Annotated in this window: 88 protein-coding genes, 2 tRNA genes, 1 pseudogene, 2 CRISPR repeat arrays and 1 riboswitch (2 of these 94 running past the window's edge); of the genes and pseudogenes, 49 read left to right on the top strand and 42 right to left on the bottom strand. The window is 60.2% G+C overall.

Annotated elements, in window-relative coordinates:
* Positions 1-1,258: the 5' portion of a tetratricopeptide repeat protein gene (locus ROSERS_RS10110; RefSeq protein WP_011956685.1), read on the bottom strand. 173 nt of this gene lie to the left of the window's left edge; the window shows 1,258 of its 1,431 coding nt (coding positions 1-1,258); the start codon lies at positions 1,256-1,258; its stop codon lies beyond the left edge, outside the window.
* Positions 1,259-1,291: 33 nt separating this feature from the next.
* A complete protein-coding gene (locus ROSERS_RS10105; protein WP_011956684.1) occupies positions 1,292-2,884 on the bottom strand; it encodes an amidohydrolase in 1,593 nt (530 codons plus the stop codon).
* Between the two features lie 422 nt (positions 2,885-3,306).
* Here ROSERS_RS10105 and ROSERS_RS10100 point away from each other — a divergent pair, with 422 nt between their 5' ends.
* The gene (locus ROSERS_RS10100; protein WP_232282812.1) at positions 3,307-5,340 is read left to right on the top strand and encodes a GAF domain-containing protein; all 2,034 of its coding nucleotides are present in this window, start codon (positions 3,307-3,309) and stop codon (positions 5,338-5,340) included.
* Positions 5,341-5,362: 22 nt separating this feature from the next.
* Here ROSERS_RS10100 and ROSERS_RS10095 read toward each other — a convergent pair whose 3' ends face one another.
* Positions 5,363-7,930, bottom strand: coding sequence for a transglycosylase domain-containing protein (locus ROSERS_RS10095; protein ID WP_011956682.1), 2,568 nt, complete (start codon positions 7,928-7,930; stop codon positions 5,363-5,365).
* A 45-nt stretch (positions 7,931-7,975) separates the two neighbouring features.
* Positions 7,976-8,791: a hypothetical protein gene (locus tag ROSERS_RS10090; RefSeq protein WP_011956681.1), complete on the bottom strand. Its 816-nt coding sequence runs from the start codon at positions 8,789-8,791 to the stop codon at positions 7,976-7,978.
* A gap of 49 nt (positions 8,792-8,840) precedes the next feature.
* Here ROSERS_RS10090 and mutM point away from each other — a divergent pair, with 49 nt between their 5' ends.
* Positions 8,841-9,662: a bifunctional DNA-formamidopyrimidine glycosylase/DNA-(apurinic or apyrimidinic site) lyase gene (gene mutM / locus ROSERS_RS10085; RefSeq protein WP_011956680.1), complete on the top strand. Its 822-nt coding sequence runs from the start codon at positions 8,841-8,843 to the stop codon at positions 9,660-9,662.
* 81 nt (positions 9,663-9,743) lie between these two features.
* Here mutM and ROSERS_RS10080 read toward each other — a convergent pair whose 3' ends face one another.
* The 4 genes from ROSERS_RS10080 to ROSERS_RS10065 form a co-directional block, all read right to left on the bottom strand.
* Positions 9,744-9,962, bottom strand: a complete 219-nt coding sequence (locus tag ROSERS_RS10080) for a DUF4926 domain-containing protein (RefSeq protein ID WP_011956679.1) — start codon at positions 9,960-9,962, stop codon at positions 9,744-9,746.
* A gap of 14 nt (positions 9,963-9,976) precedes the next feature.
* Positions 9,977-10,309: a DUF6883 domain-containing protein gene (locus ROSERS_RS27375; protein ID WP_011956678.1), complete on the bottom strand. Its 333-nt coding sequence runs from the start codon at positions 10,307-10,309 to the stop codon at positions 9,977-9,979.
* A 224-nt stretch (positions 10,310-10,533) separates the two neighbouring features.
* Entirely contained in the window at positions 10,534-11,106 is a 573-nt protein-coding gene (locus ROSERS_RS10070; RefSeq protein ID WP_011956677.1) for a hypothetical protein, read from the bottom strand.
* 9 nt (positions 11,107-11,115) lie between these two features.
* Positions 11,116-12,003 carry a hypothetical protein gene (locus ROSERS_RS10065; protein WP_011956676.1) on the bottom strand — a complete coding sequence of 296 codons (888 nt, stop codon included), beginning with the start codon at positions 12,001-12,003 and terminating at the stop codon, positions 11,116-11,118.
* Between the two features lie 238 nt (positions 12,004-12,241).
* Here ROSERS_RS10065 and ROSERS_RS10060 point away from each other — a divergent pair.
* Positions 12,242-12,317, top strand: a tRNA-Arg gene (locus ROSERS_RS10060).
* A 148-nt stretch (positions 12,318-12,465) separates the two neighbouring features.
* Here the strand turns inward: ROSERS_RS10060 and ROSERS_RS10055 are convergent.
* Positions 12,466-12,723 carry a DUF5615 family PIN-like protein gene (locus tag ROSERS_RS10055; protein WP_011956675.1) on the bottom strand — a complete coding sequence of 86 codons (258 nt, stop codon included), beginning with the start codon at positions 12,721-12,723 and terminating at the stop codon, positions 12,466-12,468.
* 180 nt (positions 12,724-12,903) lie between these two features.
* Here ROSERS_RS10055 and ROSERS_RS10050 point away from each other — a divergent pair, with 180 nt between their 5' ends.
* The 3 genes from ROSERS_RS10050 to ROSERS_RS10040 all read left to right on the top strand — a co-directional run bounded on the left by ROSERS_RS10050 (position 12,904) and on the right by ROSERS_RS10040 (position 15,771).
* The gene (locus ROSERS_RS10050; protein WP_011956674.1) at positions 12,904-13,500 is read left to right on the top strand and encodes a TetR/AcrR family transcriptional regulator; all 597 of its coding nucleotides are present in this window, start codon (positions 12,904-12,906) and stop codon (positions 13,498-13,500) included.
* Positions 13,501-13,584: 84 nt separating this feature from the next.
* Positions 13,585-14,994: an MFS transporter gene (locus tag ROSERS_RS10045; RefSeq protein WP_049767500.1), complete on the top strand. Its 1,410-nt coding sequence runs from the start codon at positions 13,585-13,587 to the stop codon at positions 14,992-14,994.
* 246 nt (positions 14,995-15,240) lie between these two features.
* The gene (locus ROSERS_RS10040; RefSeq protein ID WP_011956672.1) at positions 15,241-15,771 is read left to right on the top strand and encodes a hypothetical protein; all 531 of its coding nucleotides are present in this window, start codon (positions 15,241-15,243) and stop codon (positions 15,769-15,771) included.
* 89 nt (positions 15,772-15,860) lie between these two features.
* Here ROSERS_RS10040 and ROSERS_RS10035 read toward each other — a convergent pair whose 3' ends face one another.
* The 3 genes from ROSERS_RS10035 to ROSERS_RS10025 form a co-directional block, all read right to left on the bottom strand.
* A complete protein-coding gene (locus ROSERS_RS10035; RefSeq protein WP_041333434.1) occupies positions 15,861-16,043 on the bottom strand; it encodes a hypothetical protein in 183 nt (60 codons plus the stop codon).
* A 441-nt stretch (positions 16,044-16,484) separates the two neighbouring features.
* Positions 16,485-17,429, bottom strand: coding sequence for an STAS domain-containing protein (locus ROSERS_RS10030; RefSeq protein WP_011956670.1), 945 nt, complete (start codon positions 17,427-17,429; stop codon positions 16,485-16,487).
* Entirely contained in the window at positions 17,426-18,691 is a 1,266-nt protein-coding gene (locus ROSERS_RS10025; RefSeq protein ID WP_011956669.1) for a HAMP domain-containing protein, read from the bottom strand. Before ROSERS_RS10025 ends, ROSERS_RS10030 begins: the two co-directional genes overlap by 4 nt.
* 224 nt (positions 18,692-18,915) lie before the next feature.
* Here ROSERS_RS10025 and ROSERS_RS10020 point away from each other — a divergent pair, with 224 nt between their 5' ends.
* The gene (locus tag ROSERS_RS10020; protein ID WP_011956668.1) at positions 18,916-20,334 is read left to right on the top strand and encodes an NAD(P)/FAD-dependent oxidoreductase; all 1,419 of its coding nucleotides are present in this window, start codon (positions 18,916-18,918) and stop codon (positions 20,332-20,334) included.
* Positions 20,335-20,656: 322 nt separating this feature from the next.
* On the top strand, positions 20,657-21,004 hold the full coding sequence (locus ROSERS_RS10015) for a transposase (protein WP_041335105.1): 348 nt from the start codon (positions 20,657-20,659) through the stop codon (positions 21,002-21,004).
* 124 nt (positions 21,005-21,128) lie between these two features.
* On the opposite strand, the gene ROSERS_RS10010 is transcribed toward ROSERS_RS10015, so the two are convergent.
* Both ROSERS_RS10010 and ROSERS_RS10005 read right to left on the bottom strand, forming a co-directional pair.
* A complete protein-coding gene (locus tag ROSERS_RS10010) occupies positions 21,129-22,517 on the bottom strand; it encodes a nuclease-related domain-containing protein (protein WP_011956667.1) in 1,389 nt (462 codons plus the stop codon).
* 210 nt (positions 22,518-22,727) lie between these two features.
* On the bottom strand, positions 22,728-24,353 hold the full coding sequence (locus ROSERS_RS10005; RefSeq protein WP_011956666.1) for an alpha-amylase family glycosyl hydrolase: 1,626 nt from the start codon (positions 24,351-24,353) through the stop codon (positions 22,728-22,730).
* A gap of 248 nt (positions 24,354-24,601) precedes the next feature.
* Between ROSERS_RS10005 and ROSERS_RS10000 the strand changes: the two genes are divergently transcribed.
* The 9 genes and pseudogenes from ROSERS_RS10000 to thiD all read left to right on the top strand — a co-directional run bounded on the left by ROSERS_RS10000 (position 24,602) and on the right by thiD (position 33,633).
* Positions 24,602-25,981 (top strand): CCA tRNA nucleotidyltransferase, encoded by a 1,380-nt coding sequence (locus ROSERS_RS10000; RefSeq protein ID WP_011956665.1) that lies wholly within the window; start codon positions 24,602-24,604, stop codon positions 25,979-25,981.
* A 92-nt stretch (positions 25,982-26,073) separates the two neighbouring features.
* The gene (locus ROSERS_RS09995; RefSeq protein ID WP_011956664.1) at positions 26,074-26,523 is read left to right on the top strand and encodes an Hsp20/alpha crystallin family protein; all 450 of its coding nucleotides are present in this window, start codon (positions 26,074-26,076) and stop codon (positions 26,521-26,523) included.
* A 160-nt stretch (positions 26,524-26,683) separates the two neighbouring features.
* Positions 26,684-27,574: a zinc metalloprotease HtpX gene (gene htpX, locus ROSERS_RS09990; protein ID WP_011956663.1), complete on the top strand. Its 891-nt coding sequence runs from the start codon at positions 26,684-26,686 to the stop codon at positions 27,572-27,574.
* A 221-nt stretch (positions 27,575-27,795) separates the two neighbouring features.
* A riboswitch (TPP riboswitch) is annotated at positions 27,796-27,910 on the top strand.
* 67 nt (positions 27,911-27,977) lie between these two features.
* Entirely contained in the window at positions 27,978-28,688 is a 711-nt protein-coding gene (gene thiE, locus ROSERS_RS09985) for a thiamine phosphate synthase (protein WP_011956662.1), read from the top strand.
* A 42-nt stretch (positions 28,689-28,730) separates the two neighbouring features.
* Positions 28,731-29,543, top strand: a complete 813-nt coding sequence (gene thiM / locus ROSERS_RS09980; RefSeq protein ID WP_011956661.1) for a hydroxyethylthiazole kinase — start codon at positions 28,731-28,733, stop codon at positions 29,541-29,543.
* A 485-nt stretch (positions 29,544-30,028) separates the two neighbouring features.
* Positions 30,029-30,553, top strand: coding sequence for an energy coupling factor transporter S component ThiW (gene thiW / locus ROSERS_RS09975; protein ID WP_011956660.1), 525 nt, complete (start codon positions 30,029-30,031; stop codon positions 30,551-30,553).
* Positions 30,550-32,157: pseudogene (locus tag ROSERS_RS09970) on the top strand (ABC transporter ATP-binding protein). The gene thiW and the pseudogene ROSERS_RS09970 overlap by 4 nt, the downstream one beginning before the upstream one ends.
* Positions 32,154-32,819: an energy-coupling factor transporter transmembrane component T family protein gene (locus tag ROSERS_RS09960; protein ID WP_011956657.1), complete on the top strand. Its 666-nt coding sequence runs from the start codon at positions 32,154-32,156 to the stop codon at positions 32,817-32,819. Before ROSERS_RS09970 ends, ROSERS_RS09960 begins: the two are co-directional and overlap by 4 nt.
* Before the next feature lie 10 nt (positions 32,820-32,829).
* Entirely contained in the window at positions 32,830-33,633 is an 804-nt protein-coding gene (thiD, locus tag ROSERS_RS09955; RefSeq protein ID WP_011956656.1) for a bifunctional hydroxymethylpyrimidine kinase/phosphomethylpyrimidine kinase, read from the top strand.
* Positions 33,634-33,696: 63 nt separating this feature from the next.
* Here the strand turns inward: thiD and ROSERS_RS09950 are convergent, their stop codons facing one another.
* On the bottom strand, positions 33,697-34,119 hold the full coding sequence (locus ROSERS_RS09950) for a hypothetical protein (RefSeq protein ID WP_011956655.1): 423 nt from the start codon (positions 34,117-34,119) through the stop codon (positions 33,697-33,699).
* Between the two features lie 82 nt (positions 34,120-34,201).
* Between ROSERS_RS09950 and ROSERS_RS09945 the strand changes: the two genes are divergently transcribed.
* Together ROSERS_RS09945 and ROSERS_RS09940 are read left to right on the top strand one after the other, a co-directional pair.
* Positions 34,202-34,765: a hypothetical protein gene (locus ROSERS_RS09945; RefSeq protein ID WP_011956654.1), complete on the top strand. Its 564-nt coding sequence runs from the start codon at positions 34,202-34,204 to the stop codon at positions 34,763-34,765.
* Positions 34,766-34,794: 29 nt separating this feature from the next.
* Complete coding sequence (locus ROSERS_RS09940) at positions 34,795-35,619, top strand: CPBP family intramembrane glutamic endopeptidase (RefSeq protein ID WP_011956653.1); 825 nt, start codon at positions 34,795-34,797, stop codon at positions 35,617-35,619.
* An 84-nt stretch (positions 35,620-35,703) separates the two neighbouring features.
* On the opposite strand, the gene arsB is transcribed toward ROSERS_RS09940, so the two are convergent.
* On the bottom strand, positions 35,704-36,873 hold the full coding sequence (gene arsB, locus ROSERS_RS09935; RefSeq protein WP_011956652.1) for an ACR3 family arsenite efflux transporter: 1,170 nt from the start codon (positions 36,871-36,873) through the stop codon (positions 35,704-35,706).
* 322 nt (positions 36,874-37,195) lie between these two features.
* Here arsB and ROSERS_RS09930 point away from each other — a divergent pair, with 322 nt between their 5' ends.
* Positions 37,196-38,983 (top strand): SulP family inorganic anion transporter, encoded by a 1,788-nt coding sequence (locus tag ROSERS_RS09930; protein WP_049767499.1) that lies wholly within the window; start codon positions 37,196-37,198, stop codon positions 38,981-38,983.
* Between the two features lie 30 nt (positions 38,984-39,013).
* Here the strand turns inward: ROSERS_RS09930 and ROSERS_RS09925 are convergent, their stop codons facing one another.
* Complete coding sequence (locus ROSERS_RS09925; RefSeq protein ID WP_011956650.1) at positions 39,014-40,717, bottom strand: DPP IV N-terminal domain-containing protein; 1,704 nt, start codon at positions 40,715-40,717, stop codon at positions 39,014-39,016.
* 133 nt (positions 40,718-40,850) lie between these two features.
* Between ROSERS_RS09925 and ROSERS_RS09920 the strand changes: the two genes are divergently transcribed.
* The 15 genes from ROSERS_RS09920 (at position 40,851) to ROSERS_RS09850 (ending at position 60,555) form a co-directional block, all read left to right on the top strand.
* Positions 40,851-41,720 (top strand): alpha/beta fold hydrolase, encoded by an 870-nt coding sequence (locus ROSERS_RS09920; protein ID WP_011956649.1) that lies wholly within the window; start codon positions 40,851-40,853, stop codon positions 41,718-41,720.
* Positions 41,721-41,857: 137 nt separating this feature from the next.
* Positions 41,858-42,772: a hypothetical protein gene (locus tag ROSERS_RS09915; RefSeq protein ID WP_041333431.1), complete on the top strand. Its 915-nt coding sequence runs from the start codon at positions 41,858-41,860 to the stop codon at positions 42,770-42,772.
* A gap of 1,858 nt (positions 42,773-44,630) precedes the next feature.
* Positions 44,631-46,004: a BCD family MFS transporter gene (locus tag ROSERS_RS09905; RefSeq protein WP_011956647.1), complete on the top strand. Its 1,374-nt coding sequence runs from the start codon at positions 44,631-44,633 to the stop codon at positions 46,002-46,004.
* A gap of 16 nt (positions 46,005-46,020) precedes the next feature.
* The gene (locus ROSERS_RS09900) at positions 46,021-46,821 is read left to right on the top strand and encodes a class I SAM-dependent methyltransferase (RefSeq protein ID WP_011956646.1); all 801 of its coding nucleotides are present in this window, start codon (positions 46,021-46,023) and stop codon (positions 46,819-46,821) included.
* Between the two features lie 142 nt (positions 46,822-46,963).
* A complete protein-coding gene (bchN, locus tag ROSERS_RS09895) occupies positions 46,964-48,211 on the top strand; it encodes a ferredoxin:protochlorophyllide reductase (ATP-dependent) subunit N (protein WP_011956645.1) in 1,248 nt (415 codons plus the stop codon).
* A gap of 164 nt (positions 48,212-48,375) precedes the next feature.
* A complete protein-coding gene (locus ROSERS_RS09890; protein WP_011956644.1) occupies positions 48,376-50,082 on the top strand; it encodes a ferredoxin:protochlorophyllide reductase (ATP-dependent) subunit B in 1,707 nt (568 codons plus the stop codon).
* A 20-nt stretch (positions 50,083-50,102) separates the two neighbouring features.
* A complete protein-coding gene (gene bchL, locus ROSERS_RS09885) occupies positions 50,103-50,924 on the top strand; it encodes a ferredoxin:protochlorophyllide reductase (ATP-dependent) iron-sulfur ATP-binding protein (protein ID WP_011956643.1) in 822 nt (273 codons plus the stop codon).
* Entirely contained in the window at positions 50,921-51,628 is a 708-nt protein-coding gene (gene bchM, locus ROSERS_RS09880; protein WP_041335087.1) for a magnesium protoporphyrin IX methyltransferase, read from the top strand. Before bchL ends, bchM begins: the two co-directional genes overlap by 4 nt.
* Positions 51,629-51,841: 213 nt before the next feature.
* Positions 51,842-52,171, top strand: coding sequence for a hypothetical protein (locus tag ROSERS_RS09875; protein ID WP_041333426.1), 330 nt, complete (start codon positions 51,842-51,844; stop codon positions 52,169-52,171).
* Positions 52,172-52,232: 61 nt separating this feature from the next.
* The gene (gene acsF / locus ROSERS_RS09870) at positions 52,233-53,348 is read left to right on the top strand and encodes a magnesium-protoporphyrin IX monomethyl ester (oxidative) cyclase (protein WP_011956640.1); all 1,116 of its coding nucleotides are present in this window, start codon (positions 52,233-52,235) and stop codon (positions 53,346-53,348) included.
* Positions 53,345-57,247 carry a magnesium chelatase subunit H gene (locus ROSERS_RS09865; RefSeq protein WP_011956639.1) on the top strand — a complete coding sequence of 1,301 codons (3,903 nt, stop codon included), beginning with the start codon at positions 53,345-53,347 and terminating at the stop codon, positions 57,245-57,247. Before acsF ends, ROSERS_RS09865 begins: the two co-directional genes overlap by 4 nt.
* Before the next feature lie 125 nt (positions 57,248-57,372).
* The gene (locus tag ROSERS_RS09860) at positions 57,373-58,674 is read left to right on the top strand and encodes a BCD family MFS transporter (RefSeq protein ID WP_011956638.1); all 1,302 of its coding nucleotides are present in this window, start codon (positions 57,373-57,375) and stop codon (positions 58,672-58,674) included.
* Between the two features lie 11 nt (positions 58,675-58,685).
* A complete protein-coding gene (bchI, locus tag ROSERS_RS09855; protein WP_049767586.1) occupies positions 58,686-59,819 on the top strand; it encodes a magnesium chelatase ATPase subunit I in 1,134 nt (377 codons plus the stop codon).
* A 134-nt stretch (positions 59,820-59,953) separates the two neighbouring features.
* Entirely contained in the window at positions 59,954-60,238 is a 285-nt protein-coding gene (locus ROSERS_RS27370) for a DUF4160 domain-containing protein (RefSeq protein WP_011956636.1), read from the top strand.
* An 11-nt stretch (positions 60,239-60,249) separates the two neighbouring features.
* Positions 60,250-60,555 carry a DUF2442 domain-containing protein gene (locus tag ROSERS_RS09850; protein WP_011956635.1) on the top strand — a complete coding sequence of 102 codons (306 nt, stop codon included), beginning with the start codon at positions 60,250-60,252 and terminating at the stop codon, positions 60,553-60,555.
* 61 nt (positions 60,556-60,616) lie between these two features.
* On the opposite strand, the gene ROSERS_RS09845 is transcribed toward ROSERS_RS09850, so the two are convergent.
* The 3 genes from ROSERS_RS09845 to ROSERS_RS09835 all read right to left on the bottom strand — a co-directional run bounded on the left by ROSERS_RS09845 (position 60,617) and on the right by ROSERS_RS09835 (position 66,485).
* Positions 60,617-63,487 carry a helicase C-terminal domain-containing protein gene (locus tag ROSERS_RS09845; RefSeq protein ID WP_011956634.1) on the bottom strand — a complete coding sequence of 957 codons (2,871 nt, stop codon included), beginning with the start codon at positions 63,485-63,487 and terminating at the stop codon, positions 60,617-60,619.
* Between the two features lie 247 nt (positions 63,488-63,734).
* Positions 63,735-64,520, bottom strand: coding sequence for a helix-turn-helix domain-containing protein (locus ROSERS_RS24930; protein WP_011956633.1), 786 nt, complete (start codon positions 64,518-64,520; stop codon positions 63,735-63,737).
* Positions 64,521-65,093: 573 nt separating this feature from the next.
* The gene (locus ROSERS_RS09835; RefSeq protein WP_232282810.1) at positions 65,094-66,485 is read right to left on the bottom strand and encodes a sensor histidine kinase; all 1,392 of its coding nucleotides are present in this window, start codon (positions 66,483-66,485) and stop codon (positions 65,094-65,096) included.
* A gap of 250 nt (positions 66,486-66,735) precedes the next feature.
* Here ROSERS_RS09835 and ROSERS_RS09830 point away from each other — a divergent pair, with 250 nt between their 5' ends.
* The 5 genes from ROSERS_RS09830 to ROSERS_RS09810 all read left to right on the top strand — a co-directional run bounded on the left by ROSERS_RS09830 (position 66,736) and on the right by ROSERS_RS09810 (position 70,498).
* Positions 66,736-67,044 carry a hypothetical protein gene (locus ROSERS_RS09830; RefSeq protein WP_011956631.1) on the top strand — a complete coding sequence of 103 codons (309 nt, stop codon included), beginning with the start codon at positions 66,736-66,738 and terminating at the stop codon, positions 67,042-67,044.
* 36 nt (positions 67,045-67,080) lie between these two features.
* Complete coding sequence (locus tag ROSERS_RS09825) at positions 67,081-67,503, top strand: CBS domain-containing protein (protein WP_232282809.1); 423 nt, start codon at positions 67,081-67,083, stop codon at positions 67,501-67,503.
* Complete coding sequence (locus tag ROSERS_RS25985; RefSeq protein ID WP_011956629.1) at positions 67,500-68,114, top strand: hypothetical protein; 615 nt, start codon at positions 67,500-67,502, stop codon at positions 68,112-68,114. The genes ROSERS_RS09825 and ROSERS_RS25985 overlap by 4 nt, the downstream gene beginning before the upstream one ends.
* 672 nt (positions 68,115-68,786) lie before the next feature.
* On the top strand, positions 68,787-69,284 hold the full coding sequence (locus ROSERS_RS09815; protein WP_011956628.1) for a flavodoxin family protein: 498 nt from the start codon (positions 68,787-68,789) through the stop codon (positions 69,282-69,284).
* A gap of 179 nt (positions 69,285-69,463) precedes the next feature.
* Complete coding sequence (locus tag ROSERS_RS09810) at positions 69,464-70,498, top strand: homoserine kinase (RefSeq protein WP_011956627.1); 1,035 nt, start codon at positions 69,464-69,466, stop codon at positions 70,496-70,498.
* Between the two features lie 5 nt (positions 70,499-70,503).
* Here ROSERS_RS09810 and ROSERS_RS09805 read toward each other — a convergent pair whose 3' ends face one another.
* The 7 genes from ROSERS_RS09805 to ROSERS_RS09775 are packed head-to-tail and all read right to left on the bottom strand — an operon-like array spanning position 70,504 to position 79,632.
* Positions 70,504-73,302: a VWA domain-containing protein gene (locus ROSERS_RS09805; RefSeq protein WP_011956626.1), complete on the bottom strand. Its 2,799-nt coding sequence runs from the start codon at positions 73,300-73,302 to the stop codon at positions 70,504-70,506.
* A gap of 1 nt (position 73,303) precedes the next feature.
* Entirely contained in the window at positions 73,304-75,238 is a 1,935-nt protein-coding gene (locus ROSERS_RS09800; RefSeq protein WP_011956625.1) for a vWA domain-containing protein, read from the bottom strand.
* 15 nt (positions 75,239-75,253) lie between these two features.
* Positions 75,254-76,144 (bottom strand): DUF58 domain-containing protein, encoded by an 891-nt coding sequence (locus tag ROSERS_RS09795; RefSeq protein ID WP_041333417.1) that lies wholly within the window; start codon positions 76,142-76,144, stop codon positions 75,254-75,256.
* Positions 76,145-76,193: 49 nt separating this feature from the next.
* A complete protein-coding gene (locus tag ROSERS_RS09790; protein ID WP_011956623.1) occupies positions 76,194-77,198 on the bottom strand; it encodes an AAA family ATPase in 1,005 nt (334 codons plus the stop codon).
* A gap of 13 nt (positions 77,199-77,211) precedes the next feature.
* Positions 77,212-77,412, bottom strand: coding sequence for a hypothetical protein (locus tag ROSERS_RS09785; RefSeq protein ID WP_011956622.1), 201 nt, complete (start codon positions 77,410-77,412; stop codon positions 77,212-77,214).
* A gap of 46 nt (positions 77,413-77,458) precedes the next feature.
* Positions 77,459-79,192 carry a hypothetical protein gene (locus ROSERS_RS25980; protein WP_011956621.1) on the bottom strand — a complete coding sequence of 578 codons (1,734 nt, stop codon included), beginning with the start codon at positions 79,190-79,192 and terminating at the stop codon, positions 77,459-77,461.
* 11 nt (positions 79,193-79,203) lie between these two features.
* Entirely contained in the window at positions 79,204-79,632 is a 429-nt protein-coding gene (locus ROSERS_RS09775) for a zinc-ribbon domain-containing protein (protein ID WP_011956620.1), read from the bottom strand.
* A gap of 148 nt (positions 79,633-79,780) precedes the next feature.
* Between ROSERS_RS09775 and ROSERS_RS09770 the strand changes: the two genes are divergently transcribed.
* A tRNA-Lys gene (locus ROSERS_RS09770) sits at positions 79,781-79,856 on the top strand.
* A gap of 153 nt (positions 79,857-80,009) precedes the next feature.
* On the opposite strand, the gene vapC is transcribed toward ROSERS_RS09770, so the two are convergent.
* From vapC to ROSERS_RS09755, 3 genes are read right to left on the bottom strand one after another with little or no spacing between them, the layout of a single operon-like run.
* Positions 80,010-80,405 (bottom strand): type II toxin-antitoxin system VapC family toxin, encoded by a 396-nt coding sequence (gene vapC, locus ROSERS_RS09765; RefSeq protein WP_011956619.1) that lies wholly within the window; start codon positions 80,403-80,405, stop codon positions 80,010-80,012.
* Positions 80,406-80,407: 2 nt separating this feature from the next.
* Complete coding sequence (locus tag ROSERS_RS09760; protein ID WP_011956618.1) at positions 80,408-80,611, bottom strand: type II toxin-antitoxin system VapB family antitoxin; 204 nt, start codon at positions 80,609-80,611, stop codon at positions 80,408-80,410.
* A gap of 57 nt (positions 80,612-80,668) precedes the next feature.
* Positions 80,669-84,937 carry an Eco57I restriction-modification methylase domain-containing protein gene (locus tag ROSERS_RS09755; protein ID WP_011956617.1) on the bottom strand — a complete coding sequence of 1,423 codons (4,269 nt, stop codon included), beginning with the start codon at positions 84,935-84,937 and terminating at the stop codon, positions 80,669-80,671.
* 316 nt (positions 84,938-85,253) lie between these two features.
* Between ROSERS_RS09755 and ROSERS_RS09750 the strand changes: the two genes are divergently transcribed.
* From ROSERS_RS09750 to ROSERS_RS09725, 6 genes are all read left to right on the top strand, one after another.
* Entirely contained in the window at positions 85,254-86,660 is a 1,407-nt protein-coding gene (locus tag ROSERS_RS09750; protein WP_232282846.1) for a MiaB/RimO family radical SAM methylthiotransferase, read from the top strand.
* Positions 86,660-87,499, top strand: coding sequence for a CPBP family intramembrane glutamic endopeptidase (locus ROSERS_RS09745; protein WP_011956615.1), 840 nt, complete (start codon positions 86,660-86,662; stop codon positions 87,497-87,499). Before ROSERS_RS09750 ends, ROSERS_RS09745 begins: the two co-directional genes overlap by 1 nt.
* A 7-nt stretch (positions 87,500-87,506) precedes the next feature.
* Positions 87,507-88,364: a tetratricopeptide repeat protein gene (locus ROSERS_RS09740; RefSeq protein ID WP_011956614.1), complete on the top strand. Its 858-nt coding sequence runs from the start codon at positions 87,507-87,509 to the stop codon at positions 88,362-88,364.
* 146 nt (positions 88,365-88,510) lie between these two features.
* Entirely contained in the window at positions 88,511-89,203 is a 693-nt protein-coding gene (locus tag ROSERS_RS09735; RefSeq protein WP_011956613.1) for a DUF6812 domain-containing protein, read from the top strand.
* Complete coding sequence (locus ROSERS_RS09730) at positions 89,200-90,576, top strand: AAA family ATPase (RefSeq protein ID WP_011956612.1); 1,377 nt, start codon at positions 89,200-89,202, stop codon at positions 90,574-90,576. Before ROSERS_RS09735 ends, ROSERS_RS09730 begins: the two co-directional genes overlap by 4 nt.
* Positions 90,577-90,592: 16 nt before the next feature.
* A complete protein-coding gene (locus tag ROSERS_RS09725; RefSeq protein WP_011956611.1) occupies positions 90,593-92,026 on the top strand; it encodes a CpaF family protein in 1,434 nt (477 codons plus the stop codon).
* Positions 92,027-92,034: 8 nt separating this feature from the next.
* Here the strand turns inward: ROSERS_RS09725 and ROSERS_RS09720 are convergent, their stop codons facing one another.
* The 3 genes from ROSERS_RS09720 to ROSERS_RS09715 form a co-directional block, all read right to left on the bottom strand.
* Positions 92,035-92,682 carry a ComF family protein gene (locus tag ROSERS_RS09720; protein WP_011956610.1) on the bottom strand — a complete coding sequence of 216 codons (648 nt, stop codon included), beginning with the start codon at positions 92,680-92,682 and terminating at the stop codon, positions 92,035-92,037.
* Between the two features lie 778 nt (positions 92,683-93,460).
* Entirely contained in the window at positions 93,461-93,649 is a 189-nt protein-coding gene (locus ROSERS_RS27365) for a type II toxin-antitoxin system HicA family toxin (protein ID WP_083763284.1), read from the bottom strand.
* Positions 93,646-93,879 carry a type II toxin-antitoxin system HicB family antitoxin gene (locus ROSERS_RS09715; protein WP_041333414.1) on the bottom strand — a complete coding sequence of 78 codons (234 nt, stop codon included), beginning with the start codon at positions 93,877-93,879 and terminating at the stop codon, positions 93,646-93,648. The genes ROSERS_RS27365 and ROSERS_RS09715 overlap by 4 nt, the downstream gene beginning before the upstream one ends.
* Positions 93,880-94,954: 1,075 nt before the next feature.
* A CRISPR array of direct repeats spans positions 94,955-98,360; the repeat unit is 37 nt; unit sequence GTTTCAGTACTCTTCAACGAGTCGAAATTGCCGAAAT.
* A gap of 106 nt (positions 98,361-98,466) precedes the next feature.
* Here ROSERS_RS09715 and ROSERS_RS24915 point away from each other — a divergent pair.
* A protein-coding gene (locus ROSERS_RS24915; RefSeq protein WP_085979421.1) for an IS5-like element ISRfsp3 family transposase occupies positions 98,467-99,524 on the top strand; the annotation gives its coding sequence in 2 pieces (ribosomal slippage) (positions 98,467-98,998 and positions 98,998-99,524; 1,059 coding nt in all).
* Between the two features lie 2 nt (positions 99,525-99,526).
* Positions 99,527-103,370: direct repeats of the CRISPR family, unit length 37 nt; unit sequence GTTTCAGTACTCTTCAACGAGTCGAAATTGCCGAAAT.
* A gap of 314 nt (positions 103,371-103,684) precedes the next feature.
* Here ROSERS_RS24915 and cas4 read toward each other — a convergent pair.
* The 9 genes from cas4 to ROSERS_RS09655 all read right to left on the bottom strand — a co-directional run bounded on the left by cas4 (position 103,685) and on the right by ROSERS_RS09655 (position 114,451).
* Complete coding sequence (gene cas4, locus ROSERS_RS09695) at positions 103,685-104,281, bottom strand: CRISPR-associated protein Cas4 (RefSeq protein ID WP_011956608.1); 597 nt, start codon at positions 104,279-104,281, stop codon at positions 103,685-103,687.
* Complete coding sequence (gene cas2 / locus ROSERS_RS09690; protein ID WP_011956607.1) at positions 104,278-104,532, bottom strand: CRISPR-associated endonuclease Cas2; 255 nt, start codon at positions 104,530-104,532, stop codon at positions 104,278-104,280. The genes cas4 and cas2 overlap by 4 nt, the downstream gene beginning before the upstream one ends.
* A 4-nt stretch (positions 104,533-104,536) precedes the next feature.
* The gene (gene cas1 / locus ROSERS_RS09685; RefSeq protein WP_011956606.1) at positions 104,537-105,550 is read right to left on the bottom strand and encodes a CRISPR-associated endonuclease Cas1; all 1,014 of its coding nucleotides are present in this window, start codon (positions 105,548-105,550) and stop codon (positions 104,537-104,539) included.
* A 279-nt stretch (positions 105,551-105,829) separates the two neighbouring features.
* Positions 105,830-106,789 carry a CRISPR system precrRNA processing endoribonuclease RAMP protein Cas6 gene (gene cas6, locus ROSERS_RS09680; protein WP_011956605.1) on the bottom strand — a complete coding sequence of 320 codons (960 nt, stop codon included), beginning with the start codon at positions 106,787-106,789 and terminating at the stop codon, positions 105,830-105,832.
* A 34-nt stretch (positions 106,790-106,823) separates the two neighbouring features.
* Complete coding sequence (locus tag ROSERS_RS09675; RefSeq protein ID WP_011956604.1) at positions 106,824-109,175, bottom strand: CRISPR-associated helicase/endonuclease Cas3; 2,352 nt, start codon at positions 109,173-109,175, stop codon at positions 106,824-106,826.
* Entirely contained in the window at positions 109,153-109,890 is a 738-nt protein-coding gene (cas5b, locus tag ROSERS_RS09670; protein ID WP_011956603.1) for a type I-B CRISPR-associated protein Cas5b, read from the bottom strand. The genes ROSERS_RS09675 and cas5b overlap by 23 nt, the downstream gene beginning before the upstream one ends.
* A gap of 428 nt (positions 109,891-110,318) precedes the next feature.
* The gene (gene cas7i, locus ROSERS_RS09665) at positions 110,319-111,410 is read right to left on the bottom strand and encodes a type I-B CRISPR-associated protein Cas7/Cst2/DevR (RefSeq protein WP_011956602.1); all 1,092 of its coding nucleotides are present in this window, start codon (positions 111,408-111,410) and stop codon (positions 110,319-110,321) included.
* A gap of 18 nt (positions 111,411-111,428) precedes the next feature.
* A complete protein-coding gene (gene cas8a1, locus ROSERS_RS09660; RefSeq protein WP_011956601.1) occupies positions 111,429-112,922 on the bottom strand; it encodes a type I-B CRISPR-associated protein Cas8b1/Cst1 in 1,494 nt (497 codons plus the stop codon).
* A 335-nt stretch (positions 112,923-113,257) separates the two neighbouring features.
* Positions 113,258-114,451: a CRISPR-associated protein Csx3 gene (locus ROSERS_RS09655; RefSeq protein WP_011956600.1), complete on the bottom strand. Its 1,194-nt coding sequence runs from the start codon at positions 114,449-114,451 to the stop codon at positions 113,258-113,260.
* A gap of 38 nt (positions 114,452-114,489) precedes the next feature.
* Here ROSERS_RS09655 and ROSERS_RS09650 point away from each other — a divergent pair, with 38 nt between their 5' ends.
* Positions 114,490-115,343, top strand: the 5' portion of a protein-coding gene (locus ROSERS_RS09650; RefSeq protein ID WP_011956599.1) for a CRISPR-associated ring nuclease. It continues 40 nt past the right edge of the window; 854 of the gene's 894 nt are visible here — the first part of the coding sequence; the start codon lies at positions 114,490-114,492; its stop codon lies off the right edge, out of view.

Genomic DNA, 115,343 nt, shown 5'->3' with positions numbered 1-115,343 from the left:
CTTTTTTGACCGCCCATTCCCATTCGAGCGCCGCAACATACCACATGCCGCGATTCTTCAGTGCGACGCCGTTATTGTAGTGCGTCAGATGGTCGGACGGCTTCAGGATATGGCGAAAACGCTCGAGTCTGCCGACAATAGCATCGTACCCGGCGATGGTGAGCGCAATCGCAGCGAGATGCGCCACGCCTGCGCCAATGGCGATCAGCCTGGCGCCAGCCATCAGCGGGGGAAGCCAGGCTGATGGGATCGATGTTGCACCGGTCAGGCGGTCCAGCATCGCTGTGAGGGTGTCGGGGCGCATGGCAAGCGCCAGCGCGCCGATCAGTCCGACAGTGGTCAGTCCCGCCGCCAGGTAGAGCGCCCAGGCGGCGCGTTGCGCCAGTTGCTGCGCGACCGAAAAACCGATGAGTGCAACCAGCGCAAGGATCACCGCCGGTATCAGGATGCCAATAGGGAAACCGTTCGCTGGCGCTTCCTGATAAAGCAAGACACCCATCACCGGAAAGACGAGCGCGATCAGAAGCACGACAACGGCGCCGCCGCGCCACATCCAGACCAGCGCCTGCACAATCGGCGACCGTTCATCCGACGGCGCCACCCGCACCAGCAGATTTCCGCCGCACTGGGTGCAGCGGCGTTGCGTTTCGACCGTCGGCGCGCCGCAGTAGGGACAGGGGATGGTTGCATCATCCACCGGTGCGACCGCTGCCAGGCGATGCGCAGGAGCGGTTGATAGTGGGGCAACTGCTGTTCTGGCGGTCGCTGCTGCGGGAGCGGACGCCGGTGGCGCTGGTGCGGGATTGGCTCGCGTCGCAACCGACCTGCTCTGGGGTGTGGACGGTACAGGTGCGGATATCGGGTCGGGCTTCGGTGGCAGTGGTGCAACCGGCTCGACGACTGCCAGAGTTGTGCGGTATGCGCGCAGGCGTGCAACCGATAGTGCGCGCGTATCGATCTCGCGCTCCAGGCGGCTGCCGGTTTGGTCCGGCGGGGGGAGTGGCGGCAATGGCAGACCCATCCGCGCGTGCAGCCATTCCAGCCCCTGGCGCGCGCGTGGATTGGACGGATTCAGCGCCAGCACATTTTCCAGGCAGATCTTCACGTCCTCCGGATCATCGACAACCCCCGACAGCCAGAGCCAGGCGCGCTCGTTGCGCGGATCGGCTTCCAGCAGATGGAGCAGCAGCGCACGTGCGTCGTCACGACGCCCATCGCGCGCGGCGGCGATTGCCTGGTGCAACGTATCGGCATTCATATACGTATCCTTCGACGCTGCCGCAACCAGACGTTAGCCTTCCCAGACGATTCGACCCTCGAGCATGGTCATATCGGCGCGCACCGTATGCAACGCTGATGGGTCGATCTTGAACGGATCGGCGGACAGGACGGCGAGATCGGCAAGCATACCGGGTGCAATCATACCCTGCTCATGGGCAGTCCCGGCTGCGGTTGCGCTTCCTGAGCAAAAGCCACGCAGCGCCTCCTCAACGGTCAACCGCTGTTCTGGATACCATCCGCCAGCAGGTTCACCGTCCAGTCGCTGCCGGGTCACGGCGGCATGGATGCTGAGCCAGGGATTGAGCGATTCGACCGGCGCATCGGATCCAAATGCAAGCGTTGCGCCAGCGTTGAGCAAAGCGCGCCAGGCATACGCATACGCGCAGCGCCGTCCCCAGAGTTGTTCTGCCATCGCCATATCGGTGGTGCAGTGGATCGGCTGCATCGAAGCAATGACGCCCAGACGGGCGAAACGCGGCAGATCGTTGGGATGCACCACCTGGCAATGCTCGATGCGATTGGGAATGCGGAGCGCCGGAGCGCCGGGCAGCGCCGCTTCGATGGCATCGAGCACCTTGCGGTTGGCGGCATCGCCGATGGCGTGAATCATCACTGCCAGACCGCCGTGGATCGAGCGGCGAACAGCGTCGCGCAGGTCATCGAACGACAGGACGGCAATGCCGCGATTGCTGCTGCCTTCATAGGGCGCAAGCATCTCTGCCGTCTGCGATCCAAGCGATCCATCGGCGAAGATCTTGACGCCGCCGATCCGGACCCAGCGATCGCCCAGTCCGCTGCGTATGCCGAGCGCCAGCGCCGCATCGAGTTCATCGAGACCGAAATAGACCAGGCAGCGCAGGTGCAGGTGATCGTGTTCGCGCAGGGTTTGCACGTCGCTGAGGGTCTGGGCGCCATCGCCGGGGGTCATGCTGGCTGGCAGGTGCATGCCGACCATACCGTAGGAATGGGCTTCGGTGATCGCTTCGCGGACTGCCGCCAGGCGCTCGTCCTGCTCCGGCTCAGGAATATGACGATGCACCAGATCTATCGCCGTTTCCAGCAGGATGCCGGTTGGTTCGCCGTGCTCGCGCTGGATGGCGCCGCCGGGCGGATCGGGGGTATCACCGGTGATGCCTGCCAGGCGCAGCGCCGCGCTGCTAACCCAGGCGGAATGACCGTCCTTGCGCGAGAAATACGCCGGTCGGTCTCCGATGACCGCATCGAGGTGCGCCGCAGTGGGCCAGCGCCCCCAGCGCGAGTGGTCCCACCCGCGTCCGCGCACCCAGGCGCCTTCGGGGAGGTGTTGCGCCGCAGCGTCGATCCGTTGCAGCGCCTCATCGAGCGTCGCTGCGTCGTCGAGCGCAATGTTGCGACGCGCCAGAGCATGGGCGACCAGGTGAACGTGGGCATCGGTCAACGCGGGAATAAGCGCGCGACCATTGAGGTTAATCCCCTCGGCGCGTCCGGTCACGGCAGCGCGTACCTTGCCCTCGCTGCCGACTGCAATAATGCGCCCATCGCGCACCGCGACCGCCTGTGCGCGCGGTTGCGCCGGGTTGAGCGTGTAGACAGGACCATTATAGAGAATAATCGGGTCGTTCATCGTCTGTTTCCAATCGGCGCCTGCGCCTGGATGGTTCTGAACGCTTCAACGTGTAGTCGCATGGTACGAATGGAGCGCACGGTTGTCAACAACGGTCGAAGCGCGTCGTCGTATGATGCGCAGGAAATGTTATTGCAACCGTATGGTAATGCGGCGGCGAGGCAAGCCTGATAAAATGTCTTAACAGGGATTTGTTGATTTATTTCGCTGGCAATGACCCGCACGAACACAACCTGCGAACAGCGCTCGCCCGCATGAACGAATCTGAACACCTTCAATCTGAGAACGACGCACTACGAACACGTATTCGGGAACTCGAGCGGCAACTTCACCATGCCCGATCTTTCGCTTCTTTTCCACCTTACGTTTCTCCAGCTGTCTCCGATTATTTTACCGCGTTCCACGAAACGACGCTGGCGATCATGAATCGTCTGGAACTCAACGATGTGCTGGAGGCGATCGTTGAGCATGCCGCGCGTCTGGCGGGAACGGAGCACGGCTATATCCATCTTCGCCTGGCGGATGCCGAACTGATGGAGATGAAAGTCGGCATTGGCCGGTTTGCGTTGAATCGCGGCAGTGTGATTGCTCCGGGCGAGGGGGTTTCCGGGCGCGTCTGGCAATCAGGCGAGCCGATGATGGTGGAGGATTACCGGTCGTGGGAAGGGCGCATCGAGCGGTTGGAGATGATTGATTTTGGGGCAGTGATTGCAGCGCCGCTGAAGTCGCGCGGGGACGTGATCGGGGTGCTGGGAGTGGCGTATGATGCAGCGAACCCCTTCGATTTTCATACCATCGCGGCACTCCTCGCCCGCTTCGCCGATCTCGCGGCGATTGCGATTGATAATGCGCAATTGTACACCGCAGCGCAGCGAGAAATTGCTGAGCGACAGCGCATCGAGGCGGAACTGCGCGCGAGCGCGCAGCATCTGCACGATCTGTACACGGTCACGAAGCGGCAGGCGCAGGAGTTGCGACTGCTCGGACAGGTGCGTTCGGTGCTGGCGCGGGCGATCGATCTGTCGGTCATCTTTTATTCGGTGGTCGAGGCAATCGCCAGAACCTTCGGCTACACGCAGGTCTGCATTTATCTGCGTGAACACGATGAACTGGTACTGCAACATCAGGTCGGGTATTCGCACATTCCAGAGCGCATTCCGTTCGGAAAAGGGATTATCAGCCGCACCATCCTGAGCGAACGACCGGCGCTGATTGCCGATGTGAGCGCCGACAGCGATTTTCTTGGCGCAATTGAAGGGGTGGTGTCCGAAATTTGCGTGCCGCTCTGGGAAGATGACAGGGTTATCGGAGCGCTCAACGTTGAAAGCATTAACGGCGTTGTGCTCACCGAAGATGACCTGCGTTTGATGACGGAACTGGCGGAACATATCCATGTCGCCATTGAGCGCGCGCGGCTGTATGAGCGGTTGTGGCAGCGCGTGCAGCAACTCGATGCGCTGTACAGCATCATGGGCGATATTACCGGCAATCTGAATCTCGATGATGTGTTACGGGCGATCGTAACGCGGATGCTGACTCTGATACGCGCCGCGCACGGTGCGCTGGCGTTGTACGACGCGCAGCAGAATCATCTCATTGTCCATGTGAGCGTTAACATGGACTACGACTATGCCGGTGTGCGCCTGGCGTTGGGGGAGGGGGCGATGGGCAAGGCGGCGCTTACGCGCCAGCCGGTCGTTGTGTGCGACTATCGCGCGTGGAGTGAGCGTTCGCTCCAGTGCGAGGCGGAGTCAACGGCGAATGTCCTGGCGGTTCCGCTGCTGGCGGGCGATGAACTGATCGGCGCGATGAGCGCGGGAGACGGCGATCTCAAGCGAATCTTCACCGCAGATGATATCCGGTTGCTCAGCATGTTCGCGCAACAGGCGACGGTTGCGATCAAAAATGCCCGTCTGTTTGAAGAAGTGCAGTATCTGGCGATCACCGATCCGCTTACGGGGCTGTACAACCGGCGATATTTTCTGAGTGCGGCGCGGCGCGAACTCGAACGCGCGCACCGTCACCACTCGCCGCTGGTGGTGATCATTGCCGATCTTGACGATTTCAAACGGATCAACGATGACTTCGGTCATCCGGTTGGTGATCGGGCGCTGCGGGCGTTCAGCGATCTGTTACGCCGCGAATTGCGCTCTATCGATCTGGTGGCGCGCTATGGCGGTGAGGAATTCATTCTGCTGTTGCCGGAGACGGACGAAAACGGCGGCGTGCAGGTTGTCGAGCGTGTGCGCCTGCTGTGGAGCCAGACAACGATTGCAACCGGTCAGGGGGTGGCGAGGATGACGTCCAGTTTTGGCATGGCAGTGTATGCTGAGCCGTTTGATGGGATGAGCATCGATACACTGGTCGCACGGGCGGATGAGGCGCTGCTCTGTGCGAAGCAGGCGGGTAAGAATCGGCTGGAAATCTGGCAGTTGCAGGTGGAAGGCGGAAGGTGAGCAGTGACAGGACATCTATCGCTCAGTTCCCGCTTCCTGCTTCTCCTTCCAGCCGCACCCACACGTGTTGTTCGAGCAGAATCCCCTCGCGGGTCGTCACGCGCAGACGCAGTGTATATTCTCCCGGCGCGTCGTCGCCTGTCTGCCAGATGCCCAGCATACCTTCCTGGATCGCCTCGCCGCGGGCAATCGTGCGCCAGCCTCCCTGGGGGCTGCGACCGGGTGCGATCTCAAGTGCATAGACGCCGAGAGCGGCGCCCCGCACATACACCAGCGGTCCGTGCACGGTCGTGTTAGTGATCGGTTGGGTGATTCGTGCGATGATCCCTCCTTCACGCCCGGTTGAGGCTTCCGGCGGCGGGCAGTAGCGCTGTGGCGGTTGGGGAATGCCATGTGACTCCGCCCAGTCCCGGAATGCCAGCGGATAAACAACGAATGTGACCTGGCGGACACGCTCCGGTGGGGTGTACGATGCCGCCAGACAGGCGCCGTCATCGGAGACGCGAACGGTCAGGATGGTCACATCACTGGTGCGCGGCTCAGTGCCAGCAATGAATCGCTCGCTGATCGGTCGCGGGCAATGCTCATCCGCGAGTGCGCCGGTGTCGGCGCAGATCACCACTTCGCTGATCCCATCTGGCGGCTCGAATGTCAGGATAGGGCGCCCTTCGTGGTAGCGTTCCATCAGAGCGCGCCAGATGACCCCGGCGCCGTTCGAGCCAGCAACTTCCTGCATCGGTGCGTTGTCGTTGTTGCCCACCCACACGCCTATCGTAATGTCGGGCGTGTATCCGACCGTCCAGGAGTCGCGCCACTCATTGCTGGTGCCGGTCTTGACCGCAGCCGGTCGCCCGTCGCGGAGTTCCATCACATTGTTTCGCCCGAACATGGACCGGCGCGCGGCATTGTCGCTGAGGATGTCGGTGATCAGATAGGCGATCTGTTCACCGCGTTCGCCGAGGGTCTGACGACCGGGGGTGTCGTTCAGGGTTTCGAGAGTTTCACCGCGCGCATTCGTGATCTTCAGGATCGCTGCTGGCGGGCGATAACGTCCGCCGTTGCGAAGGGTATTGTACACTGCCGTCAGGTCGAGCAGGCGCACCTCGCCAGCGCCGAGCGCCAGCGGCAAACCGTAACGCTGCGGGTCGTTCAGGGTGGTGATTCCCATGCGGTGGGCAAGCGATACGAAGTTCTCGATGCCGACATATTCGAGGGTTCGGACTGCCGGAATGTTGAGGGAGTTTGCCAGCGCCATACGCAGGCGTTGCGGACCGTGGAAGGCGTTGTCGTAGTTGCGTGGCGCGTAGACAGTTCCATCGCCAGCAGGGTATGTCACCGGCGTATCCCAGATGATCGTCGCTGGCGTCCATCCCCGCTGGAGCGCAGCGGCATACACCACCGGCTTGAGCGCAGAACCCGGTTGACGCGGCGCGAGGGTGACATTCACCTGCCCGTCGATGGTTGGATCGTTGTAATCGATACTGCCGACCATCGCAATGATCTGCGCGTCGGGCGTGAGCATCACCACACCGGCATTGGTTGCGTTCCGATCACGCAGGGGCGTATATCCCGGTCCACCTTCGCGGATCCATTGCCGGGCGATGCGTTCCGCTTCCGCCTGCCACTGCGGGTCGAGCGTCGTCACGACACGCAATCCGCTGCGGTAGAGCGTCTCCGGTCCGTAACGCTCTTCGAGCAACCGGATGACGTAAAACACAAAGTGCGGCGCCGTGATGTCTCTGGCAATCGGGGCGAAACGTAGCGGCTCTTCGAAGATCTCCTGCGCCTCTGTTGCAGTCAGATAGCCGTATTTGACCATCAGATCGAGGGTGGTGCGCTGACGCTGCTTCGCTCCGGCGAAATTGTGCAGCGGATTGAGGGTTGTTGGCGATTGGGGAAGACCGGCGAGCAGAGTGGCTTCGCCTGCTGAGAGTTCCCAGACGTGTTTGCCGAAATAGGACTGCGCCGCAGCTTCGATGCCGTATGCCTGATTGCCATAGTAGACTTCGTTCAGGTACACGCCAAGGATCTGTTCTTTACTGTAGCGACGGGATACTTCGATTGCCAGGATGGCTTCGCGCAGTTTCCGGTCGAGCGAGAGGTCGTCGCGCTCATCGGGCGAGAGCAGGACGTTTCGCACCAGTTGCTGAGTGATCGTTGAACCGCCGCTGACCACTTCGCCCGCCTGGTAGTTGAGGATCAACGCGCGCAGAATGCCGCGCAGATCGACGCCGGGGTTGGTCCAGAAACCGGCATCTTCAACGGCGACAGTCGCGTCGATCAGGATGCGCGGAATACGCTCGAACGGCACAACGGTGCGTCTGCCGCTCAGCGGATCGATCAGTTCGTAGAGCAGTGTTCCATCACGCGCATAGATATACCCCGTTTCCGCCGGGCGGTGTCGCCCGATCTGCGCCGGATCGGGCAGATCGCGGCTGTAGTGCCGGTAGACGACGAAGACCGCCAGCGCCGTCAGGATGGTCGCCACGATCGTCAATTTCACGAATGCCAGGCAAAGACGCCAGAGAAAGCGTATCAGCGCGATGAAACCTCGCCAATAGATCGAACCGCTGTTCGGCTTTACCTGCATCACCTGTTTCCTGCGCCACACTGAGAACCGGGCAACGGACAACGTTCAAGGAGCGGCTTCCAGCCAGGCGATCCATTCCTGTTCCAGCGTTGCCAGGTCTTTTCCGTACACTGCGCGATAATCTGCCGATCCGGGCGTTCCTGCGCCGGTAACGTACACGGCGTCCAGACGTTCACGCCCATACCGGTCGATGAGGAACTCAACAAAACTTGCCCACTGGTAGTAGAGCGCGTTCATCAGTGCAACGCCACGCCCGGCGTAGTGGGTTGCCAGGGGATGGGAGATACCGTTCGTCCGCTGAGCGCGCACATATCTGCAAAAATCGGGGTATTCGCCAAGCCAGTAGACCCCCGCTCCCCAGGTTGCCATGCCCTCAGACAGGATCAGATCGGCGCTCAGATGCCGCGACCCATACCGGTCCTGCTGGAGTTGATGCACATATTCGTGCGCCAGAATGGCAATCGCCCGTTCGCGCCCGATAGCATTGCAGGTGAAAACCTGAACCCGACGAATATCAGTATAGGCAATGCCGCTCAGGGCGCATCCGGCATCCTGGATGAATGCGACGGTGAGCGGACTCATCAGTTCGCTGCCGAATCGCGCAGCGACATACGCATAGGCGCGGCGTGCATCCTGATCGAGTCGATCACGTTCGTCAATGTAGAGTCCGTCGTTCACTACGATGTTCAACGGCGATACGTCCGCAACCGGCACGGCAACAGCGCCGATTGTCGGCACTGATGGACTGACCGGCGACCAGCGCGACAGCACCAGGGGTTGGGGTTGCGCGAAAAGGAACAGCGCCACGCATGCGACAAGCGCAAGGATCGCGATCCGGTTGAGCGATATGAGATGGTTCATAGCGGAATGTATTGTAGCATGCGGGTTCGCACTTGCTATAATAGCGGCTATGCCCGAGTTACCCGAAGTTCAACTTGCTGCCGATAGCCTGGGAGTGCAGATCGTCGGTGCGCGGATCGTGCGTGTGGAACGGCTCGACTGGACCCGCATGGTCGAGACCCCCTCGCCCGATGAGTTCATCACGCTGCTCGCCGGTCGTCAGGTGCATGGGTGGGGGCGTCGCGCCAAGTGGATTCTGCTCTTTCTTGATGGCGGCTGGACGCTGGCGTTGCACCTGCGCATGTCCGGCAGTCTGACGGTCCAACCTGCGGACGCACCTCCCGATAAGCACACGCACCTGGTGCTCCGCCTCGATGATGGTCGCCAGGTTTTCTTCCGCGACCCGCGCAAGTTCGGGCGTGCACGATTGCTGGATGCGGATGGTCGGGCGGCGCTCGATGCGGCGCACGGCGATGAGCCGCTATCCAACGCATTCACCGTCGAGCGCCTGGCGGAGCTGCTGCGCGGGCGGAAACGGGCGATCAAGCCGCTGTTGCTGGACCAGGCGGTGATTGCGGGAATTGGCAACATTTACGCCGATGAAGCGCTGTGGCGCGCCCGCATCCATCCATTGCGCCCGGCATCCGACCTGAGCGCCGACGAAGTTGCGGCGCTCCACGATGGCATTCGCGCGGCGCTGCGGCAGGCGCTGACCAACGGCGGCAGCACGTTGCGCGACTACCGTAACTCATACGGAACGCGCGGCACGAACCAGGATCACTTCAACGCCTATGACCGTGAGGGACAACCGTGTCCGCGCTGCGGCGCAACGATCATCAAAACGGTCGTCGCGCAGCGCGGAACGCACTATTGCCCGGAATGTCAGCGGTGAGGCGCGTCCTTTTTGCCGGTGGGCGCAGGAACACGGGCAGGCAGTTCCAGGAACGCCGCCAGCATATTGATCCTGATCGCTTCATGCTGCCAGTTTCGGTTCGTAATGCAGGACGATAAACTGATCTGAGCGCAGCGCGAGCAGTGCGTATGTTCGACCGTTATCGTCGCTGAACTCCACCTCAAAAACGTGCGGCGCCAGCTCCTCGACGATCGTGCCGACCTGACCGCGGCTGAGGCGATAGTCTGGAATATCTTCGAGCAGGGCGACAACATCGAACAGTTTTGGCGTATCATTCATCGCGTCCGCCTCCCTTAGCGCACGTAACAGCTTGTAAGCCGTGGAATATGTTCGCCGGTTCGCACAATCCACGCACTGCGAACGATTGCGGTTCCTCGTGGACCTTGCATCTGAAAGTCAATGACATAGCGCTGTCCGAAGGCGTCCTGACTGGTGAGGATCGCGTCCCCTGCGAGAGCTGCACGGAGCAAGGCATCTCGCAGAATCTCAGCGTTGTCGGCAGTGATGCCCAACACGGCTGCAAACACACGCGCCTTGTGACGTCCTCGAGGATGGGTCGGACTCAGGCAATACTCCTGAAGCTTCACCATCTCAACTATTGCCTGATCGCCATGTGGCAGACGCATAGGGCAACCACGACACGTTCACGCGCTTCAATCAACAGTGAGGCATATCGAGATACGTCTGAAGCAATGCCTTCAGCGTCGTCACACACATGTGAAATCGGTGAACGCGCATGGATCTGCCCCCATGGTCAGGCGACTCGCTGATCGGTCTGTTCTTCATTATACTACTGATGCCATTCGGGATCGCGCTCTGTCCGGCGGGCAAAAAACCCTTTCAATATGCGCTATTCCGTCAGCAGCGACCATCCGCCGCGAATGAGGAGTTCGGGGAGGTAGGTCAGCACCACTGCGGCAACGTAGGGACTCCACCAGAACAGGTTGAGGACCTGCCCGATGCCGGTCGATTGCGCCGCGAGGGAAGAGATGCCCAGGTAGGTAGTGTAGATATCAATGCCGTGGGTCAGGGCGAGCAGGATAAGCAACGCCAGGAGTTGGGCAGGACCGCCGAACAGGTTCAGGCGCACACTCGATTCGACATACGAAAAGAGCAGCCCGATCGGAATGAGCAGCAGGTTCCACCAGCCGGTGGGCGCAGGAACGCGGGCGGGCAATTCGAGGAACGCCGCCAGCATATTGATCCCGATCACCACGCCGTCGAGGGTGTATTTCGCGCCGAGCGCCCAGAGCGGCAGCCCGAAGAGGATCATCATCAGCCCGGCGGGCGCGCCGATGCCGCTGCGCGCTGGCGGTTCGACAATCGGGTAGGGGGCAAAGGGTCGGCGCGGCGGAACAGCAGGTTTGCGCTGTCGCGTCGAGCGCTGCGGTGTAGGACCAAGCGATTTGCTGCGCACTGCCACGGTTGCCTCCTACCGCTGCCTGCGCTCGCGCACGCTGCGCGGCAACGCTTCTTCACGTTCGTGTGCGCTGCCGCGTTGCTGCGCTTCCTTGTGGTCCTGCGTCGTATCCTCCAAAACGCCGGTTTGCAGGGTGTCGCCGATATAATCAAGAATATCGCGAATATCCTCGTTATCGTCGAGCATGCTATCGAACGGCAGCGCCACACCGGAGACGGTCTTCACCGTCTGCCCGATCTCCTTCAGCGTGCGGTCGATCCCGCTTACCAGCGACTGCATCACCGCCGCCAGCTCCTCGCGCTCCTGCACCGTCAGATTGGCGAACCCGATCAGCGCCTTCTCCTGCGCCCGCAGCAGCGTCGCGCGCAGGATCGCAATATCCGCCTGCGTCTGCAACTCATAGCGCTTCACCAGATGCGCCTGCCGCACCTGCTCGACCAGTTCGTCCGACGAGACCGGCGTCCACAGCAGGGCGGGAATGATGATGAAGCCGATCATGCCGATCAGCACCTGCTGGTAGACCAGGTTGGTCTCGGCGACGACCGGTTGCGCCGCCCACCAGGCCCACTGGAGCTGAAAGGCGTAGTAGAGGAGGTAGAGCGCGCAGCCGATGATGACCGGGAACGCCCAGGTGCGGGCGTTGACTTTCTGGAGCAGCATCCCGGCAGGCGACCAGGGGATGAGGAACGAGACGAGGCTCGGTGGCGCGAGGACCAGAATGGCGGTGAAGGCGACGGCGACGATCCGGTTGTCGGTGAGTTGCGACTGCACGCCCCACCAGTAGACGGCAGAGCCGCCCATGGCAACGAATGCCAGGATTGCCAGGAGCGTGCGCGCGGTAAACTCGATCCCGGTGGAGCGTCGGCGCTGTTGCCGGAGCATATTGAGGTAGTGTGACATCGCGTATCTTCTTCCTGGTGCAATGCAATGCTCAAACGTATGGTACACACCCGGCGAGATATTTGTATCACGCCGCGCGCGCAAGAAGTGAGTCGCTCTGATTGCGAAAAAGGATCGAAATCGTTGATCTACGATCAATGATCGTACAGAGTGTTTCCATTCGATGTGCAGGCAGGCGCGGTCATGCCGGTTTGCAGCAAACCGTCCAATCCGGTATAATCGTGAGCAGAAAGATGATGCCCCCGTAGCTCAGTGGATAGAGCAGCGGTTTCCTAAACCGCGTGTCGTGCGTTCGAGTCGCGCCGGGGGCGCCACAGTTCAGCGCATAAGAAAGCCAGACGCGAGATCCTGCGATCTCGCGTCTGGTCGTTCATGCAGCCAGGTTTGTAGCCAAAATCCCCGGGTCTGTAGCCCTATTTGACCAGCAGATCGCGCACGGTGAGGCATCATCCAACGCGGCGATCACGTTCCGGGCGCAGCGGCTGCCGCCGTTGACACTGCGGCCGACGACTCCCTCGCCTGGCAGCCCATAGCCTTATGTTTGCGATTGAGCGTGATCACGATGCACTCTTCCGCTCCAGCAAACGCCAGCACATCTTCATCGGAGACTGCCTGCCCCGCCCGACCGCTCTCGTAGCTGGTTAGCACATCATGTCCCGACCGTCGCACTTCCTCAACGGCTGGAAGGGGAAAATGCTCATTGGCGTATAAGCGCGCCATCTGTTACGCCGCCTCGTTCTCAACGATCTGTTGCTCGATCTCTTCTCGATGGAGGCGGTAATAACTATCAGCATCGAAAATGAGAACCTTAAGAAGCCCTGAACTGGCATTCTGACATCTTGACAGGCAGCCACGAGTGTGATAGATTTGAGACCAATCGGTCTCTAATGAGGCATGCATATGGGTAAAGGCACAGAAACACGTGAGCGAATCATCGCTCGGGCAGCAGAGATCTTCAACGTCGATGGCTATGCAGGGACGGCAATCAGCGATATCATGCGCGCTACTGGCCTGGAAAAGGGTGGCATCTACCGCCACTTCAGCGGCAAGGATGCACTCGCCCTGGCTGCGTTCGACTATGCCGCCGGGCAGGTGCGTCAGCGCATCGCCGCCAGTCTGGCTGGGAGTCCGACCGCAGTGGCGACCTTGCTGGGGTTCGTGGAAGTTTTTCGCGGCTATGCCCACAACCCGCCCGTGGTCGGCGGCTGTCCCATCCTCAACACCGCTATCGACAGCGACGACACCAATCCTGCGCTGGCACAGCGGGCGGCGGCGGTGATCGACGAGTGGCGCAGCCTGATCCGCACCACTGTCGCCCAGGGCATCGCGCGCGGCGAGATCCGGCCCGAGATCGACGGCGATGCCCTCGCTCTCCTCATGATCGCTACGCTGGAGGGCGCCGTGATGCTCGCCCGCCTGTTGCGTGATGCTGCGCCACTGGAGCAGGCTGCGAACCACCTGTGCAGTTATATCGAGCAGTCCGTTCGCGCGTGCTGAGCAGCCGCCCTTTTTTTGGCTCAATTTGCGACCGATCGGTCTCTCGCAGGGCGCACCATTGTGTGCGCCAGGAAGGAGTCGCTTGTGGCAACGCCATTAACCGCCCGCTCACCCTGGCATGTGCTTACCGTCACCAGCCTGGCAGTCTTCGCCGTGTTGCTTGATAGTCTGGTGCTGGTGGTGGCCTTCCCGGACATCGAACGCAGTTTCCCCGCCGTCTCTGCCACCGCGCTCTCCTGGGTGCTCAACGCCTACACGATCATCTACGGCGCACTGTTGGTTCCTGCCGGGCGTCTTGCCGACCGAATCGGACGCCGCCGGACCTTTCTGCTCGGTGTGACGCTGTTCACGACGGCCTCAGTCCTGTGCGGACTGGCGCTGTCACCGGGGTGGCTGGTCGCGCTGCGAATGGCGCAGGCGGCAGGTGGGGCGCTCCTCTCGCCAGCTGCGCTGGCCCTCACGCTTGCCGCCTTCCCACCAGAGCGACGGACCCTCGCGGTGGCGCTCAATGGCGCAGTTGGCGCCCTGGCAGTCGTGGCCGGGCCACCCCTTGGCGCGCTGATCGTACAGACGGTCGGCTGGTCGGGGATCTTTTTTCTCAACCTGCCAATCGGGCTGCTGGCGCTCGTGGTTGGGTGGCGTGTGCTGGCGGAATGGCGCGAGCCGACCACTGCCTGGCCTGACGGGTTGGGGGTGACCCTGCTCATCGTCGGTGTCGGTCTACTGACTGGCGGGCTGGTGCAGAGCGAAGCCTGGGGTTGGTCATCGCCAGCAGTGCTCGCCATGCTGGCCGTCGGGGCCACGGTGCTGGGCGGCTTTCTACGTCGTGCGCAGCGGGTGGCCGTCCCGGTGCTGGATCTCGCGCTATTCGCAAGCGGCCCGTTCCGCCGGGCGAATCTGGCCAACACGTTGTTCGGCGTAGCCTTCACCGCAATGTTCTTCGGCTCGGTGTTCTTCCTGACCCGGATTTGGGGCTTTAGCCTCGTCCAGGCCGGGCTGGCGATCACCCCGGGACCGCTCATGGTAGTCCTCGGGGCGCCGCTGGCGGGGCGGCTCGCAAGCCGCTGGGGACATCGGCGCCTGCTGGTCGTCGGCGGCCTGCTCTACGCCGCTGGCGCCCTGGTGCTGCTCATTGGGGCTGGTCCGACGCCGCAGTTTCTTGTCCGCTGGCTGCCAGCAATGGTGCTCACTGGCCTGGGCGTCGCCCTGATCATCCCGCTGTTGAGCGGCGCGGCCGTGCAGGGACTGTCCCTGGCGCAACTCGCGACCGGCAGCAGCGTGGTGCAGGCCCTGCGCCAGTTCGCCAGTGTGCTCGGGGTCGCGCTGACCGTGCTGTTGCTGGGCGACGGGGTGCTGACAGCCGTGTCCTTCGCGCCGATCTTCGGCTTGATGCTCGCGGGTGGATTGGTGGTGAGCGCGATCAGCGCCGGACTGCCGCAGGTAGTCGTGCCAGCTCGCAAGGAGGGCGCCTCGGACTACGAGCCTGTCGTGTGAGGACGGGCGTGCAACGCCCTCGACCGCGCAACATCCTGGCGACTGAGCTAATGGAGATTGAAAATTAAATCCGCTATCCCGCGCTAGCCATCGGGCTGAAGCCCTCGGCTATGGAATGCGAAGCCCGCCTGCGCGGGCTATAGCGGATTATTTCTTCAAAGACCATCAGCCATGATTGCGGCAGGTCGGGTTTGACCAGAAGATAGCGTATCGTTCTCTCAGCTCATCTCACGAAAGGAACATGCCATGTTCGCAACACTCATCTTCGGAATGCAGGTCGTCGTGAATCTGTTGCTCTACAGCCTGGTCGCTCGCTGGCATATCCAGCCACGACTGAAGCAACTACCGCTCGTAGCGGCGCTAACGCCACTGTTGCTGTTTCAGGTATTGCGAACAATGGGCGCCACCTTCCTCCTTCCGGGTGTCGTCGGCACGGCGTTGCCTGAAGGGTTTGCGGCTCCAGGCGCCTACGGCGACCTGCTCGCGGTGACACTGGCGCTTGTCAGCCTCTTCGCGTTGCGGCGGGGCTGGCGCGGCGCCCTCATCCTCGTGTGGTTGTTCAGCATCATCGGTCTGCTTGACTTTCTTTCTGCCTTTACGCTGGGTATCAGCTTCAACATTGCCGCAAACTACGCGCTCGGACCGATCTGGTTCATTCCGACCTTTGCTGTGCCGGCGTTTGTAGTGGCCCAGGTATTGGTGATCATCCTCCTGGTGACGCGGGGCCACGAATACACCGTTGCACGCCGCCAGAAACCCGGCGTGCAGCCGGTGTGACCAAAGACCGATGACGAGGTATCGGGGATGGAACGACCGTCGCTTTATCGGCTTGATAGAGGAGCACTATCGATGATTGAAGCACCACATCAGTTGAACGCTGTCGAATTCGACTGCAAAAACAGTGTTGCTCCTGCCGGAAAGAGCAGCACGGCGACCATCACCATCACCAGATGCCCCAATCGCTGTTGCGCTGGCGAGGTGGCGCGCCAGGGCTGTCGCCAGGCGATCCAGGCGCCCACCAGCGCGACTTGCACAACGCGTAGCAGCATTGCGGTTATGGCTACGCTGCCATCTGGAGATTGAGAAATACATCCGGTATGCACCCTTGCCATGGGGCTGATGGAGATTGAAAATTAAATCCGCTATCCTGCGCTAGCCGTGGGGCTGAAGCCCTCGGCTAGCCAAGGCGAAGCCCGCCTGCGCGGGCTATACCGGATTATTTATTCAAAGACCATAAGCCCTCGGCTATGGAATGCAAAGCCCGCCTGCGCGGGCTATGGCGGATTATTTCCTCAAAGACCATCTGGCAGTCGCGCCAGCAACGCTGGTCATGGGAACAGGACATAGATCAAGCTGGCAAACAATCCTACCCCGCCCCAGAGACCAGTGCGCCAGTATGGACTGATTGGCGGCGTGGTCTGGACAGTGAAGAGATTGCGGAAGCATTGTATGAGATGAAAAGCGGGCATGTCTTGACCTCACCTGTGCTATCACTGAGTCTGCGTCAGCGCCTCCTGCGGCGAACGCACGGTGTGGATGCTTTCCAGCGCCACCCCCAGATGGGTCAGGGTCATAGCCACGGTCGCCGAGATGCCGGTGAGCGTCACCTGACAGCCGAGCAAACTCAGCGCCCGGGCAGTCTGGATGAGCGCCTGCGCCACCTGAGTGTCGACAGCCGTCACGCCGCTGATGTCGAGAATGACCCGTTGCGCTCGTTGGGCGCTGGCGTCGTTGAGCAGCCGCGCAGTGAGCGCCTGCGCGCGGCGGGTGTCGAGCGCGCCGACAATTGGCGCCAGCAGCACTCCTTCTGCCAGCGCGATGGTTGGCGTTTCCAGCACCGAGACGAGTTCGAGGAGTCGCTGCTGTTCGGCGTTGCGCTGTGCCAGTTCCTCCGCCTGCGCCGCAAGGTCGCGTTCGCGCTGCTCGGCGCGAGCGCGCGCTTCTTCCGCCTCACGCTTTGCCGCTTCCAGGCGCTGAGCGTTATCGATCGACAGGCGACTGAAGATCATTCCGCCGATAATCAACGTAAACGTCACCAACTCGAAGGGATTGAGATAGGGACCGCCGCCTGTGCGAATGGCGAAGGCGGCGAGCAGCGCCAGCGCACTGCTGGCAACCCAGACCGGACCGGTCAGCACCAATGCCAGCGCTGGGATGGTGTAGATGACATGATTGAAGCGCGACTCAAGGAACTGCTCATTCATGCCAAGCGCCACGACCAGGGTGAGAAAAACGATGAGCAATGGACGGGCAGGTTCCCATCCGCGCCAGTAGGCGAACCACAGACCGCCGCCGAACGCCAGACCTGCAACGATTGGGATGATGGTGAGCCACTGCGGTTCCGGAAAGAGGGCGACAGTAAGAGTGAACAACCCCAATCCATTGAGTAATCCAAAGGTTCCATGATGGATCTGTCGTTGTGTCAGACGGATCACGAGCCTCCTCCTTTTTGCGCCAGTGCGCTCTGCAAATCGCTGCAGGTTCGAATACTACTCAGGCTTATTCCCAGTCCGACGATGGACTGCGCCACCTCGGAACGAATGCCGATCAGGGTGACGTCTGATCCAAGCAGGCGCGCCGCCTGAACGACGCGGATCAGTCCTTGCGCCACATGACTGTCCACCACCGGTACGCCGGTGATGTCGAGCAGCAGGCGACGGGCGCGGGTCGCTGCGATGCGTTCCAGCGCCTGCTCCTGAACCTGGAGCAGGCGGGTGCTATCGAGTGCACCGACCAGCGGCATCACCAGGGTATCATGGCTTACCGGCAGCACAGGGACGCTCAATTCGCGAATGGCTTCCTGCTGCTGCTGAATAATCGTCAGTTGCTCGACAGCCTGTCGGTGCGCTATTTCGAGCGCATCGCGCGCCTGCGTCACCTGCCGGTAGTGCAACTCGAGATCACTGGCTTGCTGCTGGACTGTTGCTGCCATACGGTTGAACGTCTGTTGCAGCATGCCGATCTCGTCATTGCTCGTGACTGGCAGTTCGCCATCCAGACGACCCTCCGCCAGGCGACTTGCCACGTTTGTAATCGAGCGCAGGGGACGCACAATGCGGCGCTCGATCAGCCAGAGCGCGCCGGCGGTCAGCGCAACCATTGCCATCAGCGCCAGCACAACATCCGCGAATGTGAGTGTAACATCATTTGCAATGTACTGCCGGGCGACATCGCCCATGCCTGCGAAATGCGCGTTCGCCTGATCTGTGAATGCCTCGCGCTGCTCCTCGACCAGTTCAATCTCTGCGTAAAACGCCTCGCGCTGCGTATCGGTCAGCGCGTCGGTTTCAGACGGCAGCCGATTGTACAGGCGCTGCGCCGCGCGCAGGAGCGCTTCAGCCTCGTCTGCAATCGACGCATGCTGTTGGTCGATATCTGCCAGGACAAGGCTGGAGATATGTTCTGAAGTGCGCATCCGCGCCGTCGCCTCTTCCAGTTGCTTGAGCAGTTCGGCGCTCTCCTCGTACTCTGCAGGATGGCGGGTTTGCAGATATGAGTAGGACTCGGTCAGGAATTGTTGTGCGGCGAGATTGATTGCTGCAACTGTCTGAACATCATCTATGATCGCCTGGTTCAGATCATTGGCGACGTTCTGGATTTCGATCACCGTGAAGATCAGATCAATCGCCAGAACCCCCAGAATAATGAGATACCCGACTGCCAGCACGGCGGTTTTGCGGGTCAGACTCCACGACACTTCTGTTTCCTCCTGAGAGCATACATGGCTGGTTGACGGAAACACTGCTGCAACGTGACGGCGCCACAAGATAATGTGTTCGTGTCAGGGTCACATGCGCGCGACGTGTTGTGAGTATATCCAACGGATGTCACCAGGGTATTACCAGCCATTCAGTCGTGGATTTGACAGAACTCGTCTCTCATCCTACCCTATGGATCATTTGATTGCACCGCACATCCAGTATGGCTTCGATCCAAAACTCGTTCACAGCGCGTGCGCTGGAAGGCGCTGCCGCACTGGCATCCACAGCCTGGCCCGTGATGGAGCGGCTTTTGCCTGAGCGCCTGGAGTTTGATGATACTCAGTCTATCTGGCATGCCGGGACGTCGGACTATCGACCACGTCCATCGCTCGAAGGTTCCATCACTGCCGACCTTGCCATTATTGGCGGCGGGTTCACCGGCGTCAGCACCGCGTATCATATCGCACAGCGCTTTCCCCAACGGCGCATTGTCCTGCTCGAAGCGACATCGCTGGCGAATGGCGCCAGTGGACGGAACGGCGGTCTGGCGCTGAACTGGATCAACGGGATCGACACGAGCGATCCCGACCTGACCCGCAAGGTTTATGGGTTGACGAGCGCCGGGTTGTGCGCCATCCGCACCCTGATTGAACGTCACCGTCTCCCGGTCGATCATCGTTTCGATGGCACATTGACGCTGCATACCAGCCCTGAACGCGCCGAAGCTGCGCACGCCGAAGGGGAATATCTGCGCGGGTTGGGCATTCCGGTGCAGTTCCTGTACCGCAATGAACTGGCGCCACAGTTCAACGCTCGCGGCGTGTATGGGGCGACGTTCGAGCCGGATACCGGGCAGATCAACGGAGCGCAGTTTGTGCGCGGATTGCGTCCAATTCTGGAGGAGCGCGGCGTTGCGATCTATGAGCAGACGCCGGTGCTTCGTCTCCGGGTCGGTCGAGAGATCCATCTGACGACGCCACGCGGCGAGGTGCGGTCACAGGCGGTGGTGCTGGCGACAAATGGCTACACCAGCAAGTTGGGGTTGTTCCGCGATGCGCTGTTCCCGCTGCATTCAAGCGTGTTTGCCACGGCGCCGCTCACCCCGGCTCAACGGGAGGAACTGGGATGGCGCTCGTTTGCCGGGTTTGCTGATGATCGTGATCGCATTTCGTATGGATCGCTGACGTGTACAGGTCACCTGGTGTTTGGCGGCGGCAGTAACCAGGCGTATGCTTATCTGTTCAACAATCGTACCCGCTTCCCGATGCAGAGCGGTATTGCCCGTCGCGCTCAGGAAGCGATCCGGCAAACGCTGTTGGAATATTTTCCGGCGGCGTCGGCGCTGCCCATCGCCTGCCGCTGGAGCGGGGTTCTGGGGATCACGCTGAACCGTCAACCGCTGTGGGGTCGGTGCGGCGAATACCGGAATATCTACTACGCGCTGGGGTACTCTGGTCACGGGATTACACTGGCGAATCTTGCCGGTGAGTTCATTGCCGACCTGTACGGCGGGGATGACAGCCGATGGCGGTGGTTGCCGTTCTATGAGCGGCGTTACCCACCCATACCGCCGGAGCCGTTCCGCTGGTTGGGGTATCAGGCATTCACCCGGCTTACCGGGCGTTCACCACGGGTGTAGGCGCCGCTGCGCACGTGCGGAAACAGCCCTGGGGCAGGCGAAGGCGCCGCCTCCGCCCACCAGTCCAGATCACAGTGCCTGCCCGTGTGTACTCCTTGCGTGCTGATCTCCAGACAGAGCAGCGACATTTCCCAAAGCGCCGTTCGGCGGCGCTGCCAGCGCTGAACTGGCAACCGATAGTGCGTCAACCATTAGAGGGCGATCAGAAACCCGGATTTGTGGTATCATGATGGTGACCATGCCGTTCTGAGAGGGCGATCAGAAACTCGGGTTTGTGGTATCATGATGGTGACCATGCCGTTCTGATGAGGAGCAATCTCGTATGCCACGACGTGCGCTTCGATCCTATCCAACGAAGTATGCAACCGATCTGACCGATGAACAGTGGGCCGCTATCGCACCGTTGGTCGTCACCCCGTCGTCCAACGGCGGCCGCCCGACCGAAATCGATCGCCGCGCGATCGTCAACGCGCTGCTGTACAAACATCGCACGGGCTGCCAGTGGCGCATGCTTCCGAAAGATTTTCCGCCGATGAGTTCGGTTCGGTACTATTTCGACAAATGGAATCGCGATGGAACATTGGTCAAAATCGATGATACGCTGCGTCAACTGGCGCGACACGCGCTGGATCGCGACCCAGAGCCGTCCATCAGCGCCCTGGACTCCTGATCAGTCACAACGACCGAAGCAGGCGGAGAGCGCGGCTACGACGGGAAAAAAGGTCAGCAGGCGCAAACAGCAATGTTGGGTTGATACCATTCTTAGCGGCTGAGTGGAAACACGCGTCCCTGACTCACCCCGTTCCCGGCGTCGGCACCAGCCAGGTCGTTTCGCCGAAGGGAAGTTTCTTCAGTACAACCACCAGGGTGGAAGCATTCAAATTGACAGGGCGATCAATGATAGCGCTTCCTCGCACTCTTTCGCCGGGGGGGGCGCGCAGTTCGCGCGGTTGAGAGAGGTCATCCGCCACCAGGTAGCGCGTTCCGACCGAGTCGCGCACCTCGATGTTCTCCGCTGTCAGCGGCAACACAATGCTCTGGTCGCTCAGGTTGTTCCGCAGGCTCCAGCGCAGCGTCATTTTGCCGTTGCAGAACTCAACCTCTTCGAGGGTTACCACCACATCGGGGGATAGTCCAGGCGCGTTGCCGCCGACGCCGACATTCTCCCAGACCCCGTTGATCATGCGCCGTCCGACCGGTTGGAACCCGCTCCAGACACAGGTACTGACCGGCGAAATGGCGCCGGCGTCGGCGCCACCGGCAGGAAGGCTGGTCGAAACCACCAGGCTCTGCGCCGATTGATCCGGACGGGGAGCGGAACGCCCCTGGCTGAACAGGATGCCGATCAGCGCAAGGATGACCAGTCCTGATGCCAGCGCGACACGACCAGTCCAGGATTGCCAGAGAGATGCCAGGCGCCGATTGGACGTTGGAGGTGCTGGCGTCGATACCTGTTGCGCTTCAGGATCAGCAGTTAATGTTCGCGCCTGTTCGGTTGGCGGAACATCGATCACAGGATGTTCCGGCGACGCCGGACGTTCCACGACAACGGTCGGTTCATCGAGGCGCGGGAGCACGCCTTTGAGCAACGTATTGATCTCCGCCCAGCGCGTGAGGTGGAGCAGTTCCGGGATGCGGAGCATCTCCTCATCGGTGAGGTCGATTTCGCTCGAACGCTCGGTCACCAGGTAGGCGGGCAACTCATCAAGCCCTTTGAGATCGACCTTCCAGTCGGTTTCGACGCGTGAGCCTTCCTGAAGCGTCGGCGCAATCACAACCAGGCGACGGCAGGTGCGAAAATCGACCGTCTTCGCCTTCTGGGGCGACAGCAATTCAGCGCGATGGTCGTTGAGAAAATTGACCAGATTGTAGTAATACGAAATGACCTGGTTGTATGGATTCTTGCGCCCGGGGTTCAACCGTTTGCGCTCGCCGTTGGAGCCTTCGACAAACCACGGACCGTTGACATCGCCGAAGACCTTGCCGTCGCAATGCTTCAGTTCGATGATGAAAATCCCGTCTTGCTTGATAATGACCAGGTCGATGTTTCGACCGCCGACGCTGAAATTGGCAAGGATCAGGTACAGACCGTCGAGACGGTCCAGACCGCGCGCCAGCGCCATAATTGCGCGCCGCTCATTTGCGTGTTCTGGTTTCTCACCGATCCAGACCTGCACAGCCATCCGTCGTCTCCTCAGGCATGCGCCCACACGTAACGCACAGCCTTACACACCTTAAGCACCATTGCGTACCAGACAGGGGAAGTGTCGTCATTCGTCCGAGGACCGCAGGAACGGGGCGGGATCGGGCGTATACCGGGACAGGACCTTCCGCATGGGTATTATCGCGCAGATTGCCGTTCTGTGCAATAACCGAATGTGAACGTATTGTGATCAAGACGCAAGCGCCACAACCACCCCTTCATCTGCGCGCAGTTCCAGAGAGTCGCGGACAGTGATGCCGCCGCGGTCGAGATGGGTCGAGAGTGCAATCGTTCCTTCGCCGATGGCAGAAAGGTTCATCCGCGCCGGATGCGATGCAAGGTTGAGGGCGATCAGAAAGCGACAGCCATCCGCTTCGCGTATGAATGCCAGCACCGACTGTCGTGCGGCATCATCTCCCTCGACCGTCACCGCCTGATACGAACCGATCGACAGCGCTGGCTCGGAGCGGCGCAGCGCCAGCAAACGGCGATAGAGCGAGAGCATGGAGTGCGGCACGTTGCGCTGTGTCGCCACATTGCGCTGCCGGTAATCATCGGCGACCGGCAGCCAGGGTTGAACTTTGCTGAAGCCGGCGTACTCGCTGGCATCCCATTGCATCGGCGTGCGCTGCGGATCGCGGCCATGCCCTTCACCTGGCACATTCTTCTCAAACGGGTCCTGCACGCGGTCGGGCGGGATCGGCACATTGTGCATCCCGATCTCATCACCGTAGTAGATCGTCGGCGTGCCGCGCAGCGTCAGCAACAGCATGGCAGCGACGCGCGCCTGCGCCTCACCGACCCGGCTGGCAATGCGGGGTTGATCATGATTCCCAAGCACCCAGTTGGGCCAGGCAAAAGGTGGGAGCAGCGCTTCGTACAGTGCAATCGTCTGCGCGATGGTTTGCGCATCCCATGGCAGCAGCACGAGTGCAAAGTTGAACGGCAGGTGCGCTTCAGGCGCTTCGGGGGTTCCGTAATAGCGCATCAGGCGATCATACGGCAGGTAGATCTCACCGACCATCATCCGCTCATCGTATGAATCGAGCACCCGGCGCATCATCGCAACAATGGTGTGAACATCCGGTTGGTCGGCGGAGTAGGTTTCGAGCAGTCTCATATGCGGCATCATGCCGGGTTTCCAGGCAGGGTTGGGAGGATTATCGCGGAACTGATCGTCCTTGATCATCAGCCACATGACATCGACACGAAATCCATCCACGCCGCGGTCGAGCCAGAAGCGCATGGCGTCGAGCATTGCCGCCTGCACCTGCGGATTGCGCCAGTTCAGGTCAGGTTGTTCCTTGAGGAAGAGGTGGAGATAGTACTGACCGGTAGTTGCATCATACTCCCACGCCGATCCGCCAAAATAGGAGAGCCAGTTGTTCGGCGGACCGCCATCCGGCGCCGGGTCGCGCCAGATGTACCAGTCACGTTTGGGGTTGCTACGCGAACTGCGCGACTCGATGAACCAGGGATGTTGATCCGATGTGTGGTTTGGCACGAAGTCGAGAATGACCTTCAGATTTCGTCGATGGGCATCGGCAACCAGGGTGTCGAAGTCGGTGAGTGTGCCAAAGAGGGGATGAATATCGCAGTAATCGGACACATCGTAGCCGAAATCGGCCATGGGCGAAGGAAAGATAGGAGAGAGCCAGATTGCATCAACTCCCAGATCGACCAGATAATCGAGTCGGGAGCGAATGCCGCGCAGATCGCCAACCCCATCGCCATTACTGTCCTGGAATGATCGCGGATAGATCTGATAGATCACCCCGCGCTGCCACCAGAGATATTCGGCCGGTTGCGTCGCCATCTCCGACCTCCATTTCAAGAAGCGATCAGTCGTGTGGGCGCTCTGACGTGGAACGACCCGGCGCCATTATACCGCGTAACCGTTCTGGTACGAGCATCTCATGTTCCGATGGGGGCGGCAAGACGTACCGTGCTACAATGTCTCTCTGGTTCGGGTTGCTCTGGTGTGGATGCGGGTGCAGCGCACCTTTCATCCATGCAACACGAACCTTCTGAGCAGGCGACAGAAGTTGCGGAGATGGAAGTTCTATGCTTCAGCCGTCCTGGTATGCTCTCCTTGAACGTCTCGATCCGCTCTTCGCTGCAATGATGCGCGTCGGCGGGCATCCGCTGCTCGTGGGTGGAGCGGTGCGTGATCTGTTGCTCGGTCTCACGCCGACCGATATCGATATCGAGGTCTATGGCGTTGATGGGCAAACGCTTGCCGCTGCGCTTGCGCCATTCGGTCGCGTCAATGTCGTTGGGCGATCATTCGGCGTACTGAAAATGCGTCTCGATGAGTATGAGGTGGATGTGGCGTTGCCGTCGCGACGCCATCCGCTGCCTGATGAGGAGACCGGTGCGTTGCCGGATTACGACCCATCACTGACGCCGCGCGAGGCGCTGGCGCGACGCGATTTCACGATCAACGCGCTGGCGCTGACGCCATCCGGCGATCTGATCGACTATTTTGGCGGTCGCGCGGACCTCGAGGCGCGGGTATTACGTCACACCTCCGAGGCATTCGGCGATGATCCGCTGCGAGTGTTGCGCGCGATGCAGTTTGCTGCACGCTTTGCCATGCGTCTGGCGCCGGAGACGGCTGCGTTGTGCCGCACGTTGTTGTCGCAGGCTGCCGGTCTGCCGCCGGATCGCATCTGGCGGGAATGGCAGAAATGGGCGCTCCTCGGCGTGTTCCCATCTGCCGGGTTGCGCGCACTCGACGAATCGGGATGGCTGGCGCTCTACCCGGAACTTGCCGCGCTCCAGGGATGCCCGCAGCATCCCCGTTACCACCCTGAGGGGGATGTGTGGACGCACACGTTGCACGTCTGTGATGCTGCGGTGCGGATCGCCGACCGCGATGCGCTCGATGGTCATGAACGCCTGACACTGATCGTTGCGGCGCTGTGCCACGACCTGGGAAAACCGCCAACCACGGTGATCGATGACGATGGCATCCCGCGTAGCATCGGGCATTCGGAAGCGGGCGTGTCGTTGACCCAGACGTTTCTGGTGCGCATTGGCGCGCCGCACTGGATCGAGCGCCGGGTGACGCCGCTGGTGCGCGAACATCTGGCGCATCTCAATGTGCAACCCACACCGCGCGTTGTGCGGCGGCTGGCGCATCGTCTTGCGCCAGCGACTCTGCAACAGTGGGAGCGCCTGGTGGAAGCTGACGCCTCTGGACGTCCGCCGTGTCCGCCGGATCGACCAGCGGCGGCATTTCTGGCGGTTGCCGAAGCGGAAGGCGCAGCGATGAGCCGCCCGGCGCCACTGGTGCGCGGGCGTGACCTGATTGCGGCGGGGGTTGCGCCAGGACCGCGCCTGGGAGCGTTGCTGCGGCGCGCCTATGAAGCGCAGCTCGACGGGGTGTTCAGCACAGCGGAAGAAGGGGTGACGTGGGTGTTGCAGACCGATGAGGTTTGACGCAACACTAATGTTTTTCTGACACAATTCTAACGTAGAGACACTAATATACATAATCGAAAACACCAGATGCCACAAGGAGGTGAGGACCAATGACAACCGCGTTGACTCGTTTCGAGCCATTCGCTGAAGCGCTGCGGCTGTCGGACGCAGTCGAGCAACTGCTGAACGAGAGCTGGGTGATGCCACGGAGCTTCTTCAGCGGTTGGGCAGGAACGTCGCGCATTCCGTTGGACCTCTACGAAACTGATGAGGCATACGTGGTGACGGCGCTCATGCCGGGTGTTCCCAGCGACAAGATCGATATCCAGCTCGAACAGAACACGCTCACCATTCGTGGTGAGGTGCATGCTGAGCAGCCGAAGGATGCGCACTATCTGATCCAGGAGCGCGCGAGCGGCAAGATCGAGCGGAGCGTCCGTCTACCCGCGACGGTAGACGCAGACAAGATCTCGGCGTCGCTCAACGATGGTGTGCTGACCATCCGGCTGCCGAAAGTCGAGCATGCTCGACCGCACCGCATCACCATCCAGGCTGCGTAATAACGTGCGATTGATGCATGCATACCGCAGCCCCAGGCGGTGATAAGGCTGACAGGCAATCCGGGAGCCGGTTCAGGCTCAATGGGACTGCGGGCAACGAACGTGCCGGGCAATTTATATGCCCGGCTTTCTTCTAACCTTTACTGATGGGGATCTGGCAATGACGAGACTGACGAATACATTGAAAACGACAGCCCTGCTGGCGACTCTGACCGTGCTGCTGGTTCTGGCGGGCCAGTGGTTTGGCGGGACGCAGGGTATGCTGATTGCTTTCCTGATTGCCGTCTTGATGAACGGCGGGGCATACTGGTTTTCCGACAAACTGGCGTTGAGCATGGCAGGCGCGCGGGAGGTCGACCGGTACGAAGCGCCGCGTCTCTACCAGATGGTTGCTCAACTGGCGCAGCGCGCCAATCTGCCGATGCCGCGCGTCTATCTGATCGACTCGGCGGCGCCAAATGCATTTGCGACCGGGCGCAGTCCAAAGCATGGCGCGGTTGCAGTGACAACCGGGTTGCTGCAACTGCTGAATGATAACGAAGTTGCTGCGGTCATTGCGCACGAGTTGGGGCATATCAAGAACCGGGACACGTTGATCAGCACAATTGCGGCAACGTTTGCCGGCGCCGTGGCAATTCTGGCGGATATGGCGCAGTGGGCGCTGTTGCTTGGCGGGTTTGGACGTCACGACGATGAGGGAGAGGATAGCGGGGTTGCAGGAGTGGTGGGCGGATTGCTGCTCATCCTGGTTGCGCCAATTGCAGCGACGTTGATCCAGCTGGCGATTTCGCGCACACGCGAGTTTGAGGCTGATGCCGCAGGCGCGACGATCAGCGGTGAACCGCTGGCGCTGGCTTCGGCGCTGCGCAAAATTGAGGCATGGAAGCAGCAACTGCCGCTGGCGACCAATCCGGCGATGGCTAACCTGTATATCATCAACCCGCTCGACGGCGGCGCAATCGTCCGTCTCTTCAGCACGCATCCGCCAACCGAAGAGCGCATCGCGCGGTTGGAGCAGATGGCATTCCACCGACGCGCGCTGGTCTGGTAACCCGCGCCTGGGAGCGCGAGCGTCCCGCCCGCACCGCTGGGTGCGCGGGCGTCGCTGGGTGCGCGGGCGTCGCTGGGTACGCGGGCGTCCCGCCCGCACCGCGTTTGGACGGCGTTCACCGGGCGAGCAACTAATCTGGGAAACATCTTGCCATCCGTCGCAGCATCGTGTATCATACCGTTAACTGCCTGTTGACAATTGTATAAAAATGCGCCGGTAAACGGCGCCACTGGGGGAGCCAGGCGAGCCTGGCTGAGAGTGCGGCCCCATCGATGCCGCAGACCCTTTGAACCTGACCTGGGTCATACCAGCGTAGGGAAGTGTCCAGACCAGAGTCTGCCGCTGATCCACGTTGGTGGGGTCAGCGGCAGTTTTGTTTCTGGCGCTTCAGGAGGGTACCGCTATGGTTCTGTCCACCCTGATCGAACCACTCCCGTCGGTCCAGTCTGATCCGATACCGTTTCCATCTGGAGGAGGTATTGTCTACGTCATTACCGACCGGCGCGCAGCTGGAGAGCGTGCGCTGACGGATATTGTGAGTGCAGCGTTGCGTGGTGGCGCGCATGTGATTCAACTCCGCGACAAGGACGTGCCGGCGCGCGACATGGTTGCACTGGGGCAGGCGTTACTTCCGCTCACCCGCGATGCCGGAGTCCCGCTCATCGTCAACGACCGTGTCGATGTCGCGCTGGCGCTCGATGCCGATGGCGTCCATGTCGGTCAGGACGATATTCCGGCGGAAATGGTGCGGCGGATCATCGGTCCGGAACGCATTCTCGGCGTATCGGTCGCAACGGTCGAGCAGGCGCAGCGCGCGATGGACGCTGGCGCGACGTATGTCAGTGTCGGCGATCTTTTCGGGACGCCGAGTAAACCGGATGCGGGACCACCCATCGGGCTGGAACCGCTGGCGGAGATTGCCCGCACGGTCAACCTGCCGGTGCTGGGCATCGGCGGCATCAACCTCGCAAATGCCGCTTCGGTTATTCGGGCAGGCGCTGTTGGCGTGGCGGTCATCTCGGCGGTGATCGGCGCGCCAGACCCTGAAGCAGCAACGCGGGCACTCCATGCCGTCATTGCGTCAGCGCTCGATGAACGTGCACGCGCCGGGTAGTCGATATGAGGACGATATGCTTCTACCAAAAGGAGGCGCACGATGGATCCTATCAACCAGCGCATTGGTGACATGCTTGCTCGCATTCGCGCAACCAGACCGTTGATCCACCACATTACCAATCTGGTCGTCATGAACGATACCGCGAATGTAACCTTGCACGTTGGCGGATTGCCGGTCATGGCGCATGATGCAGAAGAAGTCGCCGAGATGGTGGCGCATGCCGGGGCGTTGGTGTTGAATGTCGGCACCCTTTCACCCGACTGGATCGAGTCGATGCTGATTGCCGGTCGTCGCGCAAACGAACTCCAGACGCCGGTGGTGCTCGACCCGGTGGGAGCAGGCGCAACCCAGCTCCGCACCAGGACGAATCTTGAGTTGCTGCGCTCGTTGCGGATCGCTGTGGTGCGCGGCAATGGCGGCGAGATCGGTGCGCTGAGCGGTGAGGGCGGCGAGGTGAAAGGCGTAGAGAGCGTATCCGGACCGGAAGACCCGTTGACGGCGGCCCGTCGTCTGGCGCAGACGTATCACACGGTTGTGGCGTTGACCGGCGCGCGCGACATTATTACTGACGGCGAGCGTGTCCTTACGGTCAACAATGGTCACATCTGGCTGACAACGCTGACCGGCACCGGATGTATGGCAACGACGATGGTTGCGGCGTTTGCGGCGGTCGAGCGTGATTATCTGCTGGCAGCGGCTGGCGGGCTGGCAATGTTTGGGCTGGCAGCGGAACTGGCTGCCGAAAAGGCGCACGGTCCCGCCAGTTTCAAGGTTGCGCTGTTCGACCAGATCTACAACCTTACGCCGGAACAGGTGGCGAACGGTGCACGGGTTGTGGAAGGTGGTTCGTGAGGGTCATGAGGCGGGAGGCGTGAGGCGATAGGGGCGCGAGGGTTGAAGGTTGCACGTTGAAGGTTGAAGGTGGGGAGGTTGTGGCACGTTGCACGTTGCACGTTGAAGGTTGAAGGTTGAAGGTTGTGGCACGTTGTACGTTGAAGGTTGAAGGTGGGGAGGTTGTGGCACGTTGTACGTTGAAGGTTGAAGGTGGGGAGGTTGTGGCACGTTGAACGTTGAACGTTGAACGTTGAACGTTGAATGTTGCACGTTGAATACTAAAGGCGCGCCCTGAGGGGGTGTGGGGGTTGCACGTTGCATGTTTGGAACGCATTGCGCGTTGCATGGTACCGGTGGAAAGGTGGATCGCACATATTTTCTGTCCGCCCTTGAACCCCTGACTCCCGGTTCCTGGTTCTTGGTTCCTGGTTCTCAGTTCTCGGTTCTTGATTCTCGGTTCTCGGTTCCTGGTTCTTGTAACTCCTAACACAAGGAGAAACGCAATGGCAGCAACAACCTCAATTGTGCGGGGACAGACGCGACGGCTGGCGTATGCCATCGTGTTGACGGCGCTGGCAGTCGCGTTGTCGCCGATCAGTATCCCGGTCGGGATTGCAAAAGTCTTTCCGGTGCAGCATATGGTCAATGTGCTTGCCGGAGCGCTCGTTGGTCCCTGGTGGGGTCTGGCGGTGGCGCTGGTCACCTCGATCATCCGCAATGCGCTGGGACTGGGCACGCCGCTGGCATTTCCCGGCAGCATCTTCGGCGTGCTGCTCGCGGGGCTGATCTACCGCGCGACACGGAACATCCCGCTGACGGTCGCAGGCGAAGTGATCGGCACCGGCATCATCGGCGCACTGGTCGGCGCGCTGGCGGTGGCGCCGTATGTGATGAATCGCCCGATGGGTGCAACGGCGCTCATTATTCCATTTGCGCTCTCGTCACTGGTTGGCGCAGTGCTGGGCGCGCTCGGCTTACTGGCGCTGCGGCGAACCGGTTACCTGGAACGTCCCGATGGAACGCAATGAACCCTCTGGTTGTCTGTGACGGGGTGACCTATCGGTACCGGGATGGGACGCTTGCCCTGCATCAGGTGTCACTCACCATCGAGGAGGGAGAGTTCGTCATTCTGGCAGGCGCCAGCGGGTCGGGTAAATCCACCCTCTGCCGCCTGTTCAACGGTCTCATTCCCCATCTCTACAGTGGCGACCTGAGCGGGCGCGCACTGGTTGCAGGGCAGGATGTGCGCTCGACGCCGCCATACGTCCTGAGTCGCAGCGTAGGGCTGGCATTACAGAACCCTGAAGCCCAGAGTCTGGCGACAACGGTCGCTCGTGATCTGGCGCTTGGTCCAGCCTGCCAGGGTCTCGACTGTGCCACAATTGCGGAGCGTGTTCATGAGGTCGCGGCATTGCTGGCGATTGATCCGTTGCTTGATCGCCAGGTAAGCGCGCTATCGGGCGGCGAAGTGCAGCGCGTGGCGATTGCCGGGGTGCTCGCGCTGCATCCGCGCCTGCTGGCGCTCGATGAGCCATTTGCCTTTCTCGACGCGGCTGGCGGCGGACGACTGCGCGAAACGTTGCGCATGCTCCATCGGCGCGGGGTGACCATTGTGGTTGCCGAACATCGCCTGGCAGAAGTAGCCGACCTGGCAACGCGCCTGATAGTGTTGCACGAAGGTCAGGTGGTTGCGGACGGGATGCCGCGGTCGGTGCTGGCGTGTGATGTATCGCAATGGAACCTGGAATTGCCGCCGCTGGTGTGTCTGGCGCGCGCCGCCGGTTTGGCCGCAACACCCCTGACGCTCGATGAGGCGCTGGATATTGCGCCGTCGCTTGCGCGCCGCTTATCGTCTCAAAATAACGCGCCGGCGGTATCGCCAGCGATTATCTGGGAAGACGTATCGTTTGCGCGCGGCAACCGCCTGATACTGCATCAAGCGCGCCTGTCCGCTGCTCCCAGGGACATCGTCGGGTTGCTGGGCGCAAATGGCGCCGGCAAAACAACACTTCTTCGGCTGGGAAACGGATTGCTGCGACCACAGCGCGGCATCGTTCGCGTGCAGGGGCGACCGATCGGGCGATGACCGCTGTGGGAGATTGCGCGTGATGTCGGGATAGTCGGGCAACACCCATGGCATATGCTGTTCGCGCCGACGGTGCAGGACGAACTGGAGACCGGACCACGCGCGCTGAACCGGCTGGATCGTACCTGGCTGGCGCGTGTCATCGAGCGCTGCCATCTCGAACCGCTGCTGCACCGGTCACCGCACCGGTTGAGCGCCGGTGAGCAACGTCGAGTCGCAATCGCCGCAATCCTGGCATCACGACCATCCATCCTGCTCCTCGACGAACCGACAGCGGGGCAGGACGCGCTCAACCGGCAGGCATTGCGGGCGCTGATCGCCGATGTTGCTGGCGATGGAATGACGGTGGTCATCGCCACCCACGATACCGAATGGGCGTACCACCTCTGTAACCGCTGGGCGGTGCTGGATCACGGCAGTGTTGTTGCCTGTGACGCACCGTCGGCAATCTGCGCCCAACCGACAATTATCGAGCAGGCGCGTTTGCGCCTTCCAGCAGAAGAAGCATTGCGGCAGAAGGCGATGCGCATTGTTGCACGTGTATGAATTGCTCGACGACATCACGGTTCGACCCGCGCGCAAAGGCGCTGGCGTACCTGATCGGCTCGGCGACCATCATCCTGACAACCGATCTCGTGCGGCTCGCGCTGATCACCGGTGTAACCGGCGCATTACTGATCGGGCTGGGACTTGAACGACGCTGGTTGCAGGTGATGCGCATCCTGCTGCCGACACTCCTGCTGTTCGCTCTGGTTGCCGGTTGGAGCGGCGGCTACGAGGCGGCAATCGGCGCTGCGCTGCGCCTGATTGCGCTTGTCAGCGCAGGCATCGTCTTCTTTAGCGTCACCCCGCCCGAAGAATTGGGCGATGCGTTGCTGGCAAGCGGCGTTCCGTCTCAGATGACCTTTCTGCTGGAAGGAGCGTTGCGCTTTACACCGCTGATGGGCGCACTGGCGCGTGATGTATACGATGCGCAGGCGAGTCGCGGCATCCGGTTCGACGGATGGCATCTGCTGCACAATGGTCCGTTGCTGCTGACACCGCTGCTGCTGAGTGTGATGCGTTTTGCCGATGATCTGGCGGAAGGGTTGGAAACGCGCGGATTCGGCAGCCCGCACCGCACTCCACTGGGAGACTATCGGGTGCGCTGGCAGGACTGGGCGCTCGTCGGCGCAACCCTGTTCGTGATGATACTCATGATGCTGTGAGGAGGCGCACATGATACCGCGAGCATTGACGATTGCCGGTTCCGATTCGGGCGGCGGCGCCGGCATCCAGGCAGATTTGAAAACATTTATGGCGCATGGGGTCTACGGCGCCAGCGCGATCACCGCTATCACTGCTCAAAACACGGTCGGCGTGCATGCCGTGCTCATGCTCGAACCATCACTCGTTGTTGCGCAAATCGAGGCGGTGCTCGACGACATCGGCGCCGATGCGGTCAAAACCGGCATGCTGGGGAACGCTTCCATTATCCAGGCGGTCGCCGACACGCTGGAGCGATACCGGGTCGAGCGTCTGGTGATCGATCCGGTAATGGTTGCGAAGAGTGGTGCGCGCCTGCTCGAAGAAGATGCTATCGCCACGCTGCGTGCGCGGCTATTGCCGCTGGCGCTGGTAGTGACGCCGAACCTGCCAGAAGCGTCGGTGCTGTTGAATCGCCCGGTGACCGACGAACGCGACATGCAGGATGCTGCGCGCGATCTCCACACACTCGGACCACGGTATGTGTTGCTGAAGGGAGGGCACCTGTCGGGGAGCGATGTCGTCGATCTGCTGTACGACGGCGAGCGTTTTGTCACACTGCGCGCACCGCGCCTGGAAACGAACCATACCCACGGCACCGGTTGCACCTACGCTGCTGCCATTGCCGCACTGATCGCGCGCGGTCTACCGGTCGAACAGGCGGTTCGTCAGGCGCACGCTTATCTCCAAGATGCCATCGTCCACGCGCCAGCGATCGGCAAAGGATACGGACCGGTCAACCATCTGGTGTACGGATTGCCCGTCAGTCGCGGGTAAGGGTGCAGTTCGCTGTCATAGAACATCCCAGATCACCAAACGGCAGCACATCCGCTCTTCTGTCTATTCGCCGGTTCTGGTGGCGCGCCGTTTGTACCAGACCCAGCCAAATGCGATGAGGCAGACGCACAGCAGGGCGCCGCAGAGCACAAGTGTGAGCGTGTTGGTCACAAGGGTGATGACGCTGCTGGTTGGCGGTTGACCGAGCAGCACTGCGTTCAGCTGTGGCACGACATTGAAGGTGAGTAGTACGCCGAGCAGCGCCAGCGCCGTTACGCCGCGCATTGCGCCTGATGCGTATTCTGGTTCCAGCGCCACAAAGCCTAGCATCGAGATCGGCATGCCAAGCAGGGTTGGGATCAGCGTGTTGACACCGCGCTCTCCCAGGATATAGCGGATGACCAGCCCCGTCAGAAGCATCAGGAGACCAATCCAGAGCGCGATCCGCGGCGCCTGACCAAAGGTTATGTGTTGCTGTTTATCCATACTCGAAAATTATACAGGGCGTTCGCTCGCCTGTGTATGGTATACTTGATACATCGTTATCACTATCCTGCTTCCTGATATAATGAGACGCTATCACTCCCCCAAAGACTATCTGGACGCCGCCCGTGATCCGGCAGCCTCGCCCGAAGAATTGCGCTTCCTTGCCGGTTCGGTGTACGATTTTGTTCGATTGGCGGTCGCGGAACATCCGCATGCGGAGGCGGATGTGCTTGTTGCACTTACCCCACAGCATATCACATCCTGGAATGAACAGCGTCTTGCTCTCGCTCTTGCACGGCATCCCAACACCCCGGCGCATGGGTTGCGTGTGCTGGCTGAACGTTTACCGGCAGTGCTCAACCGTGGACGCGGGAACGACAACGGTCTCGCAGCCGGCAGCGCCCTGTGCAACCATCCCCACACACCGCTCGATGCGATTCACACGATGCTTGCCGATCCACGTGTATCGACAGACTTTCGGCGGAAGCTTGCGCGTGAGGCGACCCGCACTGATGTGCTTCGCCTCCTGCTGAACGATCAGAGCGATGCGGTTCGAAGGCGTGCGCAAGAACGATTGCGTGCGGCGATCAGCGCGGAACAGGACGCGATGAAGAACGACGATGCCGCACCGCTTCCGAACACCTGATCGCGCCGAGAAGAAAGCGAGTTCATCGTATGACGGTCTATCCGTCTGAAGCGCCTCGCCAGGGTCTCGTCCATCAGTATCCTGTCGTCGTCTTTTTCCTGATCGCCTATGCGTTCTCGTGGACGATCGGCGGGTTGCTGATTGCGGATTATCAGGGGGCGCTGAGTGTGCCAGGAGCGCTCCATTATGTCAGCGCTTTCGGTCCGATGGTCGCAGCGATTGTTGTGACTGCGCTCATCAGCGGTCGCCCTGGTCTGCTCGATCTCTGGCGACGGGGCATGCGCGCTGATGTTGGCTGGCGCTGGTGGCTGATCGGCGTCGGCACGCCGGTTGCACTCGGTGTGGCGGCGATTGTCGTCTTCTGGCTGAGTAACGGCGTTCTGCCCGATCTGGCGTTGTTTGGCGAGGTCGATTATCTGGGCGCTATCGGCGCACTGGCGGCGCTGGCGTTGTGGATTGCCACCTATGGCTTCGGTGAGGAGGTCGGCTGGCGCGGCTTCGCCTTCCATCGCATGGAGGGCGGAGGTTGGGTGCAGGCGGCAGTAATGATCGGCGTGCTGTGGGGCTTGTGGCATCTGCCGTACTTTTTCTACAAGGCAAACTTCATTGCGTTGGGCATCGGCGGCTTCGCTGGTTATCTGATCAGTATCACGATGGGGTCGATCTTACTCTCGTGGATGTATCGGGGAAGCGGGCGCAGCATCCTGGTGGTGGCGCTGTGGCACGGTCTGTTCGATTTCGTGAGCGCGTCGCCCATCGCGGAAGGCGTCGGCAACGCGCTCATCAGTAGCGTGGTCATCGTGTGGGTGATCGTGATTCTGTGGCTGGCGCGGCGGGATCGCGCCAGCGCATAACACGCCGGACGATCTGGTTGCTGCGGGAAGATTGCATCCCGGTATACCATTAAACCTTGATGGTGTCTAGTGTCAACCGTGCGCTCATCGGTTCGCTGTTCGTTGTCCTGGATCACGCACCGGCGACCCACAGCCAGCCTCGGCGGTCGTTTGCAACAAGACATCGGCTGGTTGGGCTTCATGAGCGAAATAGCGCCGCTGGAACCAGAAGGCGACATTCACCAGGCCGATCATCACCGGCACCTCAATCAGCGGACCAATCACCGCTGCAAAGGCTGCGCCGGAACCGATGCCGAAGACGGCGACTGCAACAGCGATCGCCAGTTCGAAGTTGTTACTCGCCGCAGTGAACGAGAGCGTCGTCGTTTTGCGGTAATCTGCGCCGAGACGATAGCCTATCCAGAAGCTGACCAGGAACATGAGCACAAAATAGAGCAGCAGCGGAATGGCGATGCGCACCACATCAAGCGGGATCTGGACGATCAATTCACCCTTCAGGCTGAACATCAACACGATTGTAAACAGTAGCGCAATCAGCGTCAGTGGACTGATACGTGGCACGAAGACGCGTTCATACCACTCCCGCCCCCTGGCGCGCAGCAGGATAAAGCGGGTCAGGAAGCCAGCGATCATCGGGATGCCCAGGTAGATAAACACGCTTTCAGCAATCTGAACAATGCCGATGCGAACGATACTGCCCTGCATGCCAAACAACGGCGGCAATACAGTAATGAACACCCAGGCGTAAATGCTGTAGAAGAAGACCTGGAACAGGCTGTTGAACGCTACAATCCCGGCGGCATATTCGGTATCGCCTTTTGCCAGTTCGTTCCAAACGATCACCATGGCGATACAGCGTGCCAGACCAATCAGAATCAGGCCGACCATGTACTCGGGATAATCACGCAGGAAGATGATTGCCAGCCCAAACATGAGGATCGGTCCGACGACCCAGTTCTGGATCAGTGATAAGCCAAGCACCTTTGTGTTACGAAAAACCTCGCCCAGTTCCTCATATTTCACTTTGGCGAACGGCGGATACATCATCAATACCAGGCCAATCGCAATCGGAATATTGGTTGTACCGACCTGGAAGCGATTGATGAACTGCTCGACGCCGGGCAAGAAATAGCCCAGACCGACTCCCAGAGCCATTGCCAGGAAAATCCAGAGGGTGAGGTAGCGATCCAGGGCGGAAAGCTGGCGCGTGACGCTCGGCGTGGAGTGCGGCACGGTTGTGGAAGTGTGTGACATACGAACTCCTGGTGCGTTATCTCAAACTGACGCCATCACTATGCTTACGGCAGCGGGCGACTGAGCTCCAGTCGCAATAATAGTTCAACATATGGTTGAAGTATAAGCGCGCATACTTGTTTGACGAGGGAGATTTTGATAATTCCCGGTAAAGGAAGTGTCATCGTGAAGGAGTTCAGCCAGCTATACCAACCGCGAGCGACGGGTCAGTTCCATTTGGCTCAAAACCTACGCCGACCTGAGCGAATACCAACCGCGAGCGACGGGTCGGTTCCAAACCGCCATCCGACGTGATGACGGCATCCGGCGCTATAATGTTCCCATGACTGAATCCGACGACCGACACCTTCAGGGTGATCCCCTCCCGGTGCGCGGATGGCAACGGTGGGCGCCGGGGTTGCACCGGTTGCGCACCTATCCCCGCGCCTGGCTGCGTGACGACCTGAGCGCCGGGCTGGTGCTGACAACCATGCTTGTGCCGGTTGGGATGGCGTATGCCCAGGCTGCCGGTCTGCCCGCAGTACACGGCTTATACGCTACGATTGCCGCGCTGCTCGCCTACGCGATTTTTGGACCCAGTCGCTTCCTCGTGTTGGGACCGGATTCGTCGCTGGCGCCGCTGATTGCCGCGACCGTGCTCCCGCTTGCACACGGCGACCCGCAGCGTGCGGTCGCGCTCGCCGGTATGATGGCAATCGTAGTCGGTCTGATCTGCATTGGCGCTGGCGTCGCGCGGTTCGGTTTCGTGACCGAGTTGCTCTCCAAGCCGATACGCTACGGCTACATGAACGGCATCGCGCTCACCGTGGCGGTGAGTCAGATGCCTGTACTCCTGGGGTTTTCTGTCGCTGGCGATCACCTGATCGAGCGGTTCTGGTCATTGATCCAGGGAATCGCCGCCGGACGCATCAACTGGATCGCTTTTCTGCTCGGCGCCGGCGCTCTGGCAATGATCTTTGCGTTCAGACGCCAGACCAGGATTCCGGGTATGCTGGTCGCGCTGATTATCGCCACGCTTGCGGTCACACTTTTCGACCTTGACAGTCGAGCAGGCGTGGTCGTGCTGGGAGAGATTCCGCCGGGACTGCCTGCGCCGATGCTGCCCTGGATTGGGATTGACGGTATGGCGCCGATCGTGATCGGCAGCGTTGCGGTGGCGCTGGTCGCTTTTGCCGATACCAGCGTACTCGCACGCGCCTATGCCGCCAAAACGGGTGACCGGGTCGATCCCAATCAGGAATTGATCGGATTGGGCGCCGCCAATCTTGCTGCCGGCTTCTTTCAGGGTTTTGCGATTTCCAGCAGCGCCTCGCGAACACCGGTCGCCGAGGCGGCTGGCGCACGAACCCAGGTCACCGGCATGGTAGGCGCGGGCGCGATTGTCGGGCTGATCCTCCTGGCGCCATCACTGTTGCACAACGTGCCGGTCGCCGTCCTGGCGGCTATTGTAATCGTTTCGGCGCTCGGTCTGGTGCAGATCGCCGATCTGCGTCGCATCTATCGCATTCAGCGCTGGGAGTTCTGGCTGTCGATGGCGTGTCTGGCGGGCGTTGCGCTGCTCGGCGTTATTCAGGGCATTGGGCTGGCGATTGTAATTGCGATTATCGAGTTCCTGTGGGATGGTTGGCGACCTCATTCGGCAATTCTGGGGCGCGTTGATGGTATCAAAGGGTACCACGACATCACACGCTACCCGCAGGCACGGTTGATTCCAGGGTTGGTGATCTTCCGCTGGGATGCGCCGCTCTTTTTCGCCAACGCTGAGTATTTCCGCTCCCGTGTGCTCGATGCCGTCGCCGCGTCGCCAACACCGGTGCGGCGGGTGGTTGTCGCCGCCGAGCCGGTGACAAGCGTGGATGTGACCGCTGCCGATATGCTCGCCGACCTGGATGATGCGCTGAGTCAGGCGGGTATTGAGTTGTGCTTCGCCGAAATGAAAGACCCGGTGAAGGATAAGCTGAAGCGCTTTGGGTTATTCACGCGGTTTGGCGAGCAGCTCTTCTTCCCGACGATCGGTGAAGCGGTCAGCGCGTATGTCAGAACGTTCGAGGTGGATTGGGTCGATTGGGAAGACCGCCAGATGATGGAGACCGGTCCGCCGACGCCGTGAGGAACGGGTTCTCATCTGCCCTGGAAGCACTCACTGACGATACCCCGGCGGCAGGGTGATCGGTCCGGCGACGGGCGGGGGCAATTGCGCCCAGGGCAACCCCAGGAACGGGAGGAAGTTCGGGCGCGCGCCGGCTGCCAGCACGCGCTCGCGGGTGAAGATACGCTCCAGCGTCTGGTCGTCGTGCACCAGACGCATCGCCTGGTACCAGCTCAACCCATCGCGGCGCTCAAAATGCCAGTATTCCAGCGCCAGCGGTTGGGTGCGCCAGTCGAAGGTCTCACGTTCCTGCGCGGCGATCCGGTTCCAGCCATGCGCGGCGGCCAGCGCCGTGAAATCGACGAAATACCCGGCAGGGGGCGGCAACAGGCGGCGGTTGTGCGCATCGAAGACCGGCGCTGCCAGCGGTTCGCCCATACGTCCATCCTGGCGCGCCGCGCGCAGGTAAAGGCGCCAGAAGAGCCGTCCGGCGCGCCATTCGGGAGAAATAAAGAGGATCTGCTGGCCATTCACACGATAATCCCAGCGGGTGTCGAATGCCCGTCCCGCCTTGTGCCAGCTGGTGAACGAGGACGTACCATTCTGAAAATCGACCGCCCGCGATGCTTCGCTCAACTGTCCGAGAAAGTCATACCCGCTGGCTTCGATGACTTCCTGGCGTAGCGCATCGAATGAAGGTTTGACCGCCGCAGCAAGCACCGGCAGACCGCCAGCGCGCACATCGCCAAGCGGCGTCATGCCACGCGGCAGCGACGCGGTATCGACCGGCGCGGTCGCCGCAGCGAACGAACGCCCGTCCTGCCAGCGATCGTCGGGCAGTGATGGCGCAATCGCGCGATTACTCCATGCCGGGCGGTTATACCCGTGAACACTGGCAACCACGAAGGTTCCGCCGCTCAACCCAGGAGTGAACAACGCCACCCCCTGCCGTGAAAAGAACCGGCGCTCGCCCAGCGCCCAGGGGGCGACCGCCATCAACCCGCCGCCTGGCGTCCACGCCGGATCACGCAACCCCAGGTTGTCTGGACCGGCGCGGCGTTCTTCACCGGTGACCAGATCAGCGATATGCAGGTTGCCGCCGCCGTCGCGATCCGAAATGAACGCTATGAAGCGACCATCGGGCGACCACGCCGGACTGTGATCAGGAGCGGGGTGATTGGTCAGATTGACAATCGTACTGCCCTCTACGTCGGTGATATAAATCTCCTGGTTGCTGTCGCGCCACGACGTGAATGCAAGTCGTCGCCCATCGGGCGCCCACGTCGGCTGCGAGTCGGCGGATGGATGGCTGGTGATGCGTCGCAGATCACCGCTATCCAGGTCGAGCGTATAGATATCGAGCTGACCATCACGCATACTGGTAAAGGCGATCTGCCGTCCATCAGGCGACCATGCCGGTTCGCCATCGTAGGCGGGATGTTCGGTCAGGCGGCGGAGATCACTGCCGTCGGCGCGCATCACGTAGAGATCCCAGTTACTGGCGCGACGGCTGGCGAATACAATGCGATCTCCTGCGGGCGACCAGGACGGGCTGCGGTCGGGATGCGGGTCGGCAGTGAGATTCACCACACGCTCGCCAGCCAGATCGGCGCTAAAGATATCGAATGCACCGCCATCACCGCGGGAAGCGGCAAAGACGATGCGCCCCTGACCGTCCTGTTGCGCTGCGTGCACTTTGGCAGGGACGATGCCAGTTCCAAGGATCGCAATGAGCGCCAGGGTTACGAACCGCATAATCACAGAGAGACGTCGTTCATTCAATCAAAGATGCGCAAAAATGCTCTTGTGTAAGAAATGCACAGGCAGATGCTATTTAGAGTATACTGTACCCGATACCCCGCAGATAGTTGAGAGAAATGAGAAATCAATGAGGAACAACGGCTATCCGGTAGACGCCCCGCGACAATTCTATCGCTGGCGCGGCTATCGAGTCGCGTGCTACACCGCAGGCGCCGGTCCTGCAATCCTCTTGATCCACAGCATCAACGCAGCCGCGTCCTCGTTCGAAATGCGCCGTCCGTTCGCAGCGCTTCGCACCGATCATCGCGTCTTCGCGCTTGATTTTCTGGGATTTGGTGGATCGGATCGACCGCAGCGCATATACTGCGCTGACGATTACATTGACCTGATCGGCGATTTTGTGCGTGATACAGTTGGACGGGGCGCAGTGGTGATCGCCAGTTCGCTCGGCGCTGCCTACACCATCCGGGCAGCCGCACGGGATGCCGATCTCTTCGGACCTCTGATCCTGATCTGTCCTACGGGTATGAGAAATCTCGTGCATCCGCAACAACCCGGACTGGCGTACAGGACGCTTGCAAGTCCCTTCGGCGATCTGGTCTTTCGCCTGCTGGCGAGCCGCTCCAGTATTGCCTATTTTCTGCGCGCGCAATCGTACTACGATCCAGCCGTTGTGACCGATGAACTTATCGAAGGGTTCTACCGTGCAGCGTACCAGGCAGGCGCAAAGTGGGCGCCGATCTGTTTTCTGACGGGGTTGTTGAACTGTGATGTGCGTGATGCCTTCGGGCAACTGCGTCAGCCGATCCTGCTGGTGTGGGGTCGTCAGGCGGATCTGACGCCGCTACGCAGCGCCGATGACTTTCTGGCGCGCAATCCCCGCGCGCGCCTTGCGGTGGTAGACAAGGCGCGTCTCTCGGTGCAGGATGAACGACCAGAGGAGTTCATCCATCTTGTGCGAGAGTTCCTGGCAGCGCCGCACCCATCCGTCCCATAGGAAATATTGTGCCGTGGTTGTGGGTTCTCTAGCGTCTTCCCGCCTGCCATAGCGACGCTCAAAATCGGATATTGACATCAGTGATGCCGTGGTGTAGAATAAGAACAAATGTACTAAAACCAGAGAAAGAAACAGCCATGGCTATCGGGCGCAACAAAATCCGTCAGTTCACCGATGCAATGACCATCCAGTGGGCAAATGGCAAGAACGAGGCGCGGCTCACACCGGGTGTCGGGCGCTTCGTTTCCCACGTTGGATGGTACGCCGAAGTCGGGCGTGACGACGAATTCGACCGATTCGTCTACCAGGCAGGCATTCCACAGATGGAGATTCGCCATCCGCGCCAGGGTGCGACCGCGCAGATCGTCCGTCACTGGAATCTTGGCGAGCGTCTGCGTTTCTTCCCGCTCACCAGCGGTCCGGTGGCGACGACCGTTGCTGCCAGCCTGTCGGCGCGCAATGTTGCTGCGACGATCGAGGCTGGCATTGGCTTACGCTGGGGTCGAGGCGAGGGTGAGCGCTCGAAGATGGCGATCCGCGGCTATCTTCAGATCCTCCGGCGCGGCACGGATGAAACAGGCGGCGAATGGCTGCTGTACCCGCGTCTGGTCCAGATCTCGGTTCGCTCACGCATGACCGATGAACTGCTTGCCGCGCTCGTCGATCACGTGCGGGTCTGCGAAATTGCAGACACCCTGGTGGATCGCGCGAAACACCCCGATGTCATCCACTGTTACGAGCTGGCGTTGCCCCTTGGTCCGGGGCAGGAAGAGCAGTGGGGCAAGGGCGAAACCGCGACGGTCATGCCGATGACCAGTCTCCATCCCGAAACTATCGATCTCCCCTATCTTCGCACCCTCTGGCGTCCTGATCAGGTGGTCGAACTTGCGCTGCGCGACTGGCCCGATGTGCAGGCATGGGCGCATGAGTTCAGTCTGGGCGGGTACACCGAACCCACAGGGCAGACGCCAGCGCCGGTGGATGATGCATATACGGGCGATGAGGCGATAGCTGCAAACGGGCGCAGCGTCTACGCTGGTGATGCTCTGTGAGCGAACATGAAGATTGAGAATGAAATCCGGTATCTCGAACTGCCGCAGGGGTACAGCCCTCGGCTATGGAATGCGAAGTCCGCCTGCGCGGGCTGGCGTGCGCCGTCCGGGGTAAACCTCTCGGCGATACCCCCCCAGGCGATACCTTACAGGGGTAGATTTTTTGGCAAGCCCCTGCGTGCCATCTCCCGTTTCAGCCATCAGGACGCCTAAACTCCCCCTTCTCACCTTGTGGGAGAAGGGGGTCGGGGGGATGAGGGAGCAAACGCGCACGGGAATGCCGCAAACCGCGTATCGCGCCCAAGAACGCTCCCTTTGAGAGGGGACGCCCGCGCACCCAGGCGGTGGGGGAACGCGCGCCGCGGGTGGGCAGGCGGGTGGGACGCTTGTGCACCGTACAAGGATAGGTTTTTTGGAGGCGCCTGCGTTCCTTCGCTCGTTTTGGGCTTCAGGACGCCCAACCTCCACCTTCTCCCCGTGTGGGAGAAGGGGGTCGGGGGGAAGAGGGGCAACCGCGCACAAGAATCCAGAAAACCACTCGTCGAACTCTACCCTTGAGAGGCAGGGGGAAAGCAGATGAGGGTACAGATGCGTCGGAACGCAGAAAACCGGTGCTCACTCATGACAACGCCTCCACCTGGACGAGAGTGAACACTCCTTGGAATGGCGCGCCTCGCGTGATGAATAATGGCGATTGAGCATTTATAGCAGTTCTCATAGAGGTTGAACCTCCTCGGACGAGCGCAGTCACAATCGCCCCCCCAATGCGGTGACCGCCGTGCGTGGCGGTCGGAGAGAAGCCATCTGCCACCGTCCGTGTTGAACACTCCTGGGAATGACGCACCCCACGCGATAACCGAAATAATGGTCTTTGAGTAAATAATCTGCCATAGCCCGCGCAGACGGGCTTCGCCCTGGCTAGCCGAGGGCTTCAGCCCCACGGCTCGCGCGGTAGAGCGGAATAAATACTCAATCTCCATCATTTCGGTCTACACTTCGCTAGAAGCGGGCGCCTCGCGCGACACGGCAGGACCAGACAGAGGTCAGCGTATCTGAAAACTGCTATAAATTCTTGCGTCTCCTGCAAGAAGGTCGCCTCACCGCTGCGACGCAGCACGCAGAGATTGGCTTGATGAAAAAGCCGCATGTTCTGCTCCTCTTGGGTGCCGGGTACACCTCACAGGGGTAGATTTTTTGGCAAGCCCCTGCGTGCCATCTCCCGTTTCAGCCATCAGGATGACCGAACTCCCCTTCTCCTCGTGTGGAAGAAGGAGGTTGGTGGGAAAGAGGGCCAAAGGCGCACGGGAATTCAGAACATCGCTCATCTCTCCCAAAAACTCTACCCTTGAGAGGCCAGGTGCACAGGCGTTGTGCGCGCCCGATGCGCGCGGTCCCGGCGGTCAACTGTTCTGTGCTTCGCTGCTGAAACTTCGCGTCCTCTGCGCCGCTGCGGTGCGTTTTTGCAGTGACGTCATCATTGCAATCTCAGATTGCAAAGGTTTTGAAGGATCTTCGCAAATCATATGCAAAATATCGACAGACATTTCGAGCGATTGCGCAGAGAAGATGTAAGTGATGCGTAGTGAAAATAGTGTTGAAACTCCAGTGACGTGTGCTATAGTAAGACTACAAACTCTGAACTACATACATTGCCTTGCTGCACTGTGCATGCCGTTCTTGCACGGTTTGTATGTTTCTTTGATTTTGATACCGTTCTTGTAGTTCAGATTTATTACTACACGGTTGTCGAATGTTCACTTTTCCTACGGTGCGACGCGTGGATTTCCATCGTTCTGGGCTGATCGTTCTGAGGGGAAGGTGAACAGATTGAAGAAGGTATGTTGGACGGAGGCGACGTATGAATCTGCTTCGCGCAATCGGTCGGTTCCTGCTGGGCGCGCTCAAGGTGTTGCGTCTGGCGCTGCCCAAACTGGGTGTCGGATGGATGTTCGCCCTGCTGACCAGTAACTTCAACCGGGTGTCGATTGTGGAGTTGGGCGTGATGGCGATCATCGTCACAACGATGATCGGTCTGCACCACTTCCTGTCGCCGTTCCAGGTGGTGTGGGGACGGATCGCCGATAGTCATCCGGTCTTCGGGTTGCGTCGCACGCCGTACCTGCTGATCGGCGCAACGGTCGCCAGTCTGGTCTTCCTGGCGCTGCCGTCGGTGGCGGTTGCAATGGGTGAGGGTTCGGTGCTGGCAATTGTGGCGGGGTATGCGTTGCTGATCCTGTTCGGCGTCAGCATTGCGGCAATGGGTGACTGCCACCACGCGCTGATCGCCGAGGTGACCAATCCCAGGACGCGCGGCGGTGTGATTGCGGTGGTGTGGACGTTCACGATTATGAGCACGATCATCGCCGCAACGGTGATCAAGGCGCAGATGCCGTCTTATACCCCTGAAGCGATGCAGGCGCTCTACAATCTGACCCCGCTGGTGGTCATTGGTTCGGCGCTGCTCGGTGTTCTCGGCATTGAGAAGCGTCTGAGCCGCGAGGAACTGGCAGTCGCCCTTGAGCGCGCGCGCGCAGCGGCGCCTCCCGGAAATCCGTTGCGTGCGGCTGTCGGTCTGTTTCGCCAGAACCCGCAGGTGCGCGCCTTCTTCGGCTTTGTGTTCCTCTCGATCGTCGGCATCTTCCTGCAGGACTCGATCCTGGAAGTCTTCGGCGCTGAGGTCTTCCATATGACGATCAGGGAGACGACGACATTCACCCAGACGTGGGGCGGCGGCGTGCTCGGCGGTATGCTGATCATGGGTCTCTTGAGTTCCATTTTCCCGATTGGCAAGAAGGTGATTGCGCTGATCGGCGGCGTTGGCACCGCGTTCGGTTTGGGGTTGCTGGCAGCCTGTGCTCTGACTGAGCAGCGTTCGTTGCTCAACCCGGCGATTATGCTCATGGGCTTCAGCACTGGTCTCTACAACGTTGGTGCGCTGTCGTTGATGATGGATATGACCGTCGAGGGCGCCACAGGTCTCTATATGGGCATGTGGGGCATGGCGCAGGCGTTTGGGACGGCGACGGCGAATATTCTGGCGGGTGCGCTGCATACGGTGCTGATCGAGGCGCAGGTGCTGGGTCAGACGCTGGGGTACGGGGTGATCTTTGGTCTGGAAGCGGTGCTGATGGTCATCGGCATTGCGCTGCTGTCCGGCGTCAGCGTCGAGGCGTTCCGTGGATTGACCCGCACCGATCTGACCCGCGCAATGGAAGCTGGCGCAGTGGCGTGATGATCGAGGTGTGCGGATGACCGATGTGCTGCCCATTCGATTCGATGCAATTGCCGGTAATTATGACAGTGTGCGCGGTCATCCGCCTGAGGTTGCGGAGCAGATTGGCAGAGCGATTGCGGCAGTGGCAGGAACCCATGCGCGTGTGCTTGAACTTGGCGTTGGCACCGGTCGCATCGCTCTGCCCGTCGCCACAGCCGGTTGCCGGGTCGTCGGCATCGACATCTCGGAAGAGATGCTGCGGATGGCGCGTGCGAAGGATCACGGTCAGGCGCTGTGGTTGCTCCAGGGCACGATTGAGCATCTCCCGTTTGCCGATGGGGTGTTCGATGCAACCCTGGCGGTGCATGTGCTCCACCTGGCGCGCGACTGGCGCACCGCACTTGCCGAGGCGCTGCGCGTTCTCCGCCCCGGCGGGGTCTTCATCCAGGGGCGCGACTGGCGCGATCCGCAGAGTTGTGTGGGTCGTCTGCGCAGCAAACTGCGAGAAACGCTGATCGAACTGTTGCCCGGTTCGCGTCCGCCAGGCGCGGGCGCCGCTGTCGGGCAGGCGCTGACAAAACTGGGGGCGACGGTCGAACCGGAGATGGTGGCGGCGACCTGGGTTGCGCCGATCAGTCCGGCGCAGGTGCTGGACGAGATGGAATCGCGCTCCGACGCCGAAACCTGGGTGCTCGACGATGCAACCCTGCACGCTGCGATCCAGCGGTTGCGCGCCTGGGCGGAGAGTGTCTACGACGATGTTCAGCAACCGGAGATGGTTGAGCGGCGCTTCGTCATCCAGGTGGCGCGGCGGGGGGTGAAGGTTGAAGGTTGAGGGTTGAAGGTTGAGGGTTGAAGGTTGAGGGCTGTGGGGTTGAAGGTTGTGGGGTTGTGGGGTTGAAGATTGTGGGGTTGAAGGTTGTGGGTTGCGGGCGCCTCTGACCCGTGACCCTGACCCCTGACCAAAAGGTGATGCCATGCCTGCAACAGTGATTCGGGAAGACGGCGCGTACCATAGTTTCTGTGGTCTGACATGTGTGGGATGGTTGTACCAGAAGATCAAGGACAGTTTCTTCCTCGTGCTTGGCACGCATACCTGCGCCCATCTGCTCCAGAATGTGCTCGGCGTCATGATCTTCGCCCGTCCGCGCTTTGGCGTTGCGCTGATAGAAGAAGCCGATCTTTCAAAGCAACAGCCGGAACTGGATCGGATCATTGATGAGATTGTCGCCGATCATCATCCTTCGGTGATTTTCCTGCTGTCGTCGTGCACGCCGGAAGTGATGAAGGTCGAGTTCGACGGTCTGGCGCGCGCGGTCAGTCGCCCCAACCTGCCGGTGCTCTTCGTGCCAGCCAGCGGTCTCGACTATACCTTCAGCCAGGCGGAAGATTCGGTGTTGCAGGCGCTGTTGCCTTTCTGCCCCGTCGCTCCCCCCGACGACCGGCGGGTGGTGTTTCTTGGCTCGGTGAACGATGCGATTGCCGATGATTTTCGCACTGAGGCAGCGCGCCTTGGTATTCCGGTGGCTGGTTTTCTGCCGGAGAGCCATTTCCACGATCTGCCGCCGATCGGTCCGGGAACGGTGGTTGCGCCGCTGCAACCATACCTGGCGAAGGTTGCCGGTCGACTGGCGCGCGAACGTGGCGCCACTGTGGTCAGTTCGCTGTTCCCGTTCGGTCCTGATGGAACGCGGGCGTTCTGGGAGGACGTAGCGGCTGCGATGGGGATTGCCGTCGATCTGCGCGAACGCGAGCGGCAGGCGTGGGAGCGTCTTGAACCACACCTCGATGTGTTGCGCGGCAAGAAAGTGTTCTTCACCGCAGATAACCTTATGGAATTGCCGCTGGCGCGTTTTCTCAGGCACGCGGGATGCACCATTCTCGAATGCAGCAGTCCGTATATCAATCGCAAGTTCCACGCCCGCGAACTGGAAGCGCTCGATGGCGTACGCGTCGTCGAGCAGCCCAACTTCGACCGGCAGTTGCGCGACATCCAGGAGTTGCGCCCCGACCTGGTGATCAGCAACCTGGCAACCACCAACCCGCTCGTCGGGCATGGCGTGGTGGCAAAGTGGAGCACGGAGTTCAGTTTTATGCCGATCCACGGCTGGAGTGGCGCAGCAACGCTCGCCGGGATGTTTACCCGCCCGCTCAAGCGCCACGCCCAACTCGATCCGCTTATGGACGATCCGCTCTGGGTGGCGGGGTTGATGCCGGCGCGGTAGGGTTGCAGGTTGCAGGTTACGGGTTGCAGGTTGCAGGTTACGGGTTGCAGGTTGCGGGTTACGGGTTGCGGGTTACGGGTTGCGGGTTACGGGTTGCAGGTTGCAAGCGGCGGTAGGGGCGCGCCAGTGGCGCGCACGTGGGTGGCGAACCAAAGGACACTGCTATGCGACTGGCTCTCTGGATGTATCAGGGCACTGCCCATCACGGCGTCGGGCGGATCGCCAACAGCATGCGCGGGGTGCACGCTGTCTTCCACGCTCCCCAGGGAGATGACTACGTCAATCCGATCTTCACCATGCTGGAACGTACCCCTGATTTCCCCCGGATGACGACCAGCATTGTCAGCGGGCGCGACCTGGCGCAGGGTACGGTGCGTCTCCCTGAAACACTGCGCGCTGTCGATGCGCAGGTTCATCCCGATCTGATCATCGTGTGCGCCAGTTGTTCGACCATTCTGCTCCAGGAAGACCTGGAACGGATGGCGCGCAGCGCCGGAACGAGCGCAGAGGTGCTGGTGTATGACGCCAATCCGTACCGGATGCAGGAGGTTCGTTCCGCCGATGGGCTGCTGACGACGCTGGTGCAGCGTTTTGCGCGCCCGCAGGCGCCGCTGCCGACGCCGTCTGTCAACATTCTCGGTCCGGCGTCGCTCGGCTTCCACAACCGCAGCGACCTGATCTGCCTGCGGCGCATGCTTGCGACACTCGGCGTGCAGATCAACGTGGTGGCGCCGCTCGGCGCATCGATCCACGATCTGGAGCGTCTGCCGGCGGCATGGGCAACAATTGCGCCGTACCGTGAATTGGGTCAGAACGCCGCCCGCTGGCTCGAAGATCAGTTCGGCATCCCGGCGTTGACCGACGCTCCTATCGGGGTGCAACCGACATTACGCTGGCTCCGACGACTGGTTGAGACGCTGAATGAAGCCGGTGCGCGCCTGCAACGCCTGTCAACACCGCTGCGCCTGCCGCCGCTGACTGCTTTCTCACTCGACGGGATGAGCGCGCCGAGTTCGGTTCCCTGGTTCGCGCGCACTGCCGACATGGAAAGCTACAGCATGAAGCGCGCCTTTGTCTTCGGCGATGCCACCCATACCGTCGGCATGGTGAAGTTTCTGCGCGACGAGTTGGGCATGCAGATCGCCGGAGCGGGAACCTACCTGGAGGAAGAGGCAGAGTGGGTGTACCAGGAACTCAAAGAGTATCTGCCCCCCGATGATTCGGGATCGCCCAAATCTTCCTTTCTGGCGACCGATGTGTTTCAGCATGTCGCGCGACGGATCGCCGACCTGTCGCCCGAACTGGTCTGTGGCACGCAGATGGAACGCCACGCCTGCCGCAAACTCGACATCCCCTGCCTGGTGATCGCGCCGCCGACGCATATCGAAAACCATCTGTTGAGCTACCGACCGGTGCTCGGCTTCGATGGCGCCGACGTCCTGGCGGACGCAGTCTACACCACAGCGACGCTGGGCATGGAAAAGCATCTGATTGATATGTTCGGCGACGCAGGGCTGGACTATGACGAACCGCAAACCGGGGAACCGCGAACCGAAAACCAGGAGTTGAGAGTCGAAAACCGGGCATCGGCGAACGGACATCCGGAAGCAGGCGTTAGCGTCGGCGCCGCTGAACCTTCGGCTGCTCCATCCAGGAGCGTCGTGACGGAAGAATCCAATCGCGCAACCACACCATCATCTTCTACCGTTCACCCCGTCTGGACTCCAGACGCACAGGCGATGCTGAAGAAGATACCCTTCTTCGTGCGGGGACGGGTGCAAAAGAACGTCGAACGGTACGCGATGCAGCACGGGTATGCAACGATCACCGCTGAGGTTCTGGTTGAAGCGCGAGAGGCATTGGGCGGTTGAAACACAGGCGGAGGAAGGGTATGAGTCTCACACTTGCCATTTACGGAAAAGGTGGCATCGGCAAGAGCACAACCAGTTCGAACCTGTCGGCGGCGCTGGCGCTCAAAGGCGCGAAGGTGCTTCAGATCGGCTGCGATCCCAAGCACGACAGCACCTTCGCCCTGACCGGAACGCTGCAACCGACGGTCATCGATGTGTTGACCGAAGTTGATTTCCACCACGAAGAGGTATCGGTCGAGGATGTGGTGCATACCGGTTTTGCCGGGGTGGACACGCTGGAGTCGGGCGGTCCGCCGGCTGGCAGCGGCTGCGGCGGTTATGTCGTCGGCGAGACGGTCAAACTGCTGCACGAATTCGGGCTGTACGACAAATACGATGTGATTGTGTTCGATGTGCTTGGCGACGTGGTGTGCGGCGGGTTCTCGGCGCCGCTGAACTATGCGGACTACGGCATCATTATCGCCTGCAACGACTTCGACAGCATTTTCGCCGCCAACCGCCTGTGCCTGGCGATCAAGCAGAAAAGCGCGCGTTACCGCGTCGAACTTGCCGGCATCATTGCCAATCGCGTGGATTACGAACTTGGCGGCGGCACGACGTTGCTGGAACAGTTTGCCGAAACCGTCGGCACACGCATCATTGGACGGGTGCCGTACCACGATCTCATCCGGCGCTCGCGGTTGATGGGCAAGACCCTGTTCGAGATGGAGGGTCCAGGGAAGGAGGAATGCACCGCACCCTTCCTGGAGATGGCGGAGGAATTGCTGAATCGTCCGCGCTCGACCGTTCCGAAGCCCCTGGGTGATCGTGAGATCTTCAATGTGATCGGCGGATGGCGATGACCGACGTATCTCAACATAAGCAGCAGTTGCGCGATTATTTTGATGGCGACGGATTCCAGCGCTGGAGTGCGATCTATGGTGAAGCGGAGGTTTCGCGCGTCCGGCGCACGATCCGTGTCGGGCACAACCGGATGCTGGCGCGCGCCGAAGCGTGGTTGCTCGAATGGGTCAGCGCCACCGGGCGCGACCCGCATACCCTGAACGCGCTCGACGCCGGGTGCGGCACGGGGATGTTCAGCACCACGCTGGCGCAGCACGGCTTCAGTGTGACAGCGGTGGACATTGCGCCACAGATGACCGCCGCAACTGCCGAACGGGTTCGAGCGGCAGGAGTTGCACAGCGTGTAACCTGTCTGACCGGCGACATTGATGCGGTTGCCGGAACCTTCGATGTGGTGGCGTGCTTCGATGTGCTGATTCACTATCCTCAACCGGCATTCGATCAGTTGATCGCTCATCTGGCAGATTGTACGCGCGGTTTGCTCCTGTTCACCTATGCGCCATACGAACCGTTGCTCGCCGCAATGCACTGGATCGGCGGGTTCTTCCCACGTGCCAATCGCCGGACCGAAATCCAGATGATCCGTGAAGACGATGTTCGCCGTGCAGTCGGTGCGCATGGCTTGCATGTCGGTCGGATCGAGCCGATCCGCAGTGGGTTCTACCATGTCAATCTGGTCGAGGCGGTGCACGTTGAACGTTGAAGGTGGGAAGGTTGAAGGTGGGAAGGTTGAAGGTTGAAGATTGAACCCTCTGAGGTCTTCGCTGTGGTCTGTGGTCACATTTCTCCTGTGATCGAGGGCATCTTGCACTTGATGAACGTTGCTGTCGTGAAGAACGTGAATAGTTTTATTCATTGTTCCTGTAGTAACGAATATGAACTACATCTTTAGGAATGAAAAGGAATGCGAGGGCGTATGAAGCGATGGTTTCTGCCGCTGCTGGCGCTGGTTGCCGGAGCAGTATGGCTCTGGTATCGCCGTGAGACTGTCCTGGAAGGCGAAGGGGTGGTGCACCTCCAGAGCGAACACGAACACTTCCATCTGCACGTCGATCTTCCGCAGGGCATGGAGATCGAGCCGGGTGATACGCTCGAAATTCTCACGGTTCCCAAAACCCATGGTCAGACGAATGGCGAGATCACCTATCCAAGCCGTATCCGGTTGACCAAGGCGAGCAGCCTGCGACGTGAACTGGTGCGGCGTAGCAGCCTGGTCGAAATCAACGAACTGGTCGAGCATCCATGAACGCAGCACGATCGTCCGGTCGAACGCTGAAGCGACGTATTCCGAAGAGGAGAGAGCGACAATGATGAACATACCCGGCGAATACACCCCGACGACGCGCCATGCGTTGCGTGAGGCGATCCTGAACCCGCGTTTCTACACGACCGACTTCCGCGCGATTGATCGGCTGAATGTTGCGCACATGCGTGATGAGTTCGATTGGATCCGCAATGAGTTCGAGGTTGATTACAACCGGAAGCATTTCGTGCGCAACGATGAGTTTCTGGCGAATTTCGACGATATGCCGGCGCGCGATCTCTTCATCGAGTTCCTTGAACGCAGTTGCACGGCGGAGTTCAGCGGATGTCTGCTCTACGCGGAAATGGTCAAGCACCTGCACGATCCAACGCTCAAGGCAATCTTCCGCTGCATGAGCCGTGATGAAGGTCGTCATGCCGGTTTTCTCAATAAAACCATGGCTGATCTGGGTGTCGAGATGAATCTGCAGGTGTTGCATACGCGCAAGAAGTACACCTATTTTCAGCCAAAGTTTATCTTCTACAGTGTCTACCTGTCGGAGAAGATCGGCTACGCCCGCTACATCACGATTTATCGTCACTTGCAGAAATATCCGCAGGGCATGATCCATCCGATCTTCAAATGGTTCGAGAAGTGGTGCAACGACGAGTATCGTCACGGCGAGTTTTTCTCACTTTTGATGCGCAGCCAGCCGGATCTGCTACGTGGCGGCAATCTGCGCTGGATCCGCTTCTTCTTGCTTGCGGTGTACGCCACGATGTACCTGAACGATGCCCGTCGCGCCGGTTTCTACCAGGCGCTCGGTCTCGACTGGCGCGACTATGATCAGCGGGTGATCCGCCTGACGAACCATATCGCCACGCAGGTGTTCCCGGTGACGCTGCCGGTCGATGATCCACGCTTCTTCCGTCATCTCGACGCATGTGTGACGTATGACGCTCAGATACGCGCGCTCGAAGGGCGCAGCGATCCGATTGCAACCGCGCAGCGGGCGCGATTGGGCGCTGCGATTGCGGCGCGTCTCCTGGCGACCTACCGCCTGCCGGTCGTGCCAACCACCGACGCCAATCGCTGGCAGGGGCTTGAAGGCTTCCCAAACTATCCTGGACCGGGTTGGAAACAGGATGCAACGCTCAATCAGCGGGTCATATCCGCATGAATGATGGGATGCACCGCATTCCATCACGTAACCATAAGGACTCTGCCATGCGCTTCATCTTTTTGACCATGGACGGGAATCACTTCGCGGCGTTGCGCAAAGGAGCGGAATTGTTGCGCCGCGATGAGGGGATCGCACTGAGTCTGGGATGCTATGACACAAATGCGCTACGCACTGGTGCGGACTGGCAACGCCTGGCGGATGATGTGGCGGCGTGTGATTTCGTCTTCGGCTCGATGCTCTTCGGCGAGGAGTTTGTTCGCCCGCTGGAGCGTGTGCTGGAACGAGCGCATGCACCGGTCTGCATTATCACGAGCAATCCGGCGCTGATCCGGAAGACGTGCATTGGTCATTTCGATCTGCGGAAGAAAGTGGAGGAGCAGGAGGCGTCGCTGCTCAGTCGCTGGATGCATAAGTTCCGTCCAAAGAACGGGCGCGGCGAGGGGCAGCGGCAACTGGCGCTGATGCGCAACCTGGGACGCGTGTTGCAGCATATTCCCGGAAAAGCGCGCGATCTGGCAACCTACATCGCCGTTCATCAATACTGGATGCACAGTTCGCCGGAAAATCTGCGCCGCATGCTGGCAATGCTGATCGAACGCTACGTGCCGGGGTATCAGGGGCGCCTGAAGGTGTTGCCGCCGATTGAGTATCCCGATGTGGCGCTGCTGCATCCCGATGCGCCGGAACCGTTCGGTGACGAGCGAGAGTATGCACAATGGCTGGCGCAACGTTCCAGACGACGCAAAGGCGAGACGGTCAAGGGAACCGTTGGTCTGCTCACGTTGCGCACGGTGGCATTGAGCGGCAATATGGCGCATTTGCACGCACTCTACCGGGCGCTGGAGCAGCGCGGTCTCGAGGTTCGCATGGCATACGCTGCCGGTCTCGATTTCCGTCCGGCGATTGAGCGTTTCTTTATGGAACGCCAGGCGCAACACCACTGGTTCGGCGCTGCAAAGACCCCCCGCCATCCCCGCCGGGCAACGGTCGATGTGCTGGTCAACGGCGTGGGCTTTGCCCTGGTCGGCGGGATGGCGGCGAGCCAGCCAGAGGAAGCGGTTGCAGCGCTCAGCGATCTCGATGTTTCGTATCTGAGTCTGGTGCCGCTCTCTTTCCAGCGAGTCGAAGAGTGGCAGCGCGACGATGCCGGACTCTCCCCGATTCAGGTGGCGATGAATGTGGCGCTGCCGGAACTCGATAGTGCGACCGAGCCGCTGGTTTTTGGCGGACCGACCGCCGGTAGTGATCAGTTTGTGCCGTTGCCCGATCAGATTGAACTTGCCGCCGGGCGGATCGAGCGGCACGTGGCGCTGCGACGCACGCCAAACCATGCGAAAAAACTGGCGCTGGTGCTCTTCAACTTTCCGCCGAATCTTGGCAACGCTGGCACTGCCGCGTATCTCGATGTGTTTGCATCGCTCCATCGTCTGCTCCTGGCGTTGCGCGACGCCGGATATACGGTCGAGGTTCCAGAGACGCCGGACGAACTGCGCTATCGTGTGGTGCAGCAGAACGCTGAACTCTTTGGCACGCCCGGCAATGTGGCTGCCCGTCTCAGCGTCGCTGATTACCGGCGGCTCTTCCCGGCATACGCGGCTATCGAGCCGTTCTGGGGCGCGGCGCCTGGCGAGTTGCTAAACGATGGTCGCGATTTCTTCATTTGTGGTCACATGTTCGGGAATGTGTTCGTCGGATTACAGCCTTCGTTCGGTTATGAGCGCGACCCGATGCGTCTGCTGATGGCGAAGGACGCGGCGCCCAACCATGCGTTTGCCGCTTTCTACACATGGCTGACGCATGTGTTCGGCGCGCATGCGGTGGTGCACTTCGGCACCCATGGCGCGCTGGAGTTTATGCCCGGCAAGCAAGCCGGTCTCAGCGCGCAGTGCTGGCCTATGCGGTTGCTCGGTCCGTTGCCGAACATCTACTACTACAGCGTCAACAACCCCAGCGAAGGCACGATTGCAAAGCGACGCAGCGCCGCAACGCTGGTGAGTTATATGGTCCCGCCGCTCCAGCAGGCGGGTCTGTACAAAGGGTTGCGTCGCCTGAAAGACACGCTCGATGCTTACCGCGCGCGACCCGATCCGGGTATGCTGGCGGATATTCGCGCACAGGCGGAACAACTGGGCATTGGCAGCGAATCGCCCGATGCTGCAAACGATGAAGCATATGTGGCATCACTGGCGCATGAACTGATCCAGATCGAGCAGCGCATGATCCCGGTGGGATTGCACGTTCTCGATAAGGACCCCGATCCCGCCGAACTTGCCGATGTGCTGGCGCTGGTTGCCGCATTCGCCCGTCCGCCGGGTGTTGAACATCCGCTGACCCATCTGGTGGCTGCGGCGCTGGGGCGCGATTACGGTCGTTTGCAGGCGGCGCTGCGCCACGATCCGTGCGCCCAGGAGACCTTTCAGCAGATCGATACGATCGTGCGCGATGCGGTGCGTGCGCTGGTGGACGAGTATCGGAGTCGGGAGTCATCGGCGTCTCCGCCGGTTGCGACATTCGAGCGCCTGTTGCAACAGCGTGCACACCTGCCGACTGATGCGCTGCGCCGGTTCCGCGCCTATCTTGAAGCGCTGCTCGACCGAATGGTGCACGACCACGAACTCTGCAACCTGTTGCACGCGCTGGACGGCGGCTACATTCCACCATCGCCCGGCAACGATGTGGTGCGCAACCCGGCTGCCGTGCCGACCGGACGCAACATCCACGGTCTGGATCCCTATCGTGTGCCCACGCCTGCGGCTCAGGCAACCGGCGAACGTCTGGTTGCCGACCTGCTGGCGCGCCTGACCCGCGAGCAGGGACGTATGCCGGAAAGCGTTGCCATCGTGCTGTGGGGGACCGATAACCTGAAGAGTGACGGCGAAGGTGTGGCGCAGGCGCTGGCGCTCATGGGCGCGCGCCCGGTCACCGACGAACTCGGCAATGTCAGCGACGTGACGCTCATTCCGCTGGAAGAACTGGGCAGACCGCGCGTCGATGCAGTGATCACCGTCAGCGGCATCTTCCGCGACCTGTTCGCCCACCAGATGCGCCTGCTGGATAAGGCGGCGCGACTGGCGGCGCACGCCGATGAACCGCCAGAGTGGAATTATGTGCGCAAACATGCGCTCGCGCATGCCGCGGAACTCGGCATCAGTCTCGATGACGCTGCCATCCGGGTATTCTCGAATGCGCCGGGGAGTTACGGCGCGAATGTCAATCACCTGGTGGAAAGCAGCACCTGGAACAGCGATGCCGAAATGAGCGAAGCCTTCGTTGCACGGAAGAGTTTCACGCTCGACGCGCGCGGCGAATGGCGTGATGCGCGCGCCATCATGGAACGCGCGCTGGCGACAGTTGACGCCACCTTCCAGAATGTGGACAGTTTCGAGATTGGGATCAGCGACATCGATCACTACTACGAATATCTGGGTGGCGTAACGAAGAGCGTCGAGAAACTGCGCGGCGCCCGCCCGCGCGTCCTGGTCGCCGAGGCGCTGGCGACCACCGGCGAGCGCATCAGTACGCTGGAGCAACAGGTGCGTATTGAAACCCGCGCCAAACTCTTGAATCCGAAGTGGTTCGAGGCAATGCTGGCGCACGGCTATCAGGGGGTGCACGAAATCGAAGCGCGCGTCAGCAACACCTATGGCTGGAGCGCCACCGCCGATGCCGTCGAGGGGTGGGTGTATCAGGGAGTGGCGGAAACCTTCATCCTCGATGAAGCCATGCGTGAGCGACTGGCAAGCCTCAACCCGCATGCTGCCACAGCTATCGCCGGCAGACTGCTCGAAGCGCACAGTCGTGGGTTCTGGAATGCGGATGAAGCAACCCTCGAAGCGCTTCAAGCCATTTATGCGGATCTTGAGGATCGGCTGGAAGGGGTTGCGGTTGGATGTTGAGCGTTGAACGTTAGAACGTTGAACGTTGAACGTTAGAACGTTGAACGCCAGGAATGAAAGGTTAACGTTAAGCGTTGAACATTACAACGTTGAACGTTCAACGCCAGGAATGAAAGGAGCGCGCGATGACGCTGTTCAAGAACATTCGTCTGGGATTGCTGCACGTTGCGATTGCGATGACGTTCGTGCTGATCAACAGCGTGCTGAACCGGATCATGATCCACGATCTGAACATTCTGGCGAGCATTGTTGCCGTGCTGGTCGTGTTGCCCTACGTGCTGTCGCCAGCGCAGGTCTGGATCGGGCAATACTCCGACACCCACCCGATCTTCGGGTACCGACGCACGCCGTATATCGCACTGGGGACATTGCTCGCCATCACAGGCGCTGCCCTGGCGCCGCACGCCGCGCTGGCGCTGGCGCGGGAGCCGCTGATCGGCGTGCCGCTGGCGGTTCTGCTGTTTGGGATGTGGGGCGTTGGATACAATCTCGCAGTGGTCGCCTACCTGTCGCTCGCCAGCGATATGTCCACTGAGCAGCAGCGTTCGCGGACTGTTGCGATCATGTGGTTCATGATGATCACCAGCGTCATAGTGACGGCGATTGTCGTTGGGCGTGCGCTGGAGCCGTACAGCGAAGAGCGTCTCTTCACCGTCTTTCTGGAGACAGGCGGCGTGGCGCTGGCGCTGGCGCTTGTGGGGTTGATCGGTCTCGAGCCGCGCCGCACAACGGCGACCGTGCAGCAGAGCCGCGCCGGGCAGATGGCAGCCATCCGCGCCATTATCGGCAATCCGCAGGCACGTTTCTTTTTCGTCTATCTCATCATGCTGCTGGCGGCGATCCTGGGGCAGGATGTTCTGCTCGAGCCGTTTGGCGCGCAGGCATTCGGAATGAATGTCAAAGAAACGACGCAACTGACCGCGATGTGGGGCGGCGCCACATTGACGGCATTACTGCTGTACGGTGCGGTGCTCAGTCGCTGGATCAGCAAGAAGCGCGGCGCGATGATCGGCGGTTCGATTGCCGCAACCGGCTTCCTGCTGATTGCGCTGAGCGGCATGCTCGCCATCGAAGCCATGTTCATCCCTGGAATCCTGCTCCTTGGTTTCGGCACCGGCATTGCCACCACGACCAACCTGGCGCTGATGCTCGATATGACAACAGCCGAGCAGGTCGGCTTGTTCATCGGTGCGTGGGGTGTGGCAGATGCAATCGCCCGTGGCGTCGGCACGTTGCTTGGCGGCGTGATGCGCGATGTCATTGCCCATATGAGCGGCAGCGCCGTCAGCGGCTATGTCAGCGTCTTCCTGATCGAGGCAATGCTGCTGGGCATTTCTCTGGTATTATTACAGCGAATCGATGTGACCGCCTTCCGCAGCCGCCAACCGTCGCTGACCGAACTGGTTGCGATCACTGGCGATGCCTGATCTGAATGCATATGACAGGATCATCATCTGAAACCCATAATGGCAGGGAGACCGACAGCGTCCCCACAACGCTGCCGGTCTATCCATTCACTGCGATTGTCGGTCAGGCGGAACTGAAACTCGCGCTGCTCCTCTGTGTGATTGATCCAACGATAGGCGGCGTTATGGTCATGGGGCATCGCGGAACAGCAAAGAGCACAGCGGTGCGCGCGCTGGCTGCGCTCCTTCCGCCGCAGCGCGCCGTCGCCGGGTGCCCCTACGGATGCGATCCGGCAGCGCCATCGCCAATCTGTCCACACTGCTCTGCACCCGATCAGCACACAACAAAGAACGGGCAGGAGAAGCGGCGCGCTGGCGCGAAACGCCCGCCCTCGATCCTGCGCCCGGTTCCGGTGGTTGATCTGCCGCTTGGTGCAACTGAGGATCGGGTGGTCGGCGCACTCGACATCGAGCGTGCGCTGGTCGAAGGAGTGCAGGCATTTGCGCCGGGATTGCTGGCGCGCGCCAATCGTGGCTTTCTGTACATCGATGAAGTGAACCTGCTCGAAGATCACCTGGTCGATCTGTTGCTCGATGTGGCGCAGAGCGGGGTCAATGTCGTCGAACGTGAAGGAATTTCGGTACGGCACCCGGCGCGTTTTGTGCTCGTCGGCAGCGGCAACCCGGAGGAGGGTGACCTGCGCCCGCAACTGCTCGACCGGTTCGGGCTGCATGCGCGGATCACGACCATCGACGATGTGGCGGAGCGGGTTGAGATTGTCAAGCGCCGGCGCGCGTTCGACGCCGATCCAGTTGCCTTTGCGCAACAGTGGGAGCGGGAACAGCAGCGCCTCCAGCGGCGCATTCGCGCAGCGCAGAAGCGTCTCAGTTCCGTTGAACTGACCGATGAGGCATTGTACGCGGCAGCGCGTTTGTGTGTCGCGCTGAACATCGACGGTCACCGCGGCGAGTTGACGCTGGCGCGTGCAGCCGTGGCGCTGGCGGCGTTCGAGGGACGCGACAGCGCCCAACCGTCTGACATCGCGCGGGTTGCGACCCTCTCACTGCGTCACCGGTTGCGCAAAGATCCGCTCGAGACCTCCGGCGACGATACACGCATCGAGCGCGCCGTCGCGGAGACGATCGGTGCGGCAGCGCGGGCGTAAATATCCAGGCAAACCCGATCCGTGGTACACTTGAAGGAAGCATCATCTGGAAAGGGTTTGCCTATGCCTCCGCGGATGCTGGAACGTAGCGCACTCAAAGGTTATAAGTCGTTCAGGGAAATGATGATGCAGAATTGTGGAGTGCTGCCTTGCCTGAACTTGCGCGCTTCTTCGGTATCATCATCCGCATGTATGTGGAGCCGGGCGTGCCCCACCATGTTCCCCACTTCCACGTGTATTACCAGAACCATGCAGCAGTATACAGCATTGACCCAATAGAGAGGATAAGTGGTGAGTTGCCTCGTAGACAACAACGGCTTGTGGAGGCATGGGCGGAATTGCATCAAGGCGAACTACGAGAGAGTTGGGAGCGGTTGCAGGCAGGACAGGCGCCGCATAAGATAGCGCCACTGCACTAAAGGAGTGAAAAATGGAACACTTGATCTGCCGGGTGATTGGATTTGAAATCACAGGTCCCTACACATTACGCATCGCTTTTGATGATGGAATGGTTCGAGAGATCAATTTCGAGCCAGTGTTGGAAGGACCGGTGTATGGAATGTTGCGGGACGAAGAACTGTTCAAACAGGTTCACATAGACGCGGAAGTACACACACTGGTATGGCCAAATGGGGCGGACTTTGACCCGGAGACATTGTACAATTGGCCAAAATATGCAGATGAGATGAAGCGAATGGCAGAGCGCTGGGCCACAATGATGGCAAAGGTCGAGTAGCCGTCCAACATGCGCCTTCACCCGACGCCGTTCCGCTGAACCCTGAGGTCTATGCTCACGTTTATCGCTGCGTGCGTTTCATTTCAGAAGCGGTTGCCGTTGCGCCGGGAGCGCCGTTGATCGCACCGTTGCCGACCGCCAGGAAGCGTTTCGCAAGATCGGGCAGGCGTTGCAACGGTCCGCTGCGCACGGTGGTATGCGGCAGCGACTCAAGGAACATCTGTCCATACTTCTTCGTCAGCAGGCGACGGTCGAGGACTGCCACCACGCCGCGATCCTCTCTGGAACGGATCAGGCGCCCGAACCCCTGCTTGAAGCGCAGGATCGACTGTGGCACTGCATACTGGTTGAAGGGATCGTCGAACTGTTCCGACCGCGCTGCAAAGATCGGGTCGGTGGGCACGCTGAAAGGGAGTTTGGCGATCACCAGCACCGAGAGCGCATCGCCGACGACATCAACCCCTTCCCAGAAACTCGACGTGCCGAGCAGCACGGTACCGGGAAACTCCTTGAAACGTTCGAGCAGACTGCGGCGCGAACCGTCGATCCCCTGACCGAGCACCGCGATCCCTGCATCTTCCAGCGGCTCCTGGATGGCGCGGTACGTCTGGCGTAGCGCATTTGTAGCGGTAAACAGCACCAGCATTCGACCGCCGGTCGCGCGCGCCAGGTCGATGATCGCCTGCTCCAGCGCCCGCTGGTAGCCATTCTGGTTTGGTTCGGGAATATCCTGCGGGATGTAGAGCAACGCCTGCCGGGTATAGTCGAACGGCGAGTCCAGCGTCAACTCTTCGGCGTGATCAAGACCAATGCGTTCACGGATGAAGGCAAAGTTGCCGCCGACCGACAGCGTCGCCGAGGTCAGGATGGTCGCAGTCTTCGCTTCGAACAGGTTGGTGCGCAGCACGTCAGCGACCGACAACGGCGCTGCGGAAAGAGTCAGCGTATCGCGCATACGATCGTGAGTCAGCCAGGTGACCTTTTCTTCCGCGCCGCCGGTCAGGATATGCCCGATATTGACGCGCACGTCGGTGGCGTAGCGCCTGAGCGCCTGCACCCGTAGCATCAGGGCGTCGTACTCCAGTAATTCTGCATCCTTAAGGTCGATCAACAACGTCTCCAGACGCCCCAGCCCCTCGCCGACAGCGTGGAGCGCCACGCTGAGCGCGTCCCAGGCGCGTTCGACCTCTGCCCACGACGGTTTGCGTCGCAGCGAATCGGTGATGCGCAACCGCGAGTCATAGGCGGTCAGTTCGGCTTCGCGCTTGATGAATGTCATCAGCACATTGAAGCACCCATACACCGCATCGCGCGCGCGCGCCACTGCCGGGCGCAACGTATCGGCAATCGCATCGGCGCGGTCGATGTCGGTGCGGGTTGCCATACTTTCGCGGAAGTGGTTGGGCAGTTCGCTCAGCAGACCGCCGACCACCTGCGCCTGCCCTTCGGTGAAAATATCGTCGAGAAATGCAAGCAATCCTTCACGATCAACATTGAAACTCAACTGGTCGGTAGCCACGTCTTCCAGATTGTGCGCCTCATCGATGATGAGGTAGTCGTAGGGTGGGATGACATCGTTTTCGACCGCCAGATCCGCCATGAGCAGCGCGTGGTTGACGATCACCAGGTGCGCCGCTTCCGCCTGTTTGCGCGCCTTGAAGAAGAAGCAGCGCTGAAACTCGCTGCACCGTGGACCGGTGCACTGTTCCCAGGCGGCGCTCATCCTGTTCCAGGACGCATTCTCGCCCTCGTGAAGCGGCAGTTCCGCCCGATCCCCGCTTTCGGTCGTCGGCAGCCACAACTGCACCTTGAGCAGCGCGCGCACATCGTCCGACATCAACCGCTGATCGCGGCGCAGGTCTTTATAGCGCTTGAGACAGAGATAGTTGCTGCGCCCTTTGAGCAGCGCCGCAGTGAACGGCGCTTCGTCGGCGCCGTTGGACATCACCTGTTGCAACGCCGGGATGTCTTTGAAGAAGAGTTGATCTTGCAGATTGATCGTATTGGTCGAAATCACCACCCGTTCGCCACGGCGCGCAGCGTGCAGCGCCGCAGGAACCAGGTACGCCAGCCCTTTGCCGGTGCCGGTGCCGGCTTCGGCGATCAGCGCCCCTCCCTGGTTGAACGTATCGGCGACCGCTTCGGACATACGCACCTGCTGATCGCGCTGTTCATACCCCGCAAACGCGCGACCGAGCGCGCCATCAGGACTGAAGAACCGACGGATGTCCGCCAGATCGATCGGGCGCTCATCACCGGTCGGTTTCAGCGGCACGATCTTCTCATCACGATCGTCGTAACGGTCTGCCTGGATGGGTATTGCGTCCACAAAGACGCGTCGCGCTTTTGCGCGTTGCGCTTCCTCGAACAGGCTCCGCAGACCCCACTCAATCTGGCTGGTCAGGCGCATGATCTCATTGAGATCGTCCAGGGGGAGCGCCTCAATCCGGCGCAGCAGGTAGAGGAAGATCTGACGGGTTACATCTGCGTCGCTCAGCGCGCGGTGAGCTTCATCGTGATGAATACCCAGGGTTGCCGCGAGCGCGCTAAGGCGGTACGCTGGCGTGCGCGGCATCAGCAACGTTGCCAGTTCAAACGTATCGAATGCTGGTTGGGGCAGTCGCATCCCCTGAGCGCGCAGCATACGCAGGTCGAACTCGACATTGTGCCCGACGAGCGGGTAATTCTTGAGGAACGCGGCAAAACGTGGCGCAACTTCGGCAAAGCGCGGGGCGCTGGCGAGCATATCTGCAGTGATGCCTGTCAACCGGCTGGAATTAAGGGGGAGTGAATGGACCGGTTGCACCAGGGTGCTGAACGTTTCGAGCACCTCATCTGCGTTGAACTTGACCGCAGCGATCTCGATAATCTCATCAACCCCCGCCTCAAGCCCGGTCGTTTCGACATCGATTGCGATGTAGATCTGGTTCATAACGCGCCCCTGCCTGCCGATGCGCCAACTGGGGAGACATTATAGCACGGCGTTGAGCGTTGCAGGTGGAGAGGTGGAAGGTGAGAAGGTAAGGGCGCGCCCGTGGTAGTCGATAGCTGTACTGCTTCATTATGGTAGCGCACCCATGGCAGCGGCATGGAGTCGGATAGTACCGACGGAAGATCGCCAACGGTGTGGCGCCATCGCGCCCTTGCTGTGGCCGGTGATCGTTGGACTACATCTCCCATCACCGATGCCCATACCGACGATGGTCGGAACAGGAGCACTCCTGCTGATGGAACCATTCCGCAGTATCCGTCCGATTGCTCCGTTCAATGATGCCATTTTGCCACGGCGATCGGGGTGTGATCCGCCAATGCCGCACCCCCATGTCGGCGACCGTTCGTTCGAAGGCCGTGCGTCGCTCTGGATGCGGGGCGTGCGCCATCGTAACGCCCATGGCAGTATCCGTTCCCGCCAGATGAAACGGGGGCAAGCGTCCAATCGCCCGGCGCAGCACCCCGGCACTCCGGCGACTGGCGCCTGGGGGGTGGATTTCCGTGGACTTCATCCGGGTTCGCAGAGGAATCAGACGGATCGTGTCCTCCCGTCCGCGGCTCCCGCGAATCGCTGGCAACTCCTGAATATCCAGTTGGACCCGATGGCGTCCGACCGGAATCGGGCGGCGCTGCCGTTTTTTTTGGGGCGGGCATCGGGTCAACCCGGCGGCATGCAGGATGCGCCAGACCGTCGCGGTGTTGGCGGTGGGAACCCGCAGCCGCCAATCCTGCGCACTGCGTTTGGGGCCGTGCCGGGGATGCGCCTGCCATTCCGCGATCACGGCGTCACGATAGACGTCGGTCACGACTCGCCGCCCATGGGTGCGCAGCCCGCCGGTGCGATCAGCGGTGTCCGGACGGGCGATCCAGCGCTGGATCGTGCGGCGATGCACGCCAACTTGACGGGCCAACGCGGATTGACTCATCCCGGCACGATGCAGGTGTTGGACACGGGCACGTTGCCCGCTGGTCAAGGCCGCCTTCGGGTGATCATGCGTCGATCACCTGCACCGTTCGCTCGAAGCACCCTCCAGAGGTGCGCTAACATATTGTAACATTGCACCTGTCGGCTACGAGAAGCCCTCGGCGATGCCAGGCGAAGCCCGCCTGTGCAGCCGAGAGCGGGACGCCCCCGCTCCGTGGCAAACAGCGCAGAGAGTGAACGAACACCGATAGACCGTGCATCATGTTCTACCAGAAAGGTTCCCATCTTTTTTTCATCGCTGAGCGCCAGATGAGCGGTGGTCTGTTCCCAGGCATGAGCTGCGCGCAGGCGCCTTGCTTTCCGCCGGTGACCGGCAACGCTGCATCTCAATCGGCATTCCATGCGCAACACAGTCACAGGGAAGCGAATTGGCGGGCAGACTGGTCAGATTGAAGAAGGCAGTGAATCGCGTCATCGTCGGCGCACAGGTCGCCGATTCCAGGTTCTCAATCGACGCCGCTGTCATTGCAGAGGAAGGAGCAGCACGTCAAACTCGCGGAAGAACAGATCGAACCGCAGAACCACCTGCGGGTTGCTGCGCAGGCAGCGTGCAAACCTGGTGTCAGGCCTCCTCAACTCCCCGATCAACAGGGAGCAAAACAGTAAACGTACTTCCGACACCCGGCGTGCTTTCGACCTGAATATGCCCGCCGTGCTGCGTCACGATATGGGCGCTGATAGCCAGACCAAGCCCCGTGCCCTGCGGTTTCGTGGTGTAGAACGGCTCGAACAGATGCGGCATATGTTCCGGATTGATACCGACGCCAGTATCGCGCACGGCAACAACGACCCACTGCTCATCCCGCTCGTTACGGCAGGAAAGTTCGGTTGAAATATGCAACTGACCGCCGTTGGGCATGGCATCACATGCATTCAGCATCAAATTGAGAAAGACCTGACGCAACTGATCCGGGTGGGCGACCAGAAGCGGAAGATTCGGACAGAAACTGGCAGTGACCGTCACATGCCCATGACGCAGATGGGTCTGCACCAGTTCAATCGTTTCCGCCAGCAGATCGTTGACCTCAGTGAGCTCCAGTTCATCCCGCGCCGGGCGATAAAAATCGCGCATGCGGGTGATGATGCGCGCAATACGACCGAGCTCATTCTGGGCAATCGTAAGGAAATGGCGTTGCGGCGCATCGGGCGGCATATCCTGTTCGACCAGGTAGAGGCTATTCCGCGCCGCGTAGAGCGGGTTATTGATTTCGTGCGCCACTGAAGCCGCCAGTTCGCCGACAGCGGCAAGTTTTGCGCTTTGCAGCAACTGCGCCTGCGCTGCACTGAGGCGCGCCTGCGCCTCGGCGTGCAGCGACTGCGTCTGATCGAGATCGCGCTGCAATGCCGCCGCCCGCGTCCGCTGACGATGTTCTGCAATCGCCACCGCCGTCAGGTCTGCCAGCGCCTGCGCGAAGGGAATATCACGCGGATGGATCAGGTGCGGATTCTGGTTGCCATACACGACCAGCGCACCAAGCCGGGTGTCTTCGATCCGCAACGGCGTCAGCAAAGCGCTGCTTGGGGGCCAGTACGTCAGAGCGCCGCGTTCCTGTGCACGCTGCGTCTCGCTCAGTTCACTCAGCGCCTCCTCGAGCGCCGGACCAGCGATCAGCATGGCGCGAGGCGAAAGAAACGCACGTCCCGCCGGACCCTGACCCGGTCGCAGCACAGGCACGCCTGTCTGCCCGCTGCTGCTCGCAGCGAGACGCAACCGCATTCCCGCCTGATCGACCAGAAACAGTAACGCACCGCTGGTATCGGGAAACAGGTGCACTGCTTCGCGCACCACCACCTGCATGACCGTATCTATCTCGTGGGTGATCAGCAATGCTGCGCTCACCGTGAGAATCGTATTCAGGCGCTCATTGACCAGGCGTGTCTGTCGCACAGACGCAGCCAGTTGTGCGTCCAGCTCCGCAATACGCGCATGCGCCGCCGCCAGCTCAGCCCGCAAATGAGCAACTTCTTCCTGTTGTCCATTGGCGGACGAGGTTCGCCCCCGTCGTGGAGAGACAGATTGCTGTTTCATTGTCCTGATATGCGCAACTTTTTACTGAACATCATCGTATCACACCTTTGCCTCTGTCGCAAACGGAATGTTGTGAGACAGCAACGGGCAGTCAAGAAGATTTCTCGTGTAGTGCGGTACAAAAAAAGTACACTATCGCTACCCTGTGTATTGATCGATCTGTGAGAGCACGACTATGCCGCGAAGAAAACGTCAACATCCGCTGATCAAAGTTGCCCGCGCTTATTTGAGTGAACATCAGCCAGCGCTGAAAGAGGCGCCGCTGCGCATCCATCTGCTCGACGGACCGCCTGGATCGCCGCGATATGCAGTCTCAATCGAGCAATGCCGGGCGAACGGGTGTCCATACGAAGTTCCCCCCGAGGATGCCGCCAGTGGACGATGCCCGATCATTGACTGTCCGGTGCGGCATTCGATTCGCCTGCTCTTTGATCGCAACGGAAAGCTGGTCAATGCCTCCGAAAGCGGCATTCACTGGGGCTAGGGCAGCCAGATCGACATTGCTCATATGTGGAAGAGTATGGATAAAGTACGTGACTGGATGAGCCAGCCGCCGATCTGTGCTCCCGAAACGATGACTCTGCCTGAAGCGCGACGGCTCATGCACAAATCCCGTATCCGTCGCCTGCCGGTTCTGGACAGCGCCGGTCGCCTGACCGGGATCGTCACCGAGGGCGACATCAATCGTATCTCCGCCTCGCATGCCCACGATGTGCGGGAATACAATCTTTATCACCGCGCTGCCGATCTTCCCTTGCGCGATTTCATGACCCGCCCTGTCATCACCGTCGGACCCGACGAGCCAATTATTGCGGTTGCACAACTCCTGCTTCTCCATCGCATCAGCGGCGTCCCGGTCGTCGAAGGGGATCGCGTGGTCGGGGTCATCACCGAGAGCGATCTGTTCCGCCGCATGGTCGAACGCGAAGTCGCCGCCGAATGAATGAATGCGGGGCGGGAATACCCGCCAGGCACAGCACGGCTGCGCCTCCTGTACGGGCGCCGCGCCCCTGCGCCCCGACTGCGCCGCTGCGCCCCGACTGCGCCGCTGCGCCCCCCTCCGCCAGTACGGGCGCAGCGTGGCTGCGCCCCTACCATCCGCCCCCCGCCGCGCCCCTGCGCCCCGACTGCGCCGCTGCGCCCCCCTCCGCCAGTACGGGCGCAGCGTGGCTGCGCCCCTACCATCCGCCCCCCGCCGCGCCGCTGCGCCCCGACTGCGCCGCTGCGCCCCGACTGCGCCGCTGCGCCCCGACTGCGCCCCTGCGCCACCCCGCCGCCAGTACGGGCGCAGCGGCGCTGCGCCCCGACTGCGCCGCTGCGCCCCCCTCCGCCAGTACGGGCGCAGCGTGGCTGCGCCCCGACTGCGCCGCTGCGCCCCCCTCCGCCAGTACGGGCGCAGCGTGGCTGCGCCCCTACCATCCGCCCCCCGCCGCGCCGCTGCGCCCCGACTGCGCCGCTGCGCCCCGACTGCGCCGCTGCGCCCCGACTGCGCCCCTTATAGTGGTTCTCATAGAGGTTGAACCTGCTCGGACGATCGCAGCACGTGCGGGCTAAAGCCCTCCCTGAGCGCGTGGAAGCCCTGCTGGGCTGGCGTCTCAGTTACCTTTGCCATATGCCGGGGGAACCTGGGTTGATCCAGCCCGCAGGGCTTGCCCGACCTCAGCCAGGGCTTATGGTCTTTGAAGAAATAATCCGGTATAGCCCGCGCAGGCGGGCTTCGCCTTGACTAGCCGAGGGCTTCAGCCCCACGGCTAGCGGGGGATAGCGGAATACATTCTCAATCTCCATCAGCCCGCCGGAGGCGCACGAAGTAAGGTTCAACGTATCTGAGAACCGCTATAAAAACAACTGGCGCCGGCGGGGGTGCCGACGCCAGTACACGTGGCTTTGGGGGGCGGCCACCGTGGGTTGCGGCTCAGTCGGGCGTCGCTCCGAGCGATACGGCAAACGCGGCTCTCCGCCAACCGCCTTTGCCCAACCCGACAGGTCCATCAACCGAGTATAAGTATAGCACTCCCATGCCGCAGTGCGGCATTGAGAAACGACAATTCTGAGTTAAGCAATATAACGCACTGCGTAAAGAAATATTCACCTTCCACGCTGGTGATAACGCACTGCGTAATGAGACCTTCACAGGCAGTTGCCAGACCATGCCTGCACCGTAATGGCGCTATGGTATGCTCAAAGGGAGCACAATGAGGTGCGAATGCAACCGAGGTGCATGCCATGCGAACCCTGATCGTCTACGCATCCTGGTTCGGGCACAATCGCGAAATCGCCAGACTCATCGCCGACCAGATCTCGTCCTGCGCTTCACACGTGATCTGCGCGCCGGTAGTTGCTGTAACTGCCAGCGATACCATTGGATGTGACCTGCTGGTGCTGGGGAGTTTCACCCACGCTCATCACGCCAGCCGGCGCATGCGGCATCTGGTCGAGACCATTCCAGAACGCCGTCTCAAGCGTATGGCAGTAGCAGTTTTTGGCACGCAAACCATGGACGAACGACCATCCGGCGTCGATGAACTGGTCAACATGCTGACGAAGCGCGGTGTGCGACTGATTGTTCCCCCGTTGAGGGTCATCCTGCCAGTGCCGGATTTCGTACCATGGTCAAGGATAACGCCTGTGGAACGCGCCAAAATTAATGCGTTCGTACAGGCGCTGATGGATCGATTAAAACCTGAAACTAGCGCGCAACAGGAGATATTGCCGTGGTCATAGCGGTAAAGGCAGCGCAGGCTTTACCGCTCGCTCAGAAGAGCGTCGGGCATTGTGAGGCGAACGCTTCAGCCGCCGCCGCACAATACCCGGTATAACGCCCCCGCTCCCCGTCCGACATCGCTTGCGGCAGGCGAACGGGCATCTGAGTGCAATGAAGCGCCCCGGCACATCATAAAACAATGCTGACATCATCTGATATCACACACGTTTTGTCCCGGTACAACCTGGGACCAGTCGAAAGAATCGCAGCCGCAGGGCACGGATTTGTTAATGAGACCGCCATCGTCGTCACCAAATGCGGGCGCTTCGTGGTACGCCGCAATCATCACCGGTTTTCACTGGCTGCAATTTGCTACCGGCATCGCCTGATCGATCATCTCTGTCAGCGATCATTTCCCACGGCGCGTCTCGTTCCGAACGCTGGCGGATCAACGGTCACTATTATTGACGGGCGGATCTATGAAGTTCAGGAGTATGTTCACGGAACGGATTTCGATCCGCACCGTCCCGGCCAGATCGCGGAGGTTGGCGCAACGCTCGCCTGTTATCACCAGGCGGTTGCTGAATTTCCCCCTCCCGGGAACGAGACGCTACCCCGCTATGCACCGGCGCGTATTACCGCGTTGACTGAGACGCTGTATGAACGAGACGTGATGGGCGAACTGCACGCCGATCTCGCCTGGTACGACGCCCGCGCGGCTGCACTCCGCAGTGCAATGCCCGATCAGGTCTACGCGGCGTTGCCGCGGGTCTTGATTCACGGCGATATGCACCCTGATAATGTGCGCTTCGCCGGTGATCGGGTCGTGGCGCTGCTCGATTTCGACCAGGTCGAACACGATGCGCGAATCGTTGATCTTGCGGATGCGCTGGTCGGGTTTACGACCAGACCGCTGCCATCTGAAGCGACGTCGTGGGGCGTCTTCCGCGGTCCGCTGGATATTGCGCAGACGATCACCCTGGTGTGCAGTTATGGGCAGATTGCGCCGCTGCTCCCTGGCGAAGTCGCTGCGTTGCCGGTGCTGATCGAGGTTCTCTGGTTGCGCAGCGAACTCGGACGTGTCATCTCGACGCCGGAAGGAGCGCCCGATTACCACGCGGCAGTGCTGGCGCAGGGGAAGCGTCTTTCGGCGTGGATGCAGCAGCACGCCAGCACGCTGATCGACCACTGGAGCAACGCAACTATCGGTCGCACGGGGGCGCTGGCAGCCTGAATCGGTCAGCGGCGCACGTCGGCATCTTCGCCGCGTAGCCGCCGCCGCGCCGCTTCCTGCGCTGCGCGGAGACGTTCCAGTTCAGCAGGGGGCACCTGTGCTTCCCCTGCTGGATCTGGACGCGATGCCGATTCAGAGCGAGACGGCGAGAACGGAACAGCAACCGGCGCCGCCTGCGTCTCGAACTGCCCTGTATGTGCACTCAGACCGACCTTCCGCAGCGCGGCGACTATCATTCCGCGCTGGAGCGGCAGGCGTCGCACGGCAATGTCAAGCGGCAGCAGGATCAGCGCCAGCACGATCAATAGCAGGCCCACCTCGCGCACAGCGCCGCGCGTTTCGCCACCCCGCTCGAACACCTGGCGTGGTTGCGGATCAAGCCGCCCGCCGGTGATCTGCGCCAGTTCTTCGAGAAGATGGCGGTTCCCCGCCTGGCTGCGATACTCCCTACTGAGCGGCATGACCGCCCCGCCCGTCACTGCCGCGACCAGCGCGCCCTGGCTGTCCTGCGCGGTCGCCTGAACCAGATACGCTCCAGGCGGCACGCCATCCGGAGCAGCGCGGTATTGACCAGGGCTGACTTCACGCAGCACGGTTTCGATAACCTCGCCAGAAGCCGCGATGAGACGCACAGAGACGAGTAAGCCGCTCCATGGGGACCCATCGGGCCTCCGCGCAATGGTCTCGATCGTCAGCGTGTCGCCCGATGGGTGCGTTGCAATGCTCAGAACATCATCGGTTTGCGGCGGCAGGAGCCAGTTGAAGAGGTGCGCGCCGAACTGCGGGAACCGATCCCACGCCACCCACTCCTTCGCCCATCGCCCGCTGAAATCGCTCGTCCAGGCGATTGAGCGTCCCAGACCATACTGCCACGCTGCCATCAACGTATCCCCCTCCGGGGTGACGAGCGCCACCTGCGCGGTGTCACGCGGCGTCGTCAAAACATAGCCATACAGAACGGGCGCTGCGTCAATGCTGCGGATCGCAGGATGCGGCGCGCCGCGCAACGGTGTGACAACCCCTTCAATGATCGAAGGTTGAATGATCATTTCCGCCTCATCCAACAACAGGTCGGGAAGATCGGCGGCGCGTTCGGTCAGGAAGGTGCGCCCGCCGCCGACCGCCGCCATATCGCGGATGAACGGCACATGGCTGCCCTGCCCGACGGCAATCGAGGTCAGGGTGACGCGCTCATCGCGCAGCGCGCGCACAATGTCGAGCGCGCCTTCCTGCTGCACGGTATCATTGCCATCGGTGATCGTGATGATATGGCGAATGGGGCGGTCACTGGCGCGAACGTACCTCGCCGCCGCCACGAGCGCATCATGGATGTTGATACCGCTTCCGCCGAGGCGCACCTGACTCATCTGTTCGATGGCTTTGTCGCGCTGCGATCCCGGAAGCGGACCGACGACGACCCCCGGACGGTCATCGAATGGAAGAATGGTCAGTTCATCCTCGTCGCGCAGCAGTGATGCAATCCGTCGCGCACCATCGAGCGCCAGCGACAGTTTGGGAATGCCATCCTCGGTCATCGCCATGCTGCCTGAAATATCGATGACGATCACCACACTGACCGGCGGCATTGTGCGGTAGATGGGAATGTCCATGGTCACCGGCAGCGCCGCTTCGACTGGCGTACCACGCCAGCCGCCTGGACCGAACGACCGTGGTCCGCCGACCATGATCAGACCGCCGCCGCGATCATGGACGTATGTAGCCAGGTGTTGCAGCGTCGATTCGGAGAACGCACGACGGGGGACATTCACCAGAGCAATGGCATCGTACTGGCTCATCGCCAGCAGCGTATCGGGCATTGCCGCTGGCGCGACGACGGCGACATCTATCTGGGCGGCGCGCAGCGCACGTTCCAGACCGGCTGCATCTTCGGGCGACTGCGCAACCAGCAACGCGCGCGGTCTGCCTCTGACGACGCTGAAGGTTTCGACCGCGTTGTTCTGTGCGCGGGTATCGCCGGGGACATCGAGACGCACGGTGTAGCGATTGAATGCAGCCGGCGCTTCGGGAAGCAGGATGGAGATCGTTTGCCGGTCAGCGCCGATATCGACCGGTATGGTTGCGACCGTTCCTCCATCAGGTCCTGTCACGATCAGGCGTCCTGTGGCAGGCGCATTGCTTTCGAGATCGACACGCAACGGCAGGCGCTGACCTTCACGCGCGGTCGATGGCAGCGTCACACTGACAATCTGCGCATCGAGACCATCAGCGACGCCACTGAGCGGCACAACATCGATAGGGATCCCCGCAACCGCCGCGCGTTGCGCAATCTCGCGGGCAGACCCCCGATTTTCGCCGCCATCAGAAAGGAGCACCAGCCGTCGATGCCCTTCGGCGGGAAGCAGCGCCATACCGAGTTGCAACGCATCGGCAATACTGGTTGCACTGCCAGACGGACGCACCGCCGGTGCGCCAAAGGTGCGTTCCGGCGACGGCATACGCTCAACCAGCGCTTCCCGCCCGAAGACCACCACGCCAGCCTGATCATCCGGCGGCATCGACGCCAGCGCCTGTGCGATGAACGCCTCGGCGCGGACACGCTGCGACACTGCAACCGAATCCGAGCCATCGAGGAGAAAAATAGTGGTGGTGAAAGCGGGAGGTTGCACAACCTGCGCGCCTGCAAGCGCACCGATGAGCGCCAGAACCATCAGGGTGCGGAGGATCAGCGCGATCCGCCGCTGCCAGGCGGTGCCGGTCGACGGCGCGATCAACGCAACGCCCCACAGCAGCGGCAACACGATCAAGAGCCAGAGGGCATCGGGATGAATGAACGAAACGTTCATACTACGCCGATTGGCGACGCGCAGCAAGCATGTGGCGGAAACGCTGCCGCAGGTACGCCAGGCTGTTCCGCTGGTACACAAGCCATTCGACCACGACGACCAGCAACGCTGCGGCAGCCAGCCAGCGCCAGATCTCCTGGCGCCCGACCTGTTCACGGGTGACTGCCTGCTGCAAACCGCTCACCTGCGACACGCGCAACTCGCTCGCCGGTGCAATGTTCGATTCGTCTGGATCGAACAGATTAACGGCGAAGCGACGCTGTTCGATCACCTGATCGCCGCGCACCTGCTCAACCAGGTAGGGTCCGATCATCCCGGTGCTGGCATAGATCGCCTGCCCGTCTTGAACCTGCGCCGCCTCAACGCGCCCGTCCGGTCGCACCACACGCACCGCAGTCGCCGAGGGATCAACCGCCACGATCAGCGGTTGTCCCGGCGTGATCTGCGACGCTTCAAGACCGCTGCCCGGCGCAAGATAGCCAATAATGTTCGAGACCAGCAGCGGAAATGCGACCTGGAGCGGCAGATCGGAGTCCTGGAGCGCAAATGCCAGCACCACGATCCGACGTCCTTCACGTTCTCCAGCCAGCAGCATCGGGCTGCCATCCCCCTCGACCAGCACACGCGCCCATATCCCCGGCTCGACCCGCATCGCACGCAGGACATTCACGTCACTCACACTGATATTGCGCAACAGCGGCGGCGTCTGTCCTTCAATTGCGGATGGCGCCGGACGCAACAGCGGAAACTCGACGACGCCGGTCACCGAAAAGAGATCGGTTGAACGCGGCGGCGCAATAAAGAACAGATTCCCGGTCGGCAATGTTTCCGGCACGACCCGATCGAAGATCGTCACCTGTGGCGCCGGATCGACCGCACCTGACGCTGTTGTTGCGCTGGTCGCCGTAACGCCGGGCAGCAGCGCGAGCGCCGTTGTGAGAAACCGGTTGCCGGGACCGACGATTTGCACATTCATGCCAGCGCCCGCCTGACTCACCGCCCACGCGCGATCATCAGTCGGAAGGTAGTCCTCATTCGGCGCAGCGTTGAGACGCGCTTCGGCGACGCGCACCTGAGCCGGAATATCGACGATAACGGTCTGCGAGGCTCCCGGCGCATCGTCAGCGGTGAAGTTCAGTTCATACGCATTGAAGAGCGAACCATCGAGGTACAGATCAAGCCGTCGCGTGACCGACGCCGAACCATACCTGGTCACCTGGACGAACAGCGTTTGACCGGCAGGTCCGGGTTGCAGGGTCATCGCGCTGATCGCCATATTTTCGCCGCGTTGACCGATGGGGAAGTAGCGCACGGTCGCCGGAACCAGGATATCGGTTGGAACCTGCACATTCCCATCGGAAATGATGGCGACCTCGCTATCGGGTTCACGCGCCGACAACGCAGCAGCAAGCGCCAGCGCCTGCGAGAGATCGCTGCGACTGCCGACACTGGGGGTGATCGAACGAATCGCATCGTTCATCTGGCGGCGATCGGTGGTGGATGCAGCGACCACCTCCATCTGCCCGCCAATCGCAATAATGGTTGCGCGCCCGCCTTCGGGCAGTTGTTCAACCAGCGTCTGCGCCTGGCGACGCGCCGCCTCCAGACGTGATGGAGCGACATCGGTCGCCGCCATGCTCGCCGAGCGATCAAGAATGATAATCAGGTTCCGCCCGCTGATGCCGGTCGTCAGGAAGAAGGGGCGCGCCAGCGCAATCGCCAGCAGAATCAGGATCAGCAACTGAAGGAGCAGCAACCAGTTGCGCCGCAGACGCTGCCAGGGCGCATTCGCCTCGACATCGCGCACCATGCGTCGCCACAGGAACGTCGAAGAGACGCGACGTTCCTCACGACGCAGTTTCAACAGATACATCGCCACAATCAGTGGACCCACGATAAGGGCGCTGAGGAGGGCGAGCGGTGCGAGCAGCGACATACGACACCTGCGCGATCAACGAAACACGCCGCGCTGACGTAACATCGTCAGAATGAACTCCTCGACCGGTTGCGCCGTATCGACTTGCACATATGTGATACCACGTCCGTGGCAGAAGCGCTCAATCGACTCCTGCCAGTCGCGGAGATGCTCAAGGTAGCGCTGCAACGTTTCCAGATCGGCGGTGATTTCGACCGCCTCGCCGGTCTCGGCGTCCAGCAGACGAAAATCGCCATCGAGTTGCGGGCGCAATTCCTGCGGCGCCAGAATATGGATCAGGGTTATCTCGAACGGGCGCGACCCCAGCGCGCGCAGCGCTTCCTCCCAGTGCGGATCGAGCAGGTCGGAACAGAGGATCAGCGGTCCCGGATTGATGGCGGTGCGCACATAGCGTTTGCAGGCAGCGGCGAGGTCTCCCGAGCCGCCAGGTTGGAGGCGCTGAAGAAACGCGAACAACGGCAGCGCCCCGGCTTTGCCGCGCACACCGCGGAGTTGCGCGCCAGCGCCCGCTGCAAACGCCGTAACCGTCACTCGATCAAGCGTCGAAAGCGCAACATACCCAAACGCCGCCGCCAGACGGCGGGCATAGGTCAATTTATGCGGGTCGCCCCAATCCATCGACGCACTGTTATCGACCAGCAGATGGATCGTCAACTCTTCCTCCGCCACGAAGAGTTTGAGGAAGAAGCGTTCCATCCGCGCATACAGGTTCCAGTCGATCTGGCGAATATCATCGCCGTGGACATAGGGGCGAAAATCGGCGAACTCGACCGACGACCCGCGTCGCGGACTGCGCCGCTCCCCCTGGATGTCGCCGACCATTGCGCGACGCGTCAGCAGCGCCAGGCGATCCAGTTTGCGCAGAAACGCCGAATCGAACAACGGTTGTGCAGAGGAGGTTGTCACCGATGCACCATGACACACACAAGACCGACGCCAGCAGAATGGTCTGAACTCACTCTGCGCGCACGGATTCGACCACCTGCCTGACGATATCATCAGGCGAGACTCCTTCCGCCTGCGCCTCGAAATTCAGGATAACGCGGTGACGGAGAGCGGGAAGCGCCGCCTGACGCAGATCGGCGAAGGCGACATTGTAGCGTCCATCGAGGAGCGCCATGATTTTGCCTGCCAGAATGAGCGCCTGCATACCGCGCGGGCTGGCGCCGTACCGCACATACTGTCTGGTGACGGCGGGCGCGTCCTTATCTTCGGGATGCGTGGCCGTGATCAGGCGCGCCGCATACGCCAGCACATGACTGGCGATAGGAACCGAGCGCGCCAAACGCTGCATCGCCAGGATTGTCGCCGCATTGGCCACCTTGCGCACCTGCGGCATACGCGCGCTGGTTGTGCGGTTGGCGATTTCAACCAGGTCCGCCGCAGTGGGGAATGGGATCAGAATCTTGAAGAAAAAGCGATCAAGTTGCGCTTCAGGCAACGGATAGGTGCCTTCCATTTCGAGCGGGTTCTGCGTCGCCAGAACGAAGAACGGACTTTCGAGACGATGGATGGTTTTGGCGACCGTCACCGTATGTTCCTGCATCGCTTCCAGCAAAGCGCTCTGGGTTTTCGGCGTTGCGCGATTGATCTCATCCGCCAGGATGAGATTGGCAAAGATCGGACCCGGCTCGAACCGAAATGTCTTATGCCCCGATCCATCTTCACTGATGAGTGTCGTACCGACAATATCCGCCGGCATGAGGTCGGGAGTAAACTGGATACGACTGAAGGAGCAGTCGATCACATCGGCGAGCGTGCGCACCAGGGTGGTTTTTGCCAGCCCCGGCACCCCTTCGAGGAGCGCGTTGCCCCCCGCCAGCAGGGTGATGACCGTCTGCCGGATCAGTTCGCGCTGACCGACAATCACCTGCGCAATTTCGGTTTCAATCGCCAGCGCGCGCTGGCGGAACTCTTCAGGCGACAACACATCCTGCATCTTCTCTTCGGCTGCTGTCATACGTCCATCTTTCTCAGAGACTTACGGTGGTTGCGAAACTCCGCACCACCAGACTGATCGAAACGACAATCAGTGTCACCCACGATACTGCCGTGATTGCAAAGACAAACGCCACGATGCTGGCAGAGGGTTTCATAAATCGTCCACCGACGATGATTGCCGCGCTTCCAAGGATGACAATCAACGCAAGCACGGCGAGCAAGAACCACATCATAGGAATCTGAACCTCCTAACTCGAACGTGGAGCCAGGGAAACCGGATCACGGCTCAAGCCGTGAGAAATAGTCGCGCACGTAATCCTTCAAGTGCGGCGGAATGGCGCTCTGATCGAGCGCTTCGCCAGCCGCCCGCTGATAATCGCGCAGCACCTGCTGATACGGCGTCTGAAGCGGGCTGACCCCACCCGGCACATCCATCTGCCCCTGCTGGATCTGCGTCTGCCCCCCTTCGCCCTGCTGTCCCTGAATGCGCTCAATATCGCGCGGTTGCCCATCAGGCGTGAAGGGTTGATAGACAAGGTCGCTGCTGCCGCTGCCCGCCTCTCTGCCTGTCGCCGGATTCTGCGCGTTTTCTGACTGCTGTTGTCCTTGCTGCCCCTGCTGCCCCTGCTGTTGCCCTTGTTGGCCCTGCTGCCCCTGCTGCCCCTGCTGTTGCCCTTGTTGGCCCTGCTGCCCCTGCTGTTGCCCTTGTTGGCCCTGCTGCCCCTGTTGACCCTGCTGCCCCTGCTGCTGCCCCTGTTGCCCTTGCTGCTGCTGCCCCTGCTGCTGCTGCCCCTGCTGCTGCCCTTGCTGCTGCTGCCCTTGCTGCTGCTGCCCCTGCTGCTGCCCTTGCTGCTGCTGTCCCTGTTGCGCCTGCTGCTGCCCGGATTGGGCGATTGACTGGCGTTCTTCCTGGATCTGCGCAATCGCCTGTTGCGCAGCCTGTTGTGTCGCCTGTTGCTGCTGCGCCTGTTGCACACTTTGCGCCGCCTGGTTGAGCGCCTGTTGCGCCTGCTGGACATCATTCTGCTGCAAGGCATCCGCCGCCTGTTGCAACGCCTGAGCGGTTTGCGGCGCGCTCTGCTGCAACTGCTGCGCTTCCTGGCGCAGTTGTTGCGCCAGTTGCGCGCGTTCTTCAGCAGTCATGTTCTCGATCTGCTGCGCCAGTTGTTGCAGCGCATTCTCCGCCTGATCCAGCGTCGGGCGTCCGCTCTGCTGTTGATTTTCCAGCGCCTGAAGATTGCGAGCAAGTTGCTCCAGGGCTGCGCGTTGCGCTTCGGTGTCGGACGAGAGGCGCTGCTGGAGGCGCGCTTCCGCCGTCGAGAGATCGGCGAGCGCTTCTTCACGATTGCCGGGATTCTGTTCCAGGCGTCGCTGCAACTCCGCCAGTTCGGCATCCAGCGCAGCGCGCTCTTCGGGGGAAAGCATCTGGTTCTGCGCCAGTTCCTGGCGCAACTCTGCGATCTGCGCCGCCGCCTGTTGCGTCGCCTCGCGAATGGCAGCGCGCTCCTCCAGCGCCCGGCTTTGCGGGTTGGGCGTCATGATGAGCGCAAACGCGGCAACAATCAGCACAAGCGCAACCATCAGCGGTCGGCGATTGATCTGGATCGGCACCAGGCGCGGATTGAGGGTTGCGGCGAAGGCATACGCATCGCGCTGCTGCAACTCGACCAGCGGCGTGCGCTCGGCGCGCCGACCGAGTTCGAGCGCCGTCGCCAGGCGTTCGCGCGCATCGAGCAACGCATCGACTCGCTGCGCGACCCGCAGCGGCGGCAGCGGACGCAGGATCAGATGCCCGACGACCGCCAGCGCCCACAGCGTCAGCGGCGCCAGCGAGATCCAGATCAGCCCGGCGATGGGCCACAGACGCCCCGCGATCTGCATCAGCAGCGACAGAAGCGCAGCGATCCACAGCGTGCTGCTGGCGAACCAGAGCGTATCCCGCAGCCGCAGCCGCAGCGCCATCGGGCGCAACCGTTGCTGGAGTTGTTCAACTGTCACAGAAGGCGCTGACATCAGGAGGTCGCCTACTCTTCGATACGACGCCAGAATGTGCGCTCGCTGATGCGGCGCGTTCCGTTGCCGTCGTCGATGAACTCGATCACCCGTTCACTGATGATCGTGACGATATTCGTCGCTTCACGCGGCGTTGACAGCGGCGCAGCCGGAGTGACGATCCGCGCTAGCGGCGTGGAGGAAACCACCGGCACCTGGCGCTGTTCGATCCGCCGTGCCAGCCAGGCAATGCCAGCTTCTGCCGCCAGCGCCACCGCACTGATCGCCACCGCCCGCCCGACGTCGCGCCAGCGTGCCGGAAGCGCTGCGCTCAGGCGCGCCAGCGGCTGCGGCGACAGCGGCGCCGGAAGCAGACGCTCCAGCGCTGCGCCGCATTTCCCGCAGAAGTGATGATCAAGCGGATTGCCGTGACCACATTGCGGACAAATGCGCTCCACCATTCGATCATGCTCCTCGTTCCGCTTATCGATGCCGTAAGCAGTATAGCACACTTCGCAGCGCGCTGCCGTGATAATCGGATGAAAGGGTCGTGCGCGCGGGGATCGCATTCACTTGCGGAATGCGCCGTGTTGTGGTATTATTTCGCGTGGGCCTCTAGCTCAATTGGCAGAGCAGTTGACTCTTAATCAATTGGTTCAGGGTTCGAGTCCCTGGAGGCCCACCACCTTCCTGTATCCCCTTACCCTTCAGCGCCTTTGCATTTCAGCCGGACGGATCGACGTACTGCTGCCTGTTGAAATAGAACACCGATGATCTGCGCGTCACATCGGTGTCAATCCGTGTACTATTTTCCATCCGTTACCAGACAAGATCAGCCTCAGGGGCGAATTACTCGCAACCCCAGATGCGCTTCATACCCGTCAAAGTCACTGTCGTGGTGCAGCAAAGGTACACGACTCTCAATGCACCAGGTTGCAATCAAACTATCTATCGTTTTGCGCACAGTGATGCCCTTGCGTCGCAACAGGCGAAAATTTCGGGCGCTCTTCAATGCCAGTGACGGATTGACCATAGACACCTGGCGGAATTTCTCCAATGCACGGCGGGCGCGCTCAAAGTCGGTATCATTGCGAAAACCCTGCAAGACTTCGGCCAGAATCAGGTCACCGACCAGGATAAGCTTCAAATCCAGGATGCGATCCAGGTAATCGGTTTGGGAAGAGGCAACGCCGTTGAAGTAATCAATCCAGATCGTGCTGTCCACCAGCAACATGCTCACTTCTCCAGACGCGATAAACGTTGCTGGTGCACATCCCCTTCCCACTCGAGCTGACCGCGCAAAGCACGGATTTCAGCCTGCTCATGCAGGCGAATCAGTGTTCGCAAGGCTTCATGAATCACTTCACGTTTGGTCTTGAGACCGGTCACCTGAAGCGCGCGCTGAATCAATTCATCATCCAGCACAATATTGGTACGCATAGGACACTCCTCTTGTGTATAGAAACTCGATTTTATGTGTATTATACACCCCCGTACTCAACGCCGCTCCAGCTGCTCCCACGCCTCCAGCACCAGCCGTCGCGTGCGGTATTCGCCGAACTGACGCAGTTCCTTCTCCTTCAGCACGCGAAAGGTTTCGCCGGGGAAGGTGCTGGCGGCGACGCGGGCGGCATACCCCGCCGGGTCGAGCGGGTCGCGCACCTCTTCCCACGGATCGAGGATGTCGGCAAGTTCGCGTTCGGTCAAATCCGCCGGGTCGAGGATGTAGCGCAGTTGCTTGCGCGTCAGACCGTAGAGCCGGGCGTAGTACGCATCGAGTTCGGCGCGCAGCACCGCGCGGCGGTCTTCGTCCCAGCGGAAGGGCGGGAAGGGGATGCCCTTCTGCGGGTTGGCTTCGATCTCCGGGTAAGCGCTGATCCAGGATGGCAGGCGCCATTCATGCCCGCCAGCAGCAATACGGTTCGCTTCCCACGCAGCATGGATGGCTGCCCGCAGTTCGTCATCGGCTTCGTTCCACACATCGTCGGCGAAGGGCTTGAGGTCCCAGGCGGTATAGGTCAGTTCCAGCACCCGCGGCACAATGAAGGCGAGATCGGCGGGGGTGTAGGCGGTGGGGGGAAGTGCGGCGACCTGCTCAAAGGTAGATTGCGGAATACTGGGTTGACTGAGGGACTGCCTCAAAAGGTAATCAAAAACCAGAGAATTATAGGTAGCACACAGAAGAGAGAGACCTGCGGCATCGGGACCCAGTGAGAGTATCCAACCATACGATGCCGGACCCCAGGGAATAATACTCGCAACGACAGTGCGCTCATTGGTATTGTTTGAAATACGCCTGTATCCCAGCAATCCTGTTACACAAGAGAGACGTAAGCGACCCATCCGTGTCTTGAAGTCATTTTGATCTACAAAGAATTGGGGTTCTACCAGAAAGCAAGCCTCCTGGAGTTGAGACAGGGATACGACTTGTAGATTACCCGAAGGTTGTGTGGCATACCGATGATTGAATTGAAACCCCAGCCTTCCTTCATACATCGGCAGGTAGATACTTCCATCCTTTATCAATCGATTCCCCACCAACCGATACCCCTGCTGCTCCAATTCTGCCCGTGTGCGGAAGAGGTGCGAGTCGTTGGACATATCGAACATGCGCAGGAAGCGCACGCCCCAGGGGTTTTCTCCCGTGTGTTCGTTAACCAACACCGGCACACGCCGATAGACGGCGCGAGTCAGGTCGGCATCTTGCCGGGTGCGGAAGACCGGCAGGGTGCGGGTGTTGGGGTTGATGCGGGCAATGTCGTCCGCTGTGAGGGTGAAAACACGGCGCGGGTCGCGCAGGTGATCGGCGTGGGTGGCAAAGAAGGCGAAGACCATCGGCGCCGCTTCGCGCACGCCGGCTGGCGTCGGTTGCCACGATCCTGCCAGGGTGAGGAGGCAGAACTTCATGCGGCTATCCACTGCCGGAAAGAGTCGCTGGCGGTTCTCAAAATCGAACAGACTTGCCAGTTGCCCCTTGTCTGCCAGATCGGCGAAGAAGAACTGGTTGGTCGCGTCGGTGGCGATGCCGGTGGGGACGATGATGCCCGCCCGCCCCCGGACGTTGAGCAGGCTACGCACCCGTTCGGCGAAGACCGAGTAGGTGTTGATGTCGCCGCGCCCGGTGAGGGGGTATTGTCCGCTGCCGCGCAGGAAGCGACTGGCGCTTTCGGCGGCATGCAGGGCGCGCTGATAGGCTTCCCACAGGGCGGGGTTGGTCTGCGGCAGGGCGGCGATCAGCCGTTTGCGGGCAGCGGCGTTGGCGGCGCGGGCAATCTGCGGGTCGCGGACGGCGAAGAACTCTTCTTCCTGCAATTTGATGCGCTCCCAGGGCGGGTTGCCCAGAACAACGTCGAAGCCTCCGCTCGCCGTTCCTCCTTGATGGGGCTGGGGGTGAAAAGCAAACACCTCCGGGAACTCCAGCGGCCAGTGGAAGAAGCGATGTTCGGCGGCGAGCGCCTGCGCTTCCCCCAGGAGGTTCGCTGCGATCGGTTGACCGGCAAGCACGCGGCGAATGGCATCGGTGGTGATGATCCGCTCCGGGTTCTGCGCGGGCGACGCGGGGGCGTCCGGCGCAGTCGGGCGGGGGTGAGGCGCGAGCGCCTGAAAAAACGCTGCCGTCCACAGATCGCAGGCGTTGCTCAACCGGCGCAGGTGCGGGTCGGTGCGCCACGCTTCGTAGGTTGCGCGTTTGCGATGCACCTGATCGGGGGTGTCGTCGCGGATGGTCTCGATGCGCCGCACCGTCTCTGCCAGCGGCGACAGATCGTGGTCGATCGGCGCGTCGAAGAGGGTGAGTTGCCCTTCCCGCTCGGTGCGGTTCCGGCGCTTGAGGTTTGCCGCCAGTTTGCGGTCATCGCCGACGACCGGCGCAAAGGCGTCATCAGGCAGCCCCTCGCGCAACGCTTCCAGGTCGAGAACCCCCACCAGCGAGTCGCCGCATTTGATCCGATGGTCGAGGAAGGTGAGCGGCTTCCCTTCGGCGTGCGATTCGAGCCAGAGCGCCACCCGCGCCAGTTCAACCGCCAGCGGGTTCCGGTCTACGCCGTAGATGCAGTGCGCAACCACGTCGCGGATCGCCTCGCGCACCCGCTCCGGGGCGGGTTCGTCTTCGCCGGTGCGGATGCGCGCCAGTTCCTTCCCCAGACGACGGGCGGCGGCGAGCAGAAAATGGCCGCTGCCGCATGCCGGATCGAGCACGTTGAGCGCGAGCAACGCCGCTTCCTTTTCCCGCGCCGTTCGACACGGGCGCAACCGTTCCTCCAACACCGGCGCCAGCGCGCTCTGCACCAGTTCGTTCACCAGTGACGGCGGCGTGTAGTACGAGCCGGTCGCTTTCCGTTCCGAGCCGAAGGTCAACACAAAGGTCGGGCGACCGCGCGTATCGAAGGTGATGGCGGGGTGGTAATCGAGCAGGCTCTCGTACACCGAACCGAGTTCCTCCGTATCCAGCGCGGCGTAGTTGACGCGGCGCGGCGGCGCATCCCCCTCGCGGTAGAACGCCAGATGCCAGAAGGCGCGCAGCAGGTCGCGGTTGGCGATGCTGGCGTCGTCCAATTCCTGATGGGCAAAGAGTTCGCCATTGAGCGGCGGCGCATCCAGCAGGCGCGCCATGCGCTCATCGGTCAGCACCAGCCACAGCGCGCGCAACGACAGCCACAGGTCGTCGTGATCGGTGTAGGCAGTGCGGCGCGTACACAGGCGGCGCAGGCGACCCACGCCGTAGTGATCGCGGTAGAGCGGGTCGCCGCCCATCAATCCGCGCTCTTCCGCCGTCAGCAGGAAGAGCAGGCGATAGACCAGGCGCAACAACTGGTGGTAGAGCGCATCCGCACCCTCGCCCTGGCGCTGAACATGCTCAGCGTGAACCGCTTCCGACGGAGAAGAGGAAGCGGTCGCCCCCTCGCCGCGCCAGGTCTGGAGCGTCGCGCGCAGCGCAACCGAAGCGGGATGGCGCAAAAAGCCATTCGCCAGGATCACAATCGCCTGTTCCACCCCATCGCGCAGGCGCTCGCGCACCCGCCCGCCCTGCTCGACTGCCTGCTGATAGTAGGTCTCCAGCAGGCAATCGGCGGGAGCGCGCCCGTCAGACGGCAGGCGGGTGCGGTGCAGCAGGCGGTAGAGCAGCACAAAATCGGCAAACCGCCCCTCATCGGCGAAGATCGCCGCCAGATCAAACTCGACATACGCCTGGCGGCGCACAAACGTCGAATTGCGCAGCAGGCGCAGCGTGCGCCCGTTGGTGACGATTCCCCACAGCGCCTCAGAGCGATTGAGGTACTCCTGAACCAGGGCGTGCGGCGACAGGCGCGGGCGCGCGGCAGGAGCGACGCGCCCCAACTCCTGGCGACAACCGACAATGTGAACCGGAACAGGCGCTTCTGCGCCAGCATGATCCTGCGACTGATCGGCGCCGAGCGCATGAGAAATGGGGAACGGCGCGCCGTCCACCTCCAGCGCGCGCGAATTGAAGCGCAGATCATAGCCGAGCAGCCGCAGAAACGGGATCACCCAGAACTCACGGGTCGCAGAGGTCGCCGGATCATCGGCGGGAAGACGCTCCAGACGGTTCTGAAACACCTGCCAGAGCGCGCGGGCGTCGTTGAACGCCGCAGCGATTTCACCGGTCAGGCTGCGACCGGGCGGAAGACGAAAATCCGGCGGCTTCTGCCCCGGCAGATCGGCGGTGGTCAGCGCCTCGATCAGGTCGGGACTGAACAACCCGCCCTCAAGACGTAACGACGGATAGATCGAAGATGGTATCGCCATAGTCGGTGTACGAAACGTCCATCCGGCATCGTCAGAAACGGCGCAACCGCTGATCGCCGGTCGGGGAGCGGCGGATCCGCCTGCCGAACCGTCCTGCCCGGACGCACAGATTTGCGTCCACATGTTGCGCGCCCATCATCCTAAAGCACGCCGATCCGTTTTGTCAACGGACGCTTATCAAACGTTTCTTGCCCCTGATCCGAATCTTCGCTATAATGACACTCCGTACTGGAGAAACCGTCGAAATGCACTGGACGCGACGAACCGGAGAGAACACAGGTCAGAGGCGCCAATGACGGAAGTCGTTCACCTGCATATGCCAGAAGAAGCGCGCGCGACGCAATCACGCGACGCCACGCCGCGCGAACGCCGCTATTATGTCTGGACGGTCGGCTGCCAGATGAACGTTTCGGACTCGGAACGGCTCGAAGCCGCGCTGCAGGGTGTCGGCTACGCGCCTGCCGAACGTCCTGAAGACGCGAGTTTCATTGTGCTCAACTCATGCAGCGTGCGCGCCTCGGCGGAAGAGCGCATCCTGGGCAAACTGAGCGAGGTGCAACGCCTCAAACGCAAGCACCCGGACACAAAAGTGGTGCTCTGGGGGTGCATGGTCGGTCCTGGCAATCAATCGATCTTCCAGAGCCGCCTGCCCATGGTCGACCATTTTGTGTCGCCATCGGCTGTCGACGAAGTGCTGGCGCTGGCGCCGAACCCGATCTACCAGCTTGAAGAGCCGGCGCTGCCGGTGGCGCGCTGGGATCATCCGCCGGTATCGGTGCATGTGCCGATCCAGTACGGCTGCAACATGTCGTGCTCATTCTGCGTCATCCCGCTGCGCCGTGGGCGCGAGCGCAGCCGTCCGCTCGACGAGATCGTCGAGGAGTGCCGCCGGATTGTGGCGCGTGGCGCAAAAGAGATCACATTGCTGGGGCAGATCGTCGACTCGTGGGGGCACGATCTTCCGGGGCGCCCCGATCTGGCGGATCTGTTGCGCGCCGTTCACGACATCCCCGGTTTGCTGCGACTGCGCTTTCTGACCTCGCACCCGGCGTGGATGACCGACCGCCTGATTGCGGCAGTGGCGGAACTGCCGCGCTGCATGCCGGACATCAACCTGCCGGTGCAGGCAGGCGATGATGCGCTGCTCAAGATCATGCGCCGCGGGTACACGGTGCAACGCTACCGCGACCTGATTGCAAAAATCCGCGATGCCATCCCCGATGTGTCGCTGACCACCGATGTGATCGTCGGGCATCCCGGTGAGACGCGCGAACGTTTCGAGGGGACGAAGCGCCTGCTGGAAGACATCCGCTTCGACAAGGTGCACATTGCGGCATTCTCGTCGCGCCCCGGCACACGCGCTGCCGACATGGAACTCGACCCGACGCTGGCGGTTCCCGAAGGTGAGAAACAACTGCGGCGCATCGAACTTGAGCGTCTCCAGGAACAGATCGCTGCCGAACGCAATGCGCGCTTCCTGCATCAGACCGTCGAGGTGCTGGTCGAAGGCGAACACAAGGGCAAGTGGCGCGGGCGCACACCCGGCAACAAACTGGTGTTCTTCAGCGACCCGGACGACTGGACAGGACGCCTGGCACGGGTGATCATCACCCACACCGGTCCCTGGTCGCTCCAGGGTGTGCTGGCGCGGTCAGATGAGACGTTTGCGCGCGTCAACGGCGCGCTGCATGCCGTTGCTGCGGCGAATGGAGCGGCAGTCTGATGGAAACCCTGCATCCGCCGGCGCCGCGTCTTCCGCTTCCTGGTGCACCACGCGCCGCGATTGGCGCCCTGGTTGCAGACCTGCTGATCGCAATCGGCATGGCGCTGATCCTCAGCGTTGCAGTGGTCGGCGTGATGATCGGATTGCGCGCCGCGCAGACCGGTCTTGATGTCAATGCCCTCGGTCAACTGAATCCGCAGGAGATCACGCGGCTGATCGGCGTCGATGGGATGCTGACGCTGCTCCTGCTGCAAAATCTCGTCTTCATTGGCGTCGCGGTCATACGAGTGCGGGCGCTGCGGCGCGAACCGCTCGCGGTGCTGGGGTTCAGCGCGCCGCAACCGCTGCGTCTGGCGCTGTTCGGCGTCGGGTTGGGAGTGCTGGCGCTCTTCGTGAATGGCATTGTCGGCATGATCTTCGTCAGTGCTGGCATTCGTCAGAACCAGGCGGCGCTCTATCCGTTGTTTCCCGGCGATTATCTGGGGCAGGCATTGTTTTTTGTCGGGGCGGCAATCCTGGCGCCGATCGGTGAAGAAGTGTTGTTCCGCGGCTACCTCTTCGGCTCCCTCCGCCGGCTTGCAGGTGACTCACGTGCAGGCATCGTCATCGCCTACGGCGTCAGCGCACTGGTATTCGCCCTGGCGCACTCGCTGGCAGCCAGCGAAGGGGTGATTGCGCTGCTCGTTCCGTCGTTCCTGATCGGTCTGGTGTTCGCCTGGGGATTTGATCGCAGCGGCAGTTTGCTTCCCGGCATCGTCGCGCACGCGCTGAATAACAGTATCGCATTTGCGGCATTACTGACATGCATCAACAATCCGGGCGTATGCCCGCAGGTGTGACAAGGAGATGACATTGACAAAGCAGGACGAAAAATTTCGCTTGCAACGCCGGTTGCAGAACCAGGCAGTTGAACTGGCGGTCAACAACCGCTGGGAAGAAGCGGTACAGGTCAACCAGAAGTTGATCAGCCTCGCCGAAACGACCGAAACGTACAATCGGCTCGGCAAGGCATACTTCGAGTTGGGGCGTCTGGCGGAAGCGCGCGACGCCTACCGCAATGCGCTGCGGCTCACTCCGAACAACCGCATTGCGCGCAGAAATCTCGAGCGCATCGAAGAACTGCTGGCGCGTTCGGCATCCCTTTCCGGCGGGCTGAAAGCCGGGCGACAACTCGTTGATCTGCGGTTGTTCATCACCGAAGTCGGCAAAACCGCGCTCACATCGCTGATCGACGTCCAGCGCGGACCGGCGCTCGCGGCGGTTGTCACGGGCGAGAAAGTCGAACTGCGTCCTGAAGGGCGGGGTGTGGCGGTCTACGATATGTCGGGCGCGCTGATCGGACGCATCGAGCCAAAACTGGCGCAACGCCTGAATGAACTGATGGCGGGCGGCAACCGCTACATCGCTGCTGTCGCCCACATCGACGGGCGGCAGGTACGGATTATCATCCGTGAGATCTATCAGTCGCCATCACAGCGCGGTCGGGTCTCCTTCCCCGGCAAACTGAGCGAAAGCGCCCTGCGTGGCGGGTTCATCAGCGGTGCACAGTTCGACGAATTTGGTGAGGAGTTGCTTGAGGAAGAAGAGGGCGTCGAGGTGCGCGAAGAGGTGGAAGAAGAGGTCTTTGGCGGCGAAGAGGAGGAGCTCGGTCTGGAAGAGATCGAGCCAGACATCGGCGACGAGGACGATCTGATCGAAGAATGAACCATATGCCTATGCCCATGTAGCGCTGCCGTACTATTGCTTCTGCGTTGCTCCTCATCTATACTGGAACTGGATGTGCGTCGCGCCATCCAGTTCTTTCTTTGTTGCCATGCCTCTCGCCTGTCGCCTGATGGAGAGGAAGCGTTATGGAAGCGCGAATCGACGAAAAAGGCAAATTCTTTACGCCGCGAATCACGAAGGACGCCGTTACCGCTTTCGTGCGCACTGCCGGCAAAATTATCGTCGGCTCGGTCTATGTGCGTCCTGGCAATCGTCTCACCGATGAACTGAACAACGATCCATCGTCCTTCCTCCCCATCACCGACGTGCGCGTGTACGACGCCGACGATGAACGTTTTCAGTTTCAGTCATCGTTCATTCTGGCAGCGTACCGCGAGATTCTGCTGATCAGCGAACTCGACGCCCTGGCAACCATCCGCGACGTTCCGTGGAATGCACCGTCCGCCGAACCCACGCCGTTGATCCGTGAAGATGACGATCTCGGCGTCCACATCAACGAACGCGGGAAGTATTTCACTGTGCGCACCCCGAAGGATGCCGTGCTTTGCGCAGTGCGCGGCGGCGACCTGGCAGTGCTGGGGTACCTGTACGTCCGTCCAGACCGGCGCCTGAAAGACGAATTGAACGACGAGCAGGCGCGCTATCTGCCAATGACCGATGTGCGTGTCTTCCGCGTCAGCGACAATATGCTGCTGTACCATGCCAGTTTCCTGCTCATTGGTCGCCACGCGATCGACATTGTCGCGCCGATCGATGCCGTCACCGGCGCCAGCAATGTTCCGTGGCTGCCCATTCGCTCGACGGAGGGAGAGGGATGAGTTTCTTTTCGCAGCAATTCGCCGGCAAGCAGCAGGCTGCCTCACCTTCCGGCGCATCCGGCAGCGTCTCTGTCCCGCCTGAACCTGCGTCAATCGAGGAAACCGGTCTCAGCATGGGGTTTCTGAACGACCTGGTGCTGAAGGTGGTCTACTTCCACGGCAATATCACCGGGCAGCAGATTGCCGAGGTGACCAAACTGCCGTTCTTCGGCGTGCTCGACAAGGTGCTGGAGTTCCTCAAACTCGAAGAGTATGTCGATATTGTCGGTGCGCAGGGCGGGTTCAACGAACGCTCCTTCCAGTATGTCATCGCCACCAAAGGGCGCCTGAAAGTCCACGAAGTGCTGGATCGATCCCAGTACGCCGGACCTGCCCCCGTGCCGCTTGATCAGTATATCGCCATGGTGCATCGCCAGTCGGTCGGCGATATGGTGGTGGACGCCAAAACCGTGCGCCAGGCGTTTGCCCATCTCGTCGTCAGCGACCGCATGCTCGACCGCATCGGTCCGGCGGCAAACTCAGCCCGTTCGCTGTTCCTCTACGGTCCTCCCGGCAACGGCAAAACGACGATAGCCGAAGGGATCGCCAACATGCTTGGCGGTCACGTCCTGATCCCATATGCGGTCGAGGTCGATGGGCAGATCATCAAGGTGTTCGATCCGCTCAATCATCAACTGATCGAGCAACCGGCAACCGCCGCCGCCCGCGAACCGGCTGTCAACTTCGAGGGGCGTCCGGTGGTCGATTCGCCCCTCCCCGACCGGCGCTGGCTGGTCTGTAAACGACCGCGGGTAATGGTCGGCGGCGAGTTGATCCTGGAACAGCTCGAACTGATCTTCGATCCTATCGCAAAAGTGTATGAAGCGCCGTACCAGATGAAAGCCAACGGCGGGTTGTTCCTGATCGACGACTTTGGTCGCCAGAAATGCCGCCCGCAAGACCTGCTCAACCGCTGGATCGTGCCGCTGGAAAAGAAAGTCGATTTTCTCGCCCTTCAGACCGGCAAGAAAATCCAGGTGCCGTTCGATGTGCTGATCGTCTTCTCGACCAACCTTTCGCCGCAGGACCTGGTCGATGACGCTTTCCTGCGGCGCATCCGCCACAAGATCGAAGTGCCGAACCCGTCGCCGGAAGAGTTTCGCGCCATCTTTCAGCGCGTGGCGAAAGCGAAGAATATTCCCTACAGCGACGAAGGCTTGCGCTATCTCATCCTGGAACGCTACAAGCGCGACGGGCGCGACCTGCGATCGTGCCACCCGCGCGACCTGTGCGACCAGATCCTGGACGAAGCGAAATACCGCGGCATACCGCCGTCGATGTCGCGCGAATTGCTTGATCGCGCCTATGATGCGTACTTTGTGAAACTCTCATAGCGTCGGAGCATCAACCATGTCGTTACTGAAACGAATTGGCGGTTCCCAACCGCAATCAACCGAGCCTTCCACCGCCGTAAGCGCGCCGACAGGTGCGCCAGCGAGCGCGCCGGACAACGCAGCGACGCCGCGTGCGACAGTGACCTCGTCCGGCGGTGACGTGTCGCAGCAGCGGATGCTGGAACTGTCGCTCTGGATTGTTGATCGCATTCTGAGTTCGCTCGGCAATCAGCAGGAACTCAAGCGCTCCCCCGAAATGGAGCGGCAACTCCAGGAAAAATTCACTCTGGCGTACCGGCAGAGCGGCGTGAACCTGACCGATGAGCAAACCAGGCAACTCTACGATATGGTGATGGACGAGTTGTTCGGGTTCGGACCTATCGAGCCGCTGCTCCGCGACGACAGCATCTCTGAGGTGATGGTGAACGGACCGCGTTCGGTGTATGTCGAACAGAAGGGCAAACTGACCCTGACGTCGGTGCGATTCGCCAACGATGAGCATGTGTTGAAAGTCATCGACCGCATTATTCGCCCGTTGGGGCGACGCATCGACCGCAAGTGGCCGATGGTGGACGCGCGCCTCCCCGATGGTTCGCGCGTCAATGCGATCATTCCGCCGTGCGCCATCGATGGTCCGTCGATCACCATCCGCAAGTTCGCCAAGAAGAAACTGACGGTCGAGGACCTGATCCGCTTCGGCTCGATGACGCCCGAAATGGCGGAGTTCCTGCGCGCGTGCGTCGTCAGCCGCCTGAACATTATCGTCGCCGGAGGCACCGGCTCCGGTAAAACGACGTTGCTCAATGTTCTGTCGAACTTCATCCCACCCGACGAGCGCATTGTCACGATCGAAGACAGCGCAGAATTGAAACTGGCGCAGGAACATGTGGTGCGGCTCGAGTCGAAACCGCCGGAGATCGATGGCACCGGGCGCGTGACGATCAATGACCTGGTGATCAACTCGTTGCGTATGCGCCCGGAACGGATCGTTATCGGCGAGTGCCGCGGCGGCGAAACCATGGCGATGCTCCAGGCAATGAACACCGGTCACGACGGTTCGCTCTCGACCCTGCACGCCAACTCGCCGCGCGACGCAATCGCCCGTATGGAGACGATGGCGATGATGGCGGGGATGGACATACCGCTGCGGGTCATCCGTGAGCAGATCGCTTCCGCAATCGACCTGATCGTGCAGCAGACTCGCCTGGAAGATGGAAGCCGTAAAATCGCCTACATCACCGAGGTGCAGGGCATGGAAGGCGATGTGGTGGTGTTGCAGGATATTTTCGTCCTCCAGATTCTCGGCAAGACGCCTGAAGGCAAGATCATCAGCGAACTGCGTCCCACCGGCACACGCCCGCGCTTTACGCCGCGACTCGAAGCGCATGGTTTCAAACTGCCGCCTTCGATCTTCGGCGCTACTGTTCCTGGCCAGAAGCGTCCGTGGTAACGACGGCGCTATGTGCTGCGGCGGCTCCGCGCCAGCGCCAGCGCATACACGTCGCGCGCGCCGCCTGCACGCAGCGCCTGCGCACAGGCATTGACCGTCGCTCCGGTGGTGAGCACGTCGTCAACCAGCACGACGCGCGCTGGCGGCGGCGGACCTTGCCACACGAATGCACCGGCGACATTCTCGATACGACCGGGCGTGTCGAGCAGCGCCTGCTGCCTGGTCGCTCTGATCCGCACCAGCGGTCCCACAATGACCGGCAGACCTGTCACCCCGGCGACTTCACGCGCCAGCAGTTCCGCCTGATTGAACCCACGTTCCGCCAGACGGTGCGGGTGGAGCGGCACAGGGATGAGTGCATCACAGGGGAGCGGATGCGCGCGCAGATGGTCTGCCAGCAGTGCGCCGAGCGGACGCGCCATACGTTGCCGGCTGCGGTATTTGAGCTGGTGCACCGCCTGACGAAGCGCACCATCGAACACATACGCCACCTGCACCCCGGTCAACTGATCGGCAACCCGCGGCAGATCGCCATCATACGCCACCAGGCGACGACGGCACGCATCGCACAGCAGCGCCCCCAATTGACCACATCCGACGCAGCGATCCGGCAGAAGCAGGCTAAGAAGGTGATCGATCCATCTGAACAGCATCATAGCGTTCCCTGCGCAGAGCATATCGCCAGAACGATACACCCCCGCGCCGGACAACGCCATCACCCGTTGGTCTCGTCAGCATCCGACGCTCTACCTCTTCCCGGTGAGGTACCGGACTCCTGGGGCGATGCCGAATCTGTGGTAGAGATGGAGAACGAAATGATAATTGTTGGGGAATGATAGCCGATAGCCGATAGCTGATAGCCGATAGCCGATGGGGGTCTCCGATAGAGTTCGTGTTACGCAGGCGGGCTTCGCATTCCATAGCCGAGGGCTTATGGTCTTTGAATAAATAATCCGGTATAGCCCGCGCAGGCGGGCTTTGCCCTGGTTAGCCGAGGGCTTCAGCCCCACGGCTAGCGCAGTATAGCGGATTTAATTTTCAATCTCCATCAGCCCGATGGCTCGTGCGGCATACCGGATTATATGCTCAATCTCCATCAGCCCCACGGCAAGGGGCGCGTAACGGTTTATATTCCTTGAATTTTCATTAGCCCGACGGCACGAGGCGCATACACCAGATTATAGCATTTCTCAGATACGTTGACCCCTGTCCGGGTCTGCCATGTCGCACAAGATGCCCGCGTCCAGCGGAGTGTAGACCGAAATTTTTTCGGCCACTGCGTGGGGAGCGCGCTGGTGATTGCGGTCGCTCCAGCAGTGTTCAACCCTGTCCAACAGGTTCAACCTTTGTGAGAACTGCTTAACAGACACTATCGGCGGATCAGGCAGCGCCTGCCAGAGCGACTTACGGAACTCTTCAATGCTGATGGCAACATCACGAAGAATAGCGCGCAGCGACCCCGGCGGTACGATCTTCCCCTGGTGAACGGGAAATCATGCGTTTCTTATCCGCCTCTCGCCACATATGCAGGTGACTGCCCTTTTGCCGTTTCTTCACGAAACCAGCGCGCTCCAGTGCCCGAATCAACTCCTGGCAATCTATGCGAGGAAGCTTCTCACTCATACGGCTACCGGCACGGAGAGACGGGTAATGAACACCGGCTCGCGTTCCACCGGGACAGGTTCACCATCCTCAAGCATACTATGCAGATGGAGTTCAAGTGCTTCCAGGATGTTCGTACGAGCTTCATCTACGGTATCGGCAAACGTGTGGCAACCGGGCAGAGCAGGGACGTAGGCGTGGAAGCCTTGCTCATCAGGTTCAATCACAACGGTAAAGCTATAGATCGTCATTTCGTACCACCCACTACAGAATATTGATGAATACCCGGACGCAATTGCAGCGCTTTTCGTCCATGACGGAGTACTTGAGTTGGGGGAAAACATCTCAGGACGTTCTCCTGAGCGCTGCCCAACGGACCACGCTTCAGCCGCCGCCGTGATACGCCACTTCCCAAAGCCTTAAGCGACAAAGCTTATGCCAGGCCTGCATGGAGGGAAAACCGCCGAAGGCGGTCGGTCTGCACGCGCCGATTGAGCGCAATGGCACGCTGGAGCGAGACACTGCACGCTGGCGCGTTCGCGGACAGCTGTGACCAGCCGCCGATTGGGCGCAATGACACGCTGGAGCAGGACACCTTTGCCCGAAGAACGCCTTTTTCTCTTCTGGCAAAGTGCGGACGATACTGCACATCTCGTGAATTTATTACAGCACGCATGCCAGAACCGCGCGCCCGCGTCGGTCGATGAGCGCGCGATACTGCACATCTCGTGAATTTATTACAGCACGCATCCAGTCAAGACACCATTGCCTGAACACCCTCCGACCTCCGCGCCCCTCAGCAGGCAAGTCCACACATCCAGACCACGCCCCTTCGCCTGAAGCATGCCCCTCCTGTAAGGACGAATCGCCGATTCATCCCAACCCACACCGACCAGCTACCCCTGCCAGCCCAACCCCTTGCCTTTCCCGCGCCATGCCAGGCAAAACCATACTCAGGTCGGCACTCCGCCAGGGAGCAGGAGCGGGCAAAGATGGCCAGCAAACCTGTACAGGCGAAAGATTTTGGTTCATTTTCAAGGTTCATCCCATCCATCTGCGCCCAACGGACTGCACTCCAGCCGCATGGGTAGCAGCCAGGAAGTATAGTTTCATCCGCCACAAAACACTCCAGATGCTGCGCCTCAGTCTTTCGCACTGCCTGCGCGCTGTTCCTTTGATATGAGAAAAGAGAGCGCAGGAGAGAGGAAAGAGAGAGTATTGCAGTGCGCTTCAATGCGCCAGGGTCGATGAAATTATCTCTCTCCTCACGAAATCGATGTGGAGGTGAAATCGATGTGGGGACGAATGATTATTCGCCCCCACAAAGTTTCAGTGCTCTTCAACGAGCCGAAATTGCTGAAATGATCCGACGCGGGGCGCGCTGGTGCAACAACGCGCAGAGTTTCAGTGCTCTTCAACGAGCCGAAATTGCTGAAATCTCCGTCATCAGACGTTGAAAACTCGTAGTCAGCGAGTTTCAGTGCTCTTCAACGAGCCGAAATTGCTGAAATCTCAAGTGCTACACGAGAGGAATCAACGATGCCCAGTTTCAGTGCTCTTCAACGAGCCGAAATTGCTGAAATTGGAAGGTTCACGTGATCTCCTCCTACGTCTCTCTGTTTCAGTGCTCTTCAACGAGCCGAAATTGCTGAAATGCTGCTCCAGCGCAAGCGCCAGCGTATCGACCAACAGGTTTCAGTGCTCTTCAACGAGCCGAAATTGCTGAAATATCGGCGGAGTTGAGTTGAGCGGGCGCAACGCCCAGGTTTCAGTGCTCTTCAACGAGCCGAAATTGCTGAAATCTGCCCGAATTCTACTGCCAGCGCGTTCCGGTCGAGGTTTCAGTGCTCTTCAACGAGCCGAAATTGCTGAAATTCGTGCTGGTTTTGTCCGTACCGGTCTGCCCGCAGCCGTTTCAGTGCTCTTCAACGAGCCGAAATTGCTGAAATTCCGTCAAGCCCACTTCCCGCGCAACTGTCGCCCAGGTTTCAGTGCTCTTCAACGAGCCGAAATTGCTGAAATTGGTCGCCTCCTACCGTGAGTTTGTGTCGCGGAAGGAGTTTCAGTGCTCTTCAACGAGCCGAAATTGCTGAAATCGCCTACGCCAGCGCAAAGCCCAACTCTCTCAAAACTAGTTTCAGTGCTCTTCAACGAGCCGAAATTGCTGAAATATAGCGCCCCGACTGGGGGCGCTATCAGTGTTTCAGGGTTTCAGTGCTCTTCAACGAGCCGAAATTGCTGAAATCGATGTGTCGTTTGAGTTCGTACTCCCCTCGCCAGGTTTCAGTGCTCTTCAACGAGCCGAAATTGCTGAAATCGGTACGGCGTGCCGGGCGACGGTACAGCCCTGCCGTTTCAGTGCTCTTCAACGAGTCGAAATTGCTGAAATGTCTGGTGGGGCGCTCTAACAGGGGCAGAACTTACTTTGTTTCAGTGCTCTTCAACGAGCCGAAATTGCTGAAATCTGAACTCAGGGATGTGGCGATCGAACTGGTGATCCGTTTCAGTGCTCTTCAACGAGCCGAAATTGCTGAAATTCATTCGCAGCGTGGCGCGGGAGCTGGCGGCGACGGACGTTTCAGTGCTCTTCAACGAGCCGAAATTGCTGAAATCTTGATCTTGCTCCAGCACCGGCAGCGCCAACTCAGGTTTCAGTGCTCTTCAACGAGCCGAAATTGCTGAAATCGTATTGGTTGGAGGTGCAGTCCGGGAGTCTGTGGGTTTCAGTGCTCTTCAACGAGCCGAAATTGCTGAAATAGTACCAGCCAGTGATGATCTCGAGGATTAGCGGACCGTTTCAGTGCTCTTCAACGAGCCGAAATTGCTGAAATCAGATCTCCGCTGCCGTCCACAACAGCATCATCGAGGTTTCAGTGCTCTTCAACGAGCCGAAATTGCTGAAATCGCGGCGGGTGCGTCTGGACATACGTGATCTCTTCAGGTTTCAGTGCTCTTCAACGAGCCGAAATTGCTGAAATCCTGACCCGCAACCGTTTGCCTTGTACGGCTTCAGGTTTCAGTGCTCTTCAACGAGCCGAAATTGCTGAAATACAGATCATGCTCTGTCGGCAACGGAAACCGAAGGGCTGTTTCAGTGCTCTTCAACGAGCCGAAATTGCTGAAATGCGAAGCACTCAAGGCGTTGCAAGCCATCTTCGGGCGTTTCAGTGCTCTTCAACGAGCCGAAATTGCTGAAATCTGTAGGCGTGTGATGGTCGTCTATCACTACTGGTGTTTCAGTGCTCTTCAACGAGCCGAAATTGCCGAAATCGCCGCACCCGTTTGCGGTCTACGCGCGCTGGACAGAGTTTCAGTACTCTTCAACGAGTCGAAATTGCCGAAATGCGCATCTGCCGCCGGACGCGCCGCTCGACCGCCACGCGGTTTCAGTACTCTTCAACGAGTCGAAATTGCCGAAATTGGACGTTTTCATTCCGATCTTCGAGCGCGTATCGCGTTTCAGTACTCTTCAACGAGTCGAAATTGCCGAAATGAACGCCGACTACGCCGCAATGGAACAGCGCATCGGTTTCAGTACTCTTCAACGAGTCGAAATTGCCGAAATGCTCAGTTCGCAGTGCAGTTTCTTCGCCAGACCGACGTTTCAGTACTCTTCAACGAGTCGAAATTGCCGAAATATTTATTCAACCGATCGCCAACGACGTTTTGGCGAGTTTCAGTACTCTTCAACGAGTCGAAATTGCCGAAATGAGAAGCGCGACGCAGAGCGCAAAGCGGAACTGGAAGAGGTTTCAGTACTCTTCAACGAGTCGAAATTGCCGAAATAAGCGCTGCTGTACAAAGCGCTGCGGCTGCAATCGCGTTTCAGTACTCTTCAACGAGTCGAAATTGCCGAAATGATGGTGTACTTCTTCATCTTCTTCGACCTCGTGAGTTTCAGTACTCTTCAACGAGTCGAAATTGCCGAAATCGCGACCGACGGGCGGCGGAGTGGTGGTTCCAACTGTTTCAGTACTCTTCAACGAGTCGAAATTGCCGAAATGGTTCGGCGTGATCGACACGCGCATCGACGCCTTCGCGTTTCAGTACTCTTCAACGAGTCGAAATTGCCGAAATCGGCGCGCCGATGTTGTTCGACCAGTTGGTCGCCGCCGTTTCAGTACTCTTCAACGAGTCGAAATTGCCGAAATCAACGATGCGCAAGCGGTCGCGGAGTTGATGCTGAGTTTCAGTACTCTTCAACGAGTCGAAATTGCCGAAATCGGGCGCGTCGGGCACTTGACGCGCTTCGGTGTTGAGTTTCAGTACTCTTCAACGAGTCGAAATTGCCGAAATCGTGCTGCCGGAGGCGCGGTTGACGCCGATCGTCGCGTTTCAGTACTCTTCAACGAGTCGAAATTGCCGAAATGCGATCCAGCGCCAGGCGATGAACCATCCTTGTCAGTTTCAGTACTCTTCAACGAGTCGAAATTGCCGAAATCGCGGCTGGGCGAAACGCTGCTGTACGTCGCCAACGTTTCAGTACTCTTCAACGAGTCGAAATTGCCGAAATCGCCTACGCGGTGTTGAAGGCGCGCGTGATGCTGCGGTTTCAGTACTCTTCAACGAGTCGAAATTGCCGAAATATGATGCCCCGGCGCGTGCTTGATGAGTTAGTCGGGAGTTTCAGTACTCTTCAACGAGTCGAAATTGCCGAAATGCGATCCGTCGCTTGCCCGCCTTTTGACTTCGACCGTTTCAGTACTCTTCAACGAGTCGAAATTGCCGAAATGCGAAGAAGCCCGTCACCATCATCCGAAATAGCGACCGGTTTCAGTAGACATCATCAAGATTTAGTGATATACTATTTTTGTACAATCTGAAAATGGAGAAAAACGATGTGTAAGTATCGATCCATTATCGAAAATCCGGAGAAATTACGCTCTATGACCGGACTGACCGTTGAAGAGTTCCACGCGCTGGTTCCGATCTTCCACGCCGCATTTGAAGCGTATATGAAACGTCGCACGATTGATGGCCGCGTCCGATATTGTCGTCGCTACGTCTCGTATGCAAACTCGCCGCTTCCGACAACAGAAGATAAATTGCTCTTTATTTTGACCTACTTAAAACAAAACCCAACGCAAGTGATGCACGGACACCTCTTTCAAATGAGCCAATCAAACGTAAGCAAATGGGTGCATCTTTTGCACGGAGCGCTGAACTATGCGCTTTCACAGCAAAATCTCCTGCCTGCGCGCACTGCCGACGACCTGGCGAGGCGATTGCAGGAAGAACCGTCGTGTGAAGAACCGTCGTGTGAAGAACCGTCGTGTGAAGAACCGTCGTGTGAAGAACCGTCGTGTGAAGAACCGTCGTGTGAAGAACCGTCGTGTGAAGAACCGTCGCATGCGACAAAAGCGCCCCCCTTTTTATCCATGACGGCGTAGAACGTCCCATTCGCCGTCCAAGCGACAAAGTCGACCGGGAGTTGTATTACAGCGGTAAGAAGAAACGACATACGCTTAAGAACGTTCTCATCATTGATGAGTTTGGCTCTATTCACTTTTTGAGTGACACCTACGAAGGAAGGGTCCACGATAAATGTATTGCGGATGAAGCGGGATACACCCTTCCAAACGCGAGCATTCTCTATCAAGACGCCGGATTTCAAGGATTTACCCTGCCTGGCGTCCAGATTATGCAGCCAAAGAAGAAGCCGCGCAATGGAACCCTCACGCCGCAGGAAAAGGAGGAAAACCGGCGTATCTCATCCGTTCGCGTTCGTATTGAACATGTTATCGGCGATATCAAGCGGTATCGAATCATTCACGACATTATCCGCTTCAGTTGTTCCGAATTTCGGGATATGGTCATGGAAACATGTTGCGGGCTGCATAACTTCCGAATTTGGCTGAAACGCAAAAAGCAGTCCAAAAATCAAAACGAATCTTGATGAAGTCTAGTACTCTTCAACGAGTCGAAATTGCCGAAATGTTGCAGGTGGTTCAGGTGATGCGACGTCGCTGCAGTTTCAGTACTCTTCAACGAGTCGAAATTGCCGAAATACCGTATGCGCTGTACGGCTATCGCGGCTATAGATCGTTTCAGTACTCTTCAACGAGTCGAAATTGCCGAAATTTTGGCGCGCAAGCGAGTCGCTGCGGGTTTCTGGCGTTTCAGTACTCTTCAACGAGTCGAAATTGCCGAAATGCGACAATCTCGATAACCGTATAATCACTGTCGTCGCCGTTTCAGTACTCTTCAACGAGTCGAAATTGCCGAAATCAAGAGATGGTGTTCATAGACTACCTTCCTCCCCTGTTTCAGTACTCTTCAACGAGTCGAAATTGCCGAAATCAAATCCTTTCTACCTCGCCAGCGCCCACACGCAGCGTTTCAGTACTCTTCAACGAGTCGAAATTGCCGAAATCGCAACCCGCTGGAACGAACTGGCGGACGAGGCTGAAGTTTCAGTACTCTTCAACGAGTCGAAATTGCCGAAATTCAATTCGTACCGTCCTTTCTGAGATGTCGTACTCGGTTTCAGTACTCTTCAACGAGTCGAAATTGCCGAAATTGTACGAAAAAGCGGGGCGTTTCCGGTATAATAAGAAGTTTCAGTACTCTTCAACGAGTCGAAATTGCCGAAATACGGACGAACGGGTATTCTACCGGCTGTACGACGGAGTTTCAGTACTCTTCAACGAGTCGAAATTGCCGAAATGCACGTGGTTTGATGAGAAAATCGGCGCGGAAGTGACGTTTCAGTACTCTTCAACGAGTCGAAATTGCCGAAATTCACCGGTGACACCAACTACGAGGTCGTCACCTTCGACGTTTCAGTACTCTTCAACGAGTCGAAATTGCCGAAATTCGTTGACGCGGCGCGTCGCTTGACAATCCCGACGTAGTTTCAGTACTCTTCAACGAGTCGAAATTGCCGAAATCTCCATTCCCCGGCATCCACGTCGCCGACGGCGTGAGTTTCAGTACTCTTCAACGAGTCGAAATTGCCGAAATTATTCGATGTGCTGCGCACGCCTTCGTCCGCGTGCGTTTCAGTACTCTTCAACGAGTCGAAATTGCCGAAATTGCTGGAACTTGACGAGTGGTTGAGTCAGTATGAGGAGTTTCAGTACTCTTCAACGAGTCGAAATTGCCGAAATCAGACAGCGATATTCAGTATCGCATTCTCCGCTACGGTTTCAGTACTCTTCAACGAGTCGAAATTGCCGAAATGATAATCGTCGTCGGGTACGCATCGGAGCGCACCGACGTTTCAGTACTCTTCAACGAGTCGAAATTGCCGAAATTTACCGTCCCAGTTCCTAACGCCTTCCCATATCCGATGTTTCAGTACTCTTCAACGAGTCGAAATTGCCGAAATTCCGCCTCGAAGAGGAGGGAGACGCCGCCTGCTCCTGTTTCAGTACTCTTCAACGAGTCGAAATTGCCGAAATCGTCGTCATCCTCGCCTGGGCGCTGCGCGAGTTTGCGTTTCAGTACTCTTCAACGAGTCGAAATTGCCGAAATCTTCGCCGCCTTCGGCGAGATGCTGCCTCTGCCGCGAGTTTCAGTACTCTTCAACGAGTCGAAATTGCCGAAATCGATTGCGGGCGCGGTAATCAAGAAGGCGGAAGCGGTTTCAGTACTCTTCAACGAGTCGAAATTGCCGAAATCATTGAGATAACCGCGCGCAAGCGCTACTACACACGTTTCAGTACTCTTCAACGAGTCGAAATTGCCGAAATCTATCTCTATCGCAATGCGGCGATTGAACGTACTGAGGTTTCAGTACTCTTCAACGAGTCGAAATTGCCGAAATAATGAATGTGGTGAGCAACCACAAACTTATCGAGAGTTTCAGTACTCTTCAACGAGTCGAAATTGCCGAAATATACGAGTCTCCCTGACACACAAACGTGCGCACGACGTTTCAGTACTCTTCAACGAGTCGAAATTGCCGAAATGGACGCCGCCGGTAAGAGACCAGTAAAGCCGAAATACGTTTCAGTACTCTTCAACGAGTCGAAATTGCCGAAATTGCAGCTCGTCCACGAGTACCGCGCCGATCCGTCCATGTTTCAGTACTCTTCAACGAGTCGAAATTGCCGAAATCGCACTCGTCAGCAAAGCGCGGGCGTTGGGCATTCGTTTCAGTACTCTTCAACGAGTCGAAATTGCCGAAATACTAGAACAAGCGGGTCTCATCCCGCCGCGCACAGGTTTCAGTACTCTTCAACGAGTCGAAATTGCCGAAATCGCCGGCGCGTCCTGGCTGCCGTCCACCAACGCGCGTTTCAGTACTCTTCAACGAGTCGAAATTGCCGAAATACCAGCGAGACGCGATGCCCCACCGACAACACGCGCGTTTCAGTACTCTTCAACGAGTCGAAATTGCCGAAATCCGACAACGCTGACGTTTCAGCATCAGCCGGTCGAAGTTTCAGTACTCTTCAACGAGTCGAAATTGCCGAAATCGTTCGGTCTGCCCTACGAGCGCCTGATCGCACAGAGTTTCAGTACTCTTCAACGAGTCGAAATTGCCGAAATCGTCCGGCAGAAACCGGCGGTAGAACAATTCTGCGGTTTCAGTACTCTTCAACGAGTCGAAATTGCCGAAATTGATGCGCAGTTGCGCCTCGACGCCCGCCTGGATCGTTTCAGTACTCTTCAACGAGTCGAAATTGCCGAAATTTCGAGTACGCCGACCTCGATGAGGCGGCGCAGCGAGTTTCAGTACTCTTCAACGAGTCGAAATTGCCGAAATGCGGAAACCGGCGCGGCTTGACCACCCGGGTAAGAGGTTTCAGTACTCTTCAACGAGTCGAAATTGCCGAAATTACCTCGAACTCGAAGACGAACGCATCTTCGAGTATGTTTCAGTACTCTTCAACGAGTCGAAATTGCCGAAATGTTGACAAGTTCATCCGCCACTCCAGCCGCTTGCCGGTGTTTCAGTACTCTTCAACGAGTCGAAATTGCCGAAATTACAATGCGACGCAAACTGCCAAGATACGAACTTTGTTTCAGTACTCTTCAACGAGTCGAAATTGCCGAAATCGTGGCGGCGGCCAGTGGCTCGATCTGCTGCGTGTGATGTTTCAGTACTCTTCAACGAGTCGAAATTGCCGAAATATGTTGTACCCCACAAAGGTGAGGGTAACACATTGTGTTTCAGTACTCTTCAACGAGTCGAAATTGCCGAAATTTTGTCCAAGCGCGGTGTGGTGGCCGTGTCGTCTGGTTTCAGTACTCTTCAACGAGTCGAAATTGCCGAAATCGTTGACCGGAACCGCCTGTTGATCCACGCCGCGCTGTTTCAGTACTCTTCAACGAGTCGAAATTGCCGAAATCGCAACGCCGTCCGGCGACGCCTACTGCTTCAACGTGGTTTCAGTACTCTTCAACGAGTCGAAATTGCCGAAATCGAACTGGAGAACGACTTCCGCGTTTCCCGCGCGAAGTTTCAGTACTCTTCAACGAGTCGAAATTGCCGAAATTTGCCACACATCTCCCCGAACCGGACTGGCTCCGGTCGGGTTTCAGTACTCTTCAACGAGTCGAAATTGCCGAAATTGCAGTTTGTGCTGCACAACGTCGGGATTTTTCCGAGTTTCAGTACTCTTCAACGAGTCGAAATTGCCGAAATACGTTGAAATCCGATGGTTTGATGGCGTCAACGTCTGTTTCAGTACTCTTCAACGAGTCGAAATTGCCGAAATTATTCCGCGGGAATGCACGTCTCCCGTAATATGTCGTGTTTCAGTACTCTTCAACGAGTCGAAATTGCCGAAATCCCGACTTCCACTCTCTTCCGCACCTGTGTTCCAGACCCCAATAACTGCACTTCGTCGCTCCTGAGCCTTCCTGGTGTTTCATCTCAACACTCGTATCTTAGCATGGACGGGCGCGTTTCGCAACTCGATTTTTGCGCCAGAACCGCGTCAAGTTGCGAAACACGCTGCTTCCCTTTCCAATGAGCAAAACGTTGAAAAAACGGTTGACACCTTGATCAGAAGATCTGCTGTTTTGACCCCACGATGGACGGGTTGCGAAAACGACGCCGATAATGCCCCAGAATCGGGGATCGGGCGTCGAACGCATGTGCCATCACACCACGTCGTTGCAGAACCGGCGAAATTCACAGACGGCGCACTGCCGCCGCGATGCCGGCGGCGGCGGCATGCGCTCATGGTCGACGGTGGCGCGGATGGCGGCAACGGTCTCTTTGACGCGCGTGCGCAATGCTGCGCTGATGGTCACTGCTTCGGCTTTGCGCTCCGGCATGTGGTAGATGAAGCCGCGTTTGACCGGAATACCCCACGCTTCTTCGATCATGAGCGCATAGGCGGTCAGTTGCAGTTTGACATGCGGACCCGCCTTGCCTTCGGTGCTTTTGTACTCCACCACGACGATCTCGGTCGCCTGACGGCGGTCGGGAATGGCGATGACCAGATCGACGCGCCCGCGCAGTCCGAGCGTCTCCGACCGCAGGGGCACATCGAAAAAGCGTTCGCCGGTTTTCAAGCCGTAGGTGCGGAGTGAACGCCGCTCTTCACGCCCGCTTTCCGCCCGGTGCTCTTCCTGCCCGGCTTCCATCAGTTTTGTGACCGGACGAATGTCAGGCAGGCAGTATTGGTAGTAGACCACTCGTGGACAGTACGCCCATTGACGGAGGTCGGTCACCTCGAAGGTTGAGTCACTCATGATTCTTCCCCCTGTTCGATAGTACGTCGCGCGTTCCAGATGTCGTCCGGAAAGGTGAAGAGCTGGATGTTGCCAGCGTGTTTGCCCAACCGCCGCCTGACTTCGGTCATCAGTTCGCGCTGGTGGGTGCGGCTCAGGTTGCCTGCAAATGCGCTGTATTGAATCCGTTGCAGCCCGTAGTCGAGACAGGCGTCGGCGATCTTTTGCCGCACACGGTCGTCGGGAATGTCGTAGATCAGCAGGCAACGCATGGTCTCACCATCCCATCACGAACGGTTCGTAGGTTGGGCGTTCTCCACGCACGAATGTGGCAATATGCCGCGCCTGGCACTGAAGAATGTGGCGCAGCGGCTGCCGTTTGCCTTCATACGGCTCGGTGCTGTCCAGTCGCTCAAGAATCTTCTCGGCGATGCGTTTGCGTGTCGCTGCATCGAGCAAACCGTCGTCACCCTGACCGATCTCGACCTGACGGTTGACCAGCCCGATCAGGGTGCGGTCAACGACAGCCTGGCGAAACTCTTCGATCAGGTCGAGCGTGAGACTCGGCTTGCCAGGGCGGTCGGCGTGGAGAAACCCGGCGTGTGGATCAAGCCCGGCCAGGATCAGAGCGGTGCGCACCTGCGTTTGCAGGATGCCATACCCATAATTGAGCGCCTGGTTGAACCGGTCGCGCGCACCGCGCGTCTCGCGTCCGGGCCAGGCGAGGTCGTCGGGGATGATGCGCGCCACGGCTGCCCAGTAGCGCGCGCTGGACATCCCCTCGAACCCCATCAGCGCTGCGCGGGTTTCTTCGGTGAGCACGCCGCGCATAGCGCGCACCGACGGCAGCGTGTCGAGAATTTCAGTTGCGGTGCGCATCAGGTCGTGGTGCAGGTCCGGGTCGCTCTCCTTGCGGTTTTTGGCGGCGTAGCGCAGCAGGTTGGCCTGACTCTGGATTTTGCCGCTTGCGAATGCCTGCGCCAGCATCAGACCACGCTCATCGTCGCCGGCGCGCAACTGTGCGCGTCGGGTGAGCGCCATGCCGGTAATGCCGCCGTGCATCAGGGCGCCGTAGTCGTTGCCGATGCTGTCAACAAAATGGATGGGGATGCCTTCCTCTGCGCATACGCGCACGACATCGCTGCTGAGACCGATGCCGTCGCCACAGATCATGATTTGCTCCAGGTGGAGGATCGGAACCTCTGCCAGGCGTTCTTTGTCCTTCACAACGCGAATGCGCCCCTGGTGCTTGGAAACGAACACGCCGTACTGGTCAACGATGAGATGCATGAACGTTGCTCCCTGATAAGAACCAAGAACCGAGAACCGAGAACCAAGAACCAAGAACCGAGAACCGAGAACCAGGAACCGAGAACCGAGAACCAGGAACCAGGAACCAGGAACCAGGAACCAGGAACCGAGAACCAAGAACCAGGAACCAGGAACCAAGAACCGAGAACCAGGAACCAAGAACCGGGAATCGAAAACGTTCAACCTTCCCACGTTCAACCTTCAACCTTCAACCTTCCCACGTTCAACCTTCAACCTTCAACCTTCAACCTTCAACCTTCAACCTTCAACCACATACCAGCCATCGCCTTTGACGGCGTTTTTGCCGACGTGCACCAGGCTGCCCCAGACCAGGATTTCGCGCAGGGGTCCCAGGTTGCCGGTGAACACGGCTTCGCCAACCATGCCGCCGATTGGGGTGCGTTCGCCGGATCGTCGCGAGTAGCTGGTAATATCGATCCAGCGGGTATTGTCGTATTCCAGGGTGGCGCTTTCGGCGAGCGGCAGGAGCGCGCGCGCGTCGGCGGCGGGAAGCGGACCGTCGCCATAGGCTGCCGCCAGGTCGGTGAGGCGGATGCCGAGCCGCTGGATGAGCGGACGCAGCGCCGGGCGTTTCACCAGGCCCCCCTTATCGATCAGGCGCATCGGTGTCAGGAAGCGCAGGGTGAGACGGTTTTCGGGCAGGGTGGCGGCAAACGCGGCAACCTCCGCCGGTCCGATGGGAATGCCGGGAACCTGAACCTGTCGCTGATCAGCCTGGAACAGCGGTTGTCTGTCGCCGGTCAGCGGGTTGACAGCATGGATCGCCAGGAGACGCACCCTGCCGCGCCGCCCGTTCTGTTCCTGCAACCGTCGCCCCAGCCCCTGGCGTTCGATCCCCTGGGCTGCTATGACGACGTAGGGGAAGAGTTCGGCGGCATGCCCGAACAGTCCCAACCCGAATGTCAGTGTCTCGTCGGGGGCGTAGCGGCGCGGCTGCGGCGGGCGGGTGACGTAGGGACGCGGGCGCTGATCCCCGCCGGTTTCGCCGGTTTCACGCATAGGCGCTACCAGCGCTGCCACCGGGCAGACGTTGAAGAGTGGACAATCGACGCAGGTGGGTGCGTCTTTGTTGGCACAGAAGCGATCCAGCAGCGCATTCACCAGCGCGCCGCGCACCGCCGAACCAGCGTTGTCGCCCAGTTCCAGCGGCGTTGCAGCAACCATCGTGAACTGTAAATGATGGGTCAGCAGACTCATGGACAGGCTCCGGGTTATGTACACTGATACAATCTCAAATCCAGTCCATATCGACCACACGGTCACCGAACGAGAGTCCATTCCGCGCATCATAGGGCGTTTGCGCAACCCAGACACGTCGCTGATCGGTCTCTTCCGCCGGTCGCAGTTTGCCCTGGTTGCGCAGAATCGCAAAACGTTGTTTGCTGATGCTCACCAGATAGTCATTCGCTTCGATAAAGCGCTCTTCGACGAGCAGATGAACGTAGTCGCGTTCAAAGCATTGCGGCACCACATCGACCCCATCGAACATGCGCTCGAATTCGTCTTCACGCTGTTCGTCGCTCTGGAACGGGCGGATCCCCTGAATGATCAGGTCGACCTGGTGCGCCATCCGCTGATAGGCGTCGCGCCATTGCTGATTCAACAAGGGATCAGCGTAGATCCGGTCAAGCCATTCATTGATGGTCGCTTCGTCGATGATCGCGCCATCGTGCTGTTCGAGTTCGGCGAGCGTTACCCGCACAATACGACCGGATCGTTCCGGGTCGCGGTCGCGCCCGTACACGCCCTGTCCATCGTCAGGCTGGCGGAAGACGTAGACCGGGCAGATTCCTTTCGCCGCTTTGCGATTGACCCGACCGAAGCGTTGCAGGAGCGCTTCGAGCGGCGCCGGATCGCTGTAGAGCACATCGAGATCAATGTCGAGGCTGACTTCAACCACCTGAGTGGCAACCAGCGCCAGCGGTGATCGATTCGCGCTATTGCTGCGGCAGCGCGCGCCTATCGCCTGCTCAAGCCGGCTACGGTCGCCGTAGGTGAAGCGGCTATGGATCAGGATCAGGTGTTCATCGGTCAGACCGGCGTGCGTCAGAAGATCGCGCACCATTTGCGCCCGTGCCACCGTGTTGGCGCAGACCAGCACCTGCTTGCCGTTGCGCACCGCTTCGACGATCTCGGTGATAGTTGCCGGATCGGTCAGTTCCCCATCACGCAGGCACAACTGATGACGACGGAAGCGGTCAAAAATGTCTGGAGTTGCGCGGATCAGGGGCGTATCGCCCAGGGCGGTGCGCAGGTGACTGCGAATCAGTTCAGGGAACGTTGCTGACATGACGAAGAAACGGGCGGCAAAGTGTTCCCGCAGATAGCGCATCAGCCCGGTTATGAGCGCCAGGCGCTCCGGTTCGTAGGCATGAATCTCGTCGAAAATAAACGCCGCATGCGCGTAGTCGGTCAGCATCGCCTCAAAGCCGCGCAGCTGAAAGAGCGCTTTGAGCAACTGGTAGGGGCTGAGCACCTTCAGCGGACGGGCGTGCAACAGATTGAGATTCTTTTCCCATTGCGCGCGCCGTGCCGCAGTCGCCGACCACTCATCGCCTTCGCGAAACCTGGCGTAGAGCGCCTGTGTCGCTCGACCGTGCTGCAGGCCGACCACATCATCGCCAAAGGTCTGCCGTAACCGGTCGTACATCGCATTCATGCTGGCCTGATACGGCAAGGTATAGAAAATGCGCGCCGGCGGGTTGCGCCCGTCGCCGAGCGCCCATGAGAGCGCCGCTTCGGTCTTGCCGCTACCCGTCGGCACCATCAGGAGCGCCGATTGTGCGCTCTGCCCGGCGCTCTGGCGCTGATGCGGGTAGACCTGATCCGGCGACAGATTGCACCTCATGGCCACATCCTGCCACGACAGGCGGATAGGCGGCGGCAGACGACGCAGATGCGCCGAGGCCATATGATCGGCGCTGGTGATCAGTCCGCGTAGCAGAATGCCGGGGCGACGGGCATCAGACCCCTCGCCGTCCAGGGTGTCAACCCAGTCGTGGTACATCCGTAACCAGTACCGCACCCGTTGCGCGCCCACCGAACACGGCTGCGGATCGATAGCACCGACGTCTGCGGTCAGCCCCAGCAGGTCGCGCCACCGATTGGCGCATTCGGCGATCCAGCGCAGCAAATGGGCAACTGTTTCGGCATCAAGTTCATTGCAGAGATCGATCAGCGGATCCCTGCGCAGACCGGAGGGGTAGAGTTCGGCGATCTCGGTTGCATCGCGGTGGTGTGAGACAATTGCCGCCACCACCCAGCGCTGTTCTGCTTCATTCAGGTCGTGGGCAATCGCATCAACAAACGCCAGCGAGAGCACTTCGTGGCGGTGCGCCCATTTCGGACCGCCACGCAACCGACGTTGAAAGCCCTGCGCCGCCTTGCCGAAATCGTGCAGAAATGCGGACCAATACAGACAGTGCCAGAGCCGCGTATCGTCTGTGAGGTGCGGGCGCAGGCGGTAGAGGTCGGCGAGCCGACAGAGCACATCCCAGGTATGCCCGGCTAACGTCTCACCGCCATACCGCTTACTCTTTGCCAGCAGATGATCCATCCAATCAGGCCACGGTAAGGGTTTCATTGTCTGCCCCTACAAAAGTGTGAAACCACAATCCGAGCGGCAATCCGTCAACCATCGGCACCGTGGGATCGCTCCAGTAGACCGGCGTCTGCTGACCGAAACGCAGCATATGTTTTGTCGTGATGCGCTCAGTCAGCATCAGGTACCGCGCAAAACCGGGCCGCCGTCGCTGACGGTAATCGATCCAGCGCGGCATAAGGGTCACGACGCCAGCCGGCGCCTGCGCCGCCATCGAGTACGGCAGCAGAGTATGCTCGAAATAGACCTGTTCCGCCGGCTGCAACTCAACAATCTCGATCCGAGTGTAGGAAGCCAGGTCCTGCGAGCGACCGAGCACAACCGGGTAGCGCGGGCGACGGAAGGCATCGATCCATTCGGGCCGGTTGAGGTAGAGCGTCAACCGCGGGAACAGCAAGATCTGGCGCTTGAAAGGATTGATATTTCCTTCGAGCGCCTTGCGTTCGCCGCCGGGCAATTTACCCGACGATGCCGAAAGCACGTGAATATGTTCAAGGTCATACCCTTCACCGGCAACAGTGAAATGGTACGCGAATGCCACCCCCTCTGGATCAAACCACTCACCCAACGCACTGCACACATGCCCGTAAATCGTCGCTGGCGGCGGCAACGGAAAGCCCGGCTGCACACCAAGCATAAAGTGCGGATAGCGAAACGAAGTAGTTACACCTTCAAGCACAATCTTCAGCGCCTGCATGGGACTGCTCCTTCACAATAAAAAACCTCCGTGCGACCATGGTCAGTGCGAGAGGGCAGAGCGCCACCTGAGCACAGGAACGCAGTCCTGCCCTCACACGTGCCTCCGACACCACGTGTATCATCACAGTATTTCTCAGATACGCTGACCCCTGTCTGAGCCTGCTGCGTCGCGTAAGGCGCCCGTTTCCGGCAGAGCGTAGACCGAAATTATGGTCTTTGAGTAAATAATCCGCCATAGCCCGCGCAGGCGGGCTTTGCATTCCATAGCCGAGGGCTTTAGCCCCACGGCAAGGGCGTATACCGGATTTATTTCTCAATCTCCATCATTTCGGTCGCCGTGTGGGGAGCGCGATTCTGGGAGTGTTCAACCTCTTAGAGAACTGCAATAATTGTGACTCGCACTGACCATCAGCCATCGAGGCGTCGCTAATCCAGCCACTCAGGATGCTCGTCGCAGGCTGCCACAAACGCCATAAAGGCCTCACGCGGATGGCTCACTGTGATCACTGGCAAGCCTTCCTTAGCGGCAACCGCATTATGTTCGGCAACGAACTGCTCAAACCCGGCCCGCGCCTCGTCCAGATAACCCCTGACCCAGCCGACATACACCGGCGAGCGGATGCTATCGGCAAACACACGCAACGCCTCCCGCAGCGCATCGATTTTGATCTCCGGCAACCCGCTGCGATTCGCCCCCACGGTGTGATGGAAGATATGATTGCCGCCGTCGGTGACGGCAAAGATCACCAGCGCCGGGCTGACATCGGTATAGTGGAGCGTCTGTTTGGCGCCGCCTTCCAGCTGCGCCAGTCCGCTGAACAGCGCCTTCACCCGGGCGATCCGCTGATCTTTCGGCAGCCGGTATGATTGCTCATCCTTGAGATGCTCAACCCCCGAAACATCGGCGACCAGACGCACCCGCTCGTCGTCGAGATTGCGGAACCCGGTGCGATTACGGTACGAGAACGTGCCGCACGCCCACAGATCGAGCGAGAAGAGGCCCTTCAGGGTCGCGCGGTAGAACTGATGCTCATGCGGCACCGGATTCCCCTCGTGGCGCGACATCACGCCGAAATCACTGGTCGGATTCACCGGCGCAATCGAGACCAGGGTGCTGACGCGGAACGGCGAGGCGCGTGTCACCGTCTCTTTCACCGGTGTTGCATCTTCGAGCAAACTGATCTGCTCACGGCTCTTTCTGGCGGTGTCCGCCTTACCAGGAGCGCGCATATAACCGAAGAGATCGTCGTCCCAGTAGCGGATCGGGTTGGCGTCGGTATAGGCGATTTTCTCTTCACGGAAGATCGGCGACGCCCGCCATTCCGGCACCCGTTGTTCGAGCGTCGTGCGCAACCAGTAGCGAAATGCCTGCGCCGAAACGTAGGGAAAATTGCCGGTCTTGGTGGTAATCATCTTGACCCCGACCGTGTTCTCTTCCCGCTCGCCGGGGATCGAGCCGAGGTTGTTGAGCGCCGACGCTGGCGCATCGATCAGCAGTAAACCGGTTACGAATGCCATGGTTGATGTCGCTCCTCTCTATTCGTTTGCTGCAACTTCTTCTTCGGCTGGAATGGCATCAGGGTTGCCGGCGATCCAGTCGCGCAACTGTTCGACCATACGAATGAGCACCAGATCTCGCATCAGGCGCCAGTCCTTGCGCAAGACCTCATCGCCCTCCATAAAAATGGTCAGAAAACTATCGAGATCGAACAATGTCTCCTGACCACGCTTGTAGCGCGTGTAGTCGATATTGGCTTTGTTCAGCAGGCTGAGAAAGTTATCACTTCGCTGCTCGACAAAGAACTGGCGAAAAAAACGCTTACCTCCCTGATAACGGGTGTAATCAGCCAGTTTATCGCCCAACTCCTTCAATTTCGTTACCCGGTCATCGGTCATGAGCAATACCTCCTGTGCAAAGAGTTCAACGAGCGGCCATGAAACCAGATCGGCTTCGCGGCGCGGCGAATACTCGCGCCGCGGATCGTCCGCTGAGCGACGAAGATCGGGAATGCGCAGAAAATAGGTGCGCACGAACCGCGCCGCCTGCGCCGGCAGGGTAAAAAGGTCTTCGTACAGATAGTTGAAATGTGGTTCAACCGGATCGACTGCCTTCCCCTGCTTGCCTGATATTCCTGCGCGCTGCCAGCCACGTTGCACCAGTTCATTCCAGATCGCGCGGTAGGCAGGGGTATGCACTGCCAGGAGAAAACCGGTAATCTGGAGCGGCAGATGGTAGATTTCAAGAAACGGCGACTGACCATTGTTGAAATAGTAGGCCGTGATCGCCGGACGCCGTGCGCGTCGCTCCTCTTCCTGAATCTGCCGAATCAGAATCTCGGTCAATGTCTCAACCAGCAGCGTCTTCAGACTGCGCGGCGAACCGGGCAGTTTCTTTTCGCCGGCAGCCTGCGCTTTCGCCACATCGTTGAGATTGCGCTGCAAGAAGCGTGTTGCGAAGGCGATCGTCAACGCCTCATCATCGCAGTGCACGGCGAGCAAGCCCCCACCGACTTTAGCGCATCCCAGAGGCATCGCCTGGAGTGCCAGAATCGCTTCCGCCGCCATCGGCAAACCAGGGTCGCCATTGATAAAGAAGTTGATCGCATCATCACCCTGAAGCAATGGCATTTGCGCCCGCCCTACCCGTCCCGGTTGCAACTTCTGCGACAATTCAAGACCTGCCGCCGGTAATCCGGTGAAAAGGCAGGTTTCGAGCGCAGCAGCGCTCTGCTGCCACTGGCGCAAATGCCGATCCGCCCAGTACTGGCGCTTCTCACGCGCTTCAGTCTGTTTTTCCGGCGACAGGTCGGGCCGGTCGGGATTGAACGCCGATTGCGCGAACCATGCATTACTGGTAAACGCCACGGTCAAAAAGCTGCGCAGGGGCTGTCGCACATAGTTCGCTTCGATATAGTCGGCGATCTGCTGAAAATCGTCGTCGGCGAGATCGGCAAAGCGCCGTTTACGCACAAAAGCGGTGATCACGGCAAACCCCGTATCGACGAATGGATGTCCGGTATAGGTGATCATGCCCGACTCCTCTGCTGATTCCTGGGTTGACAGGTGCGTTCCTTTCCACACCCACAGCGTTGCGAACCTGTTTCCCTCTCTTTCTCAGATAAGACACCCCCGCCGTCGCAATTTCACGCACATCGCCGCTAGGGGTGAATGTGTCAGTGGTAGCTTTCTCAGATAAGACACCCCCGCCGTCGCAATTTCACCGCGCGCCGGAAGACCGGGACAGCAACGCATCAAGTGTACCATGAACAGCCGTCACAAATGCGTCACCTGCTCCGCCGAGAGATATGCCCGTGAGAACGCGCCTGGCAGGTTGTTCCATTTCGAGACCTCATATATAATTGGCGCTAGCGTTCCTGTGTCATGCTCCCGATGGTTGTTCCGTGATGAGGATCGGTTCTAAAGCGGAAGCAGGCGCCCGGCTGGTACGCTGCATCCCTGCTCATCACCACAATGCACTCGTCATACTGCTGCGCCTGAACGATGCCAAGCCACGGGTGATGGCAATAGGCAAGCGCCGCACCGAGCAGCAACCAGAACGGAAGTTTTCCACTGAGCACAACGCCATGCGACGGGTCGAGCGCGGGCAGCGCTGTGCCATTGACGTCGTCGTAGTCGAGGTAGGGCTGAGTCGGCGTCAGTTCGATCCAGGTGTGCGTCGGAAATGGTTCGATCTTCCACGCAACCGCATCCGCCGTCGCCGCTGGCGTGCAGTGGAGCGTCACCGGCGCAACCCATCCCATGCGCGGGTCGAAGAGATAGACCTGGTGCGGTGCGGCGTGCAGCGCCAGCGCTGCGTAGAGCCAGTTGGGACCGCGACCGTAGATCGAGAGCGGCGTTCCTTTAGGCGCATACGTGAGCGCGCGCGCGAGATACGCCGGCAGCCAGTGTTGCTGCTCCGGCAATTCGACCCACCAGGCAAGGTGATCCACATCGACGACCAGTTCGGTGGGGGCGTGGGAACAATGATACGTTTTCAGGTCGGCGTCGGTATAGGTCATGAGACACTGTAACTGTTGCGCCAGCGCCTCGACCATCAAACCGCCGACTCCGGTGAAGCGTTCCAGGTTGGCAATCTGCCCGCGCAGCACCGGTATTTCGGCTTCGATGCAATCCTCGCCGATGAGCACGGAGTGCAGTTCGGCGATGATCGGCAAGCCATGGCGCTCGAAGCGGTCGCGCCACTCTTTCAACCCCGCCTCGTTCGCGGAAATGAGCACCGCGTGGGTGCACTGATCGAGGATCCGTTCCTGGTCAGGCGTCGGTTTGCCGCCGACATCGACGATGAGCGGCAGGTGGCGCTGCGCCAGGTCGCGGCAGACGCGGTCGACAAAATCCTGGCTGAACTGTCCCTTCTGGCGCAGCAGGCGCACCCGTTCAGGCGGCGCTTCCTGGCTCCAGTCGCCTTCGCCATCGGGGCAGGCGCGCAGCACGTAGTGCTCAACCCGCAACGCGCGCAACTGCCGCGTCAGCAGATAGGTCAACACCGATTTGCCGCTGTGCGGCGGACCGCCGATCACGACGGCAGGAAAGGGATTCATCGGCATTTCCTCCTTGTGACATTGTGTTACATCGTGTCATGACAGATACCAACTCGGAACTCGCACATACCACCACGCTGGTCGCCACCCTGGGCGGTCAGCCGCAGATCGTGACCTTTGCCCTCGATGCGCTGCTGGCGCGGGGCGAACCGATTACCGACGTGTATCTCATTCACCTGTCGCTCACCAACCCACGCACGCGCCAGGCGCTGAGCCGCCTGCAACAGGAGTTCCCCAACGACTATTACGCCCACACCAACCGGCGCTGCCGTCTGCGTCGGGCGCCGGTCGGCGTCAACGGCGTTGAGTTGACCGACATTCGCACCGCCGCCGATGCCGAAGTCGCATGGCAGAGCATCCGCACCCTGATCGCCGACCTGAAGAATGAGGGACGACGGCTCCACCTCTGTCTGAGCGGCGGTCGGCGCATGCTGGCGCTGCTGGCAATGTCGGCTGCGGCGTTGCTCTGCGACCATCAGGACCGTATCTGGCACATGCACACGCCGGAAGAGACGTTGCAGCGTGTCAAGGACGGCGCGCTGATGCACGTCGACCCGTCCGACGGCGTGCAGTTGATCCAGACGCCGATCGTGCCGTGGGGCGCCTGCTTTCCGGCGCTGCGCGCACTGGCTCTGACATCGATGCAGGCGGTGCAGGAGCAGTTGCAGCGTTTTGCCGCCATCGACGAACCGCAGTGTCGCCAGGTGTGGGAGCGGCTCAGCCCGCGCCAGCGCGACGTGCTGCGCGCCCTTGCAAAGGGCATGCGCCCCGATGAAGCGGCGACTCATCTCAACATTACGCTCAACACCGTCAACACCCACAAAACTGCAATCCTGTCCGAATGCCGCGTTGCCTGGAACCTCCCCGACAACGCACCGCTCGACTACCGTTT

The organism is Roseiflexus sp. RS-1 (assembly GCF_000016665.1).
GTDB lineage: Bacteria > Chloroflexota > Chloroflexia > Chloroflexales > Roseiflexaceae > Roseiflexus.
This window is presented reverse-complemented; position numbering and strand designations above follow the sequence as displayed.

Bases quoted from the DNA above. Each gene is read 5' to 3' on its own strand.
- ROSERS_RS10105 (WP_011956684.1), bottom strand. From the start codon at position 2,884: ATGAACGACCCGATTATTCTCTATAATGGTCCTGTCTACACGCTCAAC.
- ROSERS_RS10100 (WP_232282812.1), top strand. From the start codon at position 3,307: ATGAATCGTCTGGAACTCAACGATGTGCTGGAGGCGATCGTTGAGCAT.
- ROSERS_RS10095 (WP_011956682.1), bottom strand. From the start codon at position 7,930: ATGCAGGTAAAGCCGAACAGCGGTTCGATCTATTGGCGAGGTTTCATC.
- ROSERS_RS10090 (WP_011956681.1), bottom strand. From the start codon at position 8,791: ATGAACCATCTCATATCGCTCAACCGGATCGCGATCCTTGCGCTTGTC.
- mutM (WP_011956680.1), top strand. From the start codon at position 8,841: ATGCCCGAGTTACCCGAAGTTCAACTTGCTGCCGATAGCCTGGGAGTG.
- ROSERS_RS10080 (WP_011956679.1), bottom strand. From the start codon at position 9,962: ATGAATGATACGCCAAAACTGTTCGATGTTGTCGCCCTGCTCGAAGAT.
- ROSERS_RS27375 (WP_011956678.1), bottom strand. From the start codon at position 10,309: ATGCGTCTGCCACATGGCGATCAGGCAATAGTTGAGATGGTGAAGCTT.
- ROSERS_RS10065 (WP_011956676.1), bottom strand. From the start codon at position 12,003: ATGTCACACTACCTCAATATGCTCCGGCAACAGCGCCGACGCTCCACC.
- ROSERS_RS10055 (WP_011956675.1), bottom strand. From the start codon at position 12,723: ATGGCGCGCTTATACGCCAATGAGCATTTTCCCCTTCCAGCCGTTGAG.
- ROSERS_RS10050 (WP_011956674.1), top strand. From the start codon at position 12,904: ATGGGTAAAGGCACAGAAACACGTGAGCGAATCATCGCTCGGGCAGCA.
- ROSERS_RS10040 (WP_011956672.1), top strand. From the start codon at position 15,241: ATGTTCGCAACACTCATCTTCGGAATGCAGGTCGTCGTGAATCTGTTG.
- ROSERS_RS10035 (WP_041333434.1), bottom strand. From the start codon at position 16,043: ATGCTGCTACGCGTTGTGCAAGTCGCGCTGGTGGGCGCCTGGATCGCC.
- ROSERS_RS10020 (WP_011956668.1), top strand. From the start codon at position 18,916: ATGGCTTCGATCCAAAACTCGTTCACAGCGCGTGCGCTGGAAGGCGCT.
- ROSERS_RS10015 (WP_041335105.1), top strand. From the start codon at position 20,657: ATGCCACGACGTGCGCTTCGATCCTATCCAACGAAGTATGCAACCGAT.
- ROSERS_RS10010 (WP_011956667.1), bottom strand. From the start codon at position 22,517: ATGGCTGTGCAGGTCTGGATCGGTGAGAAACCAGAACACGCAAATGAG.
- ROSERS_RS10005 (WP_011956666.1), bottom strand. From the start codon at position 24,353: ATGGCGACGCAACCGGCCGAATATCTCTGGTGGCAGCGCGGGGTGATC.
- ROSERS_RS10000 (WP_011956665.1), top strand. From the start codon at position 24,602: ATGCTTCAGCCGTCCTGGTATGCTCTCCTTGAACGTCTCGATCCGCTC.
- ROSERS_RS09995 (WP_011956664.1), top strand. From the start codon at position 26,074: ATGACAACCGCGTTGACTCGTTTCGAGCCATTCGCTGAAGCGCTGCGG.
- htpX (WP_011956663.1), top strand. From the start codon at position 26,684: ATGACGAGACTGACGAATACATTGAAAACGACAGCCCTGCTGGCGACT.
- thiE (WP_011956662.1), top strand. From the start codon at position 27,978: ATGGTTCTGTCCACCCTGATCGAACCACTCCCGTCGGTCCAGTCTGAT.
- thiM (WP_011956661.1), top strand. From the start codon at position 28,731: ATGGATCCTATCAACCAGCGCATTGGTGACATGCTTGCTCGCATTCGC.
- thiW (WP_011956660.1), top strand. From the start codon at position 30,029: ATGGCAGCAACAACCTCAATTGTGCGGGGACAGACGCGACGGCTGGCG.
- ROSERS_RS09960 (WP_011956657.1), top strand. From the start codon at position 32,154: ATGAATTGCTCGACGACATCACGGTTCGACCCGCGCGCAAAGGCGCTG.
- thiD (WP_011956656.1), top strand. From the start codon at position 32,830: ATGATACCGCGAGCATTGACGATTGCCGGTTCCGATTCGGGCGGCGGC.
- ROSERS_RS09950 (WP_011956655.1), bottom strand. From the start codon at position 34,119: ATGGATAAACAGCAACACATAACCTTTGGTCAGGCGCCGCGGATCGCG.
- ROSERS_RS09945 (WP_011956654.1), top strand. From the start codon at position 34,202: ATGAGACGCTATCACTCCCCCAAAGACTATCTGGACGCCGCCCGTGAT.
- ROSERS_RS09940 (WP_011956653.1), top strand. From the start codon at position 34,795: ATGACGGTCTATCCGTCTGAAGCGCCTCGCCAGGGTCTCGTCCATCAG.
- arsB (WP_011956652.1), bottom strand. From the start codon at position 36,873: ATGTCACACACTTCCACAACCGTGCCGCACTCCACGCCGAGCGTCACG.
- ROSERS_RS09930 (WP_049767499.1), top strand. From the start codon at position 37,196: ATGACTGAATCCGACGACCGACACCTTCAGGGTGATCCCCTCCCGGTG.
- ROSERS_RS09925 (WP_011956650.1), bottom strand. From the start codon at position 40,717: ATGCGGTTCGTAACCCTGGCGCTCATTGCGATCCTTGGAACTGGCATC.
- ROSERS_RS09920 (WP_011956649.1), top strand. From the start codon at position 40,851: ATGAGGAACAACGGCTATCCGGTAGACGCCCCGCGACAATTCTATCGC.
- ROSERS_RS09915 (WP_041333431.1), top strand. From the start codon at position 41,858: ATGGCTATCGGGCGCAACAAAATCCGTCAGTTCACCGATGCAATGACC.
- ROSERS_RS09905 (WP_011956647.1), top strand. From the start codon at position 44,631: ATGAATCTGCTTCGCGCAATCGGTCGGTTCCTGCTGGGCGCGCTCAAG.
- ROSERS_RS09900 (WP_011956646.1), top strand. From the start codon at position 46,021: ATGACCGATGTGCTGCCCATTCGATTCGATGCAATTGCCGGTAATTAT.
- bchN (WP_011956645.1), top strand. From the start codon at position 46,964: ATGCCTGCAACAGTGATTCGGGAAGACGGCGCGTACCATAGTTTCTGT.
- ROSERS_RS09890 (WP_011956644.1), top strand. From the start codon at position 48,376: ATGCGACTGGCTCTCTGGATGTATCAGGGCACTGCCCATCACGGCGTC.
- bchL (WP_011956643.1), top strand. From the start codon at position 50,103: ATGAGTCTCACACTTGCCATTTACGGAAAAGGTGGCATCGGCAAGAGC.
- bchM (WP_041335087.1), top strand. From the start codon at position 50,921: ATGACCGACGTATCTCAACATAAGCAGCAGTTGCGCGATTATTTTGAT.
- ROSERS_RS09875 (WP_041333426.1), top strand. From the start codon at position 51,842: ATGAAGCGATGGTTTCTGCCGCTGCTGGCGCTGGTTGCCGGAGCAGTA.
- acsF (WP_011956640.1), top strand. From the start codon at position 52,233: ATGATGAACATACCCGGCGAATACACCCCGACGACGCGCCATGCGTTG.
- ROSERS_RS09865 (WP_011956639.1), top strand. From the start codon at position 53,345: ATGAATGATGGGATGCACCGCATTCCATCACGTAACCATAAGGACTCT.
- ROSERS_RS09860 (WP_011956638.1), top strand. From the start codon at position 57,373: ATGACGCTGTTCAAGAACATTCGTCTGGGATTGCTGCACGTTGCGATT.
- bchI (WP_049767586.1), top strand. From the start codon at position 58,686: ATGACAGGATCATCATCTGAAACCCATAATGGCAGGGAGACCGACAGC.
- ROSERS_RS09850 (WP_011956635.1), top strand. From the start codon at position 60,250: ATGGAACACTTGATCTGCCGGGTGATTGGATTTGAAATCACAGGTCCC.
- ROSERS_RS09845 (WP_011956634.1), bottom strand. From the start codon at position 63,487: ATGAACCAGATCTACATCGCAATCGATGTCGAAACGACCGGGCTTGAG.
- ROSERS_RS09830 (WP_011956631.1), top strand. From the start codon at position 66,736: ATGCCGCGAAGAAAACGTCAACATCCGCTGATCAAAGTTGCCCGCGCT.
- ROSERS_RS09825 (WP_232282809.1), top strand. From the start codon at position 67,081: ATGGATAAAGTACGTGACTGGATGAGCCAGCCGCCGATCTGTGCTCCC.
- ROSERS_RS25985 (WP_011956629.1), top strand. From the start codon at position 67,500: ATGAATGAATGCGGGGCGGGAATACCCGCCAGGCACAGCACGGCTGCG.
- ROSERS_RS09815 (WP_011956628.1), top strand. From the start codon at position 68,787: ATGCGAACCCTGATCGTCTACGCATCCTGGTTCGGGCACAATCGCGAA.
- ROSERS_RS09810 (WP_011956627.1), top strand. From the start codon at position 69,464: ATGCTGACATCATCTGATATCACACACGTTTTGTCCCGGTACAACCTG.
- ROSERS_RS09805 (WP_011956626.1), bottom strand. From the start codon at position 73,302: ATGAACGTTTCGTTCATTCATCCCGATGCCCTCTGGCTCTTGATCGTG.
- ROSERS_RS09800 (WP_011956625.1), bottom strand. From the start codon at position 75,238: ATGTCGCTGCTCGCACCGCTCGCCCTCCTCAGCGCCCTTATCGTGGGT.
- ROSERS_RS09790 (WP_011956623.1), bottom strand. From the start codon at position 77,198: ATGACAGCAGCCGAAGAGAAGATGCAGGATGTGTTGTCGCCTGAAGAG.
- ROSERS_RS09785 (WP_011956622.1), bottom strand. From the start codon at position 77,412: ATGATGTGGTTCTTGCTCGCCGTGCTTGCGTTGATTGTCATCCTTGGA.
- ROSERS_RS25980 (WP_011956621.1), bottom strand. From the start codon at position 79,192: ATGTCAGCGCCTTCTGTGACAGTTGAACAACTCCAGCAACGGTTGCGC.
- ROSERS_RS09775 (WP_011956620.1), bottom strand. From the start codon at position 79,632: ATGGTGGAGCGCATTTGTCCGCAATGTGGTCACGGCAATCCGCTTGAT.
- vapC (WP_011956619.1), bottom strand. From the start codon at position 80,405: ATGTTGCTGGTGGACAGCACGATCTGGATTGATTACTTCAACGGCGTT.
- ROSERS_RS09760 (WP_011956618.1), bottom strand. From the start codon at position 80,611: ATGCGTACCAATATTGTGCTGGATGATGAATTGATTCAGCGCGCGCTT.
- ROSERS_RS09755 (WP_011956617.1), bottom strand. From the start codon at position 84,937: ATGGCGATACCATCTTCGATCTATCCGTCGTTACGTCTTGAGGGCGGG.
- ROSERS_RS09750 (WP_232282846.1), top strand. From the start codon at position 85,254: ATGCCAGAAGAAGCGCGCGCGACGCAATCACGCGACGCCACGCCGCGC.
- ROSERS_RS09745 (WP_011956615.1), top strand. From the start codon at position 86,660: ATGGAAACCCTGCATCCGCCGGCGCCGCGTCTTCCGCTTCCTGGTGCA.
- ROSERS_RS09740 (WP_011956614.1), top strand. From the start codon at position 87,507: ATGACATTGACAAAGCAGGACGAAAAATTTCGCTTGCAACGCCGGTTG.
- ROSERS_RS09735 (WP_011956613.1), top strand. From the start codon at position 88,511: ATGGAAGCGCGAATCGACGAAAAAGGCAAATTCTTTACGCCGCGAATC.
- ROSERS_RS09730 (WP_011956612.1), top strand. From the start codon at position 89,200: ATGAGTTTCTTTTCGCAGCAATTCGCCGGCAAGCAGCAGGCTGCCTCA.
- ROSERS_RS09725 (WP_011956611.1), top strand. From the start codon at position 90,593: ATGTCGTTACTGAAACGAATTGGCGGTTCCCAACCGCAATCAACCGAG.
- ROSERS_RS09720 (WP_011956610.1), bottom strand. From the start codon at position 92,682: ATGATGCTGTTCAGATGGATCGATCACCTTCTTAGCCTGCTTCTGCCG.
- ROSERS_RS27365 (WP_083763284.1), bottom strand. From the start codon at position 93,649: ATGAGTGAGAAGCTTCCTCGCATAGATTGCCAGGAGTTGATTCGGGCA.
- ROSERS_RS09715 (WP_041333414.1), bottom strand. From the start codon at position 93,879: ATGACGATCTATAGCTTTACCGTTGTGATTGAACCTGATGAGCAAGGC.
- cas4 (WP_011956608.1), bottom strand. From the start codon at position 104,281: ATGAGTGACTCAACCTTCGAGGTGACCGACCTCCGTCAATGGGCGTAC.
- cas2 (WP_011956607.1), bottom strand. From the start codon at position 104,532: ATGCGTTGCCTGCTGATCTACGACATTCCCGACGACCGTGTGCGGCAA.
- cas1 (WP_011956606.1), bottom strand. From the start codon at position 105,550: ATGCATCTCATCGTTGACCAGTACGGCGTGTTCGTTTCCAAGCACCAG.
- cas6 (WP_011956605.1), bottom strand. From the start codon at position 106,789: ATGAGTCTGCTGACCCATCATTTACAGTTCACGATGGTTGCTGCAACG.
- ROSERS_RS09675 (WP_011956604.1), bottom strand. From the start codon at position 109,175: ATGAAACCCTTACCGTGGCCTGATTGGATGGATCATCTGCTGGCAAAG.
- cas5b (WP_011956603.1), bottom strand. From the start codon at position 109,890: ATGCAGGCGCTGAAGATTGTGCTTGAAGGTGTAACTACTTCGTTTCGC.
- cas7i (WP_011956602.1), bottom strand. From the start codon at position 111,410: ATGGCATTCGTAACCGGTTTACTGCTGATCGATGCGCCAGCGTCGGCG.
- cas8a1 (WP_011956601.1), bottom strand. From the start codon at position 112,922: ATGATCACCTATACCGGACATCCATTCGTCGATACGGGGTTTGCCGTG.
- ROSERS_RS09655 (WP_011956600.1), bottom strand. From the start codon at position 114,451: ATGAATCCCTTTCCTGCCGTCGTGATCGGCGGTCCGCCGCACAGCGGC.